This is a genomic window from Serratia rubidaea (assembly GCF_016026735.1).
Taxonomy (GTDB): domain Bacteria; phylum Pseudomonadota; class Gammaproteobacteria; order Enterobacterales; family Enterobacteriaceae; genus Serratia_B; species Serratia_B rubidaea.
This window is the reverse complement of sequence record NZ_CP065640.1, coordinates 4,121,402-4,233,769: the sequence shown is the minus strand read 5'-3', so window position 1 is coordinate 4,233,769 and position 112,368 is coordinate 4,121,402. Positions and strand designations below refer to the sequence as shown.

Below are 112,368 nucleotides of genomic sequence, written 5' to 3'. Positions count from 1 at the left end.
GGTGTTTAAGGAAATCAAAGCGGCGATTGCCGCCGTCAGTGAGCAAAGCGGCTTAAGCAGCGAGTTGCTGGCGTCGCGTCGCCAAATTAACCAGCTGCTGAACTGGCATTGGAAACTGAAAAACAGCGACTGCCAGCCGGAATTAATCAACGGCTGGCGTGCGGGATTATTAGCCGAACCATTATTGGCAATCCTACAGAGTTATTAATCTAACGGGAACGGACGCGGGGCAGGGGAAAAGGAAACTGCTCCGTGTTATTGCGGGATGGATTTTATTTCAGATAATACTGGCGCCAGTATTAAGTTTAAAGAACATTACTACCAGATTAATTGGGATTAATCTCAAACGGTAAAAATAGCGCTTTTGCTGTTTTCCCGTTCAATGTCTGGACACATATACAGTGCCCCCCTGCAAAAATACAGGGGGAGATTTATGGTGTCGCGATCATTTAGCGGCTTCTTCTGACTCCGGCAACGTGACGTTGAGCTCCAGAACCGAAATATCGTCTCCTTTCTGCTCAAACTGAAGGTGCAGCATCTCCGGGTCAATCTGAATGTACTTACAGATGACGGCCAGGAGGTCACGCTTCATATCGGGCAGATACGGGGGCTCACTGTCCCCCTTGCGACGCTCTGCAACGATAATCTGCAGCCGCTCCTTGGCTACAGAGGCTGTACTTTTTTTGCGGGACAGAAAGAAGTCTAACAAAGCCATGGTTTATCCCCCAAAAAGGCGTTTCAGGAAGCCCTTCTTCTCTTCTTCGATGAAGCGGAATGGGCGTTCTTCTCCTAACAAACGGTTAACGGTGTCGTCGTATGCCTTACCGGCATCGGACTCGAGATCCAGAATCACAGGTTCACCCTGGTTGGATGCGCGCAGTACGGACTGGTCTTCCGGGATAACCCCGACCAGAGGAATGCGCAGAATTTCCAGTACGTCTTCCATGCTCAGCATGTCGCCGCGGCTGACGCGGCCCGGGTTGTAACGGGTCAGCAGCAGGTGCTCCTTGATCGGATCCTTGCCCTGTTCGGCACGGCGCGATTTGGAGGACAGGATGCCGAGAATGCGGTCGGAGTCACGTACCGAAGACACTTCCGGGTTGGTGGTAATGATGGCTTCATCCGCGAAGTACAGCGCCATCAGCGCGCCGGTTTCAATACCGGCCGGTGAGTCGCAGACCACGAAATCAAAGTCCATCTCGCCAAGTTCGTTGAGCACTTTCTCAACGCCTTCGCGGGTCAGCGCGTCTTTATCGCGCGTTTGAGATGCGGGCAGAATGTAGAGGTTTTCGGTGCGTTTGTCTTTGATTAACGCCTGATTCAGCGTGGCGTCACCCTGAATTACGTTAACGAAGTCATAAACCACGCGACGCTCACAGCCCATAATCAAGTCAAGGTTACGCAGACCGATATCGAAGTCGATAACGACGGTTTTCTTGCCTTGTTTGGCCAGACCGGTCGCGATGGCTGCGCTCGAGGTGGTCTTACCAACCCCCCCTTTACCCGATGTAACAACAATAATGCGTGCCATGAAGTGGTTCCTTGTCAAAAGGGCTCAATTTAAAGGTTGTATGGTTAAAGCGTTATCCAACAGGCTGAGTCGTACTGCCTGCCCGAACGAATCGGACGGGATCTGGTCGCTCAACCAGTACTGCCCTGCGATAGAGACTAGCTCAGCGGCCAGATGGGTGCAAAAAATCTGACATGAGGCATCGCCCGATGCGCCAGCCAGCGCACGACCGCGCATCATGCCGTAGATGTGAATATTGCCGTCGGCAATCACTTCTGCACCGGCGCTGACGCTGCTGGTCACGATTAAATCGCAGTTGCGGGCATAAATCTGTTGGCCGGAACGGACAGGCGTACTGATGACGCGTGTTTTGGCGGGCGCGTTGTCGGCTGCCGGCTCGGGAGTCGGCGCCGGCGCTTCGGCGGCGGCCACCTTGTGGCCTTTGCCTTCACTCAGCAACGGCAGACCGGCACGGGCAACCGCCCGTTTTTGCCGTTCGTCTTTGCAACCGCTGATGCCAACTACCCGCAGACCTGCCGCTGCGACCGCCTGTTGGAGTTCTTTCCAGTTTGCGTCGCCGTTAAGCGCTGCAATGTTGATAACAACAGGGGCGTTTTTCAAAAAAGCGGGAGCTTGTTCCACTTTTTCTTGCAACGCCTCGCGAATTACCCCGGGTTCTGAATTATGCAAATGAACAACCGATAGGGTAAAACTGCTGCCTTTTAGCTCAATTGGCGATTGTGACATCTATCCTGACTCAGTTTCAGCAACTTTAAATCCCCGGAATTCCACTCGGGGTGCGATATTCCGATGTACTAGAAGCATGTTATAGTCAGAGTTATATCCAGGCAAGACACTGTCCCAATTAAATAGAGTTAAAAATATGCTTTGTGTGATCTATAGAAGTTCAAAACGCGATCAAACTTATCTTTATGTCGAAAAAAAAGACGACTTCTCGCGCGTGCCGGAGGATTTGCTGAAAAGTTTTGGCGTCCCGCAGTTCGCCATGTCGCTTAATCTGGACGAACGGAAAAGATTAGCCAATGCGAATATTGATAAGGTGAGAGAAGCCCTGAAAGAAGAGGGGTTTTATCTGCAGGTACCGCCGCCGGTAGAAAATTTATTGAGCCAGCATTTGAGCGGCGGAAAATAATTGTCGTTCGCCCCGCGGGCTGAGCGGGGCGGAATTGAATTGCAGAAAAGGACACCGCGATGAGATTGTCGACCACGGCGTTGACGCTGACTACCTTGATACTGGCCGGCTGCGCCAGCCACCACAATCCGGCGCAGGCGGCGTCTGCAGCCGCGCCGTCCGAGTCGGAACGGCTGCTGAAGCCCGCCGTCGCAACCCCTCAGGCGCCGGCCGCCAATACGCTGGCCGCAACCGGCCGCGATCCGGCCCAGTTTCCCGCCTATGTAGAGCAGCTCAGGAGCGAGGCGCTGGCGCAGGGACTGAGCCAGCAAACGGTCGACGGCGCTTTCGCCAATGTTCATTTTGTCGATCGGGTGATCAAATCCGATCGTAATCAGCTGGAAAAGAAAATCACCCTGGATGTTTACCTGCAGCGTGTGCTGTCGGCCAGTAAAACGCGGCAGGGGCGCGAGATGATGCGCAAGTATCAGCCGCAGCTGGCGCGGGCGACGGCGCGCTACGGCGTACCGGAGCGCTATATTGTGGCGCTGTGGGCGATGGAAAGCCATTTCGGCAAGATTCAGGGTAAGGAAGACGTGGTGTCCGCGTTAGCGACGCTGGCGTTTGAGGGGCGCAGAGAGGCGTTCTTCCGCAAGCAGCTGCTGGCGGCGTTGCAAATTATCGAACAAGGGCATGTGACGGCCGGGCAGCTAAAAGGCTCGTGGGCGGGCGCGATGGGGCAAAGCCAGTTTATGCCCAGCTCTTTCCTGACCTATGGTGCGGACGGCGATGGCGATGGACGGATTGATATCTGGAACAATGTTGATGACGTTTTCGCCTCAACCGCCAACTACCTGGCGACCGAAGGCTGGCAGGCGGGCAGCAGCTGGGGACGCGAAGTCAAACTGCCGGCAGGCTTCAGCGCCGGCGATCTGGGGCTGAAGACCCGCGGCCGCACGGTTAATCAGTGGGCGGCAATGGGCGTTACGCAGCCTGACGGCGCCGCGCTGCCGGATGCGACGCTGCGCAGCTGGGTGATCACGCCGGACGATGCGCAGGGGCGCGCGTTCCTGGTGTATGATAACTTCCGTACCATTATGCACTGGAACCGTTCATATTATTTTGCCATCAGCGTGGGTATGATGGCGGATGCCGTTGGGCAATAAGCCGCAGCGGCGGGCCGTCAGCGATACGGCGCTAACGTCACGACAACGGGCCTGGCCTGCGGGCCGAGCCCCTACATGATTTGTAGGGAGAAACGGAATGTATCAACATCGAGACTGGCAGGGGGCCTTACTGGATTTCCCGGTAAGCAAAGTGGTGTGCGTAGGCAGTAATTATGCTGACCATATTAAGGAGATGGGCAGCGCCAAGTCCGCCGAGCCGGTGCTGTTTATCAAACCTGAAACTGCACTGTGTGATATCCGCCAGCCGGTGGCGATCCCCAAAGATCTTGGCGCGGTGCATCATGAAGTTGAGCTGGCGGTACTGATCGGCACGCCGCTGAAGCAGGCGAATGAAGATCGCGTGGCGCGGGCGATCGCCGGTTATGGCATTGCGCTGGATCTGACGCTGCGTGACCTGCAGGCAGGGTTCAAGAAGGCCGGTCAGCCTTGGGAAAAGGCCAAAGGCTTCGACGGTTCTTGTCCTATCTCCGGCTTTATTCCAGTCGCCGAATTTGGCGATGCGCAAAATGCCGAGCTGACGCTGAACGTCAACGGCGAGATCCGCCAGCAGGGCAATACGCGCGATATGATCACGCCGATCCTGCCGCTGATCGCCTATATGAGCCGTTTCTTCACCTTGCGCGCCGGCGACATCATTTTGACCGGCACGCCTCAGGGCGTCGGGCCGATGGCCTCGGGCGATATGCTGAGCCTCTCCTTAAATGACAAAACGCTGACCACGCGCGTGATTTGATTCCGTCGGCCGCCGTGTAAAAACGGCGGCAATGCTTGCATCTGCCGGCTAAAATGTCTATATAGTGCCCCTCGCAGTCTGTATGCAGGCTAAAATTCATTTACTTATCCTTAATGTCGAGCGCGCAGCCCGTCGGGCTTGCCGAGAGCATTAAGGGGATATACCGGATTTCAACATGTCACAACGTCCTTTTTGGCAGAGCAAAACGCTGGCGGAAATGTCAGAAGAAGAGTGGGAATCGCTGTGCGACGGTTGTGGGCAGTGCTGTCTGAATAAACTGATCGACGAAGATACCGACGAAATCTACTTTACCAACGTTGCCTGCAACCAGCTGAATATTAAATCCTGCCAGTGCCGCAATTATGAGCGTCGCTTCGAACTGGAAGAAGACTGCATCAAACTGACGCGGGAAAACCTGGTGACGTTTGACTGGTTGCCGCCTACCTGCGCCTATCGCCTGATCGGCGAAGGCAAGCCGCTGTACCCCTGGCATCCGCTGATCAGCGGCTCCAAGGCGGCGATGCACGGTGAGCGCATTACCGTCCGCCATATTGCCGTGCGTGAAAGCGAAGTGGTGGATTGGCAGGACCATATCCTCAATAAGCCGGACTGGGCGCGCTGATTGCATTGAAAGAGGGCGGGAAATATGGGCGGCAGGAATGCCGTTCAGAACCGCCGGTAGCTCATCGCGTTGCCATTAGTGCAACAACTCAAACCAGCCGGATGTCCGTCGGTCTGCGCTAATCTCCCGCTTTTTTCTCACATTCCTCTCGCCGTAACGCAGCGGCTTTTTTGTCGCTTTTATCGCCATGTTCAATGCGCCGGGTGTCAGCGGTATTATCGCCATGCAGCGGCTTTATTAGCGTAGTTTTATCCGCGAACTGTACACCGGCTCTTCGGCAATCACTTCATAACGGCTTCTATTACGCCGCATGACGTCACCCGATTTGGAAAACAGCAGGGTGGTGAGAATGATGCAGACCACCACCAAGGCAATTTCAATTCTGTTCATAGTTTCTGTTGCTGGATAACCAAGAGTTATGTGCTCGTCCGGCCCAGGCGCCAGTTACCCCGTTAAGGCAAGGTGCTTTCCGCCACTCTGGCAGAGCCGATGGCGCAACATACCCGGCTAATCGGCAAGAGTAAACATGTTGTCGCAGCGGCAGGAAATGTGGGGGTCGATGAAAAAATGCACAAACCATTAACCAACCTTATTAATAATGTTTCATTTTATGTGTGGCTATTGATGTGGGGGCCATCATTGCCTAAGTTTGAAAGGCGTACTTAACGAGGGGTGCAATAAGGGGAGTGAAGTATGTCTGATGAAAAACGTCTTAATCTGCTGGAAAAAGTAGCTATTGTGATGTTCGCAGCATTGATTGCCTATTTTGTGCTGACGTTTGGTCTGTCGCTCTCAGGGCTGGATCATTCTTGGCCCTATCCAATGAGATAGATGCTTACGTCTTTACCAGGGAAACATATAATAAATAGGCATATACACTATTACTTGCGCAGTAGATTCACCGCATTACAGGGGGGACCTGCAATACGGTGATGATCTCAGCTAGGTTTCATTCAGCGCGCATTTTCTACACATTGGCAGCGTGAATTTTCCCTGGCGCACTTCTTTGCGCAGCCGGCGAAAATCCTCACTGTGCCAGATCTCCAACAGACTTTGCTCCTTCACATTACCGAAGCTGTGGGTGATATGGTAATCGTTGGTGCAAACCACTTCGCCGGTATAGGTAATAGAAATCTCATCCGACACGTAATGGCAGTGCTTCATTTTCCGCTCTTTTTTGGGTTTAACCGTACCGCCGCGGTTAAATAGCGTCAGCCCGTCGAGCGAACGGATTTTGATCTCCCCATGTTTGACATAGTCGCTGTCTACCATGCTGGTCAGCTTCTTAGGCAAATTCTTGGTGTGTTTGGTAACCAGAAAACCGCTGACGCCGGCCTGCATACATCTGTCGTACAGTTCTTTATCCAACAATAATCCGTTGGTGTGGATAATAATTTCGGCGTTAGGCAGTTTTTTCCGGGCATAGGCCATCAGTTCAGGCAAGCGTTGATCCAGTAATGGCTCGCCAAAAAAGTGGGGGGAAATACGGCCTTTATAATTTATTGCCGACAGGTCATCAATTGCCTTTCTGAAAACCTCCTCCGGCATATAATTAACCCCGCGTCCTCCGTTGAATGACGTCGGGCAGTAGCTGCACTTGAGATTACACTGTGAATTGATTTCAAAATCGAGCGCGGTGAAGATATCTCTGTTTTTATAGCCGTAAGTCAGTACCTTATTAAATGCGTTATACCATCCGCGCAGGGTGGGTTTTACCGGCTCAGGCATATTTTGCGCCATCAGTCGGTAGAATGAATTAAGAACTAGGGGTAGCCGCATAATATTTTCCGCCATTGCTCAAAATTTTAGGTATAGCAGATGAGATGAAGAAATCCAGGCGGCGGATATCTCAAGGGGCAGGAAAGCTTACGGGAAGGAATATTTTTTGTTGGATTGCTTGGCGTTACTTTTTCATTAAGATTTATCCTAAATGAAACATGGGCGCGGTGCGCCCATGTTTCAGCGTACTATGAATCGCCGCGTTTATAGAGCGTGTGGAATTTGGCCGTCATAAACAAAATAGATCCCCCCGACGCGCCGAAGAGCAGCGGGTTAACCGAGCCGGAAAACAGCCACATTGCCAAGAAAATGAGCGGCATCATATACGTGAAGGCGCCGTTGCTCTCTTTGGATACGGCCTTCAGACAGGTGAAGACGATCAGCAACAGCAGGCAGGCGCAGCCAATGATGCCCAAGGACATCAACATGGATAACGTTTGGCTTTCATAGAGATACTTCGTGGTTTCTGAACGCAGGGCGTTCGGAATGTAGTAGCCGATACCATGACCAAAAATAGGCATTTCCATAAAGGAGTTATAGAGCGATCTATTCTGCCATTCACGGTAGGAGTCAGAGACCGAGTTATTCGTGTTATTACCGAACCGCGTTTCGATAACTTTGAACAGCATATCCCCAACTGGCGTGAATATAATAATAAAGGACAGGATAACTGCTGTAATGATGCTGATTTTAAATATTTTAGATGCCTTGGCCTCAATGAGAATGGCAGCAAATACCATGAATAACGTCTCCGCCCAGAAGGCGCGCGACAGTGTCAGGATCATGGAAATCATCAAGAGAACAAAGGTTATCGACGTTTTTAACTTGTTATCTTCGTTATGAATCAGTTCACGGGTAACAAAGTATAAAAAGAACGGCACTGCGGAATCCAGTGGGATCTGCAGACGGGCAAGAACGGTATCTTCAACGCCCAACGACATCATCTGAATATTCCACGTATCACGCAACCAGGAGATAATATCATTAACGCCGATCCCGGCCACCACGGAAAGAACGATAATAAATATCTTGGCTATGGCGACATAAACAAAACAGTACTTTAAGGTACGGTATATCAGCGTTCTGTTTGCTTCGCTGATATCACTGCTGGCGAGAAGGAAGACGGCAACCACAATCGCCAGGAAGATATCCCTGGTCTGGCCAATAATATTGCCGAACTCATTACCCATAATGATGGAGTAAATATCTGCGGCTAACAGAAACAGGATAAAGGGAACCAGCTTTAAAATTGAACGTTGCAACATCTCCTTGCGCGTGAGCATATATAGCGCCATGGTGACAATGATCAATGGGCTTCTCAATGCCATCAGATAGATTGACATCTTGATATAAATTGACTTGCTTATCTTCATATTTCCTTGCCAACCTGAATGTTGATTAACATATTCTTTTTTCGCCGTGAAATTTTCAGATTATCGCTACTCACCGGTGCTGTCTACAGGCGTTGTGAGCGTTTTGGTGCAGGCGAGCGCTGGACGGCCTGAGGCCGTTGACTGCGTATTTACGGAAGCAACCCTGGCATTGTGACTGGGCCTATCATGACAGGGAAAGTTGTTTTTATTCACTTGGTTAACCTATTGACGGTGTGAGCATCGTCGGAGCTCAGGTTGATCATCGTGGTATTCTGGCATTCAACCATCATTGTTTCACGCTTTTTGCTGCAATTTAGAGTTTTCCGACTGATGGATAATGAGTGACGCATAATCAGAAAAATTACGCTAAAACGTGCTGTATTGATACGAAAAAAGGCGCCGTCAGGCGCCTTTCAGATTGATGCCGATGCTTTATTCAGCATCAACCTTGCTGACGTGAACGCACTGCCTGGCTGATCAGCACGATCGCGGCGACCAGCAGATAGGCGGCGAAGATGCCGACCAGCCACTGTGGCATTTCCAGCGTCAGGAACTTCCACTGGCTGACCGAGCAGTCGCCGGAGGCATGAAATACGGCCGGCATCCATTTGTCCAGCGGCAGCCAGGAAGGGAAGTTGACGAAAAAGTCGCAGGTATTGAATGGCGAGGGATGCAGAATCAGCATGGTGTGATCCCATGCCAGTTTCACGCCTTCCCAGGCGCTGTAGATCCACAGCAGAATGGCGGCATAGCGCAGCGGCGTTTTCGGCGCGACAGCGCCCAGCAGCGAGGCGCCCAGGATGCCAAACAGCGCACAGCGCTCATAAATGCACATCACGCAAGGTTGCAGCAGCATAACGTGTTGGAAATAGAGCGCGGTCAGTTCCAGCGCCAGCGCGGTGACGGCCATCAACAGCCATGCGCGGCGTCCTTGTGAGCAGCGCTTAAAGAATCGCAACATATCTTGAGTCTTCCATGCAGTAACCAATTGAACCGGCAGTGTAAACCAATTCAACCGCGTTGCCAGCCATCAGATACCCTTTTCGCGGTAACAAAGTATGGCTGGCAACGGTAACGGCGCGCTGAATCAGTGTTCAACGGCATCCAGCGGCGGCAGTGTGAGCCAGTGCCACTGCGTCAGCAGGTCGGTAACGGGCGCCAGGGTATACTCGACGCACAGCAGCCCGACCAGCGCCAGCACAATGGTGTACGGCAGCGCCATCCACACCATACGGCCATAAGAAAGGCGCACCAGCGGCGCCAGCGCCGAAGTCAGCAGGAACAGAAACGCCGCCTGTCCGTTTGGCGTGGCGACCGACGGCAGGTTGGTGCCGGTGTTGATCGCCACCGCCAGCATTTCAAACTGCTTCAGCGAGATGGCGCCGCTGGTGAGAGCGGCTTTGGCTTCGTTGATATACACCGTGCCGACGAAGACGTTATCGGAAACCGCCGACAGCAGGCCGTTAAACACGTAGAACAGCATCAGCTGCGCCGACGGCTCGGCCTGCAGCACAAATGCGATCACCGGGCTGAACAGATGTTGTTCGATGATCACGGCGACCACGGTGAAAAATACCGTCAGCAGGGCGGTGAACGGCAGGGCTTCCTGGAACGCCTTGCCGATGGCATGTTCGTCGGTCACGCCGCACAGCGAGGTGGCGAGAATAATCACCGACAGGCCAATCAGGCCGACTTCCGCCAGATGCAGGGCCAGCGCGGCGACCAGCCAGATGCCGATCAGCGCCTGCACCACCAGCTTGATTTTTTCCTGACGGTTGCGTTTGGCGCTGGCCTGGCGGTCAAACTCGGTTAACACCTCGCGTACGCGTTCCGGCAGCTGTGCGCCATAGCCGAAGACGCCAAAACGCTCCACCAGCAGGCACACCAGCAGCCCGCAGACAAAGACCGGCAGGGTGACCGGCGCCATGCGCAGGAAGAAATCGATAAACCCCCAGCCGGCGCTTTTGGCGATAATCAGGTTCTGCGGTTCGCCGACCATGGTCATCACGCCGCCGAGCGCGGTGCCGACGCCGGCGTGCATCAGCAGGCTGCGCAGGAAGGCGCGGAACTGTTCCAGCGTCTGTTTACGGTCATCGCCGTCGATGCCGCTGTCGTCGTTGACGTTATGCGCGCCTTCCGGCTGGTTGGAGGCGACGTTATGGTAGATAGAGTAAAACCCGCTGGCGACGCTGATCACCACGGCGACGACCGTCAGGGCGTCAAGAAACGCCGAAAGCACCGCCGCCGCCAGACAGAACGCCAGCGACAGCAGCATCTTGGAGCGGATATTCAGCAACAGCTTGGTAAACACGAACAGCAACAGCTGCTTCATAAAGTAGATGCCGGCCACCATAAAGATCAGCAGCAGCAGCACTTCGAGATTATTGGCGATTTCTTCACCGACGTGCGCCGGGCTGGTCATGCCGATGGCGACCGCCTCCAGCGCCAGCAGGCCGCCGGGTTGCAGCGGGTAGCACTTAAGCGCCATCGCCAGGGTGAAGATAAATTCCGCCACCAGCAGCCAGCCGGCGGCGAAGGGGCTTACCAGGAAAAAGACCAGCGGATTAACCGCCAGAAATATCAGGATGGCTAACTTATACCAGTCAGGGGATTGGCCGAGAAAGTTTTTCACAACGGCGCTGCGTGTTGTCATTTCCATATTATGTCTTGCTACCTTGAATAAAAATTGCTGCTACCCTACCAACGCTGGCGGTAGCGATGCAACCGCGGCAGAAATTTCAACCTAAAATTCATGGGTTTCGCCGTTTTCGGCTGTTTTTTGCCAGCTTATGCACACTTTCGTTTATAGTTTCCCGCTCGTACTATGTCATACCAGCATGATCTGGTATGATCAGCTGACTACTATTAATTATATCGTTGCAACGGAACGTCAAACACATGGTCATTAAGGCACAGAGTCCAGCCGGTTTTGCGGAAGAGTACATTATTGAAAGTATTTGGAATAATCGCTTCCCTCCTGGCTCTATTTTGCCCGCGGAGCGTGAGCTATCTGAACTGATTGGTGTCACGCGCACCACATTACGCGAGGTTTTACAGCGTTTGGCGCGCGATGGCTGGCTGACGATTCAGCACGGCAAGCCGACCAAAGTGAATAACTTTTGGGAAACATCCGGCCTCAACATTCTGGAAACGCTGGCACGCCTCGATCATAACAGCGTCCCGCAGCTGATCGACAACTTATTGTCGGTGCGCACCAATATCGCCTCTATCTTCATCCGTTCAGCGGTGCGTAACCACCCTGAGGAAGCGCAGGCCGTGCTGGCGAAAGCGTCGGAGGTTGAAGATCAGGCCGAGGCGTTCAATACGCTGGATTATGAAATTTTCCGCGGCCTGGCCTTTGTGTCCGGCAACCCGATTTACGGGCTGATCTTCAACGGCCTGAAAGGGCTGTATACCCGCGTTGGCCGCTACTACTTCTCCAACCCGGAAGCGCGCAAGCTGGCGCGTACGTTTTACAGCAAACTGTCGATGCTGTGCCATGAGAAAATGTACGACCAGGTGATGGAGACGGTGCGTAACTATGGCAAGGAGAGCGGCGCGATCTGGCAGAGTATGCAGGGCACCATGCCGAGCGATCTGACCGAAGTGCGCCGTTAACCACAACGTGGCGTAGGCAGATAACTAAAGGGCGCATCTTGCGCCCTTTTTGCTGCGCGTTAAAGCGTACTGGGGCGCGGCGGGCAGCGCTCCAGCAGTTCGACGCTGCCGTCTTCGTTCTGCTGCTCCAGGATTACGTCAAACCCCCACAGCCGGTACACATGCTTCATCACCTCGCGGCGGCTTTTATCCAACGGCGCGCGCTCCTGCGGCACGTAGCGCAGCGTCAGCGAACGGTCGCCGCGCAGATCAACGTTCCACACCTGGATATTGGGTTCGTGGTTGCTCAGGTTGTACTGCGCCGACAGCTCCTGACGTATCGCCCGGTATCCCGCCTCATTATGGATGGCCGAGATTTCCAGGTAGTTGTTGCGGTCGTCGTCCAGCACGGTGAACAGGCGGAAATCGCGCATCAGCTTCGGTGACAGGAACTGGCTGATAAAGCTTTCATCCTTGAAATCGCGCATGGCGAAGTGCAGCGTTTCCAGCCAGTCTTTGCCGGCAAAGTCCGGGAACCAGTAGCGGTCTTCTTCCGTCGGCGACTGACAGATGCGCTTGATATCCTGGAACATGGCGAAGCCCAGCGCATAGGGGTTGATGCCGTTGTAATAGGGGCTGTTATAGGGCGGCTGGTATACCACGTTGGTGTGGCTGTGTAAAAACTCCAGCATAAAGCGTTCGCTGACGCGTCCTTCGTCATACAGATGATTGAGAATGGTGTAATGCCAGAAGGTGGCCCAGCCTTCATTCATCACCTGCGTCTGCTTTTGCGGGTAAAAATACTGGCTGACCTTGCGCACAATGCGCAGGATTTCCCGCTGCCACGGCTCCAGCAGCGGGGCGTTTTTCTCCATAAAGTAGAGAATATTCTCCTGCGGCTCGCTGGGGTAGCGACGCTCTTGCTCCGGCGCGTCTTCGCGCTCGACGCGCGGCAGCGTTTTCCACAGCGAGTTTACCTGGCTTTGCAGATACTCTTCCCGGCTTTTTTGGCGGGCTTTCTCTTCCTGCAGCGAAATCTTTTGCGGACGCTTATAGCGGTCTACGCCGTAGTTCATCAGCGCGTGGCAGGAGTCGAGCAGCTTCTCCACCTCTTCGACGCCGTAGCGTTCTTCACATTCGCTGATGTAATGGCGGGCGAACAGCAGGTAATCGACGATGGAACTGGCGTCGGTCCAGCTGCGAAACAGGTAGTTGTTCTTGAAGAATGAGTTGTGCCCATAGCAGGCATGCGCCATCACCAGCGCCTGCATGGTGATGGTGTTTTCTTCCATCAGGTAGGCGATACACGGGTTGGAATTGATGACGATTTCATAGGCCAGCCCCTGCTGCCCATGCTTGTAGAGCTGTTCGGTCTCGATAAATTTCTTACCGAATGACCAGTGCGTGTAGTTAATCGGCATCCCGACGCTGGAGTAGGCATCCATCATCTGCTCAGAGGTGATGACCTCGATTTGGTGCGGATAGGTATCCAGTTTGTAATGCTTGGCGACGCGGTCAATCTGATCCAGATAGACCTGCAGCAGCTCAAACGTCCAGTCTGGTCCATCGCTCAGACGTTTTTCATCCATAATTTGATCATGTGTTGAAGTTGTCATCAGCGCACCCTCATTGTGTACGGGCCATGCTCATTACGGCGGCCCTTCATCAATCGTAGCTCAAAAAAGAACAGGGCGAGGGGGTTATAAAGTCTAAAAATTCAACGTCCTGTCTGAGTTCGCCGGAGAGAGGGGGATGAAAGACGAGTTTTTTCTGCTGTTTCACTGCCGATTTCGTGTCGCATGATGTGTTGAGTTTTGCCGGTAAAAGCAGATTAATACTCTGTTTTGTTTGCTGGGGTTGATTTTATATTCTGTTAACGAGCTGTTGCACATTAGGCCGGTTTTTAATGAATGCATTGCAGTCATTGATTTCTCTCCGGTGCGGTATTCTCTCCCTAAACCGGCTTTTACCGCAGCTTATCGCTATTTAAATTCGGCTATTGCAAAAGGAAGCGGCTTGAACGATAAATTAATTGTGAAATCTGTCACGATTAAAAATTAATTTGTTGGATGGTTTTTTCCACTGAGTTAATTTGCCGTCAACAGAAGATTATGCTTTGTTAAGCCTCGGGCTGGAGTCAGTGATGCGAGTGTTGATTTTAGGTAGTGGAGTGGTTGGCGTCGCCAGCGCCTGGTATCTGGCGAAAGCCGGACATGAAGTGACGGTGGTCGATCGTCAGCCGGGGCCGGCGCTGGAAACCAGCGCTGCCAACGCCGGCCAGATCTCGCCGGGTTACGCTGCGCCGTGGGCCGCGCCCGGCGTGCCGCTGAAGGCCATTAAATGGATGTTCCAACGCCATGCGCCGCTGGCGATCCGCCTGGATGGCACCAGCTTCCAGATCAACTGGATGTGGCAGATGCTGAAGAACTGCAACACCTCCCACTATGCGACCAACAAAGGGCGAATGGTGCGTCTGGCGGAGTACAGCCGCGACTGCATCAAGGCGCTGCGTCAGGAAACCGGTATCGAATACGAAGGGCGTCAGCGCGGCACGCTGCAGCTGTTCCGCTCGCAGCAGCAGTTTGAGAACGCGGCGAAAGATATCGCGGTGCTGGAAGACGCCGGCGTCCCTTACAAACTGCTGGAGTCCAGCCAGTTGGCCACGGCGGAGCCGGCGCTGGCGCAGGTGGCGCACAAGCTGACCGGCGGCCTGCAACTGCCGAATGATGAAACCGGCGATTGCCAGCTGTTTACCCAGCGTCTGGCCAAGATGGCGGAGCAGGCGGGCGTGACCTTCCTGTATGACCAGCATGTCGATCGTTTGCTGGTGGACGGCGATAAAATTACCGGCGTGCAGTGCGGCGGGCAGACGCTGACTGCGGACAGCTACGTGGTGGCTTTCGGTTCCTATTCGACCGCGCTGCTGCGCGGGCTGGTGTCGATCCCGGTTTATCCGCTGAAAGGCTACTCGCTGACTATTCCAATTACCGATGAAGCGGCGGCGCCGTACTCCACGGTGCTGGATGAAACCTACAAGGTGGCCATTACCCGCTTTGACCAGCGTATTCGCGTCGGCGGCATGGCGGAAATCGTTGGTTTTAATACCGAACTGGAGCAGAAGCGGCGCGAGACGCTGGAGATGGTGGTGCGCGATCTGTATCCCAACGGCGGTCAGGTTGAGCAGGCGACATTCTGGACCGGCCTGCGGCCGATGACGCCGGACGGCACGCCGATTGTCGGCCGCACCTCGTTAAAGAACCTGTACCTTAATACCGGCCACGGTACGCTGGGCTGGACGATGGCCTGCGGTTCCGGCCAGCTGCTTGCCGACCTGATCTCCGGCATTACGCCGGCGATCCCGTTCGACGATCTCTCCGTGGCGCGTTACAGCGGTGGCATGACCCATTCGCAGCGCGCACCGCTGAACGACGCGCATCCGGCGCGTTAATCCCCACGGCCGGCCGCAGGGCAGACTGCGGCCGGCGTCAAAACGGCTGAAGGAGAGCCCATGCCCCGCCCAATTACCGCAACGCTGCATCTGGCGGCGTTCGACAACAACTTACAGGTTATTCGCCGTCAGGCGCCCGGCGCGAAAGTGTGGTCGGTGGTGAAGGCAAACGCCTATGGTCACGGCCTTAAGCACGTCTGGCGCAGCCTGGCGAATACCGACGGCTTTGCGTTACTGGATCTGGCGGAAGCGGTGCTGCTGCGCGAGTCCGGCTGGCAGGGGCCGATTCTGCTGCTGGAGGGTTTTTTCCAGCCGGAGGATCTGGCGCTGGTCGATCGCTATCAGCTGACCACCGCCGTACACAGCGACTGGCAGCTGGCGGCGATTGCCGATGCGCGTCTGACGGCGCCGCTGAATATCTATCTGAAGCTGAATAGCGGGATGAACCGGCTGGGCTTCGCACCCGACCGGATACGCAGCGTCTGGCAGCAGGCGCAGGGGATTGCCAATATCGGCGCCATGACGCTGATGAGCCACTTCGCCACCGCCGATGAGGCGCGCGGCGTGACACAGCAAATGGCGACCATCGATCGTGCGGCGGCGGATCTGCCACTGCCGCGCTGTCTGGCCAACTCGGCGGCGACGCTATGGCACCCGGATACGCACGGCAGCTGGGTGCGGCCGGGCATTATCTTGTACGGCGCATCGCCGAGCGGCAATTCGGCTGATATTGCCGCCACGGGGCTGCAGGCGACGATGTCATTGCGCAGCGAGATTATTGCCGTGCAGACGTTAAAATCCGGCGACTGCGTCGGCTACGGCTGGCGTTATACCGCCAGCGCGGTTCAGCGGATCGGCATTGTCGCCTGCGGCTATGCCGACGGTTATCCGCGCCATGCGCAGAGCGGTACGCCGGTTTGGGTTGACGGCGTACTGACGCGCACCGTCGGCACGGTATCGATGGATATGCTGGCGGTGGATCTGACGCCGTGCCCGCAGGCGGCCATCGGCGCGGAGGTAGAGCTGTGGGGCCGGCATTTGCCGGTGGATGACGTGGCCGCCGCAGCCGGTACGCTGGGGTACGAGCTGCTGACGGCATTAACGCCGCGGGTGCCGGTGGAGGCCGGCGCTTAACATTAACTGACCCGGTTTAACTGGCCTTTTAACTGTTTACTGCGCTGCCGGGCGTGCAGCGCCAGTAAACAGCCTGTCGCCATCACTAATGCCAGCGCCATTTTCGGCTGCAGCGGCAGCGCCATCGCCAACAGTCCCAGCGCCGCGCCGCCGGCCATCTGCACAAAACCCACCAGCGCCGAAGCCACGCCGGCCTCATTGGAGTAAGGCTCCAGCGCATAGCTGGTGGCCGGGCCCATCACAAACGCCAGTCCGGCGCAGCCGATGGCAACCGGCAGCATATAGGCCAGCCAGTGGGTTTGCGCCGCCGGTGACAGGAAGGCGATGTCAAACAGCAGGGCCGCACATCCCAGTCCCATCAGCACGCCGCCGGTCGCCAGGCAAAATGGCCGGCCGACCTTGCGGATCACCCGGTTGACGAAAAAACTCACCAGCATAATCCAGAAGCCGTTGGCGCCGAATGCCACGGAAAACTGCAGCGGCGTCAGGCCGGCGGTGCCCATCAGCACATTCGGCGCCAGCGAGACGTAAGTGAGCGCCATGCCCATGGCGCCCGAGTTGACCACGGCAAAAGAGACAAAGCGTGACTGACCCAGGATCCGTGCATACTGGCGTACGGGCAGCCCTTTTACCGGCCGCGTATCCGCCGGCCGGGTTTCCGGCAGGCGCAGGGCGATCAGCACGAATACCAGCAGCGCGTAAAGGACCAGGAACCAGAAGGGAGCGCGCCAGCCGAACGCTTCCGCCAGCAAACCGCCCAGCAGCGGCGCCAGCGCCGGGATAATATTCAGCGTACCGTTGAGGAAGCCGAAGGCGCGCGCGGCGTCGTCGCCGTTCATGCGGTCACGCACGCCGCTAAACGCCACCACGGCGGTACAGCAGACCGCGACGCCCTGCAGCAGGCGTGAGGCGATAAACAGCGTCGGGCTGTCGGCCAGCGCGGCCATCGCTGCGCCAATCATATACAGGATGATGCCGGCCAGTGCGACCGGCTTGCGGCCATAGTTATCCACCAGCGGGCCGGCGACGACCTGGCCCAGCCCCAGCACCAGAATAAACAGCGAAATAGTGGATTGGATCACCGCTTCGCTGCTGTTCAGGCCCAGAGCGATAGCCGGTATGGCCGGCAGATAGAGGTCGATGCCTAACGGTCCCAGCAAGACCAGGCTCAGCAGGAGAAAGAGAAATTTTTGCATAATAAAAAGTAGCACATCCGGGTGGCAAAGTGGCTTAGGGTAGTGCCTCCGCGGAGAAATGAAAAGCGCGGCGCACCATGTTGTTATACCGTCAGCGCGACCACGGCGCTGAAGGCCGTGCAAGCGCGCCCGTCCGGGCTAGGGCAGCGGTGCGGCGTCGTGACGAAAATAGCAGTTGGCCACCACGTCAGCGACGTATCGGGCCTGATGCTTGGCATCGTCCAGCGCCCGGTGCGGCGTGCCTTCGAACGGTCGGCTCTTTTTCGGGTTAAAACCGTGCAGGTCCGCCAGCGTTACGAGGGTGCGAACGTCCTGCGTATGCCAGAACTTCCATGGGCAGGGCATCGCCAACTGCTGAAAGGCGTGCTCCAGAATGGCGCAGTCAAACTCTTTGCCGTTGCCCCAGACCTTGACCGTATCGGTGCTGTGCATATGCATAAAGCGGCTCAAGTTGGTCAGCACGCGTTTTAGGCTGTCGCTGCCGCTAAAGGCGGCCTTGCGCGCCTCATCGGATTGTTTGGCCCACCAGGCGACGGTGTCCAGACCGATCGTTCTGCCGTCCTGTTCTTTTTGTGGGCTGACGGCCGCTTCAAACTCCTCGCCCAACTGACCGGTTTTCGGATCGAAAAATACGGCGGCAACCACCAGTATGACCGCGCTTGGTTTCACATCCAGCGTTTCTATATCCAACATCACATGGTGCATCGGGTTTCTCTGCTCGCCAAAACGTGATCACAGGATACTACAAAGCCGACATGGTCGCGCAGCATCAATTCAGGGCAGGCGTAAAAGGGGGAATCACGGTATGATACGCCTAGATTTTGCTGGAGGTAGTCGCCGGAGTGAGAACGCTGATCTTTATTTGTTGCATGTTGGGGTATGCGCTGGTGCTGGGGTACCTGGGCACCTTTGTGGCAGACAAAGTCTGCGAGGGCTACAGCAACTACAGCAAAATTTGTCGCATGGTGGATATCACCGAACCGCATATTTCTGACGCGCCGCCGCCTTCGGCCAGATAATCGCCGATTTCTCCTCTTTCTCTGCTGTTATCCACCGGACACCGTCGCCAGTTTTCCTGCTGATAAATGCCGAGCATGCTTGAATTCCCCATCCATAAAAGATAATAATTATCATTGTTATTATCTTTACAATTATTTTCACTTGCTTAACACCAGCGCACCGCATCACGCACAGACCGGACGGTCATCGAAACCGTTTTGTCTCTTTGCGGTGCAAATTTTATGGCTTCCAATAGGAATTACGGCTATGTCTGGGATTTTTCCTGTCAAACGCTCCCGTCTGTTCTGCGCCATCGCGCTGTTTTTACCGCTCTCTTCCTGGGCGGAAGATACGCTGCTGGTGACCGCCGGGCCGGCGGACACGGCGGACTCCGCCACCCACGGCTACACCGCCGGCACCAGCCAGGGGGCGACGAAAACCGACCGTCCGCTGATTTTGACCGGGCAGACGGTGTCGGTGGTGACGCGTCAACAGATGACCGACCAGAATGCATTAACGGTTAACGATGCGCTGAAGTATACGCCGGGGGTATTCACCAATTTTTCCGGCGGGGCGACGCGCTATGACACTATTGCGCTGCGGGGCTTTCATGGCGGCGATGTGAATAACACCTTCCTGGACGGGCTGCGGTTACTGAGCGACAGCGGCAGCTACAACGCGCTGCAGGTTGATCCCTGGTTCCTGGAGCGGGTTGACGTGATTAAAGGGCCGTCTTCGGTCATGTACGGCCAAAGTATCCCCGGCGGTCTGGTGGCGCTGACCAGCAAACGGCCGCAGTTCGCTACGGAAGGGCACCTTAACCTGACGGGCGGCAATCACCATACCCAAGGCGGGGCGTTTGACGTGACCGGCGCGCTGTCGGATCAATGGGCATACCGGCTGACGGGCATGACGCGCAGCAGCGATACCATGTATGACCACCAGCGCGAAGAGCGCTACGCGATCGCGCCGTCGCTGCTGTGGCAGCCGAGTGAAGACACCTCGCTGCTGCTGAAAGCCTACCTGCAAAAAGATCCGTCCGGTGGCTATCACAGCGCGGTGCCGGCAGACGGCAGCCTGTATGCCAGCCAGGGCGACAAGCTGGGGCGGGGATTCTTTGACGGCGACAGCCGCCATAATGTGTTCAAGCGTTGGGAACAGATCTACAGCTACGCCTTCTCGCACCGGTTTAACGATATCTGGACCTTCCGGCAAAACGCCAGCTATACCCATTCGAACGTTGAACTGGAGCAGGTTTATCAGGCGGGCTGGAATGACGATCATACGCTGCTGAACCGCTACTACAGCGGTTCTAATACCTCGCTGGACGCCTACGCCGTGGATAATCAGCTGGAAGCCGAGTTCGCCACCGGTCTGTTGGACCATAAGGTGCTGCTGGGGCTGGGCTATCAGCGTTTCCGCAATAATCTGTGGGATGAGGCCGGCGGCGCTTCGCCGCTGAACCCTTATACCGGCGAGGCGGAGGAGCCATTGCTGACCGGCGTCACTCGCACCGACTCGCGCCGCCGCTACCAGCAAACCGGCGTCTACCTGCAGGATGAGATCGCCCTGAATAACTGGTATCTCAACCTGGCCGGCCGTTACGATCGTCTGGAAAGCAAAAATACTAACCTGACTGCGGACAGTAGCGATTCGCGCAACGATCACCACTTCAGCGGTCGCGCCTCGCTGCTTTATCACTTCGACAACGGCTTCTCGCCGTATGCCAGCTACAGCACGGCGATCACCCCGGAAGCGTTGGCGGATAAAGACGGCCATATGCTCAAGCCCAGCACCAGCAAGCAGTATGAAGTCGGCCTGAAATACCAGCCGCCGGGCAGCACATCGCTGTACAGCGTGTCGCTGTACGATCTCACGCAGAAAGACGTGGCGAACCGGGTGGTGCAGCAGAGTTACTACGATCCTGCCGGGAAGGTGCATTCGCAGGGGATTGAACTGGAAGCGCGCTCTCAGGTGACCGATCGCCTTAATGTGATTGCCGGTTACACCTATAACAAGGTGAAATTTAAAGACGCCATCGACGGCAATAACGGCAATACGCCGTATCTGGCGCCGGACCAGATGGCGACGCTGTGGGGGCAGTATGATGCCGGTTATGGGCTGAACGTCGGCGCGGGCGTGCGTTATATTGGCAAACAGTGGGCGGATAATGAGAATACCCGGCGCATTCCGTCCGTGACCTTACTGGACGCTTCGGTACGCATGAATCTGGCGCAGGTGGCGCCGACGCTGAAGGGCGCCTACGTCCAGCTGAACGTTAATAATCTGGCGGACAGAAAATACGTCGCGGCCTGTTACGGCACCAGCTACTGCTATTGGGGGCAGGAGCGCAGCGTTGTCGCGACGGTGGGGTACGATTTCTGACAGACGATCGCCGCGCCGGCATGGATGGACGGCGTGGCGATTTCAGCGGCGTTGGCCGGCCTCAGAACAGGGAGAACAGTAAAACGACCGGTAAACTGAGGGGCCAGGTGAGGCCGATGGTGAGGGCGCTGAGACAGCGAATTTTAATCGTATCCCGGCTGACCAGATAGGTAAAAACCACAGAGAATAAAAAGCCAAACAAATAAAAATATTGTGTTGCAACCCACAGCGACGACATGAAACTCATTCCAGTAATATTTCTCAGCGCGCATTCTAGGAGCATCGCCGCGTATAATCAACGACCAGCGCCGACTAATCACGTGGCGCGTTATTCCCTGACGTCATATACCCCCATTAAAAATAAGCGTTAAGCCGGCGTAAGACTACGCCGAAAAATAGGTGCAGCGCTGATAAACTTTTGAAAATATTAAGCAGATATAATAGGTTGACAGAGTACAAGCACACTGAGGAGGCATTATGGGCTTTTGGCGTATCGTATTTACCATCCTTATACCGCCGCTGGGCGTGCTGCTGGGCAAAGGGTTGGGCGGCGCATTTATTCTGAATATTATTCTGACGTTGCTGGGATATTTCCCAGGCCTGATTCATGCATTTTGGGTGCAGACCAAAGATTCCTGATAGAAGAAGGGCCGGGGGGATACCCGGCCCTGAGAAACGGCATTCAGGCGGTTTGAGTATGGAACAGCTCGCGGAATACCGGATAGATATCGTCCGGCTCACGAATGTGCTGCATGGCGAAGTTGTCGAACCTGGCCTGTAGGTTTTCATATTCACGCCACAGGGTTTGATGCGCCCGGCGGGTAATTTCGATATAGCTGTAGTAGCGCACGATCGGCAGCAGTTTTTTCGCCAGCAGTTCGTGGCACAGCGGGGAGTCATCGGCCCAGTTGTCGCCGTCCGACGCCTGTGCCGCATAGATATTCCACTGCGCCGGGTTGTAACGTTCCTCCACCACCTCGCTCATCAGCTTCAGCGCGCTGGAAACAATGGTGCCGCCGGTTTCCTGCGAGTAGAAGAATTCCTGTTCGTCGACCTCCTTGGCCTGCGTATGGTGGCGGATATACACCACCTCGACGTTTTTATAGGTGCGGCTCAGGAACAGATAGAGCAGGATATAGAAACGTTTGGCCATATCTTTCGTTGCCTGATCCATCGAACCGGAAACGTCCATCAGGCAGAACATTACCGCCTGGCTGGACGGCTCCGGACGGCGTTCATAATTCTTGTAGCGTAAATCGAAGGTATCGATAAAGGGCACGCGTTCAATTTTCTGCCGCAGTTCGGCAATCTCCTTACGCAGCTGCTCCTCTTCCAGCAGCTGCACCGGCTCGGTGTTCTCCAGCGTGGTCAGCTGTTCTTCCAACTGGCGCAGTTCGCGACGTTTGCCGGCGGTCATCGCCGTGCGGCGCGCCAGCGAGTTTTGCAGGGAGCGCACGATGCTGATGTTGGCGGGCACGCCGTTGGCGGTAAAGCCGGCGCGATGGGTTTTAAACTCGGTAAGCTGTTTGTACTCATTTTTCTTCAGGTTCGGCAGCGCCAAATCCTCAAACAGCAGATCGAGATACTCATCTTTGGAGATTTGGAACACGAAATCATCCTGGCCTTCACCGTCCTGACTGGCGTTGCCCTGGCCGCTGCCGCCACCGCCGCCGCCCTGCGGCCGCTCGACGCGGTCGTTTTGTACAAAGTGATCGTTACCGGGATGGACGCGATGGCGCGTGCCGCCGCGCCCCTGATGGAACATCGGTTCGTTGATATCGGCGTTGGGAATCGATACGGATTCGCCACTCTCTATGTCGGTGACCGAACGCTTGTTGATGGCCTCGGCGATCGACTGTTTGATTTGCGACTTGTAGCGGCGCAGGAAGCGCTGGCGATTCACCATGCTTTTGTTTTTGCCGTTCAGCCGTCGATCAATGAAATAAGCCATAGTTCCCCCAACCATTGCCAACTTTCTATGCCCTGTAGCCCGCGAGCTGCAGCCCGCGGGCTATTAAGGCATCCCTCTACGACGTCACTCGCAGCGCGTTATCAGGAGGATTTTCTGACCCGCAGATACCATTCGCACAGTAAACGCACCTGCTTGCGGGTATACCCTTTTTCCATCATGCGATCGACAAAGTCGTCGTGTTTTTTCTGCTCGTCCGTTGAGGTTTTAGCGTTAAAGGAGATGACCGGCAGCAGCTCTTCGGTATTCGAGAACATTTTCTTCTCGATAACCGTGCGCAGCTTCTCATAACTGGTCCAGTTAGGATTGCGGCCGTTATTGTTCGCCCGGGCGCGCAGCACGAAGTTGACGATTTCATTGCGGAAATCTTTCGGGTTGCTGATGCCGGCAGGTTTTTCAATTTTCTCCAGTTCGGCGTTAAGCGATTCCCGGTCAAACAGCTGGCCGGTATCCGGATCGCGGTACTCCTGATCCTGGATCCAGAAGTCCGCATAGGTTACGTAGCGGTCGAAAATATTCTGGCCGTACTCGGAGTAGGACTCCAGATAGGCGGTCTGGATCTCTTTGCCGATAAACTCGGCGTATTTCGGGATCAGGTAGCCTTTCAGGTGCTCCAGATATTTTTCCGCCAGATCCTGCGGGAACTGTTCGCGTTCAATCTGCTGTTCCAGCACGTAGAACAGGTGCACCGGGTTGGCCGCCACTTCGGTATGATCGAAGTTGAACACGCGCGACAAAATCTTGAAGGCAAAGCGGGTCGACAGGCCGTTCATCCCTTCGTCCACGCCGGCATAGTCGCGGTATTCCTGATACGACTTGGCCTTCGGATCGGTATCTTTCAGGCTTTCACCGTCGTAAACGCGCATTTTCGAGTAGAGGCTGGAGTTTTCCGGCTCTTTCAGCCGCGACAGCACGGTAAAGCGCGCCAGCGTTTCCAGCGTGCCCGGCGAGCATGGCGCGTGGGTCAGCTCGCTGTGGTCCAGCAGTTTGTCGTAGATTTTGATCTCTTCCGACACCCGCAGGCAGTACGGCACCTTAACGATATATACGCGGTCCAGGAAGGCTTCGTTGTTTTTGTTGTTGCGGAACGTCACCCATTCCGATTCGTTGGAGTGGGCCAGAATAATGCCGTTGAACGGCAGGGCGGAGATGCCTTCGGTACCGTTATAGTTGCCTTCCTGCGTGGCGGTCAGCAGCGGGTGCAGCACCTTAATCGGCGCCTTAAACATTTCGACAAATTCCATCAGCCCCTGGTTGGCGCGGCACAGGGCGCCGGAATAGCCGTAGGCGTCAGGATCGTTCTGCGCGTGGTTTTCCAGTTTGCGGATATCCACCTTACCGACCAGGGCCGATATGTCCTGGTTGTTTTCATCGCCGGGTTCGGTTTTGGCGATAGCGATCTGTTCGAGAATCGACGGACGTACTTTCACCACCTTGAATTTGGTGATGTCGCCGCCAAACTCATGGAGGCGTTTCGCCGCCCATGGCGACATAATGGTGCCGAGGTAGCGGCGCGGAATGTTGTACTCTTTTTCCAGAATGCCGGCGTCTTCCTGCGGATTGAACAGGCACAGCGGATGGTCGTTCACCGGGCTGCGCTCGCCGTTGGCGCTTAACGTGTAGATAGGCACCAGCTGCATCAGCGCTTTCAGCCGTTCGGCCAGCGAGGACTTACCGCCGCCGACCGGCCCCAGCAAATACAGGATCTGTTTTTTCTCTTCCAGGCCCTGTGCGGCGTGTTTCAGGTAAGAGACGATCTGTTCGATAGCCTCCTCCATGCCGTAGAACTCTTCAAAGGCCGGATAGCGCGCGATCACGCGGTTGGAGAACAGGCGCGACATGCGGGATTCAAGCGCGGTGTCGACCATGACCGGTTCACCGATAGCCATTAGCAGTCGTTCTGCGGCATTGGCGTAGGCACTGCGATCTTCCCGGCAAATGGTAAGAAATTCCTGCAGTGTGAACTCTTCGTCCTTGGCAGCTTCATAGCGCTGGCGATAGTGGTCAAATATGTTCATGGCGATGCCCGTCCTTTCGTTATTAGCACAGGTTAAAGGGAGCGGGTGATAGACCCGTTGGGATTGAGACTGCGGCCGTAGCGCCGCAACTCAATAACATTGAGTACCTATTCCGGCCCCCGAAAGAAGAAGTTAAAACCTGAGTACAGCAACCCGTCTGCCAACCTGTTGCGCTTATTATCGCGAGTTGCGCTGTATTGCCACTGGGCTCAGGGTAATTTCAGCTTCTGATTTAAGCTTAGTTGGCATAGCGGAAAATTTCCTGTCAGCGAAAAAGCTTTTTTTAAGTCATATCAATGACTCAGTTATTTCAGGGAAAAAGGAGAGCCTTATTGGCTGCGGCCTGAGGGGGGAAACGTCATGTTTCTGACATGCTTTATACATATTTCGGCATTAATGTGGCCGATCCGGTGCGATTTAACATGTAAAGATAAAGCGCGTCACTAAAATTTCACCTAGAATATGGCGCTATTTTGACGACGCCGATCGGATAATGGTATGACAATGCCGCGTCTCGGGCGGCGTCAGCGGAGTTTGCATCGGGACGCGCGTTGCCAAGCCGGCGGCGTAACGTGTTTATACAAGAACAACGAAGGGGAATCGAACGGGTGAAAATTTTCAAATTCAAAACGTTGGCAATCGCCGGCGCGCTGCTGTGCGCGCAGGGCGCTCAGGCTGGAACCTGGTCGCTGGGGGCATCGGCGCTGCTGACGCCGGACCCTTACAAGGGCAACAACACCCGCCTGTATCCGGTGCCGGTGATCAACTATGACAGCGAGGATTTTTACTTCCATACGCTGACCGCCGGCTACTACCTGTGGAACGATCAGGTCAATAAGCTCAGCGTGATGGCGTACTATTCACCGCTGCACTTCAGACCGGGCGACAGCGACGACGATCGCATGAAGCGCCTGGATAAGCGCCGCGGCACGCTGATGGCCGGGATGGCTTATTCGCACAACGCCGAATGGGGCACGCTGCGTGCGGCCTTCAGCGGCGATACGCTGGATAACAGCAACGGACTGGTCGGCGATCTGGCCTATCTGTACAAGTTCCAGCTGGGCGACTGGAGCCTGGCGCCGGGCGTCGGCGTGACCTGGAGCAGCAAAAACCAGAATAAATACTACTACGGCGTGAGCGACAATGAATCGCGTCGCAGCGGCCTGAACAGCTACAAGCCGAGCGACAGCTGGGCGCCATACCTGGAGCTGACGGCGAACTACCAGATCAACAAGAGCTGGAACGCCTTCTTTATGGGCCGCTACGTGCGCCTGTCTGATGAAGTCAAAGACAGCCCGATGGTGGACACCTCGTACGACGGCATGCTGTGGAGCGGTGTTACTTACACCTTCTGACGGCGGCTGTACGCCAAGAGAAAAGGGGCGCGTGCGCCCCTTTTGCTTATCTGCCGTCCGGGCGGCTCAGGCGCCTTTGCGGCAGCGGAAGGTGACCGCCAGACGGGCCGGCTGTTCGCCCTGCGCCAGCAGCGGCTTGCTGAGGCGCCCGGTTTCAACGCACACCATGGTCTTGTAGCCGTCGTTGGCCATATCCGCCATGCTGCAGGATAGCTCCGCCCCCGGGTTCCAGGCGATCACATCGCTCATATGGTGGTGCTGCACTTCAATCGTGCGCTGCAGCGCCGGATCCTTGATCAGGCTGCAGGCCGCCGGCTGGGTGTAAATGCGGTCGGTCTGGCCGCTGAAGGTCACCTCGCCGCTCTGGCGGGCCTCGGCGCCGTTGGCCACTTTATCCAGATACGTCTCCCCGAGCCCGGCAACGCTGACCCTGGCGATATCGCCGATTTGGAAATAGCTGTGCAGCGCCGCGGTGGCCTGATAGTCGCCGTGTGATTCCAGCTCGATCTCACAACTTTCCCCGAGTTTGAAGCGGGCGATCAGCATGAAAGCGTGCGGCCACAGCTTGCGGGTCTGTTCGTTATCCTGCAGCGTAAAGGTGAGGATAACGCCGTCCTGGTCTTCGTCGTGGGCGGTCAGCCGCCAGGGTTGGTTACGTGCAAAGCCGTGCGACGGTTTGCCGGCCGGGCCGAACCATGGCCAGCAGATGGGGACGCCGCCGCGGATGGCGCTGCCGGTTTTAAACGGGGTGTTATCGCTCAGCCAGATGACGGGCCGTTCGCCGCTCGGCTGCCAGCTGATTAAATGCGCGCCCTGCAGCGTCACCGCCGCGCGGACTTTGGGGTGAGACACCACCACCACGCTCAGTTCGTCCAGCTGCCGCTGGCTGATATACGGGGAGATCTGCTTGCTGATGGGCAGGGTGAAAACTTTTTCGTTCATCGTGTCACCTTATCGATCGCCATTTGCTCTCGCTGAGCAGGGGAGAAAACCAATAAAAAAGGGCGACATGAATGTCGCCCTCATCAATCAGCTGTACATCACGCCATTATTTGGAGATGTGAGCGATCAGATCCAGTACTTTGTTGGAGTAGCCGGTTTCGTTGTCGTACCAGGAAACCAGTTTCACAAAGTTGTCGTTCAGTGCGATACCCGCTTTGGCATCGAACACGGAAGTCAGTACTTCACCGTTGAAGTCGGTAGAAACCACGTCGTCTTCGGTGTAGCCCAGAACGCCTTTCAGCTCGCCTTCAGCGGCTTCTTTGATGGCTTTCTTGATGTCTTCGTAAGTCGCGGATTTTTCCAGACGTACGGTCAGGTCAACCACAGACACGTTTGGCGTTGGAACGCGGAATGCCATACCGGTCAGTTTGCCTTTCAGCTCTGGCAGAACAACGCCTACCGCTTTTGCTGCGCCGGTAGAAGAAGGGATGATGTTCTGGGATGCGCCGCGGCCGCCGCGCCAGTCTTTGTGAGACGGGCCATCAACGGTTTTCTGCGTTGCAGTGGTAGCGTGAACGGTGGTCATCAGGCCTTCAACGATGCCGAACTTGTCGTTGATGACTTTAGCCAGCGGAGCCAGGCAGTTAGTGGTGCAAGATGCGTTGGAAACGATGTCCTGGCCAGCGTATTTTTCAAAGTTGGCGCCACGTACGAACATTGGGGTCGCATCTTTGGAAGGGCCGGTCAGCACAACTTTCTTGGCGCCTGCGGTGATGTGTTTACGTGCGGTTTCGTCGGTCAGGAAGATACCGGTTGCTTCAGCAACAACGTCAACACCCACTTCGTTCCACTTCAGGTTAGCCGGGTCTTTCTCTGCGGTAACACGGATGGTTTTGCCGTTAACAACCAGGTGGCCGTCTTTAACTTCTACCGTGCCGTTGAAACGGCCGTGGGTAGAGTCATACTTCAGCATGTAAGCCATGTACTCTGCGTCCAACAGATCGTTGATTGCAACGATTTCGATGTCAGAACGTTCCTGAGCAGCACGGAAAACAATGCGACCGATACGGCCAAAACCGTTGATACCTACTTTGATAGTCATATATTCCACCAGCTATTTGTTAGTGAATAAAAGGTTGGTTGTAAAATTACAAAAACCTTACCCAGCGTCAAGCGGAATCGTGTCAATTCTTGCGGCAAGTCAAAGCGGAGAGCTGAGTTTGCACGCTTATTGTACATTCCGTTTGCGTTCGGCCTCATTGGGCAAATGGGGGCAAACCGCCAAGTTTAAAGAGCGCTCGGGTCAGATATGTGATCCTTATCACATAACGCCCCGGCGTGGACTTTATGCGCTACAGTTTAGGCTAAAAAGGTCTGCAGTGCTGTTAATTTTTTGTTATCATTAATCATTGTTTTCGTTGACATTATCCATATTTTGGGAATCGCATCTATGAGCAAAGAGAACGCCCCCCACACCCCGGTCACGGAACTGAATGAAATACAACGTTATGTGACCCAGGAACGCGGTACGGAAGCGCCGTATTCCGGCAAATTGCTGCAGAACAAACGCGATGGTCTCTACCACTGCCTGTGCTGTAACGCACCGCTGTTTTATTCCGAAAGCAAGTATGACTCCGGCTGCGGCTGGCCCAGCTTCTATGAGCCGGTCTCTGACGACGCCATCCGCTATCTTGATGATAATTCGCATAATATGCAGCGGGTTGAGATTCGCTGCGGCAACTGCGACGCGCACCTGGGCCACGTGTTCCCTGACGGCCCGCAGCCGACCGGCGAGCGTTATTGCGTTAACTCCGCTTCGCTGAGCTTTACCGACGCGGCCAACGGCGAGAAGACGGCTGGCTGAGCGAATTTTGTCAGAAAAATCGATTCAGCTATTATTCAACGGCAGTAGGAATATGAGTGAAGGACGGCCCTGATGGACGTGAAGGATTTGGTTGCGGCGATGACGCCGGAGATCTACCAGCGCCTGGCGCAGGCGGTGGAGTTGGGTAAATGGCCGGACGGCGTGGCGCTGACGCCGGAACAGAAAGAAAACAGCCTGCAGGCGGTAATGCTGTGGCAGGCGATGCATAACCACGATCCGCAGCATATGAGCATCGGCACCGACGGCCAGATCGTGATGAAGAGCAAGCAAGAGTTGAAGCAGCAGTTTGCCGCAGAGCCGCTGATTAAGCTGAAGCCGCAGTAAGCGGCGGGCAGGGCGCGGAATGAAAGCGGGCGACGTCAGGTCGCCCGCCGTTCGTTTAGCGTTGCAGAAATTGTGACAAGGTCACTAATTGCGCGCCGGCCTGCTGCATCGCCTGGAGCGCATGTTCGCTGTCGCCGGGCTGCAGATTGACGCCGCGGCAGCCATCGGTAATCACCTGAACGGCATAACCCAGCTGCAGGGCATCCAGCACGCTGAACTTCACGCAGTAATCGGTCGCCAGCCCCATGATGGTCAATGCGCTGACGTTGCGCTCCCGCAGCCAGTCATCCAGCGCGGTTTTTGCCCGGTGGCCGTTATCAAAAAACGCGCTGTAGCTGTCGATGGCCGGATCCTGTCCTTTACGAAATACCGCATCGATTTGCCGCTGCTGCAGGCGCGGATGAAACTCGGCGCCGGCGCTTTCCTGCACGCAGTGCACCGGCCACCAGACCTGCGGCAGTCCCTCCAGTTCGCCCAGTTCCCCGATCCGCCCTGATGAATTTACGGCAAAACTGCGATGCTGCGCCGGGTGCCAGTCCTGGCTGGCGATCGTCCAGTCGCCGCGGTCACGGCAGGCGGCAATCGCCTGGTTAGCCACCGCGATGACGGCGTCGCCGTCCGCGACCGCCAGCGCGCCGCCGGGGCAGAAGTCGTTTTGCAGATCGATCAATAACAGGGCGCTGTTCATCGTTTCTCCCGGCGTATCAGCCTGCGGTCGTCAACTCGCCGCGTAAGTCCTGCTGCATCTGCAGGCGGATTTCTTCCGGCGTCAGCGGCAGGCTCAGCAGATAGTGCAGTTTCGTCAGGGCCGCCTCAACGGTCATATCAAAACCGCTGATGACGCCGGCGTGCGCCAGCGCATTGCCGGTGGCGTAGCCGCCCATATTTACCCGGCCGGACATGCACTGGGTGAGGTTGACCACCACGATACCGCGTTCGGACGCGGCGCGCAGCTCATCCACCAGTTCAGCCTTTTGCGGGGCGTTGCCGACGCCGTAAGAGCGCAGAATCAGCGCCTTGACCGGCTGCAGCAGGAAGTTGCGCACCACCGCGCCGGAGATGCCGGGGTAAATCGTCACTACGCCGATCGGCTGCGGCGTAATATTGTGCACCTTCAGTTCGCCGCGGCAGGCCGGTGAAGGGATACCGCCCTGGCGGCGGATATGGATGCCGGCTTCCAGCAGCGGCGGCAGGTTGGGCGAGGCGAAGGCGTCAAAGCCGTCGGCATGCGCCTTGGTGGTGCGGTTGCCGCGGAACAGCTTGTTGTTGAAGAACAGGCTGACCTCATTCACCGGGTGGTTGGCGGCCAGGTACAGCGCGTTCAGCAGGTTGGTTTGCCCGTCGGAGCGCAGTTCCGCCAGCGGGATTTGTGACCCTGTCACGATTACCGGCTTATCCAGGTTCTCCAGCATAAAGGAGAGCGCGGAAGCGGTGAACGCCATGGTGTCGGTGCCATGCAGGATCACAAAGCCGTCGTAGCGGTGATAGTTGTCTTTGATATCGTCGGCGATATGCTGCCAGTCTTCCGGCGTCATATCGGAGGAGTCGATCAGCGGCGCATATTCGTGAATGGTGAAGTCAGGCATCTCCGGGCGATGGAATTCAGGCATCAGCGCCAGCTGGCGCTGTAAATGGCCGGAAGCCGGAATATAGCCCTGTTCGGAACGCTGCATACCGATGGTGCCGCCGGTGTAGGCGACGTAAATGGATTTTTTTTGCATGGCAGGGAGTCGGTAAGTCGGTAAGTAATAAGATGGGCTGAATTATAGGACGATAATTCCAGAAAAAAAGCCCGGCGTGCGCCGGGCTGAAGATTAATTGTTTAACGGACCTCGCCGCAGGTCAGACAAATGGCGTAGCGGTTCTGCGGATCGTTCATATTATTAAACAGACCCGGCTGCTCTTTCATCGCCATTGCCACCGAGGCCAGCGGCGCCGGCAGCATCGACTGAATGGCGGCCGGCAGCATGGCGTGGATGGAGACGCCAAACTGGCTGAGCACCATGTCCGCCATGCTCGGCGAGTCGACGAACCAGTTCAGCTGCCACTGCTTCAGCTTGGCCAGTTCGGCGGCTTTTTTCACCGCGTCATCGAAGTCGCCCAGCTGATCGACCAGCCCGTTGGTTTTGGCGTCGCTGCCGGTCCAGACGTGGCCCTGCGCGATTTTATCCACCTGTTCCGGCGTCATTTTGCGCGAGTCCGCCACCAGGCCGATAAAGCGCTTGTAGCCGTTCTCGATGTTGAGCTGCATCATCTGCGCAAACTCCGGCGGCAGCGCCTTGGTCACCGCCAGATCGGCCAGCGGCGAGGTCGCCACGCCGTCGGTGTGCACGCCGATGCTGCCCAGCGTGTCCTGATAGGTATTGATCACGCCGAAGATGCCGATAGAACCGGTCAGGGTGCTCGGGCTGGCGATAATGTAGTTCGCCGGCGTAGAGATCCAGTAACCGCCGGAGGCCGCCATGCCGCCCATTGATACCACCACCGGCTTGCCGGCGGCGCGTGCGGCCGCCAGTTCAGAGCGGATCACTTCGGAAGCGCTGACGCTGCCGCCCGGGCTGTTCACCCGCAGCACGATGGCTTTAACCTTCGGATCCAGGCGCGCCTGACGCAGCTCCGCCGCGGTGGTGTCGCCGCCGACCGTGCCCGGCGTCTGCTGGCCGTCCATGATGGCGCCGCTGGCGAAGACCACGGCGATCTGGCCTCCCTGTTCCGGCGTTGGCGCAGGCTGGTAGTCATAAATGCTGATGGCGTTGAAGTCGTTGGTCTGTTTGTTCCAGCCGAAGGCCTTGACCAGCTGATTCTCCATGACGGTGCGTGACGCCAGCTCATCCACCAGCTTGTTGTCGAGCGCGTATTTGGCGGTATCGCCCTGGGCGGCCTGCAGACCGCTGAGCACGCCGGCGGCGCCGGGGAACAGCTGCTGCGGCGTGATTTGGCGGTTGGCCGCCACGGTGTCCAGGTAGTTCTGCCACAGGTTGCCTATCCAGCGGCTGTCCGCCTCGCGCGCGGCCGGCGACATATCGTCGCGCAGCAGCGGCTCGACCGCCGACTTGTAGGTGCCGACGCGGAAGATGTTGGTGCTGACCTTCAGCTTGTCGAGCAGGGTTTTATAATACAGATTATTGGTGGCGAAGCCGTGCAGGTCGACGTTGCCCTGCGGCGACAGGTAGATCTTGTTGGCGTAGCTGGCCAGGTAGTACTGCGTCTGGTTGTAGCTGTCGCCAATGGCGTAGATGGGTTTACCGCCGTCGCGGAATTCGCGCAGCGCCTTGCCGATATACTGCAGCGACGGCTGGTCGGCGCCGGCGAAATCATTCAGCTGCAAGACCAGCCCGGTAATGTTCTTGTCATCCTTGGCCTTGCGGATGCTGTCGACCAGATCGAACAGCGAGTTTTCCTGCAGTTCGCTGGCGGAGGCGCCGAGGAATTCGCGGCTGCGCTGCAGCAGACGGTTTTTCATGCTGGGCTGATCGACCACCACGCCGCTCAGGTTAACCAGCAGGGCGCCGTGGGTGGTTTCCGTCGGCGGGCTGCTCTGGAAGGCAAAATAGATGCCGACGCCGATCAAAATCAGCACGATTAAAAACAGATTGAGGATAAATTCTCTGACAAAATTCAGCAGACGCCATGTCCACCTGAACGTTCCGGCAATGATACGCCACAATGTATGCATGTTTTCTCCAAACATGGGCTGAGGATGTTCCGTTATCCTAATGAGCGGCCAGCCAAATGTCAGCTTTAAATCACCGTCGGCTGCCGTTATTGTCAACGCTGTAACTTGCCGTTGAGCTATGCTACCGTGATGAAAATGAAAATTGTTATCAGGAGTTTGTGATGGATGCGCTGGATCTATTGTTGAATCGCCGTTCGGCTGCGCGTTTGGCGGCCCCGGCGCCTGAAGGCGAAGTGCGGCAGAACATTATCAATGCCGGATTGCGCGCCCCCGACCACGGCGCGCTGCAGCCGTGGCGCTTCGTATTGATTGAAGAGCAGGGGCTTGAGCGCTTCAGCCAGCTGTTGCAGTCCGCCGCACGGCAGGACGGGCTGGACGATGCGGCCATCGACAAGGCCCGGCAGGCGCCGTTCCGCGCGCCGCTGATTATTACCGTGATCGCCCACTGCAGCGACAGCCCCAAGGTGCCGCACTGGGAACAGGTGGTGTCCGCCGGCTGCGCGGTGCAGGCGATGCAGATGGCCGCGCTGGCGCAGGGGTTTAACGGTATCTGGCGTACCGGCGCCTGGACCGCGCATGCGCAGGTGCGCGAGGCGTTCGGCTGCCGGGAACAGGACGAAATCGTCGGTTTCCTGTATCTGGGCACACCGCAGCTGAAGGCGGCCACCAAAGTTGTCGCGCCGGACAGCGCGCCGTTTGTCAGCTACTTCTGATTTTTCCGGGCAAGACGCAAAAAACGCGCAATATCCCGTAATTTTGTACTGTTTATGAGCAGGTCGACGCATTATCGTCGGCTTGCTCTTATCAATCCCTCCGGCAAGCGCTACCCTGTATTCCAATTGATTGAAGTTGTACCCAGGTGGCATATCAGTGCGCCTTCAGCCGGGTGACGCATCGGGCTGGCATCGCGGCAAATATGCTATCTTGAAGGCCGTTAACCGAAGGAAGTGGACTATGACATCGCCAACCATCCGCCTGACCCAGTACAGCCACGGTGCTGGCTGCGGCTGCAAGATTTCCCCGCAAGTACTCGAAACCATCCTGCACAGCGAACAGGTCAAATTCGTCGACCCGCGTTTGCTGGTGGGTAATGAAACCCGCGATGACGCGGCGGTCTACGATATCGGCAATGGCACCGGCGTGATCAGCACTACCGATTTCTTTATGCCGATCGTCGACGATCCGTTCGACTTCGGCCGTATCGCCGCGGCTAACGCCATCAGCGACGTGTATGCGATGGGCGGCAAGCCGATCATGGCGATCGCCATTCTTGGCTGGCCGGTCGCCAAACTGCCGCCGGAAGTGGCGCAGCAGGTGATCGACGGCGGACGTTACGCCTGCCAGCAGGCGGGGATTGCGCTGGCCGGCGGCCACTCCATCGATGCGCCGGAGCCGATTTTCGGCCTGGCGGTGACCGGTATCGTCAGCACCGAGCGGGTGAAGAAGAACAGCGCCGCGCAGGCCGGCGCCAAACTGTTTCTGACCAAGCCGCTGGGCATCGGCGTGCTGACCACCGCCGAGAAGAAAAGCCAGCTGCGGCCGGAACACGCCGGGCTGGCGACCGAGGTGATGTGCCGGCTGAACCTGCCGGGCGCGGAGTTTGCCGAGGTTGACGGAGTGAGCGCCATGACCGACGTGACCGGCTTTGGGCTGCTGGGCCACCTGAGCGAAATGTGTCAGGGATCCGGCCTGCAGGCGACGCTCTGGTTCGACCGGGTGCCGAAGCTGCCGGAGGTTGAACGCTATATCGCCGAGGGCTGCGTGCCGGGCGGCACCGGCCGCAACTTTGACAGCTACGGCCACCTGATTGGGCCGATGAGCGACGTACAGCGTCAGCTATTGTGCGATCCGCAAACGTCGGGCGGGCTGCTGCTGGCGGTGATGCCGGAGGGCGAAGCGCAGGTGCAGGCGATCGCTGCGCGCCACGGCCTGCAGCTGGAGGCCATCGGCGAACTGCACGGCGCGGTAGCCGGCAAGCCGATGATCGAGGTCCAGTAGCGGTGACGGTGCAACACAGGGCGGACAGCAACGACTACCGCCAGATTTTCCTGCAGGATGTGCCGCTGATTGACGTCCGCGCGCCGATCGAGTTCAACGCCGGCGCCTTTCCGCAGGCGGTAAACCTGCCGCTGATGGACGATCGGGAACGGCAGGCGGTGGGCACCTGTTACAAGCAGCATGGCCAGCAGCAGGCGATCGCGCTGGGCCACAGCCTGGTGAACGGCAAGGTCCGCCAGGCGCGCACCGAAGCCTGGCTAGCCGCCTGCGCCGAACGGCCGGCGGGTTATATCTATTGCTTCCGCGGCGGGTTGCGCTCACAGCTGGTGCAGCAGTGGCTGCGCGAGGCGGGCGTTGACTATCCGCGGATCGTCGGCGGCTATAAGGCGTTACGCCACTATCTGCTGAATATCCTCGAATACAGCGCCGAGCTGCCGATGGTGATCGTCGGCGGCAATACCGGCTGCGGTAAAACCCTGATGGTGAACGAGCTGTCGAACGGCATCGATCTGGAAGGGCTGGCGCGTCACCGTGGTTCGTCGTTTGGCCGTACGCTGGCCGGGCAGAGCGCGCAGATCGATTTTGAGAATCGTCTGGCTGTGTTATTGCTGAAAAAACAGCATGGTGGCTGCCGTCAGTGGGTGCTGGAGGATGAAAGCCGCCTGATTGGCGCCAATAGCGTGCCGCTGCCGGTGTTCAACCGTATGCAGCAGGCGCCGGTCGCGGTGATTGATGACCCGTTCGAGGTGCGTCTGGCGCGCCTGCAGGCGGAATATATTGACGATATGCACCAGGCGTTTACCCGCGCCTACGGCGAGCAGGACGGCTGGCAGCGCTACGGCGAATACCTCCACCATGGGTTGTTCGCTATCCGGCGTCGTTTGGGTATGGAGCGCTACCAGCTGCTGACCCAGCGGCTGGAGTGGGCGCTGCAGTTCCAGCACGCCAGCGGCAGCAGTAACGCCCACCAGGAGTGGCTGGTGCCGCTGCTGCAGTACTATTACGACCCGATGTACCGTTTCCAGTTGGAAAAGAAAGCCCAGCGGATTGTGTTCCGTGGCAACTATGCTGAAGTAAGAGAATTCCTGATGACGTATAGCCAGAAAAACGGTGAATAATGCGACTGTTTATAGCCGAAAAACCGAGTTTGGCGCGCGCCATTGCTGATGTGTTACCCAAACCCCACCGCCGCGGCGATGGCTTTATCGCCTGCGGCAAGAGTGATGTGGTCACCTGGTGCGTCGGCCACCTGCTGGAGCAGGCGCAGCCGGACGCCTACGACAGCCGCTTTGCGCGCTGGTCGCTGGCGGATTTACCGATCATCCCTGAAAAATGGCAGCTGCAGCCGCGTCCGTCGGTCAGCAAACAGCTGAACGCGATTAAAAAGCTGCTGCAGGAGGCGGATGAAGTGGTGCACGCCGGTGACCCGGATCGCGAAGGGCAACTGCTGGTGGATGAGGTGTTGGATTATCTGGCGCTGACGCCGGAAAAGCGTCAGGCGGTGCGCCGCTGCCTGATTAACGATTTGAACCCGCAGGCGGTTGAGCGTGCGGTAGAGCGTTTGCGCGATAACCGGGACTTTATCCCGCTGTGCGTGTCGGCGTTGGCGCGCTCGCGTGCCGACTGGCTGTACGGTATCAATATGACCCGTGCCTATACGCTGCTGGGGCGCAACGCCGGCTACGACGGCGTTCTGTCGGTCGGGCGGGTGCAAACGCCGGTACTGGGGCTGGTAGTGCGTCGTGATGAAGATATTGAAAACTTCGTACCGAAAGATTTCTTCGACGTAAAAGCGCATATCGTGACGCCGCAGGAGGAGCGCTTTGTCGCCCTGTGGCAGCCGAGCGAATCCTGTGAGCCGTACCAGGACGAAGAAGGGCGTTTACTGCACCGCCCGCTGGCCGAGCACGTGGTGAAACGCATTGAAGGGCAGCCGGCGCTGGTCACCGCTTATAATGATAAGCGTGAGTCTGATACCGCACCGCTGCCGTTTTCGCTTTCCACCCTGCAGATCGAGGCGGCGAAGCGCTTCGGCCTCAGCGCCCAGCAGGTGCTGGATATCTGCCAGCGTTTGTATGAGACCCACAAACTGATTACCTATCCCCGTTCCGACTGCCGCTATCTGCCGGAAGAGCATTTTGCCGGCCGCCATGCGGTGCTGAACGCCATCAGCGTTCACCAGCCGGATCTCTATCCGCAGGAGGTGGTCGACAGCGAACGCCGCAACCGCTGCTGGGATGATAAAAAGGTCGATGCGCACCACGCGATTATCCCGACTGCGCGCGCCAGTAAAGCCAATCTCAGCCCTGATGAGCTGAAGGTGTACGGGCTGGTGGCGCGGCAGTACCTGCTGCAGTTCTGTCCGGACGCGGTGTTCCGCAAATGCGTGATCGAACTGGATATTGCCGGCGGCAAGTTCGTTGCCAAGGCGCGCTTCCTGGCCGAGGCCGGTTGGCGCACCCTGCTGGGCAGTAAAGAGCGGGATGAGGAGAACGAGGGGGCGCCGCTGCCGGTGGTGGCCAAGGGCGATGAGCTGTTGTGCGAGCGTGGCGAAGTGGTGGAGCGGCAGACTCAGCCCCCGCGTCCCTTTACCGACGCCAGCCTGCTGTCGGCGATGACCGGTATTGCACGCTTTGTGCAGGATAAAGCGCTAAAGAAAATCCTGCGGGCGACCGATGGTTTAGGTACTGAAGCTACGCGTGCCGGCATTATTGAGCTGCTGTTCAAGCGTTCGTTTCTGTACAAAAAGGGGCGTTATATCCATTCGACGGAAACCGGACGGGCGTTGATTCACTCCCTGCCGGAGCTGGCGGCGCGGCCGGATATGACCGCGCACTGGGAGGCGACCCTGACGCAGATTAGTGAGAAATCCTGCCGTTACCAGGATTTTATGCAGCCGCTGGTGGGAACGCTGCAGGAGCTGATTTATCAGGCTAAACAGAGCCGTGCCAGCATGGCGTTTCGCGGGTTGCCGCCGCCGGCCAACGCCGGCGGTAAAAAACGTAAAAAGAGCGCTACCAAGGCGCGGGAGAAAAACGCATGAATCAGCGGATATCGCTGGCAATGGCCGCCGTTGGCCTGCTGTTTTCGGCCATGGCCGGCGCACACCGCGGCGACGTAGACGTGCTGGTGCCGGTGACGCCGGAGATCTGGGGCTCGGCAAAGAGTACGTCGGCGCCGGCGCCATGCTCGCGCTGCTGCGTGTATCAGGACAAGAACTACTCGGAAGGGGCGCTGCTGAAGGTTGAGGGCGAGCTACTGCAGTGTCAGAGTGATAAAACGCGGGTCGGCACCCAGCCGCTCATCTGGGTGCGCGTGAATAGGTGACCGTGTCACGTGCGCCGGGGCGTTATGTCGCGCAGGTAGTCGGCCAGCAGCGGGATATCCGCCGGCGCCAGCGGGTAGGCGCCAGCCTGCTGCGGTTCGACCCATACCAACGCCGAGTGGCAGCGCTGTTGCAACTCACCGCGGAACGTATCACCCGCCAGGCGTGCAGGCGAATAAGGCGTTCGCCCGTTTGCCAGCTATTGCTGGCGACGTAACTGCCGATCGCCGCTTCAATACCCAGTTCTTCCGCCAGCTCACGGGCTAGCGCCTGCGGCTGGCTCTCGCCGCTCTCCACCTTGCCGCCGGGAAACTCCCACCGGCCGGCCTGGTCGCTTTGCGCATCGCGCTGCGCCAACAGAATTTTACCGTCGCGCGCAATAATGGCCGCAACTACATCAATGGTTTTCATACTTTTATCTGAATAAAGCCCCGGCACGGCGGCCGGGGCGAGATAATTACAGCGAGAACTCGGCCCAGACGGGCGCGTGGTCGGACGGTTTTTCCATACCGCGAATCTGGTAATCAATGCCGGTTGCGACGCACTGTGCCGCCAGCGGCGTGCTGGCCAACAGCAGGTCGATGCGCAGGCCGCGGTTGTCATCGAACCCTTTGGAGCGATAGTCGAACCAGGAAAATTCGTCATTACGTTCCGGGTTGGCGTGGCGGTAGGTATCAACCAGACCCCAGTTCAACAGGCGCGCCATCCACTCGCGCTCTTCCGGCAGGAAGGAGCACTTGCCGGTGCGCAGCCAGCGTTTGCGGTTTTCATCACCGATGCCGATGTCATAATCGGTCGGGCTGATATTCATATCGCCCATAATAAGCACTGGATTTTCTACCGACAGTTGCTGCTCAAGGTAGTCCTGCAGATCCTGATAGAAACGGGTTTTGGCCGGGAACTTCACCGGATGGTCGCGACTTTCGCCCTGCGGGAAATAGCCGTTAATTACCGTCAAGGTGCCCTGAGGCGTGGCCAGGTCGGCCATGATAATGCGCCGCTGCGCATCTTCTTCATCGGTCGGAAAACCACGACGTACGGCAATGGGCGCTTCTTTGGTCAGCAGCGCTACGCCGTAGTGGCCTTTCTGGCCGTGGTAGAACACGTGATAGCCGTGCTTGCTGACTTCTTCCAGCGGAAACATGTCGTCATGAACTTTGGTTTCCTGCAGGCCGATCACGTCGGGCTGGTGCTGTTCGATAATTGCGGCCAACTGGTGGGGACGCGCGCGCAGTCCATTGATATTAAAAGAGACAAACTTCATGAGCGGTGCCGTTTTCACGAGAAAAATGTGTTGTGATAGTAGCAGAGTTTGGCGCTAAATGTAACGTAAGCCAGCGACGGTTGCCGCTGGCCATCAGCGATTATTTGGCCCAGCGGTCGTAATTTTTCGGCTGGTAGTCGTCGAACTGCTGCAGTAATACCGACGCTGAGTCACTGGTATGCAGGGTGTCGAGATAGTCATGGCGCATAAAGCCCTGATCGGCGACGTGCTGCAGGAAGTGATTTAGAGGGCGGTAGAAGCCGTTGACGTCCAGCAGCCCGACCGGTTTGTTGTGGTAGCCGATTTGGCCCCAGGTCCAGATTTCAAACAGCTCTTCCAGCGTGCCGATACCGCCCGGCAGGGCGATAAACGCATCCGCCTGTGCGGCCATGCGCGCTTTGCGGGTGTGCATATCGGGCACCACCTCCAGTTTGGTCAGGCCGCGGTGCGCGGTTTCTGCTTCGACCAGGCGCTCGGGGATAATGCCAATCACTTCGCCGCCGGCTTCCAGTACCGCATCTGCGACAATGCCCATCAAGCCTTTTTTGCCGCCGCCGTAGATTAAACGCCGCCCCTGAGTGGCTAACGCATGCCCGAGCGTGCGGGCGTGGTCGGCATAATCGGGGTTAACGCCTTCGCTGGCGCCGCAAAAAACGCAAATATTATGACGCATGCACTTATCCTTTCATTACTGCGTAAAAGAAGCATGTGGTATAGCTAATTGTGCCAGGGAGTTCAAGTTTGAGCGCTGAAAATGGGTTGGAATCGTGTATTTCGCTATGTTTGTCGCGTAATTGGTCAGAGGGGATGGTGGTGGGGGAAGGATTATTCGTCGCTGCGCTCCTCACCCTTCGGGCCGCGCTGAAGCGCGTTGTTTCGCTACGCTCAACCGAACCTTGTCGAAGCTTCTCATCCTTCCCCTGTGCGGAGAATTATGTGGCTTTTGAGACGTTGGAACGTGTTGGGACTTTTGCAGAGATGGTGGTGGGGGAAGGATTATTCGTCGCTGCGCTCCTCACCCTTCGGGCCGCGCTGAAGCGCGTTGTTTCGCTACGCTCAACTCGAACCTTGTCGAAGCTTCTCATCCTTCCCCGGTGCGGAGAATTATATGGCTTTTGAGATGTTGGTGCGTTTGGGAAGCTTTGAAGAGATGGTGGTGGGGGAAGGATTCGAACCTTCGAAGTCTGTGACGGCAGATTTACAGTCTGCTCCCTTTGGCCGCTCGGGAACCCCACCATGGTATGCATGGATTTACAAATTGTAGACGTAAGGCAAATTAAACCCTACTAATTCGAACCTTTTCCGTACGGTATCCATAGGGATTTTTCCGTGCGGCTTAACCTGATTGCTCAGATTAAGAATGGTGGTGGGGGAAGGATTATTCGTCGCTTCGCTCCTCACCCTTCGGGTCGCGCTGAAGCGCGTTGTTTCGCTGCGCTCAACTCGAACCTTGTCGAAGGTTCTCACCTTCCCCGTACGGTATCCATAGGGATTTTTCCGTTTGGGTTAACCTGATTGCTCAGATTAAGAATGGTGGTGGGGGAAGGATTCGAACCTTCGAAGTCTGTGACGGCAGATTTACAGTCTGCTCCCTTTGGCCGCTCGGGAACCCCACCACGAAATTCGTGGATTTTACGAATTTTAAACTACCAGGAAGCTGACCGGCTTCCCGTGCTACCTCGGCTGCGTAAGCGCTGTCTCGGTAAGCGGGGCGCATCATATCAAATGAAGCGCCGGTGTAAAGCATTGAAATGCAGAAAATGAATTGTTTGCCGTTTTTTTATTCTTGGCGCTGCATCTGTGAACAGAGTGCGCCATTTTTGCGCCATCTCCTGCCCTCGGCAGCACGGCAGGAGATGGCGAATGAACGGCTACAGAATAACGGTGCGGTTGCCGTAGACAAATACCCGCTGCGCCAAGACGTGATACAGCGCGCGGCTGAGTACGTTTTTTTCTACGTCGCGACCGGCGCGCATCATATCTTCGGCGGAATAGGAGTGATCAACATGGATTACGTCCTGCATGATGATCGGGCCTTCATCCAGATTGTCATTTACATAGTGCGCCGTGGCGCCGATGATTTTCACCCCGCGCTCATAGGCCTGATGATACGGCCGTGCGCCGATAAACGCCGGCAGGAACGAGTGGTGAATGTTAATGACCTGGTTAGGGTAGTGCTGGACGAAAGCCGGCGTCAGTACGCGCATATATTTGGCCAGCACCACATAGTCGGGCTGATACTGATCGATTTGGGCAATCATTTGCTGGTCGTGCTGTTCACGCGTCAATCCCTCATGGCTGACCAGATGGAAAGGAATGTCGAAGCGTTCCACCAGCGTTTGCAGGGTGTCGTGGTTGCCGATCACCGCGGCGATTTCGACATCCAGGCCGCCGTAGGCGCTTTTCATCAGCAAATCGCCCAGGCAGTGGGCCTCTTTGGTGACCAGCACCACGATGCGGCGACGGCCGGCGCTGTGCAATTCGCGCGCGGAGCCTTCCGGCAGCGCATCATCCAGGTCGGCCAGCAGCGTGGTGTCGTTGAAGATGCCTTCCAGTTCGGTGCGCATAAAGAAGCGTCCGGTGCGATGGTCGACAAACTCATTGTTTTGCACGATGTTGAGCTGATGTTTGTAGCAAATATTGGTGATCTTGGCGATCAGGCCTTTCGCGTCAGGGCAGATGGTGCGTAATACTTTACGTTGTACATTTTGGTGTGGCATGGATGAGGATCCTGTCTGATACTGAAGCGCCGGCCGTTACCGGCGTCAGCGTACTTTCCGCTGCGAACTTAACGCCCGCAGCATTTTTTATATTTTTTCCCTGAGCCGCAGGGGCACGGGTCATTTCGTCCCGGTTGCGGCCGGGTGCCGTCGATATAGTACCAGCGTTGCTCCAGACGAAGGAAGCGGGAGCGTTCATGCATAGCCTGGGGGCCGTCATGCTCCGCGTCGGTAAAGCGGGCGATAAACTCGACGAAGCCTTCATTATCGTCACGACCGTTTTGTTCCGCCACTATCGTCAGGCCCAGCCAGCGGGTGGTGCGAAAACTCTCGGTGATGGAGTCACGCCACTGCGCAGCGTGACAATCCGGATGCCAGCTGGCAATCAGGTAGTCAACCTGCTGTTTGACATAGGCCGTGTAGCGCGAACGCATCAGCTTGCCCGGCGTCGGTGCGGTTTCAGCACCGCTGATATAGGGCTCGCAGCAGGCGTGATACTCGGCGCCGCTGCCGCAGGGGCATAATTCAGACAAAAATAACTCCTAAAACCTGCGGCCATTGTCAATACTGGCCGATATTCAAACATATTGAGCGCATATGTTACCTAACAATATTGAGCGGTGACAATGTACCCTGACGGGACAGGGTGCAAAACCATTGACCGGCAGAAGGCGAACGAACATGCGACAAATCAAAATCGGGCTGGCGTTAGGGGCAGGATCGGCCAAGGGCTGGGCGCATATCGGCGTTATCAACGCCCTGAAGAAAATGGGGATCGAGCCTGATATTGTCGCCGGCTGCTCCGTCGGCTCTCTGGTGGGGGCGGCTTATGCCAGCCACCGGCTGCCGGCGATGGAAAAATGGGTGCGTTCATTCAGCTACTGGGACGTGATTCGTCTGATGGATCTTTCCTGGCGGCGCGGCGGCCTGTTGCGCGGCGAACGGGTGTTTAATGCGGTGGGGCAACTGCTGCGCGTTGATGATATTGAACAGTGTGCGATGAAATTCGGCGCGGTCGCCACCAATCTCAGCACCGGCCGCGAGCTATGGTTAACCCGCGGCGATATCCACCAGGCGGTGAGGGCATCGTGCAGTATGCCGGGGTTGCTGTCGCCGGTGTGGTTCGACGGTTACTGGCTGGTGGACGGTGCGGTGGTGAACCCGGTTCCTATCTCGTTGACCCGTGCGTTGGGGGCGGATATCGTCATTGCGGTTGATTTACAGCATGACGCGCATTTAATGCAGCAGGATCTGTTTTCAGTACGCAGCGAAGCGGAAGAGCCGGCGGTGATGGCGGACAGCTGGCGCGGACGGCTGCGTGAGCGGATCGGTAAAATGCGTATCAAGAAAACCAATCTTACGCCGACCGCGATGGAAATAATGAGCACGTCGATTCAGGTGTTAGAGAATCGTCTGAAACGTAACCGTATGGCGGGCGATCCGCCGGATGTCCTGATACAACCTTATTGCCCGCAAATATCCACGCTGGATTTCCATCGCGCGGAGGAGGCTATCGCCGCAGGAAGTATGGCGGTGGAAAAACAGCTTGAGCAACTGTTGCCGTTGATAAAACAAAAATAGTTGCCGCTATTGACGGCAAAACGCCATGTCGGGCTGATTTCCGGCAGGCGCAAGTGGCCATTTTGAGCCACTATTACAACATGAAAAGGGAAGAGGCTCGGCTAATGGCACTACCACTGACAGGCAAGCGCATTCTGATTGTTGAAGACGAGCAGGTCTTTCGTTCGGTGCTTGTCGGCTACCTGACATCGTTGGGCGCACAATCGCATGAAGCCAGTAACGGTTTGCAGGCGTTGAGCGCCGTGGAGGATATCCAGCCCGATCTGATCCTGTGCGATCTGGCCATGCCGGAAATGGGCGGGATTGAGTTTGTTGAGCATCTGCGACTGCAGGGCGACAAGATCCCGATCCTGGTGATTTCGGCCACCGATAAAATGGCGGATATTGCTAAAGTGCTGCGGCTGGGCGTGCAGGATGTGCTGCTGAAGCCGCTAACCGACCTTAACCGCCTGCGTGAAGCGGCGCTGGCCTGCCTGTATCCCAATATGTTTACCTCGCCGGCGTTAGAGGAGGCCGACCTGCTGCAGGACTGGGATGCGCTGAGCAAGAATCCTTCCGAAGCCGCCAGCCTGCTCAAGCAGCTGCAGCCGCCGGTGCAACAGACGATTGCCCACTGCCGTATCAATTATCGCCAGCTGACTACGGGCGAAAACCCGGGGCTGGTATTGGATATCGCCGCGCTGTCAGAGAATGATTTAGCGTTTTATTGTCTGGATGTGACCCGCGCCGGTGATAATGGCGTGCTGGCTGCATTATTATTGCGCGCTTTATTTAATGGCTTGTTACAAGATCATTTAGCCAATCAGCGCCATCGCCTGCCGCAAATGTCAACATTGTTAAAACAAGTTAATCAATTATTGCGTCAGGGGAAGTTGGACGGACAATTTCCCCTGCTGCTTGGTTACTACCATGCCGAATATAAAAACCTGATCCTGGTTTCCGCCGGCCTGCACGCTAACGTCAATACCGGCGACAATCAGATCCAGCTGAGCAACGGCGTGCCGCTGGGCACGCTGGGGGCGGCTTACATGAACCAGATCAGCCAGCGTTGCGCCGCCTGGCAGTGTCAGGTGTGGGGAACGGGCGGTCGCCTGCGGCTGATGCTCAGCGCGGAATAAATACGCGGCAATGCCCATATATTTGATATGATTTACCCCGCTATTAAGGGCGAATAATCATCACTAACCCAGGACTTGGGTAATTGTCCTAATTTCTCCCGATTTCATTACGGGGTAATGCTCGCTGCTATTTAGCTGGTATACTCCGAGAGTTTTGTATAACGGATAAAAGCTCATAAATTGAGCGCTGTTTAAAGAGAGGAATAATGTCTGCTTTAAATCGGAAAGTCAGAAAAGCAGTGATCCCGGTGGCCGGATTAGGCACACGGATGTTACCGGCAACAAAAGCGATACCGAAAGAGATGCTGCCGCTGGTGGATAAACCACTGATTCAATACGTTGTTAATGAATGTATTGCCGCAGGGATCAACGAAATCGTTCTGGTGACGCACTCCTCTAAAAATTCTATCGAAAACCATTTTGATACCAGCTTTGAACTGGAAGCCATGCTGGAAAAACGCGTTAAGCGCCAGTTGCTTGACGAGGTTCAGTCCATTTGTCCGCCGGGCGTCACGGTGATGCAGGTGCGTCAGGGGGTTGCCAAAGGTTTGGGGCACGCGATCATGTGCGCTTATCCGCTGGTTGGCGATGAACCGGTGGCGGTGGTGCTGCCGGATGTCATCCTGGATGAATACAGTGCGGACCTGAGCAAAGACAACCTGCATGAGATGCTCGCGCGTTTCGAACAGAACGGCACCAGCCAAATCATGGTTGAACCGGTGCCGCAGGAAAACGTCGGCAGCTACGGCGTTGCCGATTGCAAAGGTTACGATCTGCAGCCGGGTGAAAGCGCGCCGATGGTCAGCGTGGTGGAAAAACCGTCTCCGGCGCAGGCGCCGTCCAACCTGGCGATCGTTGGGCGTTATGTGCTGTCTGCCGATATCTGGGCGCTGCTGGCGCAGACACCGCCGGGAGCGGGTGATGAAATCCAGCTGACCGATGCTATCGATATGCTGATGCGCAAAGAGCCGGTAGAAGCTTACCACCTGAAGGGTAAAAGCCATGATTGCGGCAACAAACTGGGCTATATGCAGGCGTTTGTTGAGTACGGGCTGCGTCATGCCAGCCTGGGCAAAGAATTTTCCCAGTGGCTGCAGCAGTTTGCCGCCGCTGAAAAGATCTGATCCATTTTCCGTCTTAATTTGAAAAACTAGGATTTCCCATGAAAGTAACCGTTTTTGGTATTGGCTACGTAGGCTTGGTACAGGCTGCGGTGCTGGCTGAGGTTGGTCATGACGTGATGTGTATTGACGTTGATGAGCGCAAGGTCGAAAACTTGAAGAAAGGGAACATCCCTATTTTTGAACCGGGCCTGACCCCGTTGGTGCAGCAGAACTATGAAGCGGGACGGCTGCACTTCACCACCGACGCCAAGGCCGGTATCGAACACGGCATCATTCAGTTCATCGCCGTCGGTACGCCGCCGGATGAGGACGGCTCCGCCGACCTGAAATATGTGACCGCGGTAGCCCGCACCATTGCGGAACACATGACCGATCATAAAGTGGTGATCGACAAGTCCACCGTGCCGGTCGGCACTGCGGATAAAGTGCGCCAGGTGATGGCTGACACGCTGGAAAAACGCGGCAGCACGCTGACTTTCGATGTGGTTTCCAACCCGGAATTCCTGAAGGAAGGGGCGGCGGTTGCCGACTGCATGCGTCCAGAGCGTATTGTTATCGGTACTGATAACAAAGACGTTATCGAGCCGATTCGCGAGCTGTATGAGCCGTTCAACCGTAATCATGACCGTATGATTATGATGGATATCCGCAGCGCCGAGCTGACCAAATACGCGGCTAACTGCATGCTGGCGACTAAAATCAGTTTTATGAATGAAATCTCCAACCTGGCGGAGTTGCTGGGGGCGGATATTGAGAAAGTGCGTCAGGGCATCGGTTCCGACTCGCGCATCGGCTATCACTTTATCTATCCGGGCTGCGGCTACGGTGGTTCATGTTTCCCGAAAGACGTACAGGCGCTGATCCGTACCTCGGAAAACATCGGCTACCAGCCAAAACTGCTGCAGGCGGTGGAGCAGGTGAACTACCAGCAGAAGAACAAGCTGGTGCAGTTTATCAAACACTACTTCGGTGAAGATCTGCGCGGCAAAACCTTCGCGCTGTGGGGTCTGGCGTTCAAACCGAACACCGATGACATGCGTGAAGCCTCCAGCCGCGTGCTGATGGAAGCGCTGTGGGCTGCGGGCGCCAGCGTCCAGGCTTACGACCCGGAAGCGATGAACGAAACGCAGCGTATCTATGGCGACCGTGACGATCTGAAACTGATGGGCACCAAAGAAGCGGCGCTGAAAGGTGCCGATGCGCTGGTGATTTGCACCGAATGGCAGAACTTCCGCGCGCCGGACTTTGACGTGATTAAAGGCGCGTTGAAGCAACCGGTTATCTTCGATGGGCGTAACCTGTACGATCCGGAGCGTTTGCAGAATCGTGGCTTCACGTATTATGCGATTGGCCGCGGCGCATCGGTGCAGCCGGTCATTTAAGAGGTGAGTATGAAATTTTTGGTTACAGGCGCCGCCGGGTTTATTGGTTATCACGTTGCCGAGCGTTTGTTGACTGCAGGGCATCAGGTTGTCGGTATCGACAACCTGAACGATTATTATGACGTTAGCCTGAAAGTCGCGCGCCTTGACCTTTTGGCCGGGAATCCGGCCTTTCAGTTTATCAAACTGGATCTGGCGGACCGTGAAGGGATCGCAGCATTGTTTGCCGAACACCAATTCCAACGGGTCATTCACCTTGGCGCTCAGGCCGGGGTGCGTTATTCGTTGGATAACCCCATGGCCTATGCCGATGCTAACCTGATCGGTCATTTAAACGTGTTGGAAGGGTGCCGGCATAATAAGGTTGAGCATCTGCTTTACGCGTCTTCCAGTTCGGTTTATGGCCTTAATCGTAAGCTGCCGTTCTCTACGGAAGATTCTGTCGATCATCCGGTGTCATTGTATGCGGCGACGAAAAAAGCCAATGAGCTGATGTCACACAGCTATTCGCATTTATATGGCTTACCCACTACCGGCCTGCGTTTCTTTACCGTGTATGGCCCGTGGGGGCGCCCTGATATGGCGCTGTTCAAGTTTACCAAAGCAATATTGGCCGGCGACAGCATCGATGTATATAACCATGGTGAGATGCACCGTGATTTTACCTACATTGATGATATTGCCGAAGCCATCGTCCGTTTGCAGGATATCATTCCGCAACCGAACCCTGAGTGGAGCGTTGAGCAAGGCTCTCCGGCCACCAGTTCGGCACCGTACCATGTCTATAATATCGGCAATAGCTCGCCGGTTAAACTGATGGAATATATCAGTGCGCTGGAAAATGCGCTGGGCATTACGGCGCAGAAAAATATGCTGCCGATGCAGCCCGGAGATGTACTGGATACCAGTGCGGACACCAGGGAATTGTATAGCACGATTGGCTTTAAGCCGGCGACCAGCGTCGATGAAGGGGTGAAACGTTTTGTCGATTGGTACAAGGCGTTTTATCACGTGCAGTAAACGAACAGTTTACTGGGAAAATTAAAGGGGCGATGGCCCCTTTTTCTATTTCCGCTGACAGCATTGTCTGACATGCCTGTCTCATTTTACCTCACGGAATGGGATATTGGCGGCGGGGAAGGCAGGCAGCAAAAAGGCTCCCGCAGGAGCCTTTTTAGTGCGATTAAGCAGCGCTATTACAGCAGGAAATCATCCAGAGATTTGCCTTGCTCTTCGATAGCTTTTTTAATCACGGCTGGAGTACGGCCCTGGCCAGTCCAGGTTTTGGTTTCGCCGTTTTCATCTTTATATTGGTATTTAGCTGGACGTGCGGCACGTTTTGCTTTACCCGCGGATTTAGCGGCCATAGTTTGCAGCAGTTCGTTAGGATCAATACCGTCTGCAATCAGCATTTCGCGGTATTGCTGCAGTTTACGGGTGCGCTCTTCGATTTCTGCCTGAGCCTGGCTGTCTTCTTCGCGACGTTCGTTCACAACAACTTCCAGTTTCTCAAGCATCTCTTCCAGAGTGTCCAGGCTGCATTCTCTGGCTTGTGCGCGCAGAGTACGGATGTTGTTCAAAATTTTTAAGGCTTCGCTCATTGTCCTAGTCTCAATTTATATTGGTGGGGGGCGTCTGGATAATAATAGAGTGCTCTTTTCTTTTCTGCAATAGCCAAATTGCGAAGAGTACCCAAATATGCCATTTAAAAACCATGAGTCCGGAACACGCCGGGTTATTACACCGCTTTATGTTCGGCTTTAATGGTGAGGTTTTTAAGTCAATTTTTCAACAGCTATTGCACCTGTTTGTGAGGCGCGGGCTTTCATTGCCGGGAAATAATTGCATTTTATATCGATATTAGCCTCGGTATTGGTGAGTCAACCCATCATGAAGGTATGTAAACAATGGGGGTATATACGTAAAGATTTTGTCAGGAAGTGATGTTTGAGGATGAAGCACTATAAATGGCGAACCGTCACCGGTGAGTAATTTATTTAGGTAACAATGATGGGGCGCGACTATACGGTGCTACGCCTTAACCTAATGGGCAGAGCGTCACTTTTATCTCCGGCCAAACCATTAGCATTAATTAATAGTACGCAGGGCCACTCGTCGGTGGTAAATAGCCGAAAGGCGAACGGGGCGACTGGGCGTTTTACGATACTCGCTTATCGGTACTGGGCGGGGTGCCAGCTTATGATACACTTGATTCTCAGAATCGATGTCTGAATATTTCTTATACCACCTGGAATTGCTGGCTCATGGCTCAACTTTATTTTTATTACTCGGCAATGAACGCGGGGAAATCCACCGCGCTGTTGCAATCTTCATATAATTATCAAGAACGTGGTATGCGTACGCTGGTGTTCACCGCAGAGATTGACCACCGCTTTGGCGTCGGTAAGGTTAGTTCGCGGATCGGCCTCTCATCGCAGGCGCAGCTGTATAATAATGACACTTCGCTGTATGCCATGATTAATCAGGAACATCTGCAGCAGACGGTGCACTGTGTGCTGGTGGATGAGAGCCAGTTCCTGAGCAAGGCGCAGGTTGAGCAATTATGCGACGTGGTCGATCAGCTGGATATTCCGGTATTGTGCTACGGACTGCGTACCGATTTTCTCGGCGAGCTGTTTATCGGCAGCCAGTACCTGTTGGCATGGGCGGATAAGCTGGTGGAACTAAAAACCATCTGCCACTGCGGTCGCAAGGCGAACATGGTGCTGCGGCTTGATGAGCACGGCAGGGCGATGCAGGCGGGCGCTCAGGTGGTGATTGGCGGTAATGAGAGCTATGTGTCGGTGTGCCGCAAGCATTACAAAGAGGCGATGCACGCCGAGGAATAAGCTGCGGCGTGATGACGCATAAAAAACCCGCCTGACGGCGGGTTTTTGCGTTTAGAGCAGGACGATTACTTTTTGGCTTTCTTTTCCGCCTTGGCGGCGGCCGGTGCTTTTGTTGCCTCTTCGGCTTCGCTGAACTCGCGGCCGTAGAAGGTATCCAGCATGATTTGTTTCAGCTCGGCAATCAGCGGATAGCGCGGGTTGGCGCCGGTGCACTGGTCGTCAAACGCGTCTTCAGACAGCTTATCAACCTTCGCCAGGAAATCGGCTTCCTGCACGCCCGCTTCACGGATGGAGGCCGGGATGCCAAGCTCGGTTTTCAGCTCGTCCAGCCATGCCAGCAGCTTCTCGATTTTCTGTGCGGTGCGGTCGCCTGGCGCGCTCAGGCCCAGGTGGTCGGCGATTTCAGCGTAACGACGGCGCGCCTGCGGACGGTCGTACTGGCTGAAGGCCGTCTGCTTGGTCGGGTTGTCGTTGGCGTTATAGCGAATCACGTTGGCAATCAGCATGGCGTTGGCCAGACCGTGCGGGATATGGAACTCGGACCCCAGTTTGTGGGCCATGGAGTGACACACCCCGAGGAAGGCGTTAGCAAAGGCGATGCCGGCGATGGTCGCCGCATTATGCACGCGCTCACGCGCCACCGGGTTCTTCGCGCCTTCTTTGTAGCTGACCGGCAGATATTCTTTCAGCAGTTTCAGCGCTTGCAGCGCCTGGCCGTCGGAGTATTCGTTCGCCAGTACTGACACATAGGCTTCCAGCGCGTGGGTTACCGCGTCCAGACCGCCGAAGGCGCACAGCGATTTCGGCATATTCATCACCAGGTTGGCGTCGACAATCGCCATATCCGGGGTCAGGGCATAGTCCGCCAGCGGATATTTCTGGCCGGTTTCATCATCGGTCACCACGGCGAACGGCGTGACTTCAGAACCGGTGCCGGAGGTGGTGGTGACGGCGATCATTTTTGCCTTCACGCCCATTTTCGGGAACTTGTAGATGCGTTTGCGGATATCCATAAAGCGCAGCGCCAGATCCTCGAAGTGGGTTTCCGGATGTTCGTACAGCACCCACATGATTTTCGCCGCATCCATCGGTGAGCCGCCGCCCAGCGCGATAATCACGTCCGGCTGGAAGGCGTTCATCTGCGCCGCGCCTTTACGCACGATGCTCAGCGTCGGGTCGGCTTCTACTTCGAAGAACACTTCGGTTTCGATGCCGTGGGACTTCAGCACGCTGGTGATTTGGTCGGCATAGCCGTTATTGAACAGGTAGCCGTCGGTGACAATAAACGCGCGTTTCGCGCCATCGGCCGCCACTTCTTCCAGCGCGATAGGCAGAGAGCCGCGACGGAAGTAGATAGATTTCGGAAGTTTATGCCACAACATGTTTTCTGCTCGCTTCGCTACGGTTTTCTTGTTGATCAAGTGTTTTGGACCGACGTTTTCCGAGATGGAGTTGCCCCCCCATGAGCCGCAGCCCAGCGTCAGCGAAGGCGCCAGCTTAAAGTTGTACAGGTCGCCGATGCCCCCTTGCGAGGCCGGGGTGTTGATCAGGATACGGGCGGTTTTCATCTTGTCGCCGAAGAAGGCGATGCGCTCCGCCTGGTTATCCTGGTCGGTGTACAGGCAGGAGGTATGGCCGATACCGCCCATTGCCACCAGTTTTTCCGCCTTGTCGACGGCGTCGGCAAAGTCTTTGGCGCGATACATGGCCAGCGTCGGCGAGAGTTTTTCATGGGCAAAGGGTTCAGATTCATCTACCAGCTTGACTTCACCGATCAGCACCTTGGTGTTGGCCGGCACGCTGATTCCCGCCATTTCGGCGATTTTCGGCGCGGATTGCCCGACGATGGCCGCGTTCAGGCCGCCGTTTTTCAAAATGATATCCTGCACCGCCTTCAGCTCTTTGCCCTGCAGCAGGTAGCCGCCGTGCGAGGCGAAACGCTCGCGTACCGCGTTATACACCTCATCGACGACGATCACGGACTGTTCCGAGGCGCAGATCACGCCGCTGTCGAAGGTTTTCGACATCAGGATAGAGGCGACGACGCGCTTGATATCGGCGCTTTCATCGACCACCACCGGAGTATTACCGGCGCCGACGCCGATGGCCGGCTTACCGGAGCTGTAGGCTGCCTTCACCATACCCGGGCCGCCGGTGGCGAGAATCAGGTTGATATCCGGGTGGTGCATCAGCTGGTTGGACAGTTCAACGGAAGGCTGATCGATCCAGCCGATGATATCTTTCGGCGCGCCGGCGGCGATCGCCGCCTGCAGCACGATATCTGCGGCTTTATTGGTGGCGTTCTTGGCCCGTGGGTGCGGTGAGAAAATAATGCCGTTACGGGTTTTCAGGCTGATCAGCGCCTTGAAAATCGCCGTAGAGGTCGGGTTGGTGGTGGGTACGATGCCGCAGATAATACCGATAGGCTCGGCGATGGTGATGGTGCCGAAGGTGTCGTCTTCAGACAGCACGCCGCAGGTTTTTTCATCTTTATAAGCGTTGTAGATATACTCGGAAGCAAAGTGGTTTTTAATCACCTTGTCTTCAACGATTCCCATACCGGACTCTTCAACGGCCATTTTAGCCAGGGGAATGCGTGCATCGGCAGCGGCGAGGGCAGCAGCACGGAAGATAGCGTCAACCTGTTCCTGGGTGAAGTTGGCAAACTCGCGCTGGGCTTTTTTGACACGTGCAACAAGCTCGTTCAATTCAGCGATATTTGTTACAGCCATAATGCTCTCCTGATAATGTTAAACTCTTTCAGTAAATAAGCCGTGTAAGCAGCAAGTATAGTCAGGTCTTGGAATACCAGGGAAAACGTTGGTTTTCGCCCGCGGTCGGCCACCTATGATGCTGATTTGCTTAAAGAGCTTTGCTCAGGAACGGGGTGTCGGTCAGACGGCATCGCACTGTTTACGCTGTCTGGCTACGACTAAAAGCTTAACTATTCTTGGGTAGCGTTTTTATGATTTAAATCACAAAAAGTGCAAGCTGACACCTTTCAGCTTGGCGTTGTTGAGAATTTTCTTATTCAAGGCATGATGCTGTTTTTTTGAAACAAAAAAGCCACCCCAAAATACATACTGTTAACATATAACTAAGCAGGTTATTACAAGCATCTTTCAAATGAAAAATGCTGTCTTCGGCGGATGGATTAGCCGCACTATTTCCATTACATTAGCGCGCATGGGGCGGTGCGCCCTGATACAGCGATTAATGCGGAGTTCTTGTGGGGCAATCATTGTTGGATTTTTCCGGCTATATCAAATTCTTTGTCGGCCTGTTTGCGCTGGTGAATCCCGTTGGGATTCTGCCGGTTTTTATCAGTATGACCAGCTACCAGGCGGAAGCGGGACGTAATAAAACCAATCTTACCGCCAACCTTTCCGTGGCGATTATTCTGTGGACATCATTGTTTATCGGCGAAGGGATCTTGCGCCTGTTCGGCATCTCCATTGATTCATTTCGTATTGCCGGCGGGATCCTGGTGGTGACCATCGCCATGTCGATGATCAGCGGCAAGCTGGGGGAGGATAAACAAAACAAGCAGGAGAAATCGGAAAGCGCTATCCGCGAAAGCATCGGCGTGGTGCCGCTGGCGCTGCCGCTGATGGCCGGCCCGGGGGCGATCAGCTCGACCATTGTCTGGAGTTCCCGCTACCACAGTTGGCAGAACCTGCTGGGCTTCACGCTGGCGATCGCGCTGTTTGCCTTCTGCTGCTGGCTGCTGTTTCGTGCGGCGCCGTTATTGGTTCGGTTATTGGGGCAGACCGGTATTAACGTTATCACGCGTATTATGGGGCTGCTGCTGATGGCATTGGGCATTGAATTTATTGTCACCGGCGTGAAGGCTATTTTCCCCGGTTTACTCTGACGCGGTAATTTGAGCCGCTAATGCCATTAGCGGCTCAAATTATTTTTAAAGTTTAAACTTATTTATTGAATGCATGAATGAGGTGCAAGATACGTCTGTTTTTTATACCAATGCACCATTTTGTGGCATAAGTCTCACTTTATTTGGCGACAAAGCATCCATTCGTTAATTTTTTAACCTCTCCCTGCCGCTTTTTCTCTATTTTTGCTTATCTTGTGAACGATTGTTGTTAATTTAGTCACATCATTCTGTGGGGCTTGTCTCGGCTTCATCCAGGTGATATTAGTGACTAGGCTCGCATTGCCAGATGTTTATTCTTTGAATGTTTGATTTGTTAATTTAATGTTTGTTTTTAGCGCGACGTGAAGCCGCGCTGGCGTGAACAACGGCTCTTTTCTGATATTTATTCAGTAAAATCATTGTGATAATCTGATTTTTCTCCGGTGATGTACGCAGGGGAGCGTTGTAAACAGCGGCAATAAAAGAGAATTGCTTAACATTTTTATAAAATTTATTGGCGATGGATTTTGGCATCTGCTAATTTCCGAGCAACTTTCTTGCGCCGTTTAGCCGCGCAGCAGACAAACAGGAATGATTTTTGCTGGTATCCGTTTATTGAAAATACTTATAAGCATTTCAAAAAATATCATAAGACATGCTTATTGATGATAGGGGCTTTGACTATGCAGCAAACCGTTACGCGCACGCCTTTAGCTATTTTTATTACCGGACTGTTTTTTTCTGCGTTGAATGTCAGTCATGCCGCCCAGGTGCCTGCCGGCGTTAAACTGGCGCCGCAGCAAACCATTGTGGTGAATAACGGCTCGGAAGTGGCGTCGCTGGATCCGCATAAAGTCGAAGGCAATCCGGAAAGTAATATTATTCTCAATTTACTGGAAGGGCTGGTGAGCACCGACGCCAACGGCCACGTGGTGCCGGCGGTGGCGGAGCGCTGGGACAATGAAGGGTTTAAAGTCTGGACCTTCCATCTGCGTAATACGGCCATCTGGAGCGACGGCTCGCCGGTGACCGCTGACGATTTCGTCTACAGCTGGCGGCGTTTGGCGGATCCCAACACGGCATCACCTTACGCCAGCTACCTGCAGTATGCCAAAATCGCCAATGCCGATGCGATCCTGAGCGGTAAAAAACCGCCGCAGACGCTGGGCGTCAAAGCCCTGGACGCGCATACCCTGCAGGTGACGCTGAGCGAGCCGGTGCCCTATCTGGTCAGTATGCTGACGCATACCTCGATGAAACCGGTCAAGCAGTCGGTGGTGGAGAAATTCGGCGATAAATGGACGCTGCCGCAGCACTACGTCGGTAACGGCGCCTACCGGCTGAAACAGTGGGTGGTCAACGAACGTATCGTACTGGCGCGCAGCAGCAGCTATTGGAACAACGCGGCGACGGTGATAGAGAAGGCCACCTTCCTGCCGATCGCCTCGGAGGTCAGCGACGTTAACCGCTACCGCAGCGGCGAGATCGATATCAGCAACAGCGCCATTCCGCCGACGCTATTTGGCAAAATGAAGCGTGAAATTCCCGAACAACTGCACGTTAACCCTTATCTGTGCACCTTCTATTACGAAATCAATAATCAAAAAGCGCCGTTTACCGACCCGCGGGTGCGTGAAGCGGTGAAGCTGACGCTGGATCGCGACATCATCGCCAACAAAATTATGGGCCAGGGGCAGATCCCGGCCTACGGCTTTACGCCGACCTTTATTGAAGGCGGCCAGTTTACCCAACCCGAGTGGGCGAGCTGGACGCAGGCGCAGCGCAACCAGCGCGCCAGACAGCTGCTGAGCGAAGCCGGCTACGGCGCGGGCAAGCCGCTGAAATTCTCGCTGCTGTACAACACCTCCGATCAAAACAAACAGCAGGCGATTGCCGCCGCCTCGATGTGGAAAAAGAACCTCGGCGCCGACGTCACCCTGAGAAATCAGGAGTGGAAAACGTCGCTGGAGAGTCGCCATCAGGGCCAGTTTGACGTAGCGCGCGCCACCTGGTGCGGCGATTACAATGAACCCAGCGCCTTCCTGAATCTGGCGCTCTCCAACAGCAGCAACAACACCTTGTTCTATAAAAGCGCGCGCTTTGATGCGCTGATGGCCGACAGCCTGCGGGCGACGGATGCCGCCGAGCGCGCCAGGGTGTATCAGCAGGCGGAGGCGCAGCTGGATAAAGACTCGGCGCTGGTGCCGGTGTACTACCGCGTCAGCGCGCGGTTGATCAAACCGACGGTCGGTGGTTTCACCGGTAAAGATCCGCTCGACTATATCGACGTAAAGAATCTGTACATCATCAAGCAGTAACACGGGTATTACACCGCACCGGTAACGGTGGGTAATACGGGGGAGAGAGGCCGGCCACCGCAGTCGTTCCGCGACGGCCGGACAACACGGCCCGCCTAACGGGCCACGCCGTCTCGGCATCGAGGCGGTGATAATAAAAAACTGGAGTGGATAATATGACCAACATCACAAAGAAAAGCCTGCTGGCCGCGGGGATTATGGCTGCGCTGGGCATCAGCGCCGGCGCGTTCGCCGCTGAGGTGCCGGCGGGCGTGCAGCTGGCCGACAAGCAGGAGATCGTTAAAAATAACGGCTCTGAAGTGCAGTCGCTGGATCCGCATAAAATAGAAGGGGTGCCGGAAAATAACGTCACCCGCGATCTGATGGAAGGCCTGGCCAACAATACGCCGGACGGCGGTATTGAGCCGGGGGTGGCGGAAAGCTGGGATAACAAAGATTACAAAGTGTGGACGTTCCACCTGCGTAAAGACGCCAAGTGGTCGAACGGCAAGCCGGTGACGGCGCAGGACTTCGTGTATAGCTGGCAGCGGCTGGTGGACCCGAATACCGCCTCGCCGTACGCCAGCTATCTGCAGTATGCGCACGTAGAAAACGTTGATGACATTATCGCCGGTAAAAAAGACAAATCGACCCTGGGGGTGAAGGCGCTGGACGACCACACCTTCCAGGTGACGCTGACCGAGCCGGTGCCTTATCTGGTGGAGATGACCCCGCACTACGCCATGAAGCCGGTGTATAAAGAGGCGGTGGAGAAGTTTGGCGAGAAGTGGACCCTGCCGCAGAACTATGTCAGCAACGGCGCCTATAAGCTGAAAAACTGGGTGGTTAACGAACGCATCGTGCTGGAGCGCAACCCGGAATACTGGAACAACGCCAAAACCATCATCAATAAAGTGACGTTCCTGCCGATTTCCTCCGAGGTGACCGACGTAAACCGCTACCGCACCGGCGAGATCGACATGACCTACAACAATATGCCGATCGAACTGTTCCAGAAATTGAAAAAAGAGCGTCCGAAAGAGGTGCACGTCGACCCGTATCTGTGCACCTACTATTACGAAATCAATAACCAGAAAGCGCCGTTTACCGATGCGCGCGTGCGCGAGGCGTTAAAATTGGGCCTCGACCGCGACATCATCGTGCATAAAGTGAAGAATCAGGGCGACCTGCCGGCCTACAGCTTTACGCCGCCGTATACCGACGGGGCGAAGCTGACGCCGCCGGCGTGGTTCGGCTGGAGCCAGGAAAAACGCAACGAAGAAGCGAAAAAACTGCTGGCGGAAGCCGGTTACGGCCCGGGTAAGCCGCTGACTTTCAGCCTGCTGTATAACACCTCGGATCTGCATAAGAAACTGGCCATCGCCGCCGCCTCCATCTGGAAGAAAAACCTGGGCGTCAACGTCAAACTGGTCAACCAGGAGTGGAAAACCTTCCTCGATACCCGTCATCAGGGCAACTATGACGTGGCGCGCGCCGGCTGGTGCGCCGACTATAACGAACCAAGCACCTTCCTGAACATGATGCTGTCCGACAGCAGCAGTAACACGCCGCACTATAAGAGCGAAGCCTTCGACAAGCTGATGGCCAATGTGCTGACGGCGAAAAGCAAAGATGAACGCGCGGCGCTCTATCAGAAAGCGGAAGTGCAGCTGGATAAAGACTCTGCCATCGTGCCGGTCTATTACTACGTTAACGCCCGTCTGGTGAAGCCTTACGTCGGCGGCTATACCGGTAAAGACCCGCTTGATAACGTGTACGATAAAAATCTGTACATCATCAAACATTGATTGATACGGCAAGGGCTGGTGACGTTGTCACTGGCCCGGTCAAAATAATAAGCCGTTATCAGGCTGTAGCACAGGGTTAGGGCAATGCTGAAATTTATACTTCGACGCCTGTTAGAGGCGATCCCGACACTATTTATCCTTATTACCATTTCATTCTTTATGATGCGCCTGGCGCCCGGCAGTCCATTTACCGGCGAACGCGCATTGCCACCGGAAGTGCTGGCGAATATTGAAGCCAAATATCATCTCAACGATCCGATCTGGAAACAGTACGGCAATTATCTGCTGCAGCTGTCGAAGGGGGATTTTGGCCCGTCGTTTAAATACAAAGACTATTCGGTCAATGATCTGGTGGCCGGTTCATTCCCGGTGTCCGCCAAACTGGGGGCGGCGGCGTTTCTGCTGGCGGTGATCCTGGGCGTCAGCGCCGGGGTGATCGCGGCGCTGAAGCAAAATACCAAATGGGACTATACGGTGATGGGCTTCGCCATGACCGGGGTGGTGATACCCAGTTTCGTGGTGGCGCCGCTGCTGGTGCTGATCTTCGCCATCACGCTGAAGTGGCTGCCGGGCGGCGGCTGGAACGGCGGCGCCTTCAAATTTATGATCCTGCCGATGGTGGCGCTGTCGCTGGCTTATATCGCCAGCATCGCGCGTATTACCCGCGGCTCGATGATTGAAGTGCTGCACTCCAACTTTATCCGCACGGCGCGCGCCAAAGGCCTGCCGATGCGGCGCATTATCTTCCGCCACGCGCTCAAACCGGCGCTGCTGCCGGTGCTGTCCTATATGGGCCCGGCGTTCGTCGGCATTATTACCGGCTCGATGGTGATTGAAACCATTTACGGCCTGCCGGGCATCGGGCAGCTGTTCGTCAACGGCGCGCTGAACCGCGACTACTCGCTGGTGCTGAGCCTGACGATCCTGGTCGGCGGTCTGACCATTTTGTTCAATGCGATTGTTGACGTGCTGTACGCCGTTATCGATCCGAAAATTCGCTATTAATCGGAGCACGCCAATGATGTTGACGAAAAAGAACAGCGAAGCTCTGGAAAACTTCAGCGAGAAGCTGGAGGTGGAAGGGCGCAGCCTGTGGCAGGACGCCCGCCGGCGCTTTATGCATAACCGCGCGGCCCTGAGCAGCCTGGTTGTGCTGGCGCTGATCACCCTGTTTGTGATTATCGCGCCGTGGCTGTCGCAGTTTGCGTATGACGATACCGACTGGGGGATGATGTCGGCGCCGCCGGATATGGAATCCGCCCACTATTTCGGCACGGACTCCTCCGGCCGCGATCTGCTGGTGCGCGTGGCCATCGGCGGACGCATCTCCCTGATGGTCGGCGTGGCGGCGGCGCTGGTGGCGGTGGTGGTCGGCACTCTGTACGGCTCGCTGTCCGGCTACCTGGGCGGCAAGGTTGACTCGGTGATGATGCGCCTGCTGGAGATCCTCAACTCCTTCCCGTTTATGTTCTTTGTGATCCTGCTGGTGACCTTCTTTGGTCAGAATATTTTCCTGATCTTCGTGGCGATCGGCATGGTGTCGTGGCTGGATATGGCGCGTATCGTACGCGGCCAGACGCTGAGCCTGAAGCGTAAAGAGTTTATTGAAGCGGCGCTGGTGTGCGGCGTCTCCACCCGCAATATCGTGCTGCGCCATATCGTGCCGAACGTGCTGGGGGTGGTGGTGGTGTATGCCTCGCTGCTGGTGCCCAGCATGATCCTGTTTGAATCCTTCCTCAGCTTCCTCGGGCTGGGGACGCAGGAGCCGTTAAGCAGTTGGGGCGCCTTGCTCAGCGACGGCGCCAACTCGATGGAGGTTTCACCGTGGCTGCTGCTGTTCCCGGCCGGTTTCCTGGTGGTCACCCTGTTTTGTTTCAACTTTATCGGCGATGGCCTGCGTGACGCCCTCGACCCGAAAGACCGTTAAGGAGCGCCATCATGACTACTCTTGAATATCCGCAGGCTGCGGCCGCACAGGCGGCCGACGGCGCGCCGCTGCTGGACGTGCGTGATTTACGCGTGACCTTTTCGACGCCGGACGGCGACGTGACGGCGGTTAACGATCTCAATTTCGATCTGCGCGCCGGCGAAACGCTGGGCATCGTCGGCGAATCCGGCTCCGGCAAATCGCAGACCGCGTTCGCCCTGATGGGATTGCTGGCGGCCAACGGCCGTATCGGCGGTTCGGCGCGCTTTAACGGCCGGGAAATTCTCAACCTGCCGGAGAAGCAGTTAAACCGGCTGCGCGCCGAAGAGATTTCGATGATCTTTCAGGACCCGATGACCTCGCTCAATCCTTATATGCGCGTGGGCGAACAGCTGATGGAAGTGCTGATGCTGCATAAGAACATGAGCAAAAGCGAGGCGTTTGAAGAGTCGGTGCGGATGCTGGATGCGGTAAAAATGCCGGAGGCGCGCAAGCGCATGCGGATGTATCCCCATGAGTTTTCCGGCGGGATGCGTCAGCGGGTGATGATCGCCATGGCGCTGCTGTGCCGGCCGAAGCTGCTGATCGCCGACGAACCGACCACCGCGCTGGATGTCACGGTGCAGGCGCAGATTATGACCTTGCTGAACGAGCTGAAGCACGAGTTCAATACCGCCATCATTATGATTACCCACGATCTGGGGGTGGTGGCCGGTATCTGCAACAAGGTGCTGGTAATGTACGCCGGCCGCACCATGGAGTACGGCAGCGCTCGCGACGTGTTCTACCACCCGAGCCATCCGTACTCGATCGGCCTGCTCAACGCGGTGCCGCGCCTTGACGCCGAGGGCGAATCGCTGCTGACCATCCCCGGCAACCCGCCAAACCTGCTGCGGCTGCCGAAAGGCTGTCCGTTCCAGCCGCGCTGTCCGCATGCCATGGATCAGTGCGCGAGCGCTCCCGCGTTGGAGCCGTTTGGTGAAGGGCGCCTGCGCGCCTGTTTCAAGCCGGTGGAGGCGTTGGTATGACTACAGCAACCGAAAAGAAAGTGCTGCTCGAAGTGGCCGATTTAAAGGTGCACTTTGATATTAATGATGACAAACAGTGGTTCTGGCAGCCGTCAAAAACCCTGAAGGCGGTGGACGGCGTAACGCTGCGGCTGTTTGAGGGGGAAACGCTGGGCGTGGTGGGGGAATCCGGCTGCGGCAAGTCCACCTTCGCCCGGGCGATTATCGGCCTGGTCAAGGCCACCAGCGGCAGGGTAGCCTGGCTGGGCAAAGATCTGCTTGGCATGAGCGACGCGGACTGGCGCCAGGCCCGCAGCGATATCCAGATGATCTTCCAGGACCCGCTGGCGTCGCTGAACCCGCGCATGACCATCGGCGACATCATCGCCGAACCGCTGCGCACCTACTACCCGAAGATGCCGCGCCAGGAAGTGCGCGACAAGGTGCAGGCGATGATGATGAAGGTCGGTCTGCTGCCGAACCTGGTCAACCGCTATCCGCACGAGTTCTCCGGCGGCCAGTGCCAGCGCATCGGTATCGCCCGCGCGCTGATTCTGGAGCCGAAGCTGGTGATTTGCGATGAGCCGGTGTCGGCGCTGGACGTCTCGATTCAGGCGCAGGTGGTCAATCTGCTGCAGCAGCTGCAGCGCGAGATGGGGCTGTCGCTGATCTTTATCGCCCACGATCTGGCGGTGGTGAAGCATATCTCCGACCGCGTGCTGGTGATGTACCTTGGCCATGCGGTGGAGCTGGGCACCTACGACGAGGTGTACCATAATCCGCAGCACCCTTATACCAAGGCGCTGATGTCGGCGGTGCCGGTGCCCGATCCGGATAAAGAGCAGGATAAGCAGATCCAGCTGCTGGAAGGGGAACTGCCTTCGCCGATTAACCCGCCTTCCGGCTGCGTTTTCCGTACTCGCTGCCCGATCGCCGGGCCGGAGTGCGCCAAAACGCGTCCGCTGCTGGAGGGCAGTTTCCGCCATGCGGTCTCCTGTCTGAAGGTGGACCCGCTGTAAGCGGCGGCGCTAAAACAAAAAACCTGCCGTGCGGCAGGTTTTTTTATGCTTACCTTGCGGTTACTCTTTCCACAGGATATGGCACAGCTTGTGGTCTTTTTCGCGGCAGATCAGCACCCGGGCAAACACGTCGTTGATCGGCTCGCCGTCGCTTTCCGCCAGGCCAATCACCACTTCTGCGAAGAAGTCCGGGTTCAGGTCGTAATCGACATGCTCCTGCCAGTCTTCCGCCGGATCGTACAGCTCGGCGCCGCCGCGCTCCTCAAACTGCAGGTTGAACAGCAGAATATCCGCCGGATCCAGATTGTCGCCGGCCAGTTCGAGGAAAATATCGTATGCCTGTTCCAGCGTTTCGTCTTCGGTAAGGCGGTTATTCAAATCCATAAAAAATTCCAGTCATAGATGATGAAGCTGATAGTAAACCATGCCCGACGCTAATTACAGCAGCGGGCTGAAAAAGTAAAACACGCGCTCAAGAATGCGGTGCCAGAACGGCCGCTTCTGCCACTCTCTGGCCTCCAGCAGCTGGGAGCGGGCGATATAGTCATCCTGGACGCAGGCCAGATCGCTGCCGAAGCCGTCATCATCGATCACCAGCGTGATTTCAAAATTCAGCCACAGGCTGCGCATATCCAGATTCACCGTGCCCACCAGGCTCAGCTGGCCGTCGACCAGCACGCTCTTGGTATGCAGCAGGCCGCCTTCGAACTGGTAGATTTTCACCCCGGCTTCCAGCAGTTCGGAGAAGAAGGCCCGGCTGGCCCAGCGCACCATCATTGAGTCGTTATCGCGCGGTACGATAATGCTGACCTCCACGCCGCGCAGCGCGGCGGTGCAGATGGCGTGCAGCAGGTCGTCGCTCGGCACGAAGTAGGGGGTGGTCATAATCAGCTGTTCACGGGCGGAATAGACCGCCGTCAGCAGCGCCTGATGGATCATCTCCTCCGGGAAGCCGGGGCCGGAGGCGATCACCTGAATGGTGTGGCCGCTTTCCTGCTCGAACGGCATGATATTCATATCCGGCGGCGGCGGCAGGATGCGCTTGCCGGTTTCAATTTCCCAGTCGCAGGCGTAGACAATCCCCATGGTGGTGGCGACCGGGCCTTCCATACGCGCCATCAGATCGATCCACTGGCCGACGCCGGCATCCTGTTTGAAATAGCGCGGGTCCACCATATTCATGCTGCCGGTGTAGGCGATGTAATTGTCGATCAGCACCACCTTGCGATGCTGGCGCAGGTCCATACGGCGCAGGAAGACGCGGAACAGATTCACCTTCAGCGCCTCGACCACTTCAATGCCGGCGTTGCGCATCATGTTCGGATACGGGCTGCGGAAGAACTGCAGGCTGCCGGCGGAGTCGAGCATTACCCGGCAGTGGACGCCGCGGCGCGCGGCGGCCATCAGCGACTCGGCGACCTGATCGGCCAGCCCGCCGGGCTGCCAGATATAGAACACCATCTCGATATTGTGCCGCGCCAGCTCAATATCGCGGATCATTGCCTTCAGCGTGGCGTCGGTGGTGGTCAGCAACTGCAGCTGGTTGCCCTTGACGCCGTCGATACCCTGACGCCGGTGGCAGAGCTGGAACAGCGGCCGCGCCACCTCGCTGTATTGCGTGGCGAAAATACGGCGGCTTTCCTTCAGCTCATTCAGCCAGCGTGCGGTAGAGGGCCACATGGCCTTGGCGCGCTCGGCGCGTCGTTTCCCCAGATGCAGCTCGCCGAACGAGAGATAGGCGACGATGCCGACCAGCGGCAGGATGTAGATAATCAACAGCCAGGCCATGGCAGAAGGCACGGCGCGACGCTTCATTAAAATACGCAGGGTAACACCGGCGATAAGTAGCCAGTAGCCGAACACCAGCAGCCAACTGATTACGGTATAAAATGTTGTCATAAAGGCGAAAAATCCCGTTCGCAAACCACCAACGATGAGTGTACGCACAGATCACGCAAGGGGAAACCTTTTCCCGGATCTTAGGTGACATAAATATGGCGAATGAAACCAGGATGGCAAGCGGGGAAATAACTTTTTATTTGCCATAGGGCGTCGTTTATTACTGTTTCGTTGCATCACGGGCGGCCGGACGGGGTGCAGGCGAGGGGGCGAAAGGTATATAATGCCCGGCGTTTGGCAATGACGTATAAGTGGTAAAATTATGAGACGCAGTAGAAATGAAGTGGCCCGTTGGCGGATGATGCGACAGAATCAGCGGCGCAGGCATCGCTGGCTGGAGCGCCAGTCGCGGGGGTATCGGCATATTATGCAGGTGCGCCGTCTCCTGGATAATCAGCACCGGCGTTCCTTGTTGTTTACTGTGTCTTGCGAATGGTGAAACGCCGGCGAGACCGCTAAAAAAACAGTCCCTGACGGGACTGTTTTTCGTTGGGGCTAGGGCTTCATCGCGCGGGCAAGCGCCGCGGCGCCGACGGCCATCAGCGCGGCGGCGGCGGCCAGCACGGCAATAAAGGCCTGATCAAAAGAGGCGCGCGCCAGATTAATCAGCGTTGCCCCCTGAGCCGCACTCAGTTCACCGGCCTGGCGCAATGCCTCGTCCAGACTGTCATAGGCCAGCGGCGTGACCGGCAGATCGGCGGGCAGCAACAGGCTGTAGCTGTAAACCACGGTCATCAGGCCGCCTAGCAGCGTGATGCCCAGCACGCTGCCCAGCTCATAGGCCACGTCCTCAATCGACGCCGCCATACCGGATTTTTCCTCCGGCGCATTAAGCATAATGGCGGTGGAGGCGGCGGTAATGGCGCCCCCGAGGCCAAAGCCGGCGGCGAATAACAGGGTTAGCTGCCACAGCGGCGCGCCGTGATAACAGCCGATCAGCCCGGCGACGGCCAGCGTGGTTAGCAGCAGACCGCCCAGAATCAGACGGCGCTCCCCCCAGCGCGGCAGCAGCAGCCCCGCCAGCGGGCCGGAAAGGGCGGAGGCCAGCGGGATCGGCAGGATAAACAGCCCGGCCTGCAGCGGACTCAGGCCGTTAACCAGCTGCAGTCGCTGGCTCAGCACCAGTTCAATGCCCACCAGCGCGACCATCGAGATCACCGCCACGGCGACGCCGCTGGCGAACAGCCGGTTGCTGAACAACGTGAAATCAATCATCGGCGATGTCGTCCGGCGCTGGCGCCGCGCGAACAGGGTTAAAAACAGCAGCCCCAAGGTGGCGGAAAGCGCCAGAATCGGCAGCGACGGCTGGGTCTTGCTCAGCTCTTTCAGCGCATAAATGCTGCTGACCAGCCCCACCATAATCTGCAGCGAACCCGCCACGTCAAAGGGGCGCTGGCTGTTGCCGCCGCACTGGGGAATCAGCCGCCAGGCCAGCGGCAGCACTATCAACACCACCGGGACGTTAATCAGAAAGACCGAACCCCACCAGAAATATTCCAGCAGGATACCGCCGACCACCGGCCCGACCGCAGCACCGCCGGAGGCGACCGCCGACCAGATGCCGATTGCCAGCGCCCGTTCGCCGGGCTCGGTAAACACGTGGCGTACGATGGAGAGTGTCGCCGGCATCATCATGGCGGCGCCGATGGCTAAAAAGGCGCGCGCGGCAATCAGGATGGCGGCGCTGGGGGCAAAGGCGGCGCATAAGGAGGCGACGGCAAACGTCGGCAGGCCGGCGATAAACATTTTTTTGTGGCCGATGCGGTCGCTGAGCATGCCGGCGCCCGGCAACAGACCGGCAACCACCAGCGGATAGGCGTTAACGATCCACAGCTTCTCCGATGCGCTGGCGTCCAGCGCCGTCGTCAGACGCGGCAACGCGGTATACAGCACGGTCATATCAATAATAATTAAAAAAAGCGCGCTGGAGATCATTGCCAGGATCAACCAGCGGTTATTTGCGTGCATAATGACATCCTAAACAAAACCGAGACGGCATAACGCCGCCGTAACGTATCCCCAAAATTTTGTGGGGTTAATGCGCATACTATAAATCCGTACGTTCGTATTGAAAAGGGGAATGTAATGGGGCGACAGCGAAGTATCGATCGTGACCGTGTATTGGATGCGGCGGAAGAAATCATTGCGACGCAGGGGGCATCCGGCCTGACGATTGATTCGGTGGCCAAGGCCATGGGGATTTCAAAGGGCGGCGTGCAGTACTGCTTCGGCAGTAAGGATGCGCTGATCGACGCCATGTTTGACCGCTGGGGCAAGGCCTATGACAACGTCTTCAACCAGATAGCCGGCGACGATCCTGCGCCGCTGACCCGGGTGCGGGCGCATATGCTGGCGACCTGTAATTCCGATCATACCTCCAGCGCCAAGGCGGCGGGCCTGATGGCCACCCTGATACAAACGCCGGAACATCTGCAGAGCAGCCGCGAGTGGTACCGCGAGCGGATTGAGGGCCTTGATCTGGAGAGTGAAGAGGATAAACGCGCCCGGCTGGCGTTTCTGGCGACCGAAGGGGCCTTTATGCTGCGCTACTTTGGCTTGATGGATATCTCCGAGCAGGAGTGGGCATCCATGTTTGCCGATATGCAGCGCTATATCCTGGATGCACAGTCAAAGTCATAAAGGTGCCGGCATCGCCTATCGCACTGATAGATGGCGATGCCCGGCGCGGCGGAGTATGTTTACAGCACACAACATATTCCCTCGAAGAACCCACTTGGCCAGCGACTCCGCGCTGGCTTTTTTTTGCTTAAAATACCTGTTTGAAAGGCTTCACTACGACCTCGCCGTACACGCCGGCGGCCACGTAGGGATCCTGCTGTGCCCACTGCTGCGCCTCGCCCAGCGAGGCGAACTCGGCGATCACCGTTGAACCGGTAAAGCCGGCGCTGCCGGGATCGTTGCTGTCGATAGCGGGGTTTGGCCCGGCCACCACCAGACGGCCCTCATCGCGCAGCGCCTGCAGGCGGGCGAGGTGCGCCGGGCGTACCGACAGACGGTTTTCCAGCGAGTCGGGCAGATCCTGCGCATAGATCAGATACAGCATGTTTCACCTTTAAAATCATCGTTATATCGGGGAAAACCAAAGTAGCCTAAAAGCGTCGGCAAAGAAATGATTTTTGCGGGGGCTGGCGTTAATGCCTTGAAGGCGCTAGTTTTTATTCGTATAGTGCGCCCGCATCGGGGCGAAGAGAAGCATTAAGGTGAAAGTATGACGGAATTTGTGCGGGAAAAACTCAATCTGCCGGCGGGGAAAAGCAGGCTGCTGCTGCACTCGTGCTGCGCACCCTGTTCAGGCGAGGTGATGGAGGCGATTCAGGCTTCTGGCATCGATTATGCCATCTTCTTTTACAACCCCAATATCCATCCGCAGAAAGAGTATCTGTTGCGCAAAGAGGAGAATATTCGGTTCGCGCGGCAGCATGGCGTGCCGATCATTGATGCGGATTATGACACTGACAATTGGTTCGCCCGCGCCAAAGGGATGGAGCACGAGCCGGAGCGCGGTATCCGCTGCACCATGTGCTTCGATATGCGCTTCGAACGTACGGCGCTGTATGCCCATGAGCACGGCTATGACGTTATCTCCAGCTCATTGGGCATCTCGCGCTGGAAGAATATGCAGCAAATTACCGACTGCGGCATCCGCGCCGCGCAGAAATATCCTGAACTGACGTATTGGGATTATAACTGGCGTAAGAAGGGCGGCGCGTCGCGCATGATCGACATCAGCAAGCGCGAACGCTTTTATCAGCAGGAGTATTGCGGCTGCGTCTATTCGCTGCGCGACACCAACCTGCACCGTAAAGCGCAGGGGCGTCCGTTAATCAAGCTGGGCGTGCTGTATTACGGCGATGAGGAGGAGTAATCCTGCTCTGCCAGGCCGAATGAAGTGCGGGTAACCGCGAATTATCTCTTCGCCGCAAAGGCGGAAGGCGGTTGTCCGAATTGTCGACCGAACGCCGTGGTGTAGGCGCTGTGGCTGTCGTAGCCGCTCGCCAGCGCCACCTGCGTTATCGGAATTCCCTGCATCAATAGCGTCAGCGACGACATCAACCGCAGTTGCTGACGCCATTTGCCAAAGGTCATGCCGGTCGCTCGGAGAAAGCGCCGGTGGAAGGTTTTATCTCCCATCGCCAGCCTGCCGGCCCACTCAACGGCGCTGGCCGTATCGCCAGGATTATCCAGTAGCACCCGGCACACGTGCTGTATCGGGCTGTCAGCATCGCCCGCAGGCCACGGCAGATGAAGCGGCAGTGCCGGCTGGGCGTGGAGTTCTTCGACCAACAGTTCACCGAGCAAATGCAGGCGCTTAGCGGCGATGGTCTGGTGGTCGGCTTGCGCCAGCGCCATGATCAACTCGCGCAGCAGGCCGGAGACGTGAACCACGCAATCATGCGGCGGCAGGCGGGCGCAAATATCATCGCGCACAAACAGGCCGTACGCCTGCAGCGCCACGGGAACAGCCAGACCGTGCGCCACGCCGGAGCGAAGCCAGACCGCCGCCGTGGGGGGCACCAGCCATTGCCCGCTTTCCGCTTCCACGCGTAATAGGCCTTGATTGGCATAGATCAGATGGCCGTGCGCATGCCGATGCCGGGGCACGATATGGCCTGCCGGGTAGCGTACGGCGACGCCGAATACCGGCAAACCACGGGCATCTTTTTCGCTCAGGTCGAGCGCCTGACCGCCGTCTTCAGGAGAGTAAAAACCCATGCCGCCGTACTTTGTCCAAATAAATAAAGAATATGTCTATTTTTATGTAGATGGACGCCAGGCGCAAGCCTAATATCGAAGGCAGACGATCTACTGGGGCTATTCATGATGTGCACACTCGGGCTTTTGCAACGGCTACTAACTCTGGCTCCCGGTCGGGGTCTGCGCGCGCCCGTTCGCGCTATGACCCATCCTGATTCCCCCTGACCCCGACCACCGTCAGCTTGTTCCGAGCCAGGGGAATTGGATGCAAACAATTCCCCTGGAGTGTTTTTATGCTGACCGATCCTTCCCAGAAATATCGCCCCCTCACACCGATCGCCGTGGCCGATCGCCAATGGCCATCACGCAGCCTGACGCAGGCCCCGATCTGGCTGTCCACCGATTTGCGCGACGGCAACCAGGCGCTGTTCGAACCGATGAATCGCGAGCGCAAGCTGCGCCTGTTCCATAAACTGGTGCAAATCGGCTTCAAAGAGATTGAAGTGGGTTTCCCCGCCGCTTCGCGCACTGATTTCGAGATTGTGCGCCATCTGATTGACGCAGACCAGATTCCCGCCGACGTTACCCCGATGGTGATGACGCAGCTGCGTGACGATCTGATCGCAGAGACGGTGCGCAGCGTGGCAGGCGCACGGCGGGTGATTGTGCATTTCTACAATGCCATCGCTCCCGCCTGGCGCGAGATTGTGTTCGGCATGAGCGTGCCGCAGATTATCGACATGGTAGAACGCCACATTGCGCTGTTCAGGCAACTGACGGCCGCCCACCCGGAAACCGAATGGGTCTTGCAATACTCGCCTGAAACGTTCTGCATGGCCGAGCTGGATGTTTCACTGGCTGTCTGCAATGCCGCCATTCGCGCCTGGGATGCCGGGCCGCAGCGGCCGATGATTGTCAACCTGCCGACCACGGTCGAAGTCGCTACGCCCAACGTCTTCGCCGACCAGATTGAATGGATGCACCGGCGGCTGGAGCGGCGCGAGCACCTCGTGCTGTCCGTACATCCGCACAATGACCGGGGAACCGGCGTGGCCTGCGCAGAACTGGCGATGCTGGCCGGCGCGCAACGGGTTGAAGGTTGCCTGTTTGGCAATGGCGAGCGCAGTGGCAACGTCGATGTGGTGACGCTGGCGCTGAATCTGTATACGCAAGGCATCGCACCTGGGTTGGATTTTTCCGACATCGCGGCGATTGCCCGCGTGGCGGAGGAGTGTACCGCGCTGCCTATTCACCCGCGACATCCGTATGTCGGCGATCTGGTATTTACGGCGTTCTCCGGCTCGCATCAGGATGCTATCGCCAAAGGGCTGAGCGCGCAAAAGGACGATGCGCTTTGGCGCGTGCCTTATCTGCCGATTGACCCCAAAGACCTGGGCCGCACCTATGACAGCATCGTGCGCGTCAATAGCCAGTCAGGAAAGGGCGGTATCGCGTTTTTACTGCAGCGCGACCACGGTATCACCATGCCGCGTCGCATGCAGGTGGAGTTCAGCGCTATCGTCCAGGCCTTGGCCGACGCCAGCGAAACGGAGCTGACCAGTGAGCAAATTTGGGCGCTGTTCGAACGCACTTACCTGAGCCCGCTGCGGGAACGCTCAGGCTTCACCTATCGCGGCCATCGCCTGTTCGAACATGCGCACGGGCAGGGCATCACGCTGGAGATGGCGGATGCGGATGGCGACATCAGGAGCGTCGAGGGGATAGGCAACGGCCCGATTGCCGCGACGGTGGCGGCGTTGGGCCAGTCGTTACGCATCGACAGTTATGAAGAGCGCAGTCTGGGCGCGGGGGCCGATGCGACGGCGCTGGCGATTGTGGAGGCGGCGATGCCCGGCGTGCCAGGCTCGCGTTTTGGCGTGGGCCGGCACGCGAACATAGTAACGGCTTCGGTACTGGCGGTGTTGAGCGCGGCGGCCAGGTTCTCGACGATGGATGACGCGGCTGACTGACTGGCCTCCCATCGCGTGGCATCTATTTGCATACGGTAAACATCGTGCTTGCATAGCGTCTCAAGCCTTGCGTGATTGATACGCAGGGCTTTTTTGTGCCCGACAGGAGAACAACAGGTTAAAAAAACGTGTAACGGCGGCACAGAAAGGCTAACGGCGGGTTAAGCGTTTGGCGTTTTTGGCGGCGGAAGAGGCGAATCATGCCGATTACAGCGATAGTTTGCCGTTCGTTATTGAATATGATTGCTATTTGCATTTAAACTTGGCGAATCAGAGGAAACTGAACCATTATGCTGCTAAAAAAGATGTTCCCAATTCGCCGTTTGTCAGTGCCGATTGTCCTCTCCGTTGGCTTACACAGCGCCCTGGTGGCCGCTTTACTCTATGCTTCCGTTAAGGAAGTGGTGATGCCGCCTAAACCTGAGGATGCGCCGATCAGCGTCATGATGGTCAATACCGCCGCGCTGGCGGAACCGCCGCCGCCGGCGCCCGCCGAGCCGGAACCCGAGCCGCAGGTGGAGCCGGAACCGGAGCCAGAACCGATCCCGGAACCGCCGCCGGTGCCAAAAGCGATTCCCAAGCCGGAGCCGGTGAAGCCGAAACCGAAGCCTAAGCCAAAACCTAAGCCGAAGGTGGAAAAAACGGTTAAGCGCGAACCGAAAAAAGTCGAGCCGCGTCAGCCTTCGCCGTTTGAAAATGATGCGCCGTCCAAGCCGGTCGATAAAGCGCCGGTGAAGCAGGCGCCGTCCGCGCCGGTGCAGGGGCATTCAACCGATACCGGGCCGAAGCCGCTCAGCCGCGTTGCGCCGTCATACCCGCCGCGCGCCCAGGCGCTGCAGATTGAAGGCAAGGTCAGGGTGCAGTTCGACGTCGACAGCGATGGCCGCATCAGCAACGTACGCATTTTGTCGGCCCAGCCGCGCAATATGTTTGAGCGCGAGGTGAAGCAGGCGATGCGTAAGTGGCGCTATGAGCCAAAAGCCGCGAAAGACCGTATCGTTAATATTCAGTTCAAGCTGGACGGCACCGCCTCGCTGAATTGATAGCGGACGCGCCGGCAAAGAATAAGGGTCGCTCTAGAGCGACCCTTGTTGTTTCTGCAGTTGCTGCGGCTTACTCTTCAAAACCGACGCGAAAGTTCATCTTGCCGTCCGGCAGCGCGCGCGGGTTGCCTTCATCATCCACCGCCACATAGGTAAACAGCGCCTCGGTGGCGCGATAGCGTTGGCCAATCGGTGAGGTGGACACCTTCTTCACCCACACTTCAACATTGATGGTAATCGAGCTGCGCCCGGTACGGATACAGTGGGCATAGCAGCACACCACATCGCCGACGGCGACCGGCTTAAGAAACGTCATGCCGTCGACGCGCACCGTTACGACGCGGCCTTCGGCGATCTCTTTGGCCTGAATCGCGCCGCCGATATCCATCTGCGACATCAGCCAGCCGCCAAAAATATCACCGTTGGCGTTAGTATCCGCCGGCATGGCCAGCGTACGGAGCACCAGCTCCCCGCTGGGTAATGGTCGTTGTTGTTGTTGTGTCATAGTCGTTTATTTTTTTGAGAATTGGATCACATTATACTGCCCGCAGTTGTCGCCGCGGGCATTAACAATTTTGTAACTATTTTTTCTGCTCTTCCGGCATATGCTTATAAATATAGACGCCGCTCAGCAGGGTGAACACCAGCGTCAGCGCGGTCAGGCCAAAGACTTTAAAGTTGACCCATACGCTCTGCGGCAGCCAGAAGGCGACGTATATATTGGCCAGCCCGCAGGCGAGGAAGAACAGCGCCCAGGCCAGATTGAGATTGCTCCAGATGCGATCCGGCAGCGTCAGCTCTTTACCCAGCATCCGCTGGATCAGCGGTTTTTTCAGCACCAGCTGGCTGACCAGCAGCGCGATGGCGAACAGCGCGTAAATCACCGTGACTTTCCATTTGATAAACAGATCGCTGTGGAACACCAGCGTCAGCGTGCCGAAGACCGCCACCATCAGGAAAGTGATCAGCGTCATTTTTTCTACCTTGCGGTATTTCACCCAGGTGAACACCAACGCCAGCGCGGTCGCCACGATCAGCGCGCCGGAAGCGACGTAAATATCGTAGAGCTTATAAAACGCAAAAAAGACAATTAACGGGAGAAAATCAAGAAACTGCTTCATAAATCAATCCATCATCTGTTCGTCGGCCGACTATACCGGATTCGGCCGGATCTGTGTACCGCCGGAGGTTGCTGATTATCGGCGTTTTGTCCGCGGATTTCCGCTATCCGGGCAAGAATTTGCATAACATTACCAACGTGCGTTCCGGCCATGTTACCCACCCGACGCAATAGCGTCCGTTAATAATTTACCATGGAAAGCGGTCAGCGCCAGCGCGGCCGAATAAGCGGGGAGTCATTGAGTGACACCGTCACAGATTGGCACGCGACGAACCGGGAAAATAAAAGGGCACGCCGAAGCGTGCCCTGATTGTTTGCTGGCGCGCCGATCAGTGGCGCAACAGCATATACAGACGGAACAGGTACACCAGCAGCAACGCGGTCACCAGGTTGCTCAACGCGGTCAGCACCACGCCGGCGACGCTTGGCGCCAGCGCCGAGAGGTGGCTGACCAGCAGCAACACCAGCAGCTTGGCCGCCAGCCACAGCATCATGGCCGGTACGATCAGCCGGGCGTTGGCAAAGGCCAGCTTGGCGCTCTGACGCAGTGAGGCGAACACGCCTTGCTTATCCGCAGAGCAGATCACCGGCGCCAGCGAAAAGGCGATGGCGATAATCACCCCGGGCACGACAAACAGCGTCAGGCCGAGCTGAATCAGCAGGGTGCAGATAAACAGCAGCAGCAGCAGGCGCGGCAGCTCCGGCGCGGAAGCGCCAATCGCCCGCAGCGCGCTGACCGGCTGACCCTGAGAAACCAGGCGGATCAGCGTCAGCATACCGCCGACCAACAGCAGATTCCCCACCAGTGCGGCAAAGGTGGCGGCCGCTGATTTCTTCAGCATCACCACTTGCTGTTCCGGGGTCATCTGCGCCACAAACTCCTGCAGCCCCATCCCGGCGGATGAGGAGAGCTCTGAAAACGCGGCGTCCAGTATCTTGAGCTGCTCGGCATCGGGCTGGAAGGCCTGATCGAGCAGTATCGAAATAAACGCGGTCAGCAGCGACAGCAGCAGGATGGTGGCCAGCTGGTTGCGGAAAAAGTTAAAACTGTCACGGTACACAGTGTTAGCCGTGATAGACATGCAGACTCCTTGGCGTCGGGAACAGAGATAATCAGTGGTGGATTGTACCTTGTTCCGGCTCGCTGTGGCACCCCGCAAGCGCTATGGCGCTGATTTCTTCAGCGATTATCGTCTCCGGCAGCGTAAGCGGCAGGGCAACGGGCAGCGGCGGCAGGCCGTAGCGTTCGCGCGCGCGGTCGCAGGCCTCATTACGCAGGCCGTTTTCGCCGGAGGCGTCAAACTCGCGGCACGGCGTCGGCCGGTTCAGGTAGATCGAACAGGATACGGCCCGGCCGATTTCACCGTCGAGCGCAGTGCAGCGCGGGGACTTGCTGTTGGTCCCCTGCATACAGCGCAGGAACGGGGTTAACGGCTCGGTAAGCGCGCTTGGCACTACGCCGCCGCCGTCATCGCCTTCAGCCCAATAAAACGACACGCGGAAATAGGCGCAGCACGCGCCACAACTTACACAGGGATTGAGAATTTCGCTCATCTTGATTGCCACCATCTCCTAACGGCCACCAACCAAAACCAACAGGGAGCGAAAAAATTACTCAGCGCCACCTATTTCCGCAACTGAAATTTCACGTGTTTACATTTTTCGCAACAAATAGGCTTTTTTGATTTAGATCAATTCTTGATTTATTAATCGCTTAGCTAACCCTGATTTTTGTGCGAATTAATATTTTTACACATAAGATGTGATCTCCATGCGATCAAAAATACCTTGTAATAGGTATATTCGGCAGGGCTAGAAACCACACATATGGAATGGATGATGATGAAGAAAACTACTTTAGCAGTGGTATTGGCGGCGATGGTTGCGCCAATGGTGCCAATGGCGGCAAGTGCGCATCAGGCCGGGGATTTCCTGCTGCGCGCCGGCGCAGCGACGGTGCGTCCGACCACCGGTTCGGATGATGTGCTGGGACAGGGGTCGTTCAGCGCCAGCAACAATACCCAGCTCGGGCTGACTTTCGGCTATATGGTGACGGACAATATCGGCGTTGAATTACTGGCGGCAACTCCGTTCCGTCATAAGGTGTCGCTCAGCGGCCAGGCGGTCAGCGGCGATATCGCGACGGTGCATCACCTGCCGCCGACGCTGATGGCGCAATATTACTTTGGCGATCGCCAGGACAAACTGCGTCCTTACATGGGCGTGGGCGTCAACTACACCACCTTCTTTGATGAAAAATTCAATCAGAAAGGCAAGGACACCGGGCTGAGCAACCTGAGCCTGAAAGACTCCTGGGGCGTCGCCGCGCAGGCCGGTCTGGACTATAACCTGGATGAGCACTGGATGCTGAACATGTCAGTGTGGTGGATGAACATCGAAACCAAAGTGCGCTTTAACGATGCGGCCGGCGGCAATCACAGCATTGATACGCGCCTGGATCCTTGGGTGTTTATGTTCGGCGCCGGCTACCGTTTCTAAGCCGGAACCGATGTCTGATGGGGAGGCGCCCTGCAGCGCCTCCTTAGCGTTTACTTCAACTGCATCACGTTTTCTACCGACTTCACGCCGGCGACGCCGCGGGTAACCTGCACCGCACGGTTGGCGTCTGCGCTGGAGCTGACAAAACCGCTTAGCTGTACGCGCCCTTTAAAGGTTTCCACGCTGATTTCCCGCGATTTGATATTTTTATCCGCCAGCAGCGCCGACTTCACCTTGGTGGTGATGACCGTGTCGTCAATATAGCCGCCCGTTCCTTCTGATTTCGCCGTCGGCGCGCAGGCCGTTACCGCCAGCGCCATGACGCCGGCCATACACAGAGCTGCAAGGGTTTTAAATAGCTTCATAGTTACTCTCCATGCCATGTTATTTTTTTAACCACAGATTACCTTGGTCTGCGGGCGCAGACATCACAAGTGTGAAACAACGGGCGGATTAGTCAATCAGATAACGGGAAATATAGTGAGGATATTCTTAAATACCGGGCGCGTGGGGCGCACCCGGTAAAGCCAGGGCTTAGCCGCGGGTGGCGGCTTTCATCTCACTGACGAACTTGCCCAGCTTGGCAAGCATCTCTGCCGGCTGTTGCTGATGCTGTTCAATGATTTTCACGATGGCGGAGCCGGAAATCGCCCCGGCGGCGCCGGCCTGCAACGCGTCACGCACCTGAGACGGCTCCGAAATACCAAAACCTTGCAGCGCAGGTGCGGCATGGTATTCACGCAGCGTATTGATCAGGTGGTTCAGCGGCTGCTGGGCGCGGCTTTCGGTGCCGGTAACCCCGGCGCGGGACAGCAGATAGGTGTAACCGCGGCCGTGCGACGAAATCTCCCGCAGCAGATCGTCATTGGCGTTCGGCGGGCAAATAAAGATCGGCGCAATATCGTGACGCAGCGCGGCGGCGCGGAACGGCGCGGACTCTTCAAACGGCACGTCGGCCACCAGCACCGAATCCACGCCGACGTCGGCGCAACGCTGATAGAAATTATCAATGCCCTTATGGAACACCAGATTGGCGTACATCAGCAGGCCGATAGGGATATCGGGATGCTTCTGGCGGATGGCCGCCAGCATCTCAAAGCACTGGCTTGGCGTCACGCCGGCAGCAAAGGCGCGCAGCGTGGCGTTCTGAATCGTCGGGCCGTCAGCCAGCGGATCGGAGAAGGGGATGCCCAGCTCCAGCGCATCCGCGCCATTTTCAATCAGCGTATCGATAATCTGCAGCGACAGCGTCGGGTTGGGGTCGCCCAGCGTGACAAACGGCACGAAGGCGCCTTCCTGCCGGCTCGCCAGGCGTTTGAACAGTTGCTGATAACGTTCCATCACATTTCTCCCCGTGCTTTCAGAATATCGTGAACGGTAAATATGTCTTTATCTCCGCGGCCGGACAGGTTCACCACCAGAATTTGCTCTTTCTGCGGCGTTTCACGGATCATTTTCAAGGCGTGCGCCAACGCGTGGGAGGACTCCAGCGCCGGAATGATGCCTTCGTGGCGCGAGAGCGCCTTAAAGGCCTCCAGCGCTTCGTCATCGGTGACGGAGACATAGTCCGCCCGGCCGATGCTGTTCAGATGGGCGTGCTGCGGCCCGACGGACGGGAAGTCCAGCCCGGCGGAGATCGAATAGGACTCTTCGATCTGGCCTTCCGCGGTCTGCATCATCGGCGACTTCATGCCAAAGTAGATGCCGACGTGGCCGTGTTTCAGCGGTGCGCCGTGCTGGCCGGTTTCGATACCCAGCCCGGCAGGCTCGACACCGATCAGTTTGACGCTGGTTTCATCGATAAAATCAGCGAACATGCCGATGGCGTTGGAGCCGCCGCCGACGCAGGCCAATACCGCATCCGGCAGGCGACCTTCGCGCTCCTGCACCTGGGCCTTGGTTTCTTCGCCGATCATGCGCTGGAATTCGCGGACGATGGTCGGGTAGGGATGCGGGCCGGCGGCGGTGCCTAACATATAGTGCGCCTTATCATAGCTGGCGGACCAGTCGCGCAGCGCTTCGTTGCAGGCGTCTTTCAGCGTGGCGGAGCCGCTGTGCACCGGGATCACCTCGGCGCCCATCAGCCGCATGCGGAAGACGTTCGGCGACTGGCGCTCAACGTCTTTGGCGCCCATATAAACCCGGCACTTCAGCCCCAGCAGCGCGCTGGCCAGCGCCGACGCCACGCCGTGCTGGCCGGCGCCGGTTTCGGCGATAATTTCGGTCTTGCCCATGCGTTTCGCCAGTAGCGCCTGTCCCAGCACCTGGTTGGTTTTGTGGGCGCCGCCGTGCAGCAGGTCTTCACGTTTCAGATACAGCTTGGTGTTAGTGCCGGCGGTCAGGTTTTTACACAGCGTCAGTGCGGTAGGGCGCCCGGCGTAGTTTTTCAGCAGGTCGATAAATTCGGCCTGAAACTCTGGATCGCGCTGGGCGCTGACAAAGGCTTCTTCCAGTTGGATCAAAGCCGGCATCAGAATTTGCGGCACGTACATTCCGCCAAATTCACCAAAGTAAGGGTTAAGCAGCGTCATGGGGTTTCCCGTCCTATGCGTTAATTCGTTAAAAATGTCTGCCGTTCAATATGCGCGCAGAGTCTGGAAGACGGCGCTCAGGCGCTGTGCGTCTTTGATGCCGGGTTCGCTCTCTACCCCGGAATTGAAATCCAGACCGGCGCAGCCGAGCTGTGCGGCTTCGATACAGTTGTCGGCGCTCAGGCCGCCGGCCAGCAGCACGTTATCCAGCGTTTCGCCGTGCAGTACGCTCCAGTCGAAGCGCTGGCCGGTGCCGCCGGCGCCGTTATCCAGCAGATAACGGTCAACATGCTGCAGATTACGCGCCGGCACCTGCGTTTTGACGCTCAGCGCTTTCCAGATCTGGCAGCCGGCGGGCAGGCGTGCGCGCAGGGCGCTGATATAGTCCTGATCTTCGGCGCCGTGCAGCTGTACGGCGCGCAGGCCCAGGCGTTCAACGGTCTGCGCCACGGTGTCGACCTGCGCGTCGCAGAATACGCCGACGTATTTCAGCGGCGCGCCGGCGATCACTTCGCGCGCGCGGCTGATGTCCACATAGCGCGGTGAGCGGCCGACAAAAATCAGCCCGCCATAGTTGGCGCCGGCCTGATAGGCCGCCGCGGCGTCCTGCGGGCGGGTCAGGCCGCAGACTTTATTGTCGCCGAGGATCACGCGGCGCACCGCCGTGTGCAGATCCGGCTCAGACATCAGCGCGCTGCCGATCAGAAAACCGTTGGCGAAGCGGCTGAGTTCGCGGATCTGGCCGTAGTTATTGATGCCGGACTCGCTGATCACCGTGACGCCGTGCGGCACCTGCGGCGCCAGCGTGCGGGTGCGGTTCAGGTCGATGCTCAAATCGCGCAGATCGCGGTTGTTGATGCCGACCACCTTGGCGCCGAGCGTAATCGCCCGCTGCAGCTCTTCCTCGCTGATCACTTCGGTCAGCACGCCCATCTCCAGGCTGTGCGCGACGGCCGCCAGCTGGCGGTACTGCTCGTCGCTGAGCACCGACAGCATCAGCAAGATGGCGTCGGCCTGATAGTGGCGCGCCAGGTAAATCTGGTACGGGTCGATGATAAAGTCTTTGCACAATACCGGCTGGCTGACGACGCCGCTGACCAGCGGCAGGAAGTCAAAGCTGCCCTGGAAGTACTTTTCATCGGTCAGTACGGAAATGGCCGAGGCGTACTCTTTATAGACGCCGGCGATCTCCGCCGGATTAAAATCTTCCCGAATCAGCCCCTTGGAGGGCGAGGCTTTCTTGCATTCGAGAATAAACGCCGTTCTGGCGCCTTGCAGCGCATGATAAAAACTGCGTTTGCTGGGCGTCAGCTGGTGCTGAAAGCTGGCCAGCGGCTGCTGTTGCTGTCGTGCTGCGACCCAGTGCGCCTTATCACGAACAATCTTGTTGAGCACGGTTTCCTGCATCATTTATCCTCTTGCTGCCAGCGCGGTCACGCGCTCATAGGCTTGGCCGCTGTCAATCATCGCTAATGCCTGCTGCGCGTTTTGGCGCAGATCTTCCTGTCCGAACAATTTCAGCAGTAACGCGACGTTAGCCGCTACTGCTGCGGCGTGAGCAGGCTCGCCTTTACCTTGTAACAACCGCGCCAGAATGTCACGGTTTTCTTCCGGCGTACCGCCCAGCAAGGCCTCCAGCGGGTAGCTCGGCAGGCCGAACGACGCCGGCGTCAGGGTATAGGTGGTGATGTCGCCGTTATTCAGTTCCGCCACCTGCGTGCTGGTGTGGATCGCCACTTCGTCCATGCCGCCGCCGTGCACCACGGCGGCGCGCTGATAGCCCAGCACCCGCAGCGTTTCAGCGATCGGCAGCACCAGCTCGGGGCTGTAAACGCCGATCAGCGCCAGCGGCGGCCGCGCCGGGTTAATCAGCGGCCCCAGCACGTTGAACACCGTGCGGGTTTTCAGCTGCTGACGCACCGGCATCGCGTGGCGGAACCCGGTGTGGTACTGCGGGGCGAACAGAAAACAGACGCCCAAATCATCCAGCGCCTGCCGCGCCTGTTCGGCCGGCAGATCCAGACGGATGCCGAAGGCCGCCAACAGATCGGAAGATCCCGAACGGCTGGAGACGCTGCGGTTGCCGTGTTTGGCCACCCGGGCGCCGCACGCCGCCGCGACAAAGGCGCTGGCGGTGGAGATATTGATGCTGTTGGTGCCGTCGCCGCCGGTGCCGACGATATCGGCAAACGGGTAATCCGGGCGTGGGAACGGCTCGGCATCCGCCAGCAGCGCCTTGGCCGCGCCGGCAATTTCCGCCGGCTGCTCGCCGCGCACCTTCATGCTGATTAACGCGGCGGCCAGCTGGCTGGCTTCCAGTTCGCCGCGCACGATGGCGCTGAACAACTGCTGACTTTCCTGCTGGTTCAGCGACTCGGCGCGGTACAGTTTTTCAAGAATAGGCTGCATTATTCTGCCCCCCTCGGCGGCTGCGCCAACGCCCAGGTCAGCGTTTGTTCCAGCAGGCGTGCGCCGTCGGTAGTTAAGATCGATTCCGGGTGAAACTGGAAGCCGCAGACGCGATCGGCGTCGTGCCGCACCGCCATCACCATATCGCCAAAGCGGGCGTTGACCGTCAGGGCGGCGGGGATATTGCTGCCCACCAGCGAATGGTAGCGCGCGACCGGCAGCGGGTTCGCCATACCGGCAAACATCGCGTCATCGTCGTGGCGAATGGCCGAGGCTTTGCCGTGCAGGATCTCGCCGGCCTGACCGACGTGGCCGCCGTAGGTCTCCACGATCGCCTGATGCCCCAGACAGATACCGATAATCGGCAGCCGGCCGCGCAGGCGCTGCAGCAGTTCCGGCATACAGCCGGCGTCGGCCGGCGCGCCAGGCCCCGGCGACAGCATCAGCACCGGCTGTTCCAGCTGGTTCAGCCGGTCGATGATTACCTCGGCGGCGATCTGGTTGCGGTAAATCACCACCTGATGACCGCTGGCGCGCAGCTGGTCCACCAGGTTGTAGGTAAATGAGTCGACGTTGTCGAGCAGTAAGATATCGGCCATCAGAACACCTCCTTGGCATGATGCGCGGTGGCGATGGCGCGCAGCACGGCACGTGCTTTGTTGCGGGTTTCGTCGGCTTCCGCCTGCGGAACGGAATCAAGCACCACGCCGGCGCCGGCCTGCACGGTGGCGATGCCGTCCTCCACATAGGCGGAACGAATGACGATGCAGGTATCCAGATCGCCGGTGGCGGTAAAGTAGCCCACCGCGCCGCCGTAGCTGCCGCGGCGGCTGCCTTCACTGTCGGCAATCAGCTGCATGGCGCGCACCTTCGGCGCACCGCTCAGCGTGCCCATATTCATGCAGGCCTGATAGGCGTGCAGCACGTCCAGATCCTGACGCAGCGTACCCACCACCCGTGACACCAGGTGCATCACGAAGGAGTAGCGGTCCACTTTGGTCAGGTCTGCCACGTAGCGGCTGCCGGCCTGGCAGATGCGCGCCAGATCGTTGCGCGCCAGATCGACCAGCATCAGGTGCTCCGCCAGCTCTTTATGGTCGGTGCGCATCTCCAGTTCAATGCGGCTGTCGAGATCCCGATCCAGCGAGCCGTCTTTTCTGCGGCCGCGCGGGCGGGTGCCGGCAATCGGGTAAATTTCAATCTGCCGGTTGCTCGCGTCATATTTCAGCGCGCTTTCCGGCGAGGCGCCGAACAGCGTGAAGTCGTTGTCCTGCATATAGAACATATACGGGCTGGGGTTGTTGTCCTTCAGCGTCTGGTAGGCGGCGAGCGGCATCGGGCAAGGCAGAGAGAAGCGGCGCGACGGCACCACCTGGAAAATCTCCCCGTGGCGGATCGCCTGCTGCATCTCGCTGACCACCGCGCCGTACTGCTCATCGCTCTGGTTGCAGCTCAGCTGCATCGTTTCCAGCGTCTGATGCGGGATCGGCTGCGGCGTTTGCTGCAGCTGCTGTTGTACCTGTTGCAGACGCTGTTGCAGACGCAGCTGCTCGGCATCGTCGCCGGTGAATACGCTGGCCTGCAGGCGGGCGACGCTGTGCTGGTGATCCAGCACCAGCAGCGTTTCCGCCAGATAGAAGCAGAAGTCCGGGCAGCGCTGGTCCTGGCGCAGCTGCGGCAGATCTTCAAAACCGGCCACCAGGTCGTAGGCGAACAGGCCGCCCAGCAGCATCGCCTCGCGTTCGTCGGCCGGAGAGTCGACCAGCTTGAGCAGCGTGCGCAGCGCGTCGAATACTGACAGCGAGCGCAGACGCGCGTCTTCATCCTGCACCGCATCAATCGGCGGGAAAGTCAGTTCACGGCCGTAAGGGCGCACCGCAATCTGCACTTCGTCCGGCAGCGCCTCATCCAGCAGCGGCAGCAGCGCGGCGCCGTTGGCGGTCAGCGCCTGCAGGCTGACCTGGCGCCCCAGCGCGGTAATGCGCAGCGCGCTGTCGATCACCAGCAGGCTCTGCAGATCCTGTTTGCTTTCAATTTCCGCCGACTCCAGCAGCAGCGTGGCCGGCCGGGCGCCGCACAGCTGGTGGAACAGGGTGGTGGGGTCGCCCCGGTAGCTGGCCTGCGCCTTAAGTAATGTCAGTTGTGGTTTGCTCATTGACTGTACTTCCCGTTAAATCTTGTCCAAAAAAAAGCCCGCATAACGGCGGGCCTGGAGAATCTGCATTGTCGGATGACAGGTATGCGTGATTACACCGCCCGCGAAAGGGAGGTACGCCACCAACGAAGAAGAGAGAGCTGCGGTTTGTTCATTGTCGTATTCTCGCTAATTATCATCCAACACGGGGATTGCCGTGAACTTGTGTACTAGTTAACTGGTTCGTGGTGGCGATGTCAACCCCTTTTAACGGGGAATGTTTTTATCCGTGTGGTGAATTGTTTTCAGCCAACCGCACCGCCGGGGCCGGAGAATAGATTTCCGTCCGGGTGGCATTAGCGGTTATGATAAAAAGCTAAGCCATTGCAGGATATTTCTTTTGACTGACAGCACATCGCCATCCTCCGCCTTTACTCTGTACGATCTTCATAGCCATACCACCGCCTCAGACGGTTCCTGTACGCCAGCGCAGCTGGTGCAGCGGGCGGCGGAGATGCGCGTCGGGGTACTGGCGATTACCGACCACGACACCACCGACGGGCTGGCGGCGGCTGCGGCGGCCATTGCGCAGCATGCGCTGCCGCTGCAGCTGGTCAACGGCGTGGAGATCTCCACCCTGTGGGAAAATCACGAGATCCATATCGTCGGTCTGGGCATCGATCCGGCGCATCCGGCGATGGTGCAGCTGTTGGCTGAGCAGATTGCACGGCGCCAGCAGCGCGCGCAGGAGATCGGCGTACGTCTGGCCAAGGCGCGTATTGACGGCGCCTTCGAAGGCGCGCAGCGGCTGGCCGACGGCGGGGCGGTGACGCGCGGACACTTTGCCCGCTATCTGGTGGAGGTCGGCGCCGCTGACAATATCGGCCAGGTGTTTAAAAAATATCTGGCCAAGGGGAAAACCGGCTACGTTCCGCCACGGTGGTGTACAATAGAACAAGCTATTGATGTGATTCATCAATCCGGCGGACAGGCGGTGGTCGCCCACCCCGGCCGTTATGATTTAACGGCGAAATGGCTAAAACGCCTGCTGGCGTATTTTGCCGAGCACGGTGGGGATGCGATGGAGGTCGCACAGTGTCAGCAGGCGCCGAACGAACGCACGCAGCTGGCGCAGTACGCCCGGGATTTTCAGCTGTTGGCGTCGCAGGGCTCGGATTTTCACCAGCCCTGCTCGTGGATTGAACTGGGGCGCAAGCTGTGGTTGCCCGCCGGCGTTGAGCCGGTGTGGCGCGACTGGCCGCCGGCGCGGCAATGATTGGTTAGCCTGACGCATCAGGCATGAGTGCGGGCGGCGGCGTCCGCGTTGCAGTACCTTTAGGAGTAACAGATGAGCCAGCTTTTTTATATTCACCCGGACAACCCGCAACCGCGTTTAATTAATCAGGCGGTTGATGTGCTGCGTAAGGGCGGGGTTATCGTCTACCCGACCGATTCCGGCTATGCGCTGGGCTGCCGACTGGAAGAGAAATCGGCCATGGAGCGTATCTGCCGCATCCGCCAACTTGACGGGCACCATAACTTTACGCTGATGTGCCGCGATCTGTCGGAGCTGTCGACCTATGCCTATGTCGATAACACGGCATTCCGCCTGATCAAGAATAATACGCCGGGCCATTACACGTTTATCCTCAAGGCGACCAAGGAAGTGCCGCGCCGTCTGATGAACGACAAGCGTAAAACCATCGGCCTGCGCGTGCCGTCCAATCCGATCGCCCTGGCGCTGCTGGAAGCGCTCAATGAGCCGATGATGTCGACCACGCTGATGCTGCCGGGCAATGACTTTGCCGAATCCGATCCGGAAGAGATTAGCGATCACCTGGGCAAGCAGGTCGATCTGGTGATTCACGGCGGCTTCCTGGGACAGCAGCCAACCACGGTGGTTGACCTGACCGAAGACGCGCCGGAAGTGGTGCGCGAAGGCGCCGGCGACCCGGCTCCGTTCCGCTGATAACTCTATAGAAATTCTGAAAATTGGGTTTCATGCCCGCAAATGTGGCGAAAACCGCTATCCTACGATCACAAAATAAGTAATGGCAGGACGCGTAACAATGATAAAACAGACTTTGCTGGTCGCTTCCTTACTGGTTTCGGCGGCGGCGAACGCCGGTTTTTATTCTGGCAGCGCGCTGCTGGCGGAAAGTGATGGCTATGTGAAGAATAAAAACGGCGTAGCCACCGTTGCCGAGGCGTTGAACGGCGGCATGTTTATGGGCTATGTCGCCGGGGTGTTCGACACCTACTCGATGCAGGGCAACCGTAATATCTGTCCGGATGCCGGCATGAGCGTCGGCACCGCGTCCGATGCGGTAATGCAATACCTGAATGACCACCCTGAACAGCTGCACTACTCGGCGCCGTCGGTGATTATGCTGGCGCTGGCCGCCGCTTATCCTTGCGAACGCCACTAAGTCATCAGGGCCGGCGCGCGCCGGCCCTGATTTTCCCCGCGATGTATTGCGACTCCCCGCCTTTGTCACCTCAGCAGGCCGATACCATCGGTGCTGGCGGCGCTTATCGGCTTCTCTCCAACGCTTTTTCGTTCACTGCAGAACGTTCGCCGCCGCCGGCAGACTGAAAGCGACCAACAGGCCGTCAGTATTGAACGAAAAACGAACACTCTTTTTAGAATCATTAATTCTAAAATTTGTGTAGAATGTGCGGCCACGTTGCATTGAGCGTGGCGGTTTGCGTGGCGCCGAGTTTGCCATGCTGCGCGCCAAAAATGTGCAAGATTATAGGGTTATGGCATTAATTGCCGTAACTGACTGAACGTAAAGTATACGCAGACGCCTGTGAAGGCGACGCAAGAGGTTGCTCCATGAGCGAAAAATTACAGAAAGTTTTAGCGCGCGCCGGCCACGGTTCGCGTCGTGAAATTGAAGGCATGATTGAAGCCGGGCGCGTCAGCGTCGACGGTAAAGTGGCGACGCTGGGCGATCGCGTGGAAGTAAACCCGGCGATGAAAATTCGTATCGACGGCCATGTGGTCTCGGTAAAAGAGTCTGAAGAGGCGGTGTGCCGCGTGCTGGCGTATTACAAGCCGGAAGGCGAGCTGTGCACCCGCAGCGATCCGGAAGGGCGCCCGACGGTGTTCGACCGTTTGCCGAAGCTGCGTGGTTCGCGCTGGGTGGCCGTAGGCCGTCTGGACGTCAATACCTCAGGGCTGCTGCTGTTCACCACCGACGGTGAACTGGCCAACCGTCTGATGCACCCGAGCCGGGAAGTGGAGCGTGAGTATGCGGTGCGCGTCTTCGGCCAGATTGATGACGAAAAGGTAAAACAGCTGAGCCGCGGCGTACAGCTGGAAGATGGCCCGGCGGCGTTCCGCACCATCAAATTCCAGGGCGGGGAAGGGTTGAACCAGTGGTACAACGTGACGTTGACCGAAGGGCGCAACCGCGAAGTGCGTCGCCTGTGGGAAGCGGTTGGCGTACAGGTCAGCCGTTTGATCCGCGTGCGTTATGGCGATATCGACCTGCCGAAAGGCCTGCCGCGCGGCGGCTGGACCGAACTGGACCTTCCGTCGATCAACTACCTGCGCGAGCTGGTGGAACTGAAGCCGGAAACGGTCAGCAAGCTGCCGGTCGAGCGTGAGCGCCGCCGCGTGAAGGCGAACCAGATCCGCCGTGCGGTGAAGCGCCACAGCCAGGTGTCCCCGGGGCGTCGCGGCAACGGCGGCGGCAGCAAGCCGGGCGCCAAATCCGCCGCCAAACCGGCGCGTAAACGCAGCTGATCCGCTGTCCGCGTAGCCGCCGATTGACGGCTACGCGGATGATTACCAGTCGATGCCCTGTTGGGCCTTAATGCCGGCGTCAAACGCATGTTTGACCGGGCGCATCTCCGTCACCGTATCCGCCAGCTCCAGCAAATCGCGATGGCAGCCGCGGCCGGTCACGATCACCGTCTGATGGGCGGGACGCTGCGCCAGCGCCGTCATCACCTCTTCCAGCTCCAGATAGCCGTACGCGACCATATAGGTCAGCTCATCCAGCAGCACCACGTCCAGCGACGCATCGGCCAGCATACGTTTACCGTGCTGCCAGACCGCCTGACAGGCCGCCGTATCACTCTCTTTGTTTTGCGTCTCCCAGGTAAAGCCGGTGGCCATCACCTGAAATTCCACGCCGTGCTGCTGCAGCAGGTTCTTTTCACCGTTGGGCCATTCGCCCTTGATAAACTGGATCACGCCGGCCTGCATGCCGTGGCCCACGGCGCGGGTGACCGTGCCGAAGGCCGCGGTGGTCTTCCCTTTGCCGTTGCCGGTGAAGACCAGCAGTAAACCCCGGCTATCCTGCGCGGCGGCAATACGCGCGTCGACCTGCTCTTTTAACCGCTGCTGACGTTGCTGGTGACGATCTTCAGCCATCGGGCATGCTCCTATTCGGCGGCGCCGGGTTTACGGTTGGGCTGGGCGTCAAAGCTCATGCCGGTTTTCCGACGGCTGTCATCGCCCATCAGATACAGGTACAGCGGCATAATATCCGCCGGCGTTTTCAGCTTGTTCTTGTCTTCATGCGGGAAGGCGGAGGCGCGCATACTGGTGCGCGTTCCGCCCGGATTGATGCAGTTTACCCGCAGATGGCGACTTTTATACTCTTCCGCCAGCACCTGCATCATGCCCTCGGTGGCGAACTTGGAGACCGCATAGGCGCCCCAGCTGGCGCGGCCCATGCGGCCGACGCTGGAGGTGGTGAAGATCAGCGAGCCGGCCGGGGACTTCAACAGCAGCGGCAGCAGCGCCTGGGTCAGCATAAAGGTGGCGTTAACGTTCACCTGCATGACGTCATGCCACATCGCCATATCGATCTCGGCCATCGGCACGATGTCGCCCAGCAGGCCGGCGTTGTGCAATACGCCGTCCAGCCGCGGCAGTTTATCCGCCAGATCGGCGGCGACTTGGCGGCACTGCTCCTGCGTGGCGTGCAGCAGATCCAGCGTGACGGTCAGCGCCGGCGCGCCGCCCTGCGCGGCGATTTCGTCGCGGACCGCCAGCAGTTTGCTTTCGGTGCGGCCCAGCAGCACCAGCTGGGCGCCAAAGCGTGCGTAGGTGAGCGCGGCTTCACGGCCGATGCCGTCGCCTGCGCCGGTGACCAGAATGATGCGTTGATCCAGCAGATCGTGTTTAGGGTTGTAGTGCACAATAATTCCTCGCGCCGTGACGGGCAATTTCCACCGTTTCGGGGAAATGCAGTGGGTGTGGGAGGCCGGCGGCGGGCGTGTCGGCCCGGCTGTCGCGCTGGCCCCGCAGCGAATGCGATGATCACATTGATAAATAATGCGTGTTATATGCCTGAAACGGATCGTATTTTCAATGATAAGCCGGGCGAAACGGCATTCTTTTGTAACAAAAACGGAACAATCTCAGCGCGGCGGCGCTCGTTGTCGCCCGTTTGTGCGCAGCGTATTCCAGGAATGGTGATTTGCCGCGACAGCCGGGGGGACAGTTGGCTAGAATGAACGACAGACGACTAACAACCTGTTATCAAGGCGGAATCTGTGGAGTTTATATCTGTTTACGGCCTGTTTTTGGCCAAGGTCGCAACGGTGGTCATCGCTATTGGCGCGCTGGCGCTGCTGGCGGTGAGCCTGGGGCAGCGCAAGAGCCAGCAAAAAGGGGAGCTGCGGCTGACCGATCTCGGCGAACAGTATCGCGATATGCAGCGCGATATGCGTCTGGCGCGCATGGACGCGGCAGAGCAAAAAATCTGGAACAAGCAGTTTAAAAAACAGACCAAGGCCGACGATAAGCTCAAAAAGCAGCGGGCGAAGGCGGGCGCGGTGGAAGCCGGCAAGCCGTGCCTCTACGTGCTGGATTTCAAGGGCAGCATGGATGCGCATGAGGTCTCCTCGCTGCGCGAAGAGGTTTCCGCTGTGCTGGCGGTGGCGACGGCGCAGGACGAAGTGTTGTTGCGTCTGGAAAGCCCCGGCGGCGTGGTGCATGGCTACGGCCTGGCCGCTTCGCAGCTGGAGCGCCTGCGCAACGGCGGCATCCGCCTGACGGTAGCGGTGGATAAGGTCGCCGCCAGCGGCGGTTATATGATGGCCTGCGTGGCGGATCGCATTGTGGCGGCGCCGTTCGCTATTATCGGTTCCATCGGCGTGGTGGCGCAGATCCCCAACTTCCATCGCCTGCTGAAAAAGAACAACGTGGACGTCGAGCTGCACACCGCCGGCCAGTTCAAGCGTACGCTGACGTTGTTTGGCGAAAACACCGACGAAGGGCGCGAGAAGTTCCGCGAGGAACTGAATGAAACCCATCTGCTGTTCAAGCAGTTCGTCCATCAACAGCGTCCTTCGCTGGATATCGACAGCGTGGCGACCGGTGAACACTGGCTGGGCACGCAGGCGCGGGAGAAGGGCCTGGTTGACGCGGTAGGCACCAGCGACGACCTGCTGATTGCCGAAATGGAAACCCATGAGGTGATCGGGGTGCGCTATACCCGCCATAAACGGCTGATCGATCGCTTTACCGGCAGCGCGGCGGAAAGCGCCGATCGCCTGCTGCTGCGCTGGTGGCAGCGCGGGGAAAAACCGCTGCTGTAAACAGAACGCTGACGCGGGGGCTTTGGCCCCCGCTTTTTTATCTGCGGCTCAGTCGATCAGGTGGTATTTTTCCGAAAGTCGGTGGGCAAGATGTTTAAACATATTAAACACCGCCGTGGTTTTTGCCGTAGGCAAACCGTCCGGGTCTAAAAAGTATTCGCCGCGAAATACCAGCACGCCGTTTTTTTGTTCGACATCGGTAGCGATCATGCCGTGAAGATAATCTTCATGCTGGCGGATGATGTTATTTGCTTCTTCGAGTAACGCTTTACGGTTAATCGGTAACGTCGTGTTGTTCATTTATTGCACTCCGAATAACTTTACTGCGCATATACTAGCGCCGCTTTCCGTTTATCCGCAAATAAACTAAGGTTTAGCTGCCGTCTGGACGGCTGGCAGGCTGTGGAAGTTGGCGAAAAAGCGTTTTCCGTGCTAATTAGGTTGCGTGGCGCTTTTTATCAGGTACAGTGTGGGATTTTGCGGCCTCGGGTGGAAATTTTTGTTTACGCCAACGGCACGCCATAGACGGCCATACCTCTGGAGCATGGCTGAAAGGCGGGGGCGATCAGCAACTTGCGGTCAGGTTGAGCAGTTAAGCAGCCAACGGCAAAAAACAGGTTGATCTCCGGCCAGACTGCCGCAATATAAAAAAGAGATGTGAATTGCCGCGGCACGGCGAGATAAAAGACTTCTTTTCGGAAGAAATAAATTAGGTAAAGGTAAATATGGGTAAAGCTCTTGTAATAGTTGAGTCCCCGGCAAAAGCCAAAACTATTAATAAATATTTGGGTAATGACTACGTGGTGAAGTCCAGCGTCGGTCATATCCGTGATTTGCCGACCAGTGGCTCAGCCAGCAAAAAGAGCGCGGACTCAAGCGAAGATAAAACCAAAGCCAAGAAAAAAGTTAAAAAAGATGCAACGACGGCGCTGGTCAACCGCATGGGCGTCGACCCTTACCACGGCTGGAAAGCGCAGTATGAAATACTGCCGGGTAAAGAAAAAGTTGTCGCAGAGTTAAAATCGTTAGCGGAAAACGCCGACCATATTTATCTCGCAACCGACTTGGACCGCGAAGGGGAAGCCATTGCCTGGCACCTGCGGGAAGTGATCGGCGGCGACGACCAGCGTTTTAGCCGCGTGGTGTTTAACGAAATCACCAAAAACGCCATCCAGCAGGCGTTCAGCGAGCCGGGCGAACTGAATATCGACCGGGTTAACGCCCAGCAGGCGCGCCGCTTTATGGACCGCGTCGTGGGCTATATGGTATCGCCGCTGCTGTGGAAGAAAATTGCTCGCGGCCTGTCCGCCGGCCGCGTACAGTCGGTGGCCGTCCGTCTGGTGGTGGAGCGCGAGCGCGATATTAAAGCCTTCGTGCCGGAAGAGTATTGGGAACTGCGCGCCGACCTGCTGGCGCAGGGTGAAACCGCGCTGCAGATGGAAGTAACCCATGCGCACGGCAAACCGTTCAAGCCGGTCAACCGCGAGCAGACCCACGCGGCGGTGGCGCTGCTGGAGAAAGCGCGCTACACGGTGCAGGATCGTGAAGACAAGCCGACCAGCAGCAAGCCGGGCGCGCCGTTTATCACCTCCACGCTGCAACAGGCGGCCAGTACGCGTCTGGGCTTCGGCGTGAAGAAAACCATGATGATGGCGCAGCGTCTGTATGAAGCGGGCCACATTACCTATATGCGTACCGACTCCACCAACCTGAGCCAGGACGCGCTCAATATGGTGCGTGGCTATATCGGCGACAGCTTCGGCGAGAAATACCTGCCGAAAGCGCCGAATCAGTACAGCAGCAAAGAGAACTCTCAGGAAGCGCACGAGGCGATTCGTCCTTCAGACGTGAATGTGGTGGCCGAACAGCTGAAAGATATGGAAGCGGATGCGCAGAAACTGTATCAGCTGATCTGGCGCCAGTTTGTCGCCTGCCAGATGACGCCGGCGAAGTACGATTCCACCACGCTGACGGTGAAAGCCGGCGACTACCAGCTGCGCGCCAAAGGCCGCACCCTGCGTTTCGACGGCTGGACCAAAGTGATGCCGGCGCTGCGCAAGGGTGATGAAGATCGCACTCTGCCGTTTGTAGAAATCGGCAGCGATTTGGATCTGCAGCAGCTGCTGCCGAGCCAGCACTTTACCAAGCCGCCGGCGCGTTACAGCGAAGCATCGCTGGTTAAAGAGTTGGAAAAACGCGGCATCGGCCGTCCTTCCACCTATGCGTCGATCATCTCCACCATTCAGGACCGCGGCTACGTGCGGGTGGAAAACCGCCGTTTCTACGCGGAAAAAATGGGTGAGATCGTGACCGACCGGCTGGAAGAGAACTTCCGCGAGCTGATGAACTACGATTTTACCGCCCGTATGGAAGATGGCCTCGATCAGGTGGCGAACAACCACGCGGAGTGGAAAGCGGTACTGGACGAATTCTTTGCCGAGTTCAGCGAACAGCTGGAGACGGCGGAAAAAGATCCTGAAGAGGGCGGCATGCGCCCGAACCAGATGGTGCTGACCAGCATCGCCTGTCCGACCTGCGGCCGCCAGATGGGCATCCGCACCGCCAGCACCGGGGTATTCCTCGGCTGTTCCGGCTATGCGCTGCCGCCGAAAGAGCGTTGCAAAACCACCATCAACCTGGTGCCGGAAGCGGAAGTGCTGAACGTACTGGAAGGCGATGATGCGGAAACCAACGCGCTGCGAGCGCGCCGCCGCTGCCAGAAGTGCGGCACCGCGATGGACAGCTACCTGATCGATAACCAGCGCAAACTGCACGTGTGCGGCAACAACCCGGCCTGCGACGGTTATGAGATTGAAGAGGGCGAGTTCCGCCTGAAAGGCTATGACGGTCCGGTGGTGGAGTGTGAGAAGTGCGGCTCCGAGATGCACCTGAAGATGGGGCGCTTCGGCAAATATATGGGCTGCACCAACGAAAACTGCAAGAACACGCGTAAAATCCTGCGCAGCGGTGAAGTTGCGCCGCCGAAGGAAGATCCGGTGCCGTTGCCGGAGCTGCCGTGCGCCAAGTCAGACGCCTATTTCGTCCTGCGTGACGGCGCGGCCGGCGTGTTCCTGGCGGCCAATACTTTCCCTAAATCGCGCGAAACCCGTGCGCCGCTGGTGGAAGAGCTGCAGCGCTTTAAGGACCGTCTGCCGGAGAAACTGCGTTACCTGGCCGATGCGCCGGTCGCCGATCCGGAAGGCAACAAAACGCTGGTGCGCTTTAGCCGCAAGACCAAGCAGCAGTACGTATCTTCGGAGAAAGAGGGCAAGGCCACCGGCTGGACCGCGTTCTTCGTGGACGGCAAATGGGTTGAAACCAAAAAGTAACCGTTGCTGACGGCAGCAATCTTAAAAAACCAGCTCGAGCGGCTGGTTTTTTTATGTCCGCCGGTGGGGAAAAACGCCCATTCCGGCGCGGCATAATCACTGTGACGTGGCGCTGCGCATTGATAGTAATGCGAAATAATCGTTATCATAGTGTGACGTGGATCTATACTTGAAGCTGTAGCGTGATATAGTGGTTATATAAAAATATGTATTTATGATTAAAGCTTATTAACAACGGCGTTTTCTGCAGCATCTGGGTGAACACTGTGTTATGGCTCTCTACCTTTTCAGCATACCGGGAAACACCGATATACCTGAATGCGGCCTGGCCGCAGTGTTTAACCTAGGATGGTATAAGATATGAAATTGCAGCAGCTTCGTTACATTGTGGAAGTGGTGAATCACAACCTGAATGTGTCATCGACAGCGGAAGGACTCTATACCTCTCAGCCCGGCATCAGCAAACAGGTGCGCATGCTGGAGGACGAACTGGGGATCCAAATCTTCGCCCGCAGCGGCAAACACCTGACGCAGGTGACGCCGGCGGGTCAGGAGATTATCCGTATCGCGCGCGAGGTGCTGTCCAAGGTTGAGGCGATTAAAGCGGTAGCCGGTGAGCATACCTATCCGGATAAAGGTTCGCTGTACGTCGCTACGACTCATACGCAGGCGCGCTATGCGCTGCCTAACGTCATCAAAGGCTTTATCGAACGCTACCCGCGCGTCTCGCTGCATATGCACCAGGGCTCGCCGACGCAGATTGCCGAAGCGGTCTCCAAAGGCACCGCCGACTTTGCCATCGCCACCGAGGCGCTGCACCTGTACGACGACCTGATTATGCTGCCGTGCTACCACTGGAACCGCGCGGTGGTTGTGAAGCCCGATCACCCGTTAGCCGGCAAGAGCCACATCACCATTGAAGAGCTGGCCGAATACCCGATCGTGACCTACACCTTCGGGTTTACCGGCCGTTCGGAGCTGGACACCGCCTTTAACCGCGCCGGACTGACGCCGCGCATCGTGTTCACCGCCACCGATGCCGACGTCATCAAAACCTACGTGCGTCTGGGGCTGGGGGTTGGGGTGATCGCCAGCATGGCGGTCGATCCGGTGCAGGATCCGGATCTGGTGACCGTCGACGCCCGCGATGTGTTCACCTACAGCACCACCAAAATCGGCTTCCGCCGCAGCACCTTCCTGCGCAGCTATATGTACGATTTTATCCAGCGCTTTGCGCCGCATCTGACGCGCGACGTGGTGGATACCGCAGTGGCGCTGCGTTCGAATGAAGAGATCGAGGCGATGTTCAAGGACATCAAGCTGCCGGTGAAGTAGGGCGTAAAATTAACGACTTATAGCAGGATCAATACTCCGGTGTTCGCTCGCCTGTTTTGATCCTGTTGATTGAAACAGGCGGTAAAGCCAGGCTTACCGGGAGGGAACATTTATCCTTCCCGTTTTCATATTTCCTCAGAGCGCAGCGCCAAGGCGATATTGATTCACGTTACACGCTAACCCCCCTTCTAAAGTGTCCTCGACTATCATCTATAGAACTGAGTTATGGTCTGATAGCTTTTTACTGACATGGGAGTGGGTCACGCATTCAAAAGTGCCATCGTGGCGATTCACTGTAAATTTACTCTAGACCTAGGTCACATCTTTTTTTGTTTATACCCTTAAAATACTCTGCAGATTTTCCAGTATGTAGGCACTAATAATTGATATAAAAAGCAATATGTTAACCTGAAAGGATATAGGTTATGAGTACAAGACGGGATATACAGGATGGGGCGAAATTTGAACGGCTGACAAGCGGACTTGTTTACACAGAGGTCTTGGGGTGGCTTGATATGGGGCACGCTCGCGGTGAGGATATCATTACCCTGAAACGCCAGTTCTTGACAGGTGAGAATAGCGGAAAAGATTTTTATACCGTGATGTACCGTCAAGATATGCGCGTTGCCAGATTTGGGAGCCGGTTTGGCGTCGGGAAATTTTCACGGTGGCGGATCAAGCGAGGACGTAACAGCAGTGATATTAATCGTATTATGCTGGCGATGATGTTAAACACATCGCTTTTTTTTGAGGCTTTACAAAGCCGACGTGTTTTTTCGTGGTATACAGACAGCGGTTATAGTGGTGAAGATCTCGTTTCTAACCTGTTTGGCTTTTATCGTTATATGATTCCTGGCCGATATGACTATCGAGTCAGGCCTGTGAGTTATGCTGCGGCTGTGTGTCGATGGGATTACTACGGTGCCATTGGTACCTACAAAAATAGTGGTTTTCGGCCGATACTTTTTCCCGACCCAAGAGATCCTTGTGTTAGACATCTACCGTATAAGGTGAATCTTCCACATTTTATGACTTGGATGCGTCCGTGGGATGACTTCACGTCCGGGATTGTCAAAGTTCTTGCAGATAATGGAACAACATTTGAGTTCAAAGGAGCAAGGTAACGGTGAGTACGTTGTTGAAGTGGGGCAGTTTGACGCTGATTAGCGTGCTTCTCCTTGGCGGCGTGTTTATCTACGTCGTTGCAACCGGCATTAATGACGTGACTAAATACACGGAAAGCGATTTTTTCAACTACCGCATCCTGACGGATAAGGAGATCGCGCAAGCGCCACGTATTTCACCAGACTACGTTTTTGTTTCGCAGCCCGGGGATGGGCATGCGCCATCAAATGCCATTATTTTCCAACGTGTCGCTGATGTCGAGCCGCTCAGGGCTTATCTGCAAGGTTTGGGTTACCATCGGGATAAGCGGCGCCTTGGCGCTAATGAAGTTTGGTTACAGCAGGAACGGGATGGCGGCGCGATTTTTTATCTCTCTTTTGATCGAGGTACCGGTGAAGCGGTATTGACCAAAGTGCAGAACGACTAATTCCTGCCGAATCCCTGCGTCACTATTTGCTCGCCGTTGACTCGGTATTTTCCTGTTTCTTATCGTGCACGGCGTCCACAATCCTTGCCGATCATACGGTTATTTATTGCTCGTTGCCTGACGAGTTTTTCCCTAACCCATTGACTTAATTAGCGCGTATCGGCGCGCCATCGCTTTTGCCTATCGCTGTGATCAAAACGTGTTGTTATCAAAACGTTACATCCTGTTTGTGTTATCTTTAAACAAGACCTCAGTAATTACCCTGTTTTTGACATAAGAAAAATGGAGGAGCTATGTCGTCGAATCTGAAAGATACAAGTATGGATAAGCTGGTTGCGCGCAATAGCGAGTATCACTATTACAGCCTGCCGCGGGCGGCCAAACAGCTCGGGGAGATCGACCGGCTGCCGAAGTCCATGAAAGTACTGTTGGAAAACCTGTTGCGCCATATCGACGGCGATACGGTGCAGGTTGAGGATTTACAAGCGATTGTTGACTGGCAGCGAGCGGGACACGCCGAGCGTGAAATCGCCTACCGGCCGGCGCGCGTGCTGATGCAGGACTTTACCGGCGTGCCGGCGGTGGTCGATCTGGCGGCGATGCGTGAGGCGGTGCAGCGGCTGGGCGGCGATGTTGACCAGGTCAACCCGCTGTCGCCGGTGGATCTGGTGATTGACCATTCGGTAACCGTCGATGAGTTTGGCGACCAGCAGGCGTTCGGCGATAACGTGCGTATTGAAATGCAGCGCAACCACGAACGCTACACCTTTCTGCGCTGGGGACAGCAAGCCTTTAACCGCTTCCGCGTGGTGCCGCCGGGCACCGGGATCTGTCACCAGGTCAACCTTGAATATCTGGGCCAGACGATCTGGCATGAGGAGCAGGACGGCAAACGCATCGCCTATCCGGATACGCTGGTGGGCACCGACTCCCACACCACCATGATTAACGGCCTGGGCATCCTCGGCTGGGGCGTCGGCGGCATCGAAGCGGAAGCGGCGATGCTGGGGCAGCCGGTATCAATGCTGATCCCGGACGTGGTGGGCTTTAAACTGACCGGCAAGCTCAGCGAAGGCATCACCGCCACCGACCTGGTGTTAACCGTCACGCAGATGCTGCGTAAGCACGGCGTGGTCGGCAAGTTCGTTGAGTTTTACGGTGACGGCCTGGCGCAGCTGCCGCTGGCGGATCGCGCCACCATCGCCAACATGTCGCCGGAATACGGCGCTACCTGCGGCTTCTTCCCGGTGGATGAGGTGACGCTCGGCTATCTGAAACTGAGCGGACGCAGCGACGAACAGATCGAACTGGTGGAAAACTACGCCAAAGCGCAGGGCATGTGGCGTCACCCTGGCGATGAGCCGGTGTTCACCAGCTCGCTGGCGCTGGATATGTCGACGGTGGAAACCAGCCTGGCCGGGCCGAAACGGCCGCAGGATCGGGTGGCGCTGTCGGCGGTGCCGCAGGCTTTTCAGGCCTCGACCGAGCTGGAAATCGGCGGGCAGCCGAACAAGGCGGACGCCGTGTCCTTTACGCTGAACGGCGAAACGCACCCGCTCAGCAACGGCGCGGTGGTGATTGCCGCCATCACCTCGTGCACCAATACCTCCAACCCCAGCGTCATGATGGCCGCCGGCCTGCTGGCGAAAAATGCGGTGGAGAAAGGCCTGCAGGTCAAGCCGTGGGTGAAAACCTCGCTGGCGCCGGGTTCCAAGGTGGTGACCGATTATTTCGCCAGCGCCGGGCTGATGCCTTATCTGGAGGAGCTGGGCTTTAACCTGGTGGGCTACGGCTGCACCACCTGCATCGGTAACTCCGGCCCGCTGCCGGAGCCGATCGAGCAGGCGATCAAGAGCGGCGACCTGACCGTCGGCGCGGTGCTGTCCGGCAACCGTAACTTTGAAGGCCGCATCCATCCGCTGGTGAAAACCAACTGGCTGGCGTCGCCGCCGCTGGTGGTCGCCTATGCGCTGGCCGGCAATATGCAGCTGGATCTGGCCAGCGAGGCGCTGGGAGAAGGACGTGACGGCAAGCCGGTGTACCTGAAGGATATCTGGCCGAGCAATACCGATATCGCCAAGGCGGTGGAAGAGGTGCGCACCGAGATGTTCCGCAAGGAATACAGTGAAGTGTTTAACGGTGACGACGACTGGCGGGCGATCGAGGTGACGGCCTCGGCGACCTATGACTGGCAGGAAGACTCCACCTATATCCGCCACCCGCCGTTCTTCAGCACCATGCAGGAAAAACCCGAGCCGGTGCAGGATATCAACAATGCGCGCCTGCTGGCGATCCTGGCGGATTCGGTCACCACCGACCATATCTCGCCGGCGGGCAACATCAAGCATGACAGCCCGGCGGGGCGTTACCTCAGCGAGCACGGGGTGGCGGACAGCGACTTCAACTCCTACGGTTCACGCCGTGGTAACCATGAGGTGATGATGCGCGGCACCTTCGCCAACATCCGCATCCGCAACGAAATGGTGCCGGGGGTGGAAGGCGGCTATACGCGGCATATTCCGTCGCAGGAAGAGATGGCGATTTATGACGCCGCGATGCGTTATCAGCAGGAGCAGGTGCCGCTGGCGGTGGTCGCCGGCAAAGAGTACGGCTCCGGCTCCAGCCGCGACTGGGCGGCGAAAGGGCCGCGCCTGCTGGGGGTACGCGTGGTGATCGCCGAGTCGTTCGAACGGATCCACCGCTCGAACCTGATCGGCATGGGCATTTTACCGCTGGAGTTCCCGCAGGGCGTGACGCGTAAAACGCTGGCGCTGAGCGGGGATGAAAGCATCAGCGTCGGCGGCCTGCAGAGTCTGCAGCCGGGGCAGACGGTGCCGCTGCATATCACCTATGCCGACGGCCGCGAAGAAGTGGTGGATACCCGCTGCCGCATCGATACGCAAACCGAGCTGACCTACTACCAGAACGACGGCATCCTGCACTACGTCATCAGGAAAATGCTGTAATAAAAAAGGGCGCCTGCGGGCGCCCTGATTGTTTATTGGCTGCGGATTACTTCTGGTCCAGCAGATGGCCCATCTTGGCCGCCTTGGTCGCCAGGTAACGCTCGTTTTTCGGGTTGCGGCCGACGATCAGCGGCACTCGCTCAACGATATTGATCCCGGCTTCGCTCAGGATCTCCACCTTTTTCGGGTTATTGGTCAGCAGGCGTACCGCATCCACGCCCAGCAGTTTAAACATGTCCGCACACAGGGTGAAGTCACGTTCGTCCGCCGCGAAGCCCAGCTGGTGGTTGGCTTCCACCGTGTCGGCGCCCTTGTCCTGCAGCGCATAGGCGCGGATTTTGTTCAGCAGGCCGATGTTGCGGCCTTCCTGGCGGTGATACATCAGGATCCCGCGGCCTTCTTCGGCAATATGCTCCAGCGCGGCTTCCAGCTGGAAACCGCAGTCGCAGCGCAGGCTGAACAGGGCGTCGCCGGTCAGACATTCCGAATGTACGCGCGCCAGCACCGGCGTATCGCCGCTGATGTCGCCGAAAACCAACGCCAGATGATCGTGCCCGGTGGCGAGTTCTTCAAAACCCACCATCAGGAAATCGCCCCAAGGTGTCGGCAGTTTAGCCTCTGCCACCCGTTTAAGCTGCATGTTACTCTCCAACACTTTCGATTCAATCGCTGCAACGCATGGTACGTCCGACTTAAACGCCTGACCAGCATTAAACGCGTCGCTGCAGATTCCAATGGCTTATTATCGACTATTCTGCCATAACTTCTTGCCCAGCGGTGCTCAGCAAACCAGCATCCGGCGTCGTGCTCTGCCTATTAATGCAATAGGGGCGTCCCAGGCTCGGCGCCGGCGTCGTTTGCCATGTTCTTGAGATTACAAGATTGTTACACTGCGCTCTGAACCATAACCGGGATGATAAAATGTTTGATATTGCAAAACGCACCGCCGGCGGAACCCTGTTGCTGTTATTAATTCCGTTAGCCGTTTGGCTGACCGGCTGGCAGTGGCAGCCCGGCGGCGATAACGCGCTGCTGAAAGTGATGTTCTGGATGACGGAAACGGTCACCGCGCCGTGGGGCGTGCTGACCAGCGTGCTGCTGTCGGCCTGGTTTTTGTGGTGCCTGCGCTTTCGCCTGAAGCCGGCGATCGGGCTGCTGGTGCTGCTGCTGGCGTCGATTCTGGTGGGCCAGGGGGTCAAATCGCTGATTAAAGAGCAGGTGCAGGAGCCGCGGCCGTTCGTGCTGTGGCTGGAGCGGCAGCACAATATCAGCGAAGAGCATTTTTACTCGCTGAAGCGTAAACAGCGCGCGGCGCTGGTGAAGGAGCAGCTGCAGGATCAGCCGCTGGTGCCGGCGTGGCTGCGCAAGCACTGGCAGTTTGAAACCGGTTTTGCTTTCCCTTCCGGCCATACCACCTTCGCCGCCACCTGGGCCTTGCTGGGCGTCGGCCTGCTGTGGCCGCGCCGGCATTATAAAACCGTGGCGGTGCTGATGGTCTGGGCGGCCGGCGTGATGGCCAGCCGTCTGCTGCTGGGCATGCACTGGCCGCGCGATTTGGCGGTGGCAACCTTAATCAGCGCCTTGCTGGTGGCGATTGCCTGCTGGCTGGCGCAGCGCTGGTTCGGGCCGCTTGCGCCGCCGCCGGAAGAGCAGCGGGAGATCGCCCATCGCAGCCACCGGGAGTAGGCTGCCGTTGTCACAGTGTCACGTTGGCGGCGTCGCCCGTCGCCAACGCCATCCAGCGCCTTCGCCTTGTATTTAAGGCATTCGCCCCCATTTCATTATTAATTCATTATTTTGAGACAGATTCTCATCTGTGGGTTCAATAATGTCATTATTGCCGAATATACCAGCGTCTTTATGTATTTATCGCACGCCAGGGTTTCCCTGCTGCGGCGGGAAATGCTAACTTAATGTATTACGGACGCCACACTTGGGCATAATTCATCCGATAAACTCGGCATCGCGGGAAAGAATGTGAAATATTTACTTATTTTTTTGCTGGTTCTGGTGATCTTCGTTATTTCCGTAACGCTTGGCGCGCAGAACGATCAGGTTGTGACGTTTAATTATCTGGTGGCGCAGGGCGATTACCGGGTATCCACACTTCTGGCGACGCTGTTCGGCGTGGGCTTCGTACTGGGCTGGATTATTTGCGGCCTGTTTTACCTGCGTACGCGCCTTGCCCTGAGCCGCGCCGAGCGGAAAGTGAAAAGGCTGGAGTCGCAGCTGGAAACGCCGGCTGAACCGGTGACTCAGCCCGTTGTCAGCAAGGAATAATCTTCTATGTTAGAGCTGCTGTTTCTGTTGCTGCCCGTGGCTGCCGCCTATGGCTGGTACATGGGGCGCAGAAGTGCTCAGCAGGATAAACAGCAGGAAGCCAACCGTCTGTCGCGTGAATATGTGGCCGGGGTCAACTTCCTGCTTTCCAACCAGCAGGACAAAGCGGTCGATCTGTTCCTCGATATGCTGAAAGAGGACAGCAACACCGTGGAGGCCCACCTGACGTTGGGTAACCTGTTCCGTTCCCGCGGTGAAGTCGACCGCGCAATTCGCATTCACCAGGCGCTGATGGAGAGCTCATCGCTCACCTTTGAGCAGCGCCTGCTGGCGGTGCAGCAGCTGGGGCGCGACTATATGGCCGCCGGGCTGTATGACCGCGCCGAAGACATGTTCAGCCAGCTCACCGATGAGCAGGACTTTCGCCTGGCGGCGCTGCAGCAGCTGCTGGTGATTCATCAGGCAACCAGCGACTGGCAGAAGGCCATCGAAGTGGCCGAGCGTCTGGTCAAGCTGGGTAAAGACAAACAGCGCGGTGAAATCGCGCATTTCTATTGTGAACTGGCGCTGCAGGCGATGGGCAGCGACGATCTCGACAAGGCGATGTCGCTGCTTAAGCGCGCCGCCTCGGCGGACAAACAGTGCGCGCGCGTATCGATCATGGTCGGCCGTATTTATATGGCGCAGGGCGAGTACGCCAAGGCGGTGGAGTCGTTCAAGCGGGTGCTGGATCAGGATAAGGATCTGGTGAGCGAAACCTTGCCGATGCTGCAGGAGTGCTATCAGCATCTGCCGCAGCAGGAGGCCGCCTGGGCCGAGTTCCTCAAGCGCTGCGTAGAGGAAAACTGCGGCGCCACGGCGGAGCTGATGCTGGCCGAGGTGATCGAACAGCATGAAGGGCGCGACGTGGTGCAGGTGTATATCAACCGTCAGCTGCAGCGTCACCCGACCATGCTGGTGTTCTACCGACTGATGGACTATCACCTGGCCGATGCGGAAGACGGCCGCGCGAAGGAGAGCCTGCTGCTGCTGCGCGATATGGTCGGCGAACAGATCCGCACCAAGCCGCGCTACCGCTGCCATAAGTGCGGCTTTACCGCGCACTCGCTCTATTGGCACTGTCCGTCATGCCGCTCCTGGGCATCGGTGAAGCCGATCCGCGGGCTGGATGGTCAATAAAAAACGGGGCGAATCTTTCGCCCCGTTTTTGTCAGGTTCGCCTATTTCTTCTTGCCGTTTTTCCCGTTGACCTTCAGCAGCTGACGCAGCTTTCTCAACTCTTTCTGGCTCAACGGCGCTTCCACCACTTCTGCGGTTTCTGAGCTGTCGATCTCAACCGCCTTGCTCTGCCCGGCGGCCGGTGCGGCGAAGCTGTCCGTCAGACGCCGGCAGACTTGCGCGCTCAGCGAGCATTCGCCGGTCATCGCCGCCGCTCTGACTTTTTCTTTCAGTTCAAGAGGGATTTTTATCGTTAGGGTAGATAGCTCGCTCATGTGACAGCCTTGTATGAGATAGGGAGGCTTCACGCTAATCCAGCCCGGTGACGCCGTCTAGTGCGTCACAAAAATTTAATATTGGCGCGGTGGAGGCAAGGCGGCGGCAGAGCCAAAAAGTATGGCCCAGATGCCCAGACATCGTGCAGTTGACGCCTTGCGGCTGGGATTTCCGGCGGTCGGCATGTAGAATGCGGCGTGCCGTTTTTGCTGGTTCGCCCCGCGGAGTGCTCAGGGGGCAGGTTGATGTCCATTTTACAAAGGGTAAAAGCAATGAGTTCTGAAAGTAACGTTAATAACAATGGTTTAAAATCATCTCCAATCGTTGTTGCGCTGGATTATGCCGATAAGAACGCCGCGTTAGCCTTTGTCGACCGCATCGACCCGCAAGACTGCCGCCTGAAAGTGGGCAAAGAGATGTTTACCCTGTTTGGCCCACAGCTGGTGCGCGATCTGCATCAGCGCGGCTTTGACGTGTTCCTCGATTTAAAATTCCACGATATTCCCAACACCACGGCGCATGCGGTGGCGGCGGCGGCGGAGCTGGGCGTATGGATGGTTAACGTCCACGCCAGCGGCGGCGCGCGTATGATGAACGCGGCAAAAGAGGCGCTGCTGCCGTATGGCAATGAGGCGCCGCTGCTGATTGCCGTCACGGTGCTCACCAGCATGGAGGCGGAAGACCTGCGCGCCATCGGCATCGACATCAGCCCGGCGGAGCAGGCGGAACGTCTGGCGCGCCTGACGCGCGACTGCGGCCTGGACGGCGTGGTGTGCTCCGCACAGGAAGCGCAGCGACTGAAGGCCGCCTGCGGCAGCCAGTTCCAGCTGGTCACGCCGGGCATTCGCCCGCAGGGCAGCGCGACAGGCGATCAGCGCCGCGTGATGACGCCGGTTGAGGCGCAGGCCGCCGGCGTTGACTATATGGTGATCGGCCGCCCGATTACCCAATCTGCCGATCCGGCCGCCACGCTGGCCGCTATCCGCGCGTCACTGCGCTAATTCGGAGGCTGAGGATGAAAGACAGCAACAGCCGGCTGGTGTACTCCACCGACGGCGGCCGGGTAAAGGAAGAAGAGGCTAAACCGCAGCGTCCGCGCGGCGATGGTATCGTACGCATTCAGCGCCAGACCAGCGGCCGCAAGGGCAAGGGCGTGTGTCTGATATCCGGCCTCGATCTGGACGACGGTGCGCTGGATAAACTGGCGGCGGAGCTGAAGAAGAAGTGCGGCTGCGGCGGTTCGGTCAAAGACGGCGTCATCGAGATTCAGGGCGACAAGCGTGATTTGCTCAAACAGCTGCTGGAAGCCAAAGGTATGAAGGTCAAACTGGCGGGCGGTTAAGCGTTTTAATAGCCATGCCGCGTGATGCAATGCGGCATGGCCGATCGTATGTTTGGGCGGTGAACCCGGTGACTGCAGGAAAAGCCACAGACAAATAAAGCGACCTGAAATTATTTTTTTTTGTTATCTACAACCTTGCCGCTTTTGCCGGTTTACCGGCAGCGGTCTTTGCCATCCGTCGGGTTATTTCCCAACCTGATGACCGATGATCCCACCTACTGCCGCACCGCCCAGCGTGCCTAACGCGCTGCCGTCGGTCAGTACTGCGCCGCCGACTGCACCGGCGCCGGCGCCGATCGCGGTGTTACGGTCACGTTTGGACATGTTGGAGCAGGCGCTCAGCGAAAATGCCAGCGTAATCGCCAGAGCGGCGGTAGCAAAACGTTTATTAATGATCATCATAATGACTTCTCCTTAGCATGGGCTATATGGAAGTGCCTTAAGTAAGTATATACCCGTTATACTTCAAGTCACGGGGGCGTTGGCTGCGCTCAGTCACCCGAATCACTGACTCGTGTAAGCTCATCGGGATTCCTTCCCTTGCCGCCTACCCGTAACTCGAATTATTTAGGCTATACCCTGTCACTTTCCTGCCGCATTTTTTGTTGCCGCAGGTGACGCAAGGGACCGGGAACAGGCGAAAACCCTACATCAAGCCCGCTATTCACACCCATACAGTAGCAAATAAACCGCCGGCGCCAGGCCTGCGGATAAAACTACGGCAAACTGCGCCGCAGCATTTAAGTATAAATAGTTACATTTCCATTTGCAGGTAAATATTCTGAAATCACTGCGAATGATCCGGTCTTAGCCGGCCGCCGCTGCGCGAGCGCACGCTTTGCCAGCGGCAGCAGAAAGCTGCCTGTCTTTAGCCAATTTGCCTATACCCGTTGCCGCCGACGCCTTCGACAATAGCGGCAAAGCCGGTGAATTGAGGAAAGACGATGCTTAACGCGTTAAAACAGCAGGTTCTGGAGGCGAATCTGGCGCTGCCGCGCCACCGCCTGGTGACGTTTACCTGGGGCAACGTCAGCGGCGTGGATCGTCAGGCGGGGCTGATGGTGATAAAACCGTCCGGCGTCGAGTATGAGGCGCTGTCGCTGGAAGATATGGTGGTGGTGGAGCTGGAGAGCGGCAAGGTGGTGGAGGGCGGTAAGAAACCGTCATCCGATACCGAAACCCACCGCGCGCTGTACCTGAATTTTGACGGCGTCGGCGGCGTGGTGCATACCCATTCCCGCCATGCCACCATCTGGGCGCAGGCCGGTCTGGATCTGCCCGCCTGGGGCACCACGCATGCCGATTACTTCTACGGCGAGATTCCCTGCACCCGTAAAATGCACGACGCCGAGATTGCCGGGCGTTATGAGTGGGAAACCGGCCAGGTGATCGTGGAAACCTTCCGCCAGCGTCAGCTGGACGCCGCCGCGCTGCCGGCGGTGCTGGTGCATTCGCACGGCCCCTTTGTCTGGGGGACGGACGCCGCCAATGCGCTGCATAACGCCGTGGTGCTGGAGGAGATCGCCTATATGGGCATTTTCTCGCGTCAGCTGTCGCCCGGGCTGCCGCCGATGCAGCAGACCCTGCTGGATAAGCACTACCTGCGCAAACACGGCAAGCATGCCTACTACGGCCAGTAAGCGCGCCGGGCGCTATTCGCCCACCATATCGAGCTGCAGACCCTGACGCTGCAGTAACTGCTGATAGTCCGGCGGCAGCCGCGTGTCGGTGATCACCCGGCTGATTTGCTGCGGCGTCGCCAGCGGGTTGGGCTGTATCTGGCCGAATTTGGAGGCGTCGGTCAGCACGATATTTTCCACCCCCTTCGCCAGCACCGCGTTGACCACGTCGGCGCGCATCATGTCGCGGCCGGTAAAACCGGTATCGGCGTGATAGCCGTCGATGCCGATAAACGCCTTGCTGAAATGCACCTGCTGAATGCACAGCCGCGTCAGCGGGCCGACCACGGTTTCGCTCTGCTTCTGATACATGCCGCCGAGGACAATCACCTCACAGTCGCTCTCTTTCAGCAGATGGGCGATGTAATGGCTGACGGTAATCAGCGTGATCTGCCGGCGTTCCGCCAGGTAGCGGGCCAGCAGGGCGTTGGCGCTGCCGCTTTCGATAAAGATGGTGTCGCCGTCGTTGACCAGCGACGCGGCGTAGCGCGCCAGCTGCTGCTTCAGCGTGAAGTTGGACATCATGCGGGCGTCGACGTCATCACTTTCCAGCGCAACGGCGGCGCCGTGGATGCGCTTGAGGTAGCTGCGTTTTTCCAACAGATTCAGATCCTGCCGGATGGTGACTTCCGAAACGCCCGATGCGCGCGCCAGTTCGCTGACGCTGATGCGGCGTCGCTCGTTGACCCATTGCAAAATGCTCTGTTGTCTTGCGTTCATAGGTTCCTGATGGGGCGGAGTGCGCCTGTTTTCAACGAGATAGTCGATGCGGCAGATAATAACACGCCGCGCCGGCGCGGCAATGCGCTAAAGCCCTGCGCATCGTCAGCGGCGGGCTTTTGGTTTAGCATAGGGCCAACGGTGTTTGAATCAGCAGATAACGATGCAGGAGTCCGACATGGAAATTTACCTCGATAGCGCGGATGTCACGGCGGTAAAACGTCTGGCGCGGGTGTTACCGTTACAGGGCGTCACCACCAACCCGAGCATAGTCGCCAAAGAGGGCAAGCCGCTCTGGGAAGTGCTGCCGGCGCTGCGCGATGCGCTGGGGGGCACCGGCAAGCTGTTTGCCCAGGTGATGGCGAACGACGCGGAGCGGATGGTGGCGGAAGCGGTGCTGCTGAACCAGCGCGTGCCGGGACTGATAGTGAAGATCCCGGCGACGGGCGAAGGGCTGGCGGCGATGAAAAAGCTGCAGTCGATGTCGATCCCGACGCTGGGTACGGCGGTATACGGCGCCACGCAGGGGCTGCTGGCGGCGCTGTCCGGCGCCGAGTATGTTGCGCCCTACGTCAATCGCGTCGATGCGCAGGGCGGTGATGCGCTGGCTATGGTGCGGGAGCTGCAGCAGCTGCTGACGCTGCATGCGCCGCAGGCCAAGGTGCTGGCCGCCAGCTTTAAAACGCCGCGTCAGGTGCTGGCATGCATGCTGGCAGGCTGCCGCGCGGTCACCTTGCCGGTTGAGGTGGCTGAACAGCTGATCGCCACGCCGGCGGTGGATGCCGCGCTGGCGACGTTTGAGCAGGACTGGCAGGCGGCGTTCGGCACAACGCTACTAAGCTGAGCACGGCGGCGTTTCACCATCAGGCGGCAGAAGCCGCCTCAGACTGCTGACAAAGCCTGTTATTAGGGAGAGCGTGGCGATGGGGTCGTAGCGGCATTAGCCGCCGGACAAATTTGCCGGGAGCAAATTTGAACAACCGCCAGGTTGGCCCGTAGGGTGGGACGCAGGGATGCGTCCCATAATGCCCCTCGTTACGCTAGGCCCGGGTATCTCGGGTCATCAGACAACTTTGTCATCAACCTCAGGCGGCAGAAGCCGCCTTTTTTGTGCGCTGCGTTTTATTTTAGAATGGCCGACCTTTAAAAATAAAACAACGTTTTAATTTTATGCATGCGATCACTTTTATTCGCGTTATGAACCGTTAGCGTGGATGCTCCAATCGTTTTACCGCGGCCCGGGAAGGCGGCAGTCGACGATGCGTTGCTATAACCAGTTGATCCAGACGGAGTGAGTGATGCAGATAAAACGTGCGATAGACAAGATCCCGGGCGGCATGATGTTGGTGCCGCTGTTCATCGGTGCGGCGTGCCACACCTTTGCGCCGGGGGCAGGAAAATATTTCGGTTCATTTACCAACGGGTTGATGTCCGGCACGGTGCCGATCCTGGCGGTATGGTTCTTCTGTATGGGGGCGGCGATCAAACTGAGCGCCACCGGCACCGTCTTGCGTAAATCCGGCACGCTGGTGGTGACCAAGATTGCTGTGGCCTGGGTGGTGGCGGCGCTGGCGTCGCGTCTGCTGCCGGAGCATGGGGTGGAAGCCGGTTTCTTCGCCGGGCTGTCGACCCTGGCGCTGGTGGCGGCGATGGATATGACCAACGGCGGCCTGTATGCCTCGATCATGCAGCAGTACGGCAGCAAGGAGGAGGCCGGGGCGTTTGTGCTGATGTCGCTGGAGTCCGGGCCGCTGATGACCATGATTATTCTCGGCACCGCCGGCGTCGCCTCGTTCGAGCCTCAGGTGTTTATCGGCGCGGTGCTGCCGTTCCTGGTGGGTTTTGTGCTGGGTAACCTCGACCCGGAACTGCGTGATTTGTTCGGCAAGGCGGTGCAGACGCTGATCCCATTTTTTGCCTTTGCGCTGGGCAACACCATCGATCTGAGCGTCATCGCCCAGACCGGGCTGCTGGGGATTCTGCTGGGCGTTGCGGTGATCGTGGTTACCGGCATTCCGCTGATCGTCGCCGACCGGCTGATCGGCGGCGGTGACGGCACCGCCGGCGTGGCGGCCTCAAGTTCGGCCGGCGCCGCCGTGGCGACCCCGGTGCTGATTGCCGAAATGGTGCCGCAGTTCAAACCGGCGGCGCCGGCGGCGACCGCGCTGGTGGCGACCTCGGTGATTGTCACTTCGATTCTGGTGCCGATCGTGACCGCCGTCTGGTCGCGGCGGGTGAAGGCCAGGGAGGCGATGCGGGAACAGATCTCGCTGGTGAAGTGAGCGCCCGGCGTCCGCCGGGCGGGACAGCGCGGCCCTGAGTGGGGCCGCAGCCTCAGCGCATTACCGGCGGTTCAGTTGGTAATACACCTCGTTCCAGCGCAGCGCATCCTTAAAGGCCGGCAGCGTCGTCTCATTATCAATCAGCAGAAACTCAATATTGTGCATCTCCGCATACAGCCGCAGATAGTCGGCATTCAGCGCCTGTGAGAACACCGTATGGTGTGCGCCGCCGCCGAGGATCCAGGCTTCGGCGGCGGTGGCGAGCGACGGCTGCGCCCGCCAGATGGCGCGCGCCACCGGCAGCTTCGGCAGCGGATGCGGCTGTTCAACGGTATCAACCTGATTCACCAGCAGGCGGAAGCGATCGCCCATATCGATCAGGCTGGCGTTTACCGCCGGCCCCGCCGGGGTGGAGAAAATCAGCCGCGCCGGGTCGGCCTTGCCGCCGATGCCGAGCGGCTGTACGTCCAGCAGCGGCTTTTGTTCGGCGATCGACGGGCAGACCTCCAGCATATGAGAGCCGATCACCAAATCATTGCCCGGCTGGAAGTGATAGGTGTAATCCTCCATAAACGAGGTGCCGCCTTCCAGGCCGCTGGCCATCACCTTCAGAATGCGCAGCAGCGCGGCGGTCTTCCAGTCGCCTTCGCCGCCGAAGCCGTAGCCTTGCTGCATCAGACGCTGTACCGCCAGCCCCGGCAGCTGCTGCATGCCGTGCAGGTCTTCGAAGTTGGTGGTGAAGGCGTGATAGCCGCCCTGTTGCAGGAAGCGTTGCATCCCCAGTTCGATGCGCGCGGCGTCCAGCAGGTTCTGCCGTTTGGCGCCGTGCAGGGCGACCGCGTCGCTCAGCGTGTAGCTGGCTTCATAGTCGTCGATCAGCGCATCCACCTCGCCGCTGCCGACCTCATTAATCACGCTGACCAGATCGCCGATGCCGTAGGCGTTAACCTCATAGCCGAACTGAATCTGCGCGCCGACCTTGTCGCCCTCGGTGACGGCCACCTGGCGCATATTGTCGCCGAAGCGCGCCACCTTCAGCTGCCGGCTCTCCTGACGCGCGACGGCGACGCGCATCCACTGTGCAATGCGCTGCTGGGCCTGCCGATCCTGCCAATGGCCGGTGATAACGCTGTGCTGCTGACGCATGCGCGCGCCGATAAAACCGAACTCGCGGCCGCCGTGCGCGGTCTGGTTCAGGTTCATAAAGTCCATATCCATACTGTCCCACGGCACGGCGGCGTTGAACTGGGTATGGAACTGCAGCAGCGGCTTGCTGAGAACCGACAGGCCGGCGATCCACATCTTGGCCGGCGAGAAGGTGTGCAGCCAGGTGATAATGCCGATACACGCCGGCTGATAGTTGGCGTCGCGGCAGACGGCGCTGATTTCATCCGGCGTGGTGACCAGCGGCTTGAGCACCAGTTTGACCGGCAGGCCGGCCTCCTGATTAAGGCCGTTAACCACCTGTTCGGCGTGTTGTTTCACCTGCTGCAGGGTTTGCGGGCCATACAGATGCTGGCTGCCGATGACAAACCAGACTTCGCGTTGTGTAAATACGTCCATCAGAAACTCCAGGTCGATTGGCGGTTATTGGGCGTGGTCAGTACTCGGCGCGGCATAGCGCGGTTCGGCGGCCTGACACCACTGTTGATAGCGTTGATAAAGCTGTTGGTAGCGCGCTACGCGCTGCGGGTCGGGCTGCAGGGTGCGCTCCAGACCGCAGGCCATATGGCGCTGCGCCGTCGGGATATCGGCGTGCCGGCCGGCGGCGACGGCGGCGAAAATCGCCGCCCCCAGCGCGCAGCACTGATCGGAGGCGACAATCTGCAGCGGGCGGTTCATCACGTCGGCGCAGGCCTGCATGATGGTCGGCGATTTACGCGCGATGCCGCCCAGCGCCAGCACGTTCTCCACCGGAATATCCTGCTGCTCAAAGCACTCCATAATGGCGCGCGCGCCGAAGGCGGTGGCGGCGACCAGGCCGCCGAACAGCGTCGGGGCGTCGGTGCCGAGATTAAGATCGCCGATCACTCCCTGCAGGCGCTGATTGGCGTACGGCGTGCGGCGGCCGTTGAACCAGTCCAGCACCACCGGCAGATGTTCCAGCGAGGGATTGGCGGCCCAGGCGTCGGTCAGCGTTGTCAGCAGCTGCTGCTCAATCTGCGCCAGCTGCGGCTGCAGTTCCGGCCGGCTGCGGGCGGCTTCGCGCAGCGGCCAACTGAGCAGGCGGCCGAACCAGGCGTACATATCGCCGAACGCCGACTGGCCCGCCTCCATGCCGATCAGGCCGGGCACCACGCTGCCGTCGACCTGGCCGCAGATGCCGGCGATCGCCCGCGTGCCGACGCGCTGGCGCTCGGCCAGCAAAATGTCGCAGGTGGAAGTGCCAATCACTTTGACCAGCGTATGAGGGCGGGCACCGGCGCCGACCGCGCCCATATGGCAGTCGAACGCGCCGCCGGACAGCACCACCTGCGGCGACAGGCCGAGCCGCTGCGCCCACTCGGCGCTCAGCGTGCCGACCGGCTGCTCGGCGGTCTGGCTGGCCTCAAACAGCGGATAGGGCAGATCGTCGACCAGCAGCGGATCCAGCGCGGCGAAGAACGCCCGCGGCGGCAGTCCGCCCCAGTCCGGATGCCACAGCGTCTTGTGGCCGACGCTGCAGCGGCCGCGCATCAGCCGCTGCGGCGCCGTGGTGCCGGACAACAGCGCCGGCACCCAGTCGCACAGTTCCACCCAGGAGACCGCCGCCCGGCGCACCGCCGCATCCTGACGCGAGACGTGCAGGATCTTGGCCCAGAACCACTCGGATGAGTACACGCCGCCGATATAGCGGGTGTAATCGGTAAACTCGCCGCTGCGGCACAGGCGGTTGATCGCTTCCGCTTCATCGATCGCCGTATGGTCCTTCCACAGCACAAACATGGCGTTCGGGTTATCGGCGAACTCCGGCTGCAGCGCCAGCACCTGGCCGTGCTCATCGATCGGCGCCGGGGTGGAGCCGGTGGAGTCGACGCCGATGCCGACCACGCTCTGGCGCTGATGCGGCGTCATGCGCTGCACCAGCGCGACGATCGCCTGTTCCATGGCGTCAATATAGTCGCGCGGATGATGGCGGAACTGATTCTGCGCCGCGTCGCAGTAGTCGCCGCGCTGCCAGCGCGGGTAGTAGGCCACTTCGGTATCCAGTTCTTCGCCGCTGCGGCAATCCACCGCCAATACGCGCACCGAGTCGCTGCCGAAGTCCAGTCCCAGGGCGATTGCGTCTGCCGTCATGATAGAGACTCCTGATTAAAAAGGACGGCTATCACCATAAGAGCGCGCCGGGCGGGGCGATGAGGATACGTTGGCTGGATGTATGCACAATTCTGCTTCCCGCAGCGATTTTGTGATGGCTATCAAAAGTTGGCGGCAGACCGAATTGGCTAAATATATGGACTTACCTGCTGTTATCTCTGGATGTGATAGCGCTCTACATTTAATTAACAAATAACCGCTAAAACTTACCCGGTCTGCATGCCGACGTCGGGCAGGGCGCGCCAATAAGCGCCTTACCGACACGGTAACCGAACATACCCTAATGAGAACGTTTTCACTGCGCGAGATTTTCAGCGCCGGGGAGAACCACACAGCGGAGAGCACTATGCATAAATTCACTAAGGCGCTGGCGGCGATAGGACTGGCGGCGGTTATGTCACAATCAGCTATTGCCGAAACCATGAAACTGGGTTTTCTGGTCAAGCAGCCGGAGGAGCCGTGGTTCCAGACCGAATGGAAATTTGCCGATAAGGCCGGCAAAGACCTGGGCTTCGAGGTGATAAAAATCGCGGTGCCGGACGGCGAGAAAACCCTGAACGCCATCGACAGCCTGGCCGCCAGCGGCGCCAAGGGATTTGTCATCTGTACGCCGGATCCGAAACTCGGTTCGGCGATCGTCGCCAAGGCGC

Annotated in this window: 108 protein-coding genes, 2 tRNA genes, 3 other RNA genes, 2 pseudogenes and 1 other annotated feature (2 of these 116 only partly in view); of the genes and pseudogenes, 58 read left to right on the top strand and 57 right to left on the bottom strand. The window is 57.6% G+C overall.

Features of this window, described 5'->3' with window-relative positions:
* Positions 1–208 carry the 3' end of a ribonuclease D gene (gene rnd, locus I6G83_RS19925; protein WP_054304775.1) on the top strand. The gene continues 914 nt to the left of window position 1, outside the view, so 208 of the gene's 1,122 nt are visible here — the last part of the coding sequence; its start codon lies beyond the left edge, outside the window; it ends in the stop codon at positions 206–208.
* A 237-nt stretch (positions 209–445) separates the two neighbouring features.
* On the opposite strand, the gene minE is transcribed toward rnd, so the two are convergent.
* The 3 genes from minE to minC are packed head-to-tail and all read right to left on the bottom strand — an operon-like array spanning position 446 to position 2,257.
* On the bottom strand, positions 446–715 hold the full coding sequence (minE, locus tag I6G83_RS19920) for a cell division topological specificity factor MinE (RefSeq protein WP_015672599.1): 270 nt from the start codon (positions 713–715) through the stop codon (positions 446–448).
* A gap of 3 nt (positions 716–718) precedes the next feature.
* Complete coding sequence (minD, locus tag I6G83_RS19915) at positions 719–1,531, bottom strand: septum site-determining protein MinD (protein WP_015672598.1); 813 nt, start codon at positions 1,529–1,531, stop codon at positions 719–721.
* Positions 1,532–1,555: 24 nt separating this feature from the next.
* Positions 1,556–2,257, bottom strand: a complete 702-nt coding sequence (gene minC, locus I6G83_RS19910; protein WP_015672597.1) for a septum site-determining protein MinC — start codon at positions 2,255–2,257, stop codon at positions 1,556–1,558.
* Between the two features lie 136 nt (positions 2,258–2,393).
* On the opposite strand from minC, the gene I6G83_RS19905 reads away from it, so the two are divergent.
* The 4 genes from I6G83_RS19905 (at position 2,394) to I6G83_RS19890 (ending at position 5,184) form a co-directional block, all read left to right on the top strand.
* Positions 2,394–2,663: a YcgL domain-containing protein gene (locus I6G83_RS19905; protein WP_054304774.1), complete on the top strand. Its 270-nt coding sequence runs from the start codon at positions 2,394–2,396 to the stop codon at positions 2,661–2,663.
* 59 nt (positions 2,664–2,722) lie between these two features.
* On the top strand, positions 2,723–3,808 hold the full coding sequence (locus I6G83_RS19900; protein WP_054304773.1) for a lytic murein transglycosylase: 1,086 nt from the start codon (positions 2,723–2,725) through the stop codon (positions 3,806–3,808).
* Positions 3,809–3,905: 97 nt separating this feature from the next.
* The gene (locus tag I6G83_RS19895; RefSeq protein WP_015672594.1) at positions 3,906–4,562 is read left to right on the top strand and encodes a fumarylacetoacetate hydrolase family protein; all 657 of its coding nucleotides are present in this window, start codon (positions 3,906–3,908) and stop codon (positions 4,560–4,562) included.
* 175 nt (positions 4,563–4,737) lie between these two features.
* Complete coding sequence (locus I6G83_RS19890) at positions 4,738–5,184, top strand: YcgN family cysteine cluster protein (protein WP_054304772.1); 447 nt, start codon at positions 4,738–4,740, stop codon at positions 5,182–5,184.
* 237 nt (positions 5,185–5,421) lie between these two features.
* Here I6G83_RS19890 and I6G83_RS19885 read toward each other — a convergent pair whose 3' ends face one another.
* Positions 5,422–5,574: a hypothetical protein gene (locus tag I6G83_RS19885; protein ID WP_156484013.1), complete on the bottom strand. Its 153-nt coding sequence runs from the start codon at positions 5,572–5,574 to the stop codon at positions 5,422–5,424.
* A 303-nt stretch (positions 5,575–5,877) separates the two neighbouring features.
* Between I6G83_RS19885 and I6G83_RS19880 the strand changes: the two genes are divergently transcribed.
* Positions 5,878–6,015: a hypothetical protein gene (locus I6G83_RS19880; RefSeq protein WP_015672592.1), complete on the top strand. Its 138-nt coding sequence runs from the start codon at positions 5,878–5,880 to the stop codon at positions 6,013–6,015.
* 111 nt (positions 6,016–6,126) lie between these two features.
* Here the strand turns inward: I6G83_RS19880 and I6G83_RS19875 are convergent, their stop codons facing one another.
* The 4 genes from I6G83_RS19875 to nhaB form a co-directional block, all read right to left on the bottom strand.
* Positions 6,127–6,912 carry a radical SAM/SPASM domain-containing protein gene (locus I6G83_RS19875; protein WP_232238927.1) on the bottom strand — a complete coding sequence of 262 codons (786 nt, stop codon included), beginning with the start codon at positions 6,910–6,912 and terminating at the stop codon, positions 6,127–6,129.
* A gap of 239 nt (positions 6,913–7,151) precedes the next feature.
* The gene (locus tag I6G83_RS19870; RefSeq protein ID WP_054304771.1) at positions 7,152–8,336 is read right to left on the bottom strand and encodes an O-antigen ligase family protein; all 1,185 of its coding nucleotides are present in this window, start codon (positions 8,334–8,336) and stop codon (positions 7,152–7,154) included.
* 442 nt (positions 8,337–8,778) lie between these two features.
* Positions 8,779–9,297, bottom strand: a complete 519-nt coding sequence (dsbB, locus tag I6G83_RS19865; protein ID WP_054304770.1) for a disulfide bond formation protein DsbB — start codon at positions 9,295–9,297, stop codon at positions 8,779–8,781.
* 126 nt (positions 9,298–9,423) lie between these two features.
* Positions 9,424–10,995, bottom strand: a complete 1,572-nt coding sequence (gene nhaB, locus I6G83_RS19860; RefSeq protein WP_054304769.1) for a sodium/proton antiporter NhaB — start codon at positions 10,993–10,995, stop codon at positions 9,424–9,426.
* 239 nt (positions 10,996–11,234) lie between these two features.
* On the opposite strand from nhaB, the gene fadR reads away from it, so the two are divergent.
* Positions 11,235–11,954: a fatty acid metabolism transcriptional regulator FadR gene (fadR, locus tag I6G83_RS19855; RefSeq protein ID WP_054304768.1), complete on the top strand. Its 720-nt coding sequence runs from the start codon at positions 11,235–11,237 to the stop codon at positions 11,952–11,954.
* Positions 11,955–12,013: 59 nt separating this feature from the next.
* Here fadR and I6G83_RS19850 read toward each other — a convergent pair whose 3' ends face one another.
* A complete protein-coding gene (locus tag I6G83_RS19850; protein ID WP_015672586.1) occupies positions 12,014–13,549 on the bottom strand; it encodes a SpoVR family protein in 1,536 nt (511 codons plus the stop codon).
* A gap of 527 nt (positions 13,550–14,076) precedes the next feature.
* On the opposite strand from I6G83_RS19850, the gene I6G83_RS19845 reads away from it, so the two are divergent.
* Both I6G83_RS19845 and dadX read left to right on the top strand, forming a co-directional pair.
* Complete coding sequence (locus I6G83_RS19845; protein ID WP_054304767.1) at positions 14,077–15,381, top strand: D-amino acid dehydrogenase; 1,305 nt, start codon at positions 14,077–14,079, stop codon at positions 15,379–15,381.
* A gap of 60 nt (positions 15,382–15,441) precedes the next feature.
* Entirely contained in the window at positions 15,442–16,515 is a 1,074-nt protein-coding gene (gene dadX, locus I6G83_RS19840; RefSeq protein WP_054304766.1) for a catabolic alanine racemase DadX, read from the top strand.
* Between the two features lie 2 nt (positions 16,516–16,517).
* Here dadX and I6G83_RS19835 read toward each other — a convergent pair whose 3' ends face one another.
* Both I6G83_RS19835 and I6G83_RS19830 read right to left on the bottom strand, forming a co-directional pair.
* Entirely contained in the window at positions 16,518–17,711 is a 1,194-nt protein-coding gene (locus I6G83_RS19835) for a multidrug effflux MFS transporter (RefSeq protein WP_054304765.1), read from the bottom strand.
* A 138-nt stretch (positions 17,712–17,849) separates the two neighbouring features.
* A complete protein-coding gene (locus I6G83_RS19830; protein ID WP_054304764.1) occupies positions 17,850–18,416 on the bottom strand; it encodes a 3'-5' exonuclease in 567 nt (188 codons plus the stop codon).
* Between the two features lie 137 nt (positions 18,417–18,553).
* Between I6G83_RS19830 and I6G83_RS19825 the strand changes: the two genes are divergently transcribed.
* The gene (locus I6G83_RS19825) at positions 18,554–18,730 is read left to right on the top strand and encodes a hypothetical protein (protein ID WP_164844236.1); all 177 of its coding nucleotides are present in this window, start codon (positions 18,554–18,556) and stop codon (positions 18,728–18,730) included.
* 247 nt (positions 18,731–18,977) lie between these two features.
* Positions 18,978–21,095 (top strand): TonB-dependent siderophore receptor, encoded by a 2,118-nt coding sequence (locus I6G83_RS19820; protein WP_054304763.1) that lies wholly within the window; start codon positions 18,978–18,980, stop codon positions 21,093–21,095.
* Positions 21,096–21,156: 61 nt separating this feature from the next.
* Here the strand turns inward: I6G83_RS19820 and I6G83_RS19815 are convergent, their stop codons facing one another.
* Positions 21,157–21,333 carry a GhoT/OrtT family toxin gene (locus I6G83_RS19815; protein WP_015672579.1) on the bottom strand — a complete coding sequence of 59 codons (177 nt, stop codon included), beginning with the start codon at positions 21,331–21,333 and terminating at the stop codon, positions 21,157–21,159.
* A gap of 239 nt (positions 21,334–21,572) precedes the next feature.
* Between I6G83_RS19815 and I6G83_RS19810 the strand changes: the two genes are divergently transcribed.
* Positions 21,573–21,734, top strand: a complete 162-nt coding sequence (locus I6G83_RS19810; RefSeq protein ID WP_072186051.1) for a YqaE/Pmp3 family membrane protein — start codon at positions 21,573–21,575, stop codon at positions 21,732–21,734.
* Positions 21,735–21,777: 43 nt separating this feature from the next.
* Here I6G83_RS19810 and I6G83_RS19805 read toward each other — a convergent pair whose 3' ends face one another.
* A complete protein-coding gene (locus I6G83_RS19805) occupies positions 21,778–23,046 on the bottom strand; it encodes a YeaH/YhbH family protein (RefSeq protein ID WP_015672577.1) in 1,269 nt (422 codons plus the stop codon).
* A 101-nt stretch (positions 23,047–23,147) separates the two neighbouring features.
* Positions 23,148–25,082 carry a protein kinase YeaG gene (gene yeaG, locus I6G83_RS19800; RefSeq protein WP_054304762.1) on the bottom strand — a complete coding sequence of 645 codons (1,935 nt, stop codon included), beginning with the start codon at positions 25,080–25,082 and terminating at the stop codon, positions 23,148–23,150.
* A gap of 608 nt (positions 25,083–25,690) precedes the next feature.
* On the opposite strand from yeaG, the gene I6G83_RS19795 reads away from it, so the two are divergent.
* Positions 25,691–26,437, top strand: coding sequence for a MipA/OmpV family protein (locus tag I6G83_RS19795; protein ID WP_371851000.1), 747 nt, complete (start codon positions 25,691–25,693; stop codon positions 26,435–26,437).
* Positions 26,438–26,503: 66 nt separating this feature from the next.
* On the opposite strand, the gene I6G83_RS19790 is transcribed toward I6G83_RS19795, so the two are convergent.
* Together I6G83_RS19790 and gapA are read right to left on the bottom strand one after the other, a co-directional pair.
* Positions 26,504–27,379 carry a D-hexose-6-phosphate mutarotase gene (locus I6G83_RS19790; protein WP_015672574.1) on the bottom strand — a complete coding sequence of 292 codons (876 nt, stop codon included), beginning with the start codon at positions 27,377–27,379 and terminating at the stop codon, positions 26,504–26,506.
* A 106-nt stretch (positions 27,380–27,485) separates the two neighbouring features.
* Entirely contained in the window at positions 27,486–28,481 is a 996-nt protein-coding gene (gene gapA, locus I6G83_RS19785) for a glyceraldehyde-3-phosphate dehydrogenase (RefSeq protein ID WP_015672573.1), read from the bottom strand.
* 348 nt (positions 28,482–28,829) lie between these two features.
* Between gapA and msrB the strand changes: the two genes are divergently transcribed.
* A complete protein-coding gene (gene msrB / locus I6G83_RS19780; protein ID WP_015672572.1) occupies positions 28,830–29,243 on the top strand; it encodes a peptide-methionine (R)-S-oxide reductase MsrB in 414 nt (137 codons plus the stop codon).
* Between the two features lie 72 nt (positions 29,244–29,315).
* On the top strand, positions 29,316–29,588 hold the full coding sequence (locus I6G83_RS19775) for a YeaC family protein (protein WP_015672571.1): 273 nt from the start codon (positions 29,316–29,318) through the stop codon (positions 29,586–29,588).
* 55 nt (positions 29,589–29,643) lie between these two features.
* Here the strand turns inward: I6G83_RS19775 and pncA are convergent, their stop codons facing one another.
* From pncA to sppA, 3 genes are all read right to left on the bottom strand, one after another.
* The gene (pncA, locus tag I6G83_RS19770) at positions 29,644–30,276 is read right to left on the bottom strand and encodes a bifunctional nicotinamidase/pyrazinamidase (protein WP_054304761.1); all 633 of its coding nucleotides are present in this window, start codon (positions 30,274–30,276) and stop codon (positions 29,644–29,646) included.
* A 16-nt stretch (positions 30,277–30,292) separates the two neighbouring features.
* Entirely contained in the window at positions 30,293–31,309 is a 1,017-nt protein-coding gene (gene ansA, locus I6G83_RS19765; protein ID WP_062778910.1) for an asparaginase, read from the bottom strand.
* 101 nt (positions 31,310–31,410) lie between these two features.
* Entirely contained in the window at positions 31,411–33,264 is a 1,854-nt protein-coding gene (gene sppA, locus I6G83_RS19760; RefSeq protein ID WP_054306904.1) for a signal peptide peptidase SppA, read from the bottom strand.
* Positions 33,265–33,425: 161 nt separating this feature from the next.
* On the opposite strand from sppA, the gene I6G83_RS19755 reads away from it, so the two are divergent.
* The 5 genes from I6G83_RS19755 (at position 33,426) to I6G83_RS19735 (ending at position 38,589) form a co-directional block, all read left to right on the top strand.
* The gene (locus I6G83_RS19755) at positions 33,426–33,977 is read left to right on the top strand and encodes an NAD(P)H nitroreductase (protein WP_054306897.1); all 552 of its coding nucleotides are present in this window, start codon (positions 33,426–33,428) and stop codon (positions 33,975–33,977) included.
* 241 nt (positions 33,978–34,218) lie between these two features.
* Positions 34,219–35,262 (top strand): selenide, water dikinase SelD, encoded by a 1,044-nt coding sequence (gene selD, locus I6G83_RS19750; RefSeq protein ID WP_054306898.1) that lies wholly within the window; start codon positions 34,219–34,221, stop codon positions 35,260–35,262.
* Between the two features lie 2 nt (positions 35,263–35,264).
* The gene (gene mnmH, locus I6G83_RS19745) at positions 35,265–36,380 is read left to right on the top strand and encodes a tRNA 2-selenouridine(34) synthase MnmH (protein ID WP_054306899.1); all 1,116 of its coding nucleotides are present in this window, start codon (positions 35,265–35,267) and stop codon (positions 36,378–36,380) included.
* Positions 36,380–38,305 (top strand): DNA topoisomerase III, encoded by a 1,926-nt coding sequence (locus tag I6G83_RS19740; RefSeq protein ID WP_054306900.1) that lies wholly within the window; start codon positions 36,380–36,382, stop codon positions 38,303–38,305. Before mnmH ends, I6G83_RS19740 begins: the two co-directional genes overlap by 1 nt.
* The gene (locus tag I6G83_RS19735; protein WP_054306901.1) at positions 38,302–38,589 is read left to right on the top strand and encodes a DUF1496 domain-containing protein; all 288 of its coding nucleotides are present in this window, start codon (positions 38,302–38,304) and stop codon (positions 38,587–38,589) included. Before I6G83_RS19740 ends, I6G83_RS19735 begins: the two co-directional genes overlap by 4 nt.
* Before the next feature lie 5 nt (positions 38,590–38,594).
* Here I6G83_RS19735 and I6G83_RS19730 read toward each other — a convergent pair.
* The 10 genes and pseudogenes from I6G83_RS19730 to I6G83_RS19685 form a co-directional block, all read right to left on the bottom strand.
* A pseudogene (locus I6G83_RS19730) lies at positions 38,595–38,998 on the bottom strand (pyrimidine (deoxy)nucleoside triphosphate diphosphatase).
* Between the two features lie 46 nt (positions 38,999–39,044).
* On the bottom strand, positions 39,045–39,851 hold the full coding sequence (gene xthA, locus I6G83_RS19725; protein WP_054306902.1) for an exodeoxyribonuclease III: 807 nt from the start codon (positions 39,849–39,851) through the stop codon (positions 39,045–39,047).
* A gap of 100 nt (positions 39,852–39,951) precedes the next feature.
* Complete coding sequence (locus I6G83_RS19720; protein ID WP_054306903.1) at positions 39,952–40,524, bottom strand: LOG family protein; 573 nt, start codon at positions 40,522–40,524, stop codon at positions 39,952–39,954.
* 135 nt (positions 40,525–40,659) lie between these two features.
* Positions 40,660–40,785: non-coding RNA, RtT sRNA (locus I6G83_RS19715), on the bottom strand.
* A 45-nt stretch (positions 40,786–40,830) separates the two neighbouring features.
* Positions 40,831–40,957, bottom strand: a non-coding RNA gene (locus I6G83_RS19710) — RtT sRNA.
* A 45-nt stretch (positions 40,958–41,002) separates the two neighbouring features.
* Positions 41,003–41,087 (bottom strand) — tRNA-Tyr (locus I6G83_RS19705).
* Between the two features lie 125 nt (positions 41,088–41,212).
* Positions 41,213–41,338, bottom strand: a non-coding RNA gene (locus I6G83_RS19700) — RtT sRNA.
* A 44-nt stretch (positions 41,339–41,382) separates the two neighbouring features.
* Positions 41,383–41,467 (bottom strand) — tRNA-Tyr (locus tag I6G83_RS19695).
* 255 nt (positions 41,468–41,722) lie between these two features.
* Entirely contained in the window at positions 41,723–42,571 is an 849-nt protein-coding gene (purU, locus tag I6G83_RS19690; protein ID WP_054306592.1) for a formyltetrahydrofolate deformylase, read from the bottom strand.
* Positions 42,572–42,639: 68 nt separating this feature from the next.
* Entirely contained in the window at positions 42,640–43,104 is a 465-nt protein-coding gene (locus tag I6G83_RS19685; protein WP_054306593.1) for a YchJ family protein, read from the bottom strand.
* Positions 43,105–43,252: 148 nt separating this feature from the next.
* Here I6G83_RS19685 and rssA point away from each other — a divergent pair, with 148 nt between their 5' ends.
* From rssA to I6G83_RS19660, 5 genes are all read left to right on the top strand, one after another.
* Complete coding sequence (gene rssA, locus I6G83_RS19680) at positions 43,253–44,152, top strand: patatin-like phospholipase RssA (protein ID WP_054306594.1); 900 nt, start codon at positions 43,253–43,255, stop codon at positions 44,150–44,152.
* 104 nt (positions 44,153–44,256) lie between these two features.
* On the top strand, positions 44,257–45,270 hold the full coding sequence (rssB, locus tag I6G83_RS19675) for a two-component system response regulator RssB (protein WP_054306595.1): 1,014 nt from the start codon (positions 44,257–44,259) through the stop codon (positions 45,268–45,270).
* 206 nt (positions 45,271–45,476) lie between these two features.
* Positions 45,477–46,394 (top strand): UTP--glucose-1-phosphate uridylyltransferase GalU, encoded by a 918-nt coding sequence (galU, locus tag I6G83_RS19670; protein WP_054306596.1) that lies wholly within the window; start codon positions 45,477–45,479, stop codon positions 46,392–46,394.
* A gap of 38 nt (positions 46,395–46,432) precedes the next feature.
* Positions 46,433–47,776, top strand: a complete 1,344-nt coding sequence (locus I6G83_RS19665) for a UDP-glucose dehydrogenase family protein (RefSeq protein ID WP_054306597.1) — start codon at positions 46,433–46,435, stop codon at positions 47,774–47,776.
* 9 nt (positions 47,777–47,785) lie between these two features.
* The gene (locus I6G83_RS19660) at positions 47,786–48,796 is read left to right on the top strand and encodes an NAD-dependent epimerase (RefSeq protein WP_054306598.1); all 1,011 of its coding nucleotides are present in this window, start codon (positions 47,786–47,788) and stop codon (positions 48,794–48,796) included.
* Positions 48,797–48,972: 176 nt separating this feature from the next.
* Here the strand turns inward: I6G83_RS19660 and hns are convergent, their stop codons facing one another.
* Entirely contained in the window at positions 48,973–49,377 is a 405-nt protein-coding gene (hns, locus tag I6G83_RS19655; protein WP_015672552.1) for a histone-like nucleoid-structuring protein H-NS, read from the bottom strand.
* Between the two features lie 663 nt (positions 49,378–50,040).
* Here hns and I6G83_RS19650 point away from each other — a divergent pair.
* Positions 50,041–50,625, top strand: coding sequence for a thymidine kinase (locus I6G83_RS19650; protein ID WP_054306599.1), 585 nt, complete (start codon positions 50,041–50,043; stop codon positions 50,623–50,625).
* Positions 50,626–50,690: 65 nt separating this feature from the next.
* On the opposite strand, the gene adhE is transcribed toward I6G83_RS19650, so the two are convergent.
* Entirely contained in the window at positions 50,691–53,357 is a 2,667-nt protein-coding gene (gene adhE, locus I6G83_RS19645; RefSeq protein WP_054306600.1) for a bifunctional acetaldehyde-CoA/alcohol dehydrogenase, read from the bottom strand.
* 497 nt (positions 53,358–53,854) lie between these two features.
* Between adhE and I6G83_RS19640 the strand changes: the two genes are divergently transcribed.
* On the top strand, positions 53,855–54,499 hold the full coding sequence (locus tag I6G83_RS19640; RefSeq protein ID WP_015672549.1) for a YchE family NAAT transporter: 645 nt from the start codon (positions 53,855–53,857) through the stop codon (positions 54,497–54,499).
* Positions 54,500–54,838: 339 nt separating this feature from the next.
* Here the strand turns inward: I6G83_RS19640 and I6G83_RS19635 are convergent, their stop codons facing one another.
* Complete coding sequence (locus I6G83_RS19635; protein ID WP_128144828.1) at positions 54,839–55,033, bottom strand: hypothetical protein; 195 nt, start codon at positions 55,031–55,033, stop codon at positions 54,839–54,841.
* A 149-nt stretch (positions 55,034–55,182) separates the two neighbouring features.
* Here I6G83_RS19635 and I6G83_RS19630 point away from each other — a divergent pair, with 149 nt between their 5' ends.
* The 6 genes from I6G83_RS19630 to oppF all read left to right on the top strand — a co-directional run bounded on the left by I6G83_RS19630 (position 55,183) and on the right by oppF (position 62,557).
* On the top strand, positions 55,183–56,817 hold the full coding sequence (locus I6G83_RS19630; protein WP_054306601.1) for an ABC transporter substrate-binding protein: 1,635 nt from the start codon (positions 55,183–55,185) through the stop codon (positions 56,815–56,817).
* Between the two features lie 155 nt (positions 56,818–56,972).
* Positions 56,973–58,604 (top strand): oligopeptide ABC transporter substrate-binding protein OppA, encoded by a 1,632-nt coding sequence (oppA, locus tag I6G83_RS19625; protein WP_054306602.1) that lies wholly within the window; start codon positions 56,973–56,975, stop codon positions 58,602–58,604.
* An 84-nt stretch (positions 58,605–58,688) separates the two neighbouring features.
* Positions 58,689–59,609: an oligopeptide ABC transporter permease OppB gene (gene oppB / locus I6G83_RS19620; protein ID WP_015672546.1), complete on the top strand. Its 921-nt coding sequence runs from the start codon at positions 58,689–58,691 to the stop codon at positions 59,607–59,609.
* A 13-nt stretch (positions 59,610–59,622) separates the two neighbouring features.
* Entirely contained in the window at positions 59,623–60,531 is a 909-nt protein-coding gene (gene oppC, locus I6G83_RS19615; protein WP_015672545.1) for an oligopeptide ABC transporter permease OppC, read from the top strand.
* An 11-nt stretch (positions 60,532–60,542) separates the two neighbouring features.
* Positions 60,543–61,559: an ABC transporter ATP-binding protein gene (gene oppD, locus I6G83_RS19610; RefSeq protein ID WP_015672544.1), complete on the top strand. Its 1,017-nt coding sequence runs from the start codon at positions 60,543–60,545 to the stop codon at positions 61,557–61,559.
* Positions 61,556–62,557, top strand: coding sequence for a murein tripeptide/oligopeptide ABC transporter ATP binding protein OppF (gene oppF / locus I6G83_RS19605; RefSeq protein WP_054306603.1), 1,002 nt, complete (start codon positions 61,556–61,558; stop codon positions 62,555–62,557). The genes oppD and oppF overlap by 4 nt, the downstream gene beginning before the upstream one ends.
* A gap of 60 nt (positions 62,558–62,617) precedes the next feature.
* Here oppF and I6G83_RS19600 read toward each other — a convergent pair whose 3' ends face one another.
* Both I6G83_RS19600 and cls read right to left on the bottom strand, forming a co-directional pair.
* Entirely contained in the window at positions 62,618–62,941 is a 324-nt protein-coding gene (locus tag I6G83_RS19600; RefSeq protein ID WP_015672542.1) for an HI1450 family dsDNA-mimic protein, read from the bottom strand.
* A 54-nt stretch (positions 62,942–62,995) separates the two neighbouring features.
* Positions 62,996–64,456, bottom strand: coding sequence for a cardiolipin synthase (gene cls, locus I6G83_RS19595; RefSeq protein WP_015672541.1), 1,461 nt, complete (start codon positions 64,454–64,456; stop codon positions 62,996–62,998).
* A gap of 262 nt (positions 64,457–64,718) precedes the next feature.
* Here cls and I6G83_RS19590 point away from each other — a divergent pair, with 262 nt between their 5' ends.
* Positions 64,719–64,895 (top strand): YciY family protein, encoded by a 177-nt coding sequence (locus tag I6G83_RS19590; RefSeq protein WP_015672540.1) that lies wholly within the window; start codon positions 64,719–64,721, stop codon positions 64,893–64,895.
* Between the two features lie 56 nt (positions 64,896–64,951).
* Here the strand turns inward: I6G83_RS19590 and I6G83_RS19585 are convergent, their stop codons facing one another.
* Positions 64,952–66,424, bottom strand: a complete 1,473-nt coding sequence (locus tag I6G83_RS19585; RefSeq protein WP_054306604.1) for an MFS transporter — start codon at positions 66,422–66,424, stop codon at positions 64,952–64,954.
* A gap of 117 nt (positions 66,425–66,541) precedes the next feature.
* Between I6G83_RS19585 and I6G83_RS19580 the strand changes: the two genes are divergently transcribed.
* Entirely contained in the window at positions 66,542–67,096 is a 555-nt protein-coding gene (locus tag I6G83_RS19580; protein ID WP_054306605.1) for a TetR/AcrR family transcriptional regulator, read from the top strand.
* Between the two features lie 127 nt (positions 67,097–67,223).
* Here I6G83_RS19580 and I6G83_RS19575 read toward each other — a convergent pair whose 3' ends face one another.
* Positions 67,224–67,520, bottom strand: a complete 297-nt coding sequence (locus tag I6G83_RS19575) for a YciI family protein (RefSeq protein ID WP_054306606.1) — start codon at positions 67,518–67,520, stop codon at positions 67,224–67,226.
* Positions 67,521–67,685: 165 nt separating this feature from the next.
* Here I6G83_RS19575 and I6G83_RS19570 point away from each other — a divergent pair, with 165 nt between their 5' ends.
* A complete protein-coding gene (locus tag I6G83_RS19570) occupies positions 67,686–68,342 on the top strand; it encodes an epoxyqueuosine reductase QueH (RefSeq protein ID WP_015672536.1) in 657 nt (218 codons plus the stop codon).
* A 41-nt stretch (positions 68,343–68,383) separates the two neighbouring features.
* Here the strand turns inward: I6G83_RS19570 and I6G83_RS19565 are convergent, their stop codons facing one another.
* Positions 68,384–69,190, bottom strand: coding sequence for an AraC family transcriptional regulator (locus I6G83_RS19565; protein ID WP_054306607.1), 807 nt, complete (start codon positions 69,188–69,190; stop codon positions 68,384–68,386).
* Between the two features lie 275 nt (positions 69,191–69,465).
* Between I6G83_RS19565 and I6G83_RS19560 the strand changes: the two genes are divergently transcribed.
* Together I6G83_RS19560 and tonB are read left to right on the top strand one after the other, a co-directional pair.
* Positions 69,466–71,142, top strand: a complete 1,677-nt coding sequence (locus tag I6G83_RS19560) for a 2-isopropylmalate synthase (RefSeq protein ID WP_054306608.1) — start codon at positions 69,466–69,468, stop codon at positions 71,140–71,142.
* A gap of 290 nt (positions 71,143–71,432) precedes the next feature.
* Positions 71,433–72,185, top strand: a complete 753-nt coding sequence (gene tonB, locus I6G83_RS19555) for a TonB system transport protein TonB (RefSeq protein ID WP_015672533.1) — start codon at positions 71,433–71,435, stop codon at positions 72,183–72,185.
* A 70-nt stretch (positions 72,186–72,255) separates the two neighbouring features.
* Here tonB and yciA read toward each other — a convergent pair whose 3' ends face one another.
* The 4 genes from yciA to I6G83_RS19535 all read right to left on the bottom strand — a co-directional run bounded on the left by yciA (position 72,256) and on the right by I6G83_RS19535 (position 74,859).
* A complete protein-coding gene (yciA, locus tag I6G83_RS19550; protein WP_054306609.1) occupies positions 72,256–72,690 on the bottom strand; it encodes an acyl-CoA thioester hydrolase YciA in 435 nt (144 codons plus the stop codon).
* Between the two features lie 76 nt (positions 72,691–72,766).
* The gene (locus tag I6G83_RS19545) at positions 72,767–73,306 is read right to left on the bottom strand and encodes a septation protein A (RefSeq protein ID WP_015672531.1); all 540 of its coding nucleotides are present in this window, start codon (positions 73,304–73,306) and stop codon (positions 72,767–72,769) included.
* A 328-nt stretch (positions 73,307–73,634) separates the two neighbouring features.
* Positions 73,635–74,387, bottom strand: a complete 753-nt coding sequence (locus tag I6G83_RS19540) for a YciC family protein (protein ID WP_054306610.1) — start codon at positions 74,385–74,387, stop codon at positions 73,635–73,637.
* 31 nt (positions 74,388–74,418) lie between these two features.
* Positions 74,419–74,859, bottom strand: coding sequence for a YkgJ family cysteine cluster protein (locus I6G83_RS19535; RefSeq protein ID WP_054306614.1), 441 nt, complete (start codon positions 74,857–74,859; stop codon positions 74,419–74,421).
* Between the two features lie 288 nt (positions 74,860–75,147).
* Here I6G83_RS19535 and ompW point away from each other — a divergent pair, with 288 nt between their 5' ends.
* Positions 75,148–75,804, top strand: coding sequence for an outer membrane protein OmpW (gene ompW, locus I6G83_RS19530; RefSeq protein WP_054306615.1), 657 nt, complete (start codon positions 75,148–75,150; stop codon positions 75,802–75,804).
* Between the two features lie 50 nt (positions 75,805–75,854).
* Here the strand turns inward: ompW and I6G83_RS19525 are convergent, their stop codons facing one another.
* The 6 genes and pseudogenes from I6G83_RS19525 to I6G83_RS19495 form a co-directional block, all read right to left on the bottom strand.
* Positions 75,855–76,169 carry a BON domain-containing protein gene (locus tag I6G83_RS19525; protein WP_054306611.1) on the bottom strand — a complete coding sequence of 105 codons (315 nt, stop codon included), beginning with the start codon at positions 76,167–76,169 and terminating at the stop codon, positions 75,855–75,857.
* A 169-nt stretch (positions 76,170–76,338) separates the two neighbouring features.
* Positions 76,339–77,145 (bottom strand): tryptophan synthase subunit alpha, encoded by an 807-nt coding sequence (trpA, locus tag I6G83_RS19520; protein WP_054306612.1) that lies wholly within the window; start codon positions 77,143–77,145, stop codon positions 76,339–76,341.
* Entirely contained in the window at positions 77,145–78,335 is a 1,191-nt protein-coding gene (gene trpB / locus I6G83_RS19515) for a tryptophan synthase subunit beta (protein WP_015672525.1), read from the bottom strand. Before trpB ends, trpA begins: the two co-directional genes overlap by 1 nt.
* Before the next feature lie 45 nt (positions 78,336–78,380).
* Positions 78,381–79,742, bottom strand: a complete 1,362-nt coding sequence (trpCF, locus tag I6G83_RS19510; RefSeq protein ID WP_171020793.1) for a bifunctional indole-3-glycerol-phosphate synthase TrpC/phosphoribosylanthranilate isomerase TrpF — start codon at positions 79,740–79,742, stop codon at positions 78,381–78,383.
* Positions 79,743–79,745: 3 nt separating this feature from the next.
* Positions 79,746–81,343, bottom strand: a pseudogene (trpD, locus tag I6G83_RS23600) (bifunctional anthranilate synthase glutamate amidotransferase component TrpG/anthranilate phosphoribosyltransferase TrpD).
* Positions 81,343–82,899, bottom strand: a complete 1,557-nt coding sequence (locus I6G83_RS19495; RefSeq protein ID WP_054307372.1) for an anthranilate synthase component 1 — start codon at positions 82,897–82,899, stop codon at positions 81,343–81,345. Before I6G83_RS19495 ends, trpD begins: the two are co-directional and overlap by 1 nt.
* 28 nt (positions 82,900–82,927) lie before the next feature.
* Positions 82,928–83,030: a sequence feature (Trp leader region), on the bottom strand.
* 248 nt (positions 83,031–83,278) lie between these two features.
* Between I6G83_RS19495 and rnm the strand changes: the two genes are divergently transcribed.
* From rnm to rluB, 4 genes are all read left to right on the top strand, one after another.
* Positions 83,279–84,154, top strand: coding sequence for an RNase RNM (rnm, locus tag I6G83_RS19490; protein WP_054307371.1), 876 nt, complete (start codon positions 83,279–83,281; stop codon positions 84,152–84,154).
* A 72-nt stretch (positions 84,155–84,226) separates the two neighbouring features.
* Positions 84,227–84,847 carry an L-threonylcarbamoyladenylate synthase gene (locus tag I6G83_RS19485; protein WP_015672519.1) on the top strand — a complete coding sequence of 207 codons (621 nt, stop codon included), beginning with the start codon at positions 84,227–84,229 and terminating at the stop codon, positions 84,845–84,847.
* A gap of 100 nt (positions 84,848–84,947) precedes the next feature.
* Positions 84,948–85,307 carry a Rap1a/Tai family immunity protein gene (locus I6G83_RS19480; protein ID WP_015672518.1) on the top strand — a complete coding sequence of 120 codons (360 nt, stop codon included), beginning with the start codon at positions 84,948–84,950 and terminating at the stop codon, positions 85,305–85,307.
* 410 nt (positions 85,308–85,717) lie between these two features.
* On the top strand, positions 85,718–86,632 hold the full coding sequence (gene rluB, locus I6G83_RS19475) for a 23S rRNA pseudouridine(2605) synthase RluB (protein ID WP_015672517.1): 915 nt from the start codon (positions 85,718–85,720) through the stop codon (positions 86,630–86,632).
* A 42-nt stretch (positions 86,633–86,674) separates the two neighbouring features.
* Here rluB and cobO read toward each other — a convergent pair whose 3' ends face one another.
* On the bottom strand, positions 86,675–87,265 hold the full coding sequence (gene cobO, locus I6G83_RS19470; RefSeq protein ID WP_054307370.1) for a cob(I)yrinic acid a,c-diamide adenosyltransferase: 591 nt from the start codon (positions 87,263–87,265) through the stop codon (positions 86,675–86,677).
* Positions 87,266–87,276: 11 nt separating this feature from the next.
* Positions 87,277–88,038 (bottom strand): YciK family oxidoreductase, encoded by a 762-nt coding sequence (locus I6G83_RS19465; RefSeq protein WP_054307369.1) that lies wholly within the window; start codon positions 88,036–88,038, stop codon positions 87,277–87,279.
* 357 nt (positions 88,039–88,395) lie between these two features.
* Here I6G83_RS19465 and sohB point away from each other — a divergent pair, with 357 nt between their 5' ends.
* On the top strand, positions 88,396–89,442 hold the full coding sequence (gene sohB / locus I6G83_RS19460; protein ID WP_015672514.1) for a protease SohB: 1,047 nt from the start codon (positions 88,396–88,398) through the stop codon (positions 89,440–89,442).
* 48 nt (positions 89,443–89,490) lie between these two features.
* On the opposite strand, the gene I6G83_RS19455 is transcribed toward sohB, so the two are convergent.
* Both I6G83_RS19455 and I6G83_RS19450 read right to left on the bottom strand, forming a co-directional pair.
* Positions 89,491–89,742 (bottom strand): YciN family protein, encoded by a 252-nt coding sequence (locus I6G83_RS19455; protein WP_054307368.1) that lies wholly within the window; start codon positions 89,740–89,742, stop codon positions 89,491–89,493.
* 203 nt (positions 89,743–89,945) lie between these two features.
* The gene (locus I6G83_RS19450) at positions 89,946–90,266 is read right to left on the bottom strand and encodes a hypothetical protein (protein ID WP_162490687.1); all 321 of its coding nucleotides are present in this window, start codon (positions 90,264–90,266) and stop codon (positions 89,946–89,948) included.
* Between I6G83_RS19450 and topA the strand changes: the two genes are divergently transcribed.
* The 5 genes from topA (at position 90,168) to acnA (ending at position 98,624) form a co-directional block, all read left to right on the top strand.
* Entirely contained in the window at positions 90,168–92,771 is a 2,604-nt protein-coding gene (topA, locus tag I6G83_RS19445; RefSeq protein ID WP_015672512.1) for a type I DNA topoisomerase, read from the top strand. The two genes, I6G83_RS19450 and topA, sit on opposite strands and share 99 nt — an antisense overlap.
* Before the next feature lie 360 nt (positions 92,772–93,131).
* Entirely contained in the window at positions 93,132–94,106 is a 975-nt protein-coding gene (gene cysB, locus I6G83_RS19440; RefSeq protein WP_015672511.1) for an HTH-type transcriptional regulator CysB, read from the top strand.
* A gap of 425 nt (positions 94,107–94,531) precedes the next feature.
* The gene (locus I6G83_RS19435; RefSeq protein WP_015672510.1) at positions 94,532–95,230 is read left to right on the top strand and encodes a hypothetical protein; all 699 of its coding nucleotides are present in this window, start codon (positions 94,532–94,534) and stop codon (positions 95,228–95,230) included.
* 2 nt (positions 95,231–95,232) lie between these two features.
* Positions 95,233–95,658 carry a hypothetical protein gene (locus I6G83_RS19430; RefSeq protein ID WP_015672509.1) on the top strand — a complete coding sequence of 142 codons (426 nt, stop codon included), beginning with the start codon at positions 95,233–95,235 and terminating at the stop codon, positions 95,656–95,658.
* A gap of 293 nt (positions 95,659–95,951) precedes the next feature.
* Positions 95,952–98,624: an aconitate hydratase AcnA gene (gene acnA, locus I6G83_RS19425; protein WP_054307367.1), complete on the top strand. Its 2,673-nt coding sequence runs from the start codon at positions 95,952–95,954 to the stop codon at positions 98,622–98,624.
* A gap of 46 nt (positions 98,625–98,670) precedes the next feature.
* On the opposite strand, the gene ribA is transcribed toward acnA, so the two are convergent.
* Positions 98,671–99,264 (bottom strand): GTP cyclohydrolase II, encoded by a 594-nt coding sequence (ribA, locus tag I6G83_RS19420; RefSeq protein WP_015672507.1) that lies wholly within the window; start codon positions 99,262–99,264, stop codon positions 98,671–98,673.
* A 281-nt stretch (positions 99,265–99,545) separates the two neighbouring features.
* Between ribA and pgpB the strand changes: the two genes are divergently transcribed.
* From pgpB to lapB, 3 genes are all read left to right on the top strand, one after another.
* Positions 99,546–100,310 carry a phosphatidylglycerophosphatase B gene (gene pgpB, locus I6G83_RS19415; RefSeq protein WP_054307375.1) on the top strand — a complete coding sequence of 255 codons (765 nt, stop codon included), beginning with the start codon at positions 99,546–99,548 and terminating at the stop codon, positions 100,308–100,310.
* Between the two features lie 291 nt (positions 100,311–100,601).
* Positions 100,602–100,904: a LapA family protein gene (locus I6G83_RS19410; protein ID WP_054307366.1), complete on the top strand. Its 303-nt coding sequence runs from the start codon at positions 100,602–100,604 to the stop codon at positions 100,902–100,904.
* A 6-nt stretch (positions 100,905–100,910) separates the two neighbouring features.
* Positions 100,911–102,083 (top strand): lipopolysaccharide assembly protein LapB, encoded by a 1,173-nt coding sequence (gene lapB / locus I6G83_RS19405; RefSeq protein WP_054307365.1) that lies wholly within the window; start codon positions 100,911–100,913, stop codon positions 102,081–102,083.
* Between the two features lie 41 nt (positions 102,084–102,124).
* Here the strand turns inward: lapB and I6G83_RS19400 are convergent, their stop codons facing one another.
* A complete protein-coding gene (locus tag I6G83_RS19400; protein WP_054307364.1) occupies positions 102,125–102,397 on the bottom strand; it encodes a hypothetical protein in 273 nt (90 codons plus the stop codon).
* A 273-nt stretch (positions 102,398–102,670) separates the two neighbouring features.
* Here I6G83_RS19400 and pyrF point away from each other — a divergent pair, with 273 nt between their 5' ends.
* The gene (pyrF, locus tag I6G83_RS19395; RefSeq protein ID WP_171020738.1) at positions 102,671–103,399 is read left to right on the top strand and encodes an orotidine-5'-phosphate decarboxylase; all 729 of its coding nucleotides are present in this window, start codon (positions 102,671–102,673) and stop codon (positions 103,397–103,399) included.
* Positions 103,400–103,413: 14 nt separating this feature from the next.
* Positions 103,414–103,740: a stress response translation initiation inhibitor YciH gene (gene yciH, locus I6G83_RS19390; protein WP_054307362.1), complete on the top strand. Its 327-nt coding sequence runs from the start codon at positions 103,414–103,416 to the stop codon at positions 103,738–103,740.
* A 183-nt stretch (positions 103,741–103,923) separates the two neighbouring features.
* Here yciH and osmB read toward each other — a convergent pair whose 3' ends face one another.
* Complete coding sequence (gene osmB / locus I6G83_RS19385) at positions 103,924–104,142, bottom strand: osmotically-inducible lipoprotein OsmB (protein ID WP_015672500.1); 219 nt, start codon at positions 104,140–104,142, stop codon at positions 103,924–103,926.
* Between the two features lie 542 nt (positions 104,143–104,684).
* Here osmB and araD point away from each other — a divergent pair.
* Positions 104,685–105,380, top strand: a complete 696-nt coding sequence (araD, locus tag I6G83_RS19380; RefSeq protein ID WP_054307408.1) for an L-ribulose-5-phosphate 4-epimerase — start codon at positions 104,685–104,687, stop codon at positions 105,378–105,380.
* Between the two features lie 12 nt (positions 105,381–105,392).
* Here the strand turns inward: araD and I6G83_RS19375 are convergent, their stop codons facing one another.
* Positions 105,393–106,139 (bottom strand): DeoR/GlpR family DNA-binding transcription regulator, encoded by a 747-nt coding sequence (locus I6G83_RS19375; protein WP_054307409.1) that lies wholly within the window; start codon positions 106,137–106,139, stop codon positions 105,393–105,395.
* Between the two features lie 178 nt (positions 106,140–106,317).
* On the opposite strand from I6G83_RS19375, the gene fsa reads away from it, so the two are divergent.
* Both fsa and kdgT read left to right on the top strand, forming a co-directional pair.
* Positions 106,318–106,983, top strand: a complete 666-nt coding sequence (fsa, locus tag I6G83_RS19370) for a fructose-6-phosphate aldolase (RefSeq protein ID WP_015672497.1) — start codon at positions 106,318–106,320, stop codon at positions 106,981–106,983.
* Between the two features lie 454 nt (positions 106,984–107,437).
* Positions 107,438–108,421: a 2-keto-3-deoxygluconate transporter gene (gene kdgT, locus I6G83_RS19365; protein ID WP_054307041.1), complete on the top strand. Its 984-nt coding sequence runs from the start codon at positions 107,438–107,440 to the stop codon at positions 108,419–108,421.
* Positions 108,422–108,481: 60 nt separating this feature from the next.
* On the opposite strand, the gene araA is transcribed toward kdgT, so the two are convergent.
* Both araA and I6G83_RS19355 read right to left on the bottom strand, forming a co-directional pair.
* A complete protein-coding gene (gene araA / locus I6G83_RS19360; protein ID WP_054307042.1) occupies positions 108,482–109,984 on the bottom strand; it encodes an L-arabinose isomerase in 1,503 nt (500 codons plus the stop codon).
* Positions 109,985–110,008: 24 nt separating this feature from the next.
* The gene (locus tag I6G83_RS19355; protein WP_054307043.1) at positions 110,009–111,697 is read right to left on the bottom strand and encodes a ribulokinase; all 1,689 of its coding nucleotides are present in this window, start codon (positions 111,695–111,697) and stop codon (positions 110,009–110,011) included.
* Between the two features lie 367 nt (positions 111,698–112,064).
* Between I6G83_RS19355 and I6G83_RS19350 the strand changes: the two genes are divergently transcribed.
* Positions 112,065–112,368: the start of an arabinose ABC transporter substrate-binding protein gene (locus tag I6G83_RS19350; RefSeq protein ID WP_054307044.1), read on the top strand. Its footprint extends 680 nt past the window's final position; 304 of the gene's 984 nt are visible here — the first part of the coding sequence; it begins with the start codon at positions 112,065–112,067; the stop codon falls past the right edge of the window.

Excerpts from the sequence above, each read along its gene's own strand:
- fsa (WP_015672497.1), top strand. The coding sequence starts at position 106,318 with ATGGAAATTTACCTCGATAGCGCGGATGTCACGGCGGTAAAACGTCTG.
- cls (WP_015672541.1), bottom strand. The coding sequence starts at position 64,456 with ATGACAACATTTTATACCGTAATCAGTTGGCTGCTGGTGTTCGGCTAC.
- I6G83_RS19775 (WP_015672571.1), top strand. The coding sequence starts at position 29,316 with ATGGACGTGAAGGATTTGGTTGCGGCGATGACGCCGGAGATCTACCAG.
- I6G83_RS19900 (WP_054304773.1), top strand. The coding sequence starts at position 2,723 with ATGAGATTGTCGACCACGGCGTTGACGCTGACTACCTTGATACTGGCC.
- sppA (WP_054306904.1), bottom strand. The coding sequence starts at position 33,264 with ATGCATACATTGTGGCGTATCATTGCCGGAACGTTCAGGTGGACATGG.
- I6G83_RS19540 (WP_054306610.1), bottom strand. The coding sequence starts at position 74,387 with ATGTCTATCACGGCTAACACTGTGTACCGTGACAGTTTTAACTTTTTC.
- I6G83_RS19815 (WP_015672579.1), bottom strand. The coding sequence starts at position 21,333 with ATGTCGTCGCTGTGGGTTGCAACACAATATTTTTATTTGTTTGGCTTT.
- gapA (WP_015672573.1), bottom strand. The coding sequence starts at position 28,481 with ATGACTATCAAAGTAGGTATCAACGGTTTTGGCCGTATCGGTCGCATT.
- pgpB (WP_054307375.1), top strand. The coding sequence starts at position 99,546 with ATGTTTGATATTGCAAAACGCACCGCCGGCGGAACCCTGTTGCTGTTA.
- galU (WP_054306596.1), top strand. The coding sequence starts at position 45,477 with ATGTCTGCTTTAAATCGGAAAGTCAGAAAAGCAGTGATCCCGGTGGCC.
- oppD (WP_015672544.1), top strand. The coding sequence starts at position 60,543 with ATGACTACTCTTGAATATCCGCAGGCTGCGGCCGCACAGGCGGCCGAC.
- dadX (WP_054304766.1), top strand. The coding sequence starts at position 15,442 with ATGCCCCGCCCAATTACCGCAACGCTGCATCTGGCGGCGTTCGACAAC.
- I6G83_RS19455 (WP_054307368.1), bottom strand. The coding sequence starts at position 89,742 with ATGAACAACACGACGTTACCGATTAACCGTAAAGCGTTACTCGAAGAA.
- minD (WP_015672598.1), bottom strand. The coding sequence starts at position 1,531 with ATGGCACGCATTATTGTTGTTACATCGGGTAAAGGGGGGGTTGGTAAG.
- I6G83_RS19435 (WP_015672510.1), top strand. The coding sequence starts at position 94,532 with ATGAGTACAAGACGGGATATACAGGATGGGGCGAAATTTGAACGGCTG.
- I6G83_RS19450 (WP_162490687.1), bottom strand. The coding sequence starts at position 90,266 with ATGACCGACGCTGGACTTCACCACGTAGTCATTACCCAAATATTTATT.
- I6G83_RS19890 (WP_054304772.1), top strand. The coding sequence starts at position 4,738 with ATGTCACAACGTCCTTTTTGGCAGAGCAAAACGCTGGCGGAAATGTCA.
- I6G83_RS19535 (WP_054306614.1), bottom strand. The coding sequence starts at position 74,859 with ATGAGCGAAATTCTCAATCCCTGTGTAAGTTGTGGCGCGTGCTGCGCC.
- I6G83_RS19600 (WP_015672542.1), bottom strand. The coding sequence starts at position 62,941 with ATGGATTTGAATAACCGCCTTACCGAAGACGAAACGCTGGAACAGGCA.
- tonB (WP_015672533.1), top strand. The coding sequence starts at position 71,433 with ATGCTGCTAAAAAAGATGTTCCCAATTCGCCGTTTGTCAGTGCCGATT.
- I6G83_RS19835 (WP_054304765.1), bottom strand. The coding sequence starts at position 17,711 with ATGCAAAAATTTCTCTTTCTCCTGCTGAGCCTGGTCTTGCTGGGACCG.
- cysB (WP_015672511.1), top strand. The coding sequence starts at position 93,132 with ATGAAATTGCAGCAGCTTCGTTACATTGTGGAAGTGGTGAATCACAAC.
- lapB (WP_054307365.1), top strand. The coding sequence starts at position 100,911 with ATGTTAGAGCTGCTGTTTCTGTTGCTGCCCGTGGCTGCCGCCTATGGC.
- I6G83_RS19485 (WP_015672519.1), top strand. The coding sequence starts at position 84,227 with ATGAGCCAGCTTTTTTATATTCACCCGGACAACCCGCAACCGCGTTTA.
- I6G83_RS19590 (WP_015672540.1), top strand. The coding sequence starts at position 64,719 with ATGAGACGCAGTAGAAATGAAGTGGCCCGTTGGCGGATGATGCGACAG.
- I6G83_RS19735 (WP_054306901.1), top strand. The coding sequence starts at position 38,302 with ATGAATCAGCGGATATCGCTGGCAATGGCCGCCGTTGGCCTGCTGTTT.
- selD (WP_054306898.1), top strand. The coding sequence starts at position 34,219 with ATGACATCGCCAACCATCCGCCTGACCCAGTACAGCCACGGTGCTGGC.
- trpCF (WP_171020793.1), bottom strand. The coding sequence starts at position 79,742 with ATGCAGGAAACCGTGCTCAACAAGATTGTTCGTGATAAGGCGCACTGG.
- kdgT (WP_054307041.1), top strand. The coding sequence starts at position 107,438 with ATGCAGATAAAACGTGCGATAGACAAGATCCCGGGCGGCATGATGTTG.
- I6G83_RS19755 (WP_054306897.1), top strand. The coding sequence starts at position 33,426 with ATGGATGCGCTGGATCTATTGTTGAATCGCCGTTCGGCTGCGCGTTTG.
- minE (WP_015672599.1), bottom strand. The coding sequence starts at position 715 with ATGGCTTTGTTAGACTTCTTTCTGTCCCGCAAAAAAAGTACAGCCTCT.
- I6G83_RS19400 (WP_054307364.1), bottom strand. The coding sequence starts at position 102,397 with ATGAGCGAGCTATCTACCCTAACGATAAAAATCCCTCTTGAACTGAAA.
- trpB (WP_015672525.1), bottom strand. The coding sequence starts at position 78,335 with ATGACGCTGCTTAACCCTTACTTTGGTGAATTTGGCGGAATGTACGTG.
- cobO (WP_054307370.1), bottom strand. The coding sequence starts at position 87,265 with ATGGCTGAAGATCGTCACCAGCAACGTCAGCAGCGGTTAAAAGAGCAG.
- ribA (WP_015672507.1), bottom strand. The coding sequence starts at position 99,264 with ATGCAGCTTAAACGGGTGGCAGAGGCTAAACTGCCGACACCTTGGGGC.
- I6G83_RS19665 (WP_054306597.1), top strand. The coding sequence starts at position 46,433 with ATGAAAGTAACCGTTTTTGGTATTGGCTACGTAGGCTTGGTACAGGCT.
- I6G83_RS19545 (WP_015672531.1), bottom strand. The coding sequence starts at position 73,306 with ATGAAGCAGTTTCTTGATTTTCTCCCGTTAATTGTCTTTTTTGCGTTT.
- minC (WP_015672597.1), bottom strand. The coding sequence starts at position 2,257 with ATGTCACAATCGCCAATTGAGCTAAAAGGCAGCAGTTTTACCCTATCG.
- trpA (WP_054306612.1), bottom strand. The coding sequence starts at position 77,145 with ATGGAACGTTATCAGCAACTGTTCAAACGCCTGGCGAGCCGGCAGGAA.
- I6G83_RS19875 (WP_232238927.1), bottom strand. The coding sequence starts at position 6,912 with ATGCCTGAGCCGGTAAAACCCACCCTGCGCGGATGGTATAACGCATTT.
- araD (WP_054307408.1), top strand. The coding sequence starts at position 104,685 with ATGCTTAACGCGTTAAAACAGCAGGTTCTGGAGGCGAATCTGGCGCTG.
- I6G83_RS19565 (WP_054306607.1), bottom strand. The coding sequence starts at position 69,190 with ATGGGTTTTTACTCTCCTGAAGACGGCGGTCAGGCGCTCGACCTGAGC.
- I6G83_RS19480 (WP_015672518.1), top strand. The coding sequence starts at position 84,948 with ATGATAAAACAGACTTTGCTGGTCGCTTCCTTACTGGTTTCGGCGGCG.
- I6G83_RS19560 (WP_054306608.1), top strand. The coding sequence starts at position 69,466 with ATGCTGACCGATCCTTCCCAGAAATATCGCCCCCTCACACCGATCGCC.
- osmB (WP_015672500.1), bottom strand. The coding sequence starts at position 104,142 with ATGATGATCATTAATAAACGTTTTGCTACCGCCGCTCTGGCGATTACG.
- xthA (WP_054306902.1), bottom strand. The coding sequence starts at position 39,851 with ATGAAGTTTGTCTCTTTTAATATCAATGGACTGCGCGCGCGTCCCCAC.
- I6G83_RS19660 (WP_054306598.1), top strand. The coding sequence starts at position 47,786 with ATGAAATTTTTGGTTACAGGCGCCGCCGGGTTTATTGGTTATCACGTT.
- I6G83_RS19895 (WP_015672594.1), top strand. The coding sequence starts at position 3,906 with ATGTATCAACATCGAGACTGGCAGGGGGCCTTACTGGATTTCCCGGTA.
- nhaB (WP_054304769.1), bottom strand. The coding sequence starts at position 10,995 with ATGGAAATGACAACACGCAGCGCCGTTGTGAAAAACTTTCTCGGCCAA.
- I6G83_RS19740 (WP_054306900.1), top strand. The coding sequence starts at position 36,380 with ATGCGACTGTTTATAGCCGAAAAACCGAGTTTGGCGCGCGCCATTGCT.
- I6G83_RS19580 (WP_054306605.1), top strand. The coding sequence starts at position 66,542 with ATGGGGCGACAGCGAAGTATCGATCGTGACCGTGTATTGGATGCGGCG.
- rluB (WP_015672517.1), top strand. The coding sequence starts at position 85,718 with ATGAGCGAAAAATTACAGAAAGTTTTAGCGCGCGCCGGCCACGGTTCG.
- oppA (WP_054306602.1), top strand. The coding sequence starts at position 56,973 with ATGACCAACATCACAAAGAAAAGCCTGCTGGCCGCGGGGATTATGGCT.
- I6G83_RS19495 (WP_054307372.1), bottom strand. The coding sequence starts at position 82,899 with ATGAGCAAACCACAACTGACATTACTTAAGGCGCAGGCCAGCTACCGG.
- pncA (WP_054304761.1), bottom strand. The coding sequence starts at position 30,276 with ATGAACAGCGCCCTGTTATTGATCGATCTGCAAAACGACTTCTGCCCC.
- I6G83_RS19880 (WP_015672592.1), top strand. The coding sequence starts at position 5,878 with ATGTCTGATGAAAAACGTCTTAATCTGCTGGAAAAAGTAGCTATTGTG.
- msrB (WP_015672572.1), top strand. The coding sequence starts at position 28,830 with ATGAGCAAAGAGAACGCCCCCCACACCCCGGTCACGGAACTGAATGAA.
- I6G83_RS19650 (WP_054306599.1), top strand. The coding sequence starts at position 50,041 with ATGGCTCAACTTTATTTTTATTACTCGGCAATGAACGCGGGGAAATCC.
- I6G83_RS19790 (WP_015672574.1), bottom strand. The coding sequence starts at position 27,379 with ATGAACGAAAAAGTTTTCACCCTGCCCATCAGCAAGCAGATCTCCCCG.
- I6G83_RS19630 (WP_054306601.1), top strand. The coding sequence starts at position 55,183 with ATGCAGCAAACCGTTACGCGCACGCCTTTAGCTATTTTTATTACCGGA.
- dsbB (WP_054304770.1), bottom strand. The coding sequence starts at position 9,297 with ATGTTGCGATTCTTTAAGCGCTGCTCACAAGGACGCCGCGCATGGCTG.
- I6G83_RS19905 (WP_054304774.1), top strand. The coding sequence starts at position 2,394 with ATGCTTTGTGTGATCTATAGAAGTTCAAAACGCGATCAAACTTATCTT.
- pyrF (WP_171020738.1), top strand. The coding sequence starts at position 102,671 with ATGAGTTCTGAAAGTAACGTTAATAACAATGGTTTAAAATCATCTCCA.
- topA (WP_015672512.1), top strand. The coding sequence starts at position 90,168 with ATGGGTAAAGCTCTTGTAATAGTTGAGTCCCCGGCAAAAGCCAAAACT.
- I6G83_RS19355 (WP_054307043.1), bottom strand. The coding sequence starts at position 111,697 with ATGACGGCAGACGCAATCGCCCTGGGACTGGACTTCGGCAGCGACTCG.
- hns (WP_015672552.1), bottom strand. The coding sequence starts at position 49,377 with ATGAGCGAAGCCTTAAAAATTTTGAACAACATCCGTACTCTGCGCGCA.
- oppB (WP_015672546.1), top strand. The coding sequence starts at position 58,689 with ATGCTGAAATTTATACTTCGACGCCTGTTAGAGGCGATCCCGACACTA.
- I6G83_RS19575 (WP_054306606.1), bottom strand. The coding sequence starts at position 67,520 with ATGCTGTATCTGATCTATGCGCAGGATCTGCCCGACTCGCTGGAAAAC.
- I6G83_RS19720 (WP_054306903.1), bottom strand. The coding sequence starts at position 40,524 with ATGCGTCATAATATTTGCGTTTTTTGCGGCGCCAGCGAAGGCGTTAAC.
- I6G83_RS19525 (WP_054306611.1), bottom strand. The coding sequence starts at position 76,169 with ATGAAGCTATTTAAAACCCTTGCAGCTCTGTGTATGGCCGGCGTCATG.
- I6G83_RS19885 (WP_156484013.1), bottom strand. The coding sequence starts at position 5,574 with ATGAACAGAATTGAAATTGCCTTGGTGGTGGTCTGCATCATTCTCACC.
- rssB (WP_054306595.1), top strand. The coding sequence starts at position 44,257 with ATGGCACTACCACTGACAGGCAAGCGCATTCTGATTGTTGAAGACGAG.
- I6G83_RS19570 (WP_015672536.1), top strand. The coding sequence starts at position 67,686 with ATGACGGAATTTGTGCGGGAAAAACTCAATCTGCCGGCGGGGAAAAGC.
- I6G83_RS19585 (WP_054306604.1), bottom strand. The coding sequence starts at position 66,424 with ATGCACGCAAATAACCGCTGGTTGATCCTGGCAATGATCTCCAGCGCG.
- ansA (WP_062778910.1), bottom strand. The coding sequence starts at position 31,309 with ATGCAAAAAAAATCCATTTACGTCGCCTACACCGGCGGCACCATCGGT.
- ompW (WP_054306615.1), top strand. The coding sequence starts at position 75,148 with ATGAAGAAAACTACTTTAGCAGTGGTATTGGCGGCGATGGTTGCGCCA.
- I6G83_RS19810 (WP_072186051.1), top strand. The coding sequence starts at position 21,573 with ATGGGCTTTTGGCGTATCGTATTTACCATCCTTATACCGCCGCTGGGC.
- I6G83_RS19820 (WP_054304763.1), top strand. The coding sequence starts at position 18,978 with ATGTCTGGGATTTTTCCTGTCAAACGCTCCCGTCTGTTCTGCGCCATC.
- yciH (WP_054307362.1), top strand. The coding sequence starts at position 103,414 with ATGAAAGACAGCAACAGCCGGCTGGTGTACTCCACCGACGGCGGCCGG.
- rssA (WP_054306594.1), top strand. The coding sequence starts at position 43,253 with ATGCGACAAATCAAAATCGGGCTGGCGTTAGGGGCAGGATCGGCCAAG.
- adhE (WP_054306600.1), bottom strand. The coding sequence starts at position 53,357 with ATGGCTGTAACAAATATCGCTGAATTGAACGAGCTTGTTGCACGTGTC.
- I6G83_RS19805 (WP_015672577.1), bottom strand. The coding sequence starts at position 23,046 with ATGGCTTATTTCATTGATCGACGGCTGAACGGCAAAAACAAAAGCATG.
- I6G83_RS19375 (WP_054307409.1), bottom strand. The coding sequence starts at position 106,139 with ATGAACGCAAGACAACAGAGCATTTTGCAATGGGTCAACGAGCGACGC.
- yciA (WP_054306609.1), bottom strand. The coding sequence starts at position 72,690 with ATGACACAACAACAACAACGACCATTACCCAGCGGGGAGCTGGTGCTC.
- oppC (WP_015672545.1), top strand. The coding sequence starts at position 59,623 with ATGATGTTGACGAAAAAGAACAGCGAAGCTCTGGAAAACTTCAGCGAG.
- yeaG (WP_054304762.1), bottom strand. The coding sequence starts at position 25,082 with ATGAACATATTTGACCACTATCGCCAGCGCTATGAAGCTGCCAAGGAC.
- I6G83_RS19850 (WP_015672586.1), bottom strand. The coding sequence starts at position 13,549 with ATGACAACTTCAACACATGATCAAATTATGGATGAAAAACGTCTGAGC.
- purU (WP_054306592.1), bottom strand. The coding sequence starts at position 42,571 with ATGCCACACCAAAATGTACAACGTAAAGTATTACGCACCATCTGCCCT.
- fadR (WP_054304768.1), top strand. The coding sequence starts at position 11,235 with ATGGTCATTAAGGCACAGAGTCCAGCCGGTTTTGCGGAAGAGTACATT.
- oppF (WP_054306603.1), top strand. The coding sequence starts at position 61,556 with ATGACTACAGCAACCGAAAAGAAAGTGCTGCTCGAAGTGGCCGATTTA.
- I6G83_RS19830 (WP_054304764.1), bottom strand. The coding sequence starts at position 18,416 with ATGCACCATGTGATGTTGGATATAGAAACGCTGGATGTGAAACCAAGC.
- acnA (WP_054307367.1), top strand. The coding sequence starts at position 95,952 with ATGTCGTCGAATCTGAAAGATACAAGTATGGATAAGCTGGTTGCGCGC.
- araA (WP_054307042.1), bottom strand. The coding sequence starts at position 109,984 with ATGGACGTATTTACACAACGCGAAGTCTGGTTTGTCATCGGCAGCCAG.
- I6G83_RS19870 (WP_054304771.1), bottom strand. The coding sequence starts at position 8,336 with ATGAAGATAAGCAAGTCAATTTATATCAAGATGTCAATCTATCTGATG.
- I6G83_RS19845 (WP_054304767.1), top strand. The coding sequence starts at position 14,077 with ATGCGAGTGTTGATTTTAGGTAGTGGAGTGGTTGGCGTCGCCAGCGCC.
- I6G83_RS19635 (WP_128144828.1), bottom strand. The coding sequence starts at position 55,033 with ATGCCAAAATCCATCGCCAATAAATTTTATAAAAATGTTAAGCAATTC.